The following is a 111,917-nucleotide window of genomic DNA, read 5'->3' as shown; positions in this document are numbered from 1 at the left end:
TCGCCCGGCGACTTCGACCGCGTGCGGATCACCGACTCCGTGACCGAGGCAGCGGCGGTCGTCACCGGATTCTGGCGCAACTACGACTCGCTGCGGTGGGTGGGGGACCTGCTCGTCCTCCGGCTGCGCGCGGAGCCGACCTCGGACGAGATCGCGCAGCTGAACGAGCAGTTCGGATCGATGCTGTCCTCCGGCCGCATCGAGGCCTGCGGTCCGCAGCCCGCGGAACTCGCCGACAAGGACCGCGTGGAGCTGCCGCGGCTGTCGCTGCACCTCGACCAGCGCTCGGTCGGGAGCCTCTTCCGCCTCATCGGAGCGGTCAACCGGTTCGGCTCCGCTCCCTCCGCTCCTTCCGCCCCTTCCGCCCCTTCCGCCTGAACACGCCCTTCCACTTCCGAGTCGTCCCCATGAGAGGACGCCATGGGGTCCGCTCATGGGGACGACCGGAGATGGAGTGGAACTCAGGAGGGGCGGGGGTCAGCGGGCGGGGGCCTGCAGATACGCGAGGATGGCGCGGACGCGACGGTTGCCGTCGGGGGAGTCCTCGATGCCGAGTTTGGCGAAGATGCCGCCGATGTGCGTCTCGACGGTTCGCTCGGAGAGGAACAGATGCCCGCCGATCGCCGCGTTCGACCAGCCCTCGGACATGAGCGCCAGCACCTCGAGCTCGCGCGGAGTGAGCGCGTCCAGAGCACGGCCCGACGGGTCGGCGCCGAGCGGCGCGATCACGGCGCGCACGTCGTCACCGCCTCGACGATCGTCCCGGTCGTCCACGGTTCTCGGGTAGTCGGAGCCCCCAGCGCGGCCTCCATGACAGCACTGTAGAACCAAAGCAGCGCGAGCGGTACCGTCCTGCTCACGCCTCGGAGCGTCGGATCCCCTCGGCGAAGGCGGCGAGGTCGACAGGCCGCCCCAGCACCCGCTCCGCGGCGCGCGCGCCCGACGCGTAGGCCCCGCCGACCGTCGCGGGCTCCTCGCCCCAGGTGGCCTCGCCGGCGAAGTGCAGCACGCCGTCCGCCGGGCCTGCGAGCGCGTCGTGGTCGTGGTGCGAGGATCCGGTCGCGACGTGCGAATACGAGCCGTGCGAGAAGGGATCCTCGCCCCAGCGCGTGATCCAGCGGGCGATCGGATCCGGGACGGCCTCGCCGTAGAGCCGTCTCAGCGCCGCCACCGCGTCTGCAGCGGCGGCGTCGTCGGTGAGCGTCTGCACATGCCTCCCGAAGGGGCCCGCGGCGAAGGTCAGGAGCGTCGGCCGGCCGCTGATCGCGGACACGTCGTACCAGGAGTGCCAGTGCTCGCCGGGCTCGCCGAGAGCGCGGATCGCATAGGCGCCGTCCTCCCAGAAGCGTTCGGGGAACTGCAGGAACAGCTTGTTGAACACCCCCATGCCGAGCCGCGCGATCGGATCCGCGACTTCGGCGGGCAGGGGCGGCTCGAAGGCGATCGCGCCCGCCTTCAGCACCCCGAGCGGCACGGTGACGATCGTCTGCGCCGCGGCGAACACGCCGCGGTCGGTCTCGACGCGCACACCGTCCGCGACGCGCGCGATCCGCCGCACCACGTGCTCGAGCCGCACGTCCAGTCCCGCCGCGATGCGGTGCGGCAGCTCGTCGTAGCCCCGGGGGAACACCACCTCGTCGCCGTCGATCGTGTCCTCGTCGAGCCCGTGGGCGTCGAGGTCGCCGATCCAGGCACCGCACTGCTCCTCGACGCGGTGCCGGAAGAACTCCCGGATCTCGTCGATGCGCTCGGGATCCAGGGCGTCTTCGCGGCGCTCGAGCCCGTCCAGCGCGCGCTCCGTCACATCGAGGTAGGTATCGCCGGGAGTCGACCGGGAGATCGCCTCCTCCAGGGCGCGATCGGCCATCTCGACGTCGGCGACCCACTGCGCGCTCTCCGCCGCGGACATCCGGCTCCCCGTGCCGTCGAAGTCGGCGATGGGGCGCCCGCCGGCCTGGAAGCTGCCGACGGTGAACTCGATCGTCGGCAGGTCAAGCGCCTGCGCGAGCTCCCACAGGCGGGAATCATCGATCCCGTGGATCCAGGACGCGCCGAGGTCCACGGAGAAGCCGGCCTCGCGGTCCGTGTGCATGCGCCCGCCGATCCGGTTCCGCGCCTCCAGCACCAGTACGCGCTGTCCCGCGTCGGCGAGCAGCCGTGCCGCGGTCGCGCCGGACATGCCGGCACCGATCACGATCGTGTCGAACTCGGGCACATGTCCTCCTCGGGGCGTCCTCGCCGTCGTCGTCCCCGACCCGGCGACCGGGGGACTTCGCCGAGGGGGGTCCGGCCAGGGTATCGTTGTACGGATGTCGTGCGTGCGGGTGCGCGCCGACGAGAGCTGAACAGGGAGGCCGTCATGGATATCGATCTCGGGTTGCTGCGCACGATCGAGCGGGAGAAGGAGATTCCCTTCGACGAGCTGATCGCGATCATCGAGCAGGCCGTCCTGACCGCCTACGCCAAGCACGACTCCCAAGAGGGCGTGCTGACCGAGGGCACTCGCGTCGACCTCGACCGCAAGACCGGTCACGTGACCGTCATGGTCCCCGTGCGCGACGACGAGGGCGCGATCATCGGCGAGGAGGACTCGACGCCCGACGACTTCGGCCGCATCGCGGCCTTCGCCGCCAAGCAGGTCATCGGCCAGCGTCTGCGCGACATCGCCGACGACGCCGTGCTCGGAGAGTTCCGCGGCAAGGAGGGCGACATCGTCGCCGGCGTGATCCAGCAGGGTCCGAACCCGCGCATGATCCACGTCGATCTCGGATCCGTCGAGGCCATCCTCCCGCCCGAGGAGCAGGTCCCCGGCGAGGAGTACGCGCACGGCACGCGCATCCGCGTGTACGTGACCTCCGTCGCCAAGGGGATGAAGGGTCCGGCGATCACCGTGTCCCGCACGCACCCCGGACTCGTGCGCAAGCTGTTCGCGCTCGAGGTGCCGGAGATCGCCGCGGGCCTGGTCGAGATCGTCGCGCTGGCCCGTGAGGCGGGGCACCGCAGCAAGATCGCGGTGAAGGCGAATGACCCGGCCATCAACGCCAAGGGCGCATGCATCGGCGAGATGGGCCGACGGGTCCGCGCGGTCACCGAGGAGCTGGCCGGGGAGAAGATCGACATCGTCGACTACCACCAGGACCTCGCGACGTTCGTCGCGCACGCCCTTTCGCCCGCGAAGGTGACCAGCGCGTTCGTGCTCGACTCCGGCACCAAGGCCGTCCGTGCCCTGGTCCCCGACTACCAGCTGTCGCTCGCGATCGGCAAGGAGGGCCAGAACGCCCGCCTCGCCGCCAAGCTCACCGGCGCCAAGATCGACATCCAGCCGGACTCGATTCTCGACGCGTGACGGAGCGATGCGACGCAGTCGCGTTGATGCGTCACGGGTCAAGGCTGAGCAACGCGAAGCGACTGAGACGAAGCCTCCCGTCGCTCGCGAACAAGCGCCTGAGATCCGAGGTGTAAGATGGAACCCGTACGAACGTGTGTCGGTTGCCGCGCTCGTGCATCTCGCACCGCCCTGCTCAGGGTGGCAATCCGGAACGGTGAGCTCGTCTTCGACGAGCAGGCCGTGCTGCCGGGGCGGGGTGCGTGGGTGCATCCGGCACTGGAGTGCGTGGTCACCGCCCTGCGGAGACGCGCCTTCGCCCGTGCGCTCCGTGTGTCCGCTGCAATGGAATTCCCGGAAGCAGAGAACACGCAGACCCTCGAGAAACGGCTGAACGGCTATGGAAACAAAGTGAACGGCTCGAAATGAGACCCGTCCGCGACTAGTGGTCTGCCCTGCCAGGGCGGACCGACCCTGACAGGAGAATTGTGGCTGGTAAACCACGCGTGCACGAGATCGCCGCTGAACTCGGCGTCGACAGTAAGTTCGCACTCGCGAAGCTCAAGGAGCTCGGCGAGTTCGTGAAGTCCCCCTCATCTACGATCGAGCCTCCGGTCGCGCGCAAGCTGCGCGCCGCCATCGAGGCCGGCAAGCCGACCGGTGCTGCGCCTGCGGGCGCCCCGGCCGCGAAGCCCGGCGGCGCCACGCCTGCCGCGGCGTCCTCCGGCGCGCCCAAGCCCGGCCCCAAGGCGCCGACCCCCGGCCCCAAGCCGGGTCCGGCCAAGCCTGCTGAGCCGGCTCCGGCGCCGGTCGCGGAGCAGCCCGCTGCCCCGGCCGCGCCTGCCGCTCCGGCTGAGCCCTCCGCGGAGAAGTCGTCCGCGCCCAAGCCCGGTGGCTCCGGCGCTCCGCGCCCCGGCGCCCCGCGTCCGGGGAACAACCCGTTCTCCTCGCAGCAGGGCATGGGCTCGCGTCCGGCGGGTCCCCGCCCGGGCAACAACCCCTTCTCCTCGCAGCAGGGCATGGGCTCGCGTCCGACGCCGGGCAACATCCCGCGTCCGCAGGCTCCGCGCCCCGGTTCCCCGCGTATCGGCGCACCCCGCCCGGGTCCTGGCGGACGTGCCGGCGGTCCCGGTCGTCCCGGCGGCGGCGGTCGTCCTGGCGCTCCGTTCCAGCAGCGCACCGGCGGTCCCGGTCGTCCCGGCGGCGCCGGTGCCGGCGCGGGCGGTGGCTTCCAGCGCCCCGGTGGCGCTCCGGCCGGCGGTTTCGCCGGTCGTCCCGGCGGTGGTGGCGGTCGAGGCCGCGGCCCCGGTGGTGGCACCGCCGGCGCATTCGGCAAGGGCGGCGGCAAGAGCAAGCAGCGCAAGTCGCGGCGGGCGAAGCGGCAAGAGTTCGAGATGCGGTCGGCGCCGGTCGTCGGCGGCGTCAACGTCTCCAAGGGCAACGGCGAGATCATCCGCCTGCGCCGCGGCGCATCGATCGCGGACTTCGCGGACAAGCTCGAGGCCCTGCGCGGCTACACCGTGCAGCCCGGCACGCTCGTGACGATCCTGTTCAACCTCGGCGAGATGGCCACGGCCACCGAGTCGCTGGACGAGGCGACGTTCGAGGTTCTCGGCGCCGAGCTCGGCTACACCATCCAAATGGTCTCGCCCGAGGACGAGGACAAGGAGCTCCTCGAGGGCTTCGGTCTCGACCTCGAGGCCGAGCTGGAGGCGGAGAGCGAGGACGACCTCGAGATCCGTCCCCCGGTGGTCACCGTCATGGGTCACGTCGACCATGGTAAGACCCGACTGCTCGACGCGATCCGCCAGACCAACGTCATCGACGGCGAGGCCGGCGGGATCACGCAGCACATCGGTGCGTACCAGGTGTGGACCGAGCACGAGGGCATCGAGCGTGCGATCACCTTCATCGACACCCCTGGTCACGAGGCGTTCACCGCCATGCGTGCCCGTGGTGCGCAGGTGACCGACATCGCGATCCTCGTGGTCGCGGCCGACGACGGCATCATGCCGCAGACGGTCGAGGCGCTGAACCACGCCCAGGCGGCCAACGTGCCGATCGTGGTCGCGGTCAACAAGGTCGACAAGCCCGAGGCCAACCCGGCCAAGGTGCGTCAGCAGCTCACCGAGTACGGACTCGTCGCAGAGGAGTACGGCGGAGACGTCATCTTCGTGGACGTCTCGGCGCGTGCGAACACCGGAATCCAGGAGCTCCTGGACGCCGTTCTGCTCACCGCTGATGCCGGTCTGGACCTCACCGCGAACCCGAACAAGGCTGCGCGAGGCATCGCCATCGAGGCGAAGCTCGACAAGGGCCGCGGCTCGGTCGCGACCGTGCTGATCCAGTCCGGAACCCTCCGGATCGGCGACGCGATCGTCGCGGGCACCGCATACGGACGCGTCCGCGCCATGATCGACGAGAACGGCGACGCGGTCGAGGCCGCAGCTCCGTCCCGTCCGGTCCAGGTGCAGGGTCTGAACTCGGTCCCGCGTGCCGGCGACGTCTTCATCGTGACCGACGAGGACCGCATGGCCCGTCAGATCGCGGAGAAGCGCGAAGCCGTCGAGCGCAACGCGCAGCTGGCGAAGGCCCGCAAGCGCATCTCGCTCGAGGACTTCACGCGTGCTCTCGAAGAGGGCAAGGTCGAGACGCTCAACCTCATCATCAAGGGCGACGTGTCCGGTGCCGTCGAGGCGCTGGAGGAGTCGCTGCTCAAGATCGAGGTCGACGACTCGGTGCAGCTGCGCATCATCCACCGCGGTGTCGGCGCCGTCACCGAGTCGGACGTGAACCTGGCGACGATCGACAACGCGATCATCGTGGGCTTCAACGTCCGTCCCGACCCGAAGGCCCGTGAGGCCGCGTCCCGCGAGGGCGTGGACGTGCGGTTCTACTCGGTCATCTACAACGCGATCGACGAGATCGAGAACTCCCTCAAGGGCATGCTCAAGCCGGAGTTCGAAGAGGTCCAGTCGGGTGTCGCCGAGATCCGCGAGGTGTTCCGCTCCTCGAAGTTCGGCAACATCGCCGGTGTCATCGTGCGGTCGGGAACGATCACGCGCAACGCCAAGGCTCGCGTCATCCGCGACGGCATCGTCCTCGCCGATGGCCTGGCCATCGAGTCGCTGCGCCGCTTCAAGGACGACGTCACCGAGGTCCGCACGGACTTCGAGGCGGGTATCGGCCTGGGCAAGTACAACGACATCCAGATCGGTGACGAGATCGAGACCACCGAGATGGTGGAGAAGCCGCGCGCCTGATCGCGCATCGGAACGCCTGAGGCACCCTGTGCCGACCTTACGGGGCCCCGGTCCGCTTCGCGGACGCCCCGACGGTCGTCACAGGGTGTCTCAGGCTCCGCCCGTATCGCCGTGGCGGAAGAGAGTAGTGAGAGGGTAAGGACATGGCCGGAGAACGACAGGCACGACTCGCGGATCGGATCCGCGTCATCCTCGCTGAGCGGCTGGAGAAGGGGCTCCGCGATCCGCGCCTCGGCTTCGTAACGATCACCGAGGTGCGCGTCACGGGTGACCTGCAGCATGCGTCCGCGTTCTACACCGTGCTGGGCACGGAGGAGGAGCGCGTCGCGTCTGGCGCCGCGCTCACCGCGGCGACCGGGCTGCTTCGCAAAGAGGTCGGGCGTCAGCTCGGCGTGCGCCTCGTGCCCACGCTGGAGTTCATCCCCGACGCTCTGCCCGAGAACGCCGACCACATCAACGATCTGCTCCGTCAGGCGCGCGAGCGCGATCAGCAGGTCGCCGGCATCGCCGCCTCCGCCTCGTTCGCGGGCGAGGCCGACCCGTACGTCAAGCCGCGCGAAGACGACGAGGAGTAGATCGGATCGCGCCGCATCGCGGCACCGTGAGACTCGCGCAGAGGGCCTGGGAACGCTTGTTTCCAGGCCCTCTCTCGTGTTCTGCCGCGTCGATGGCAGTTCTTCGACAGGGTTCAAGAACCTTGGTGAGTGCCAAGGGCCCTTGCTAGCATCCGAGCGCGTGCGCGACGAGGCGCACGGTCGAGCACAGCGGGGGGCTGCGCGATGGGGGACACGAAGAGCGCGCGACCGCGCGATCCGCGAGCGGGAAGAAGATCCCCGGCCGCGCAGGGGGACGAGAACGCCTCCACTGTGCCGGGAGGCGTCCGCTACGTCGCTCCGCACGTGCGCTCGGCGATCGACCGCGCGTGCGGCGGCCGCACGGCGGCGTCCGCCGCGGTTCTTGCGGCCCTGGATCCGGAGCAGCGGCACGGATGGCGGGCTCTGCCGGATCCGCTTCCGGCGATCCCCGCGGGAGATGCGCAAGCCCGACGCGTTCTTCCGCGCGATGCGGATCCGGGGCGGGCGCTCGCGCTGGCGCTGTGCGGAACCGGATCGGTGCAGGTCCTCTGCGCGATCGCGAGGTGCGCGCCCGACCGGATCCCGGAGTCGCCGCTCGCCGGCCTCGCCCGGCTGCGGGGCGGGCGTTTCCGGTTCGCCGATGCGGAACTGCGCGTCCAGGTGCTCGCCGCAGCGACGCCGCAGGAGCGCCTGCGTGCCCACCAGTTGCTCGCGCGGGTCCTCGCGGGCATGGGAGAGAGCGAGGCCGCGCTGTGGCATCGTGCTCGCGGCGCGGTGGTGGGCGATCCCACGCTGGTCGAACCGCTCCTCGCGCGTGCGTGCGCTGCGCTTCACGACGCAGACGCGGGGCGCGCGTGGTCGTGTGCGACGGAGGCCGCGGAGCACGCGTCGCCCGGTACGTCGCCGCACGCCAGGGCTCTGCTGCTCAGCGGATACGCGGCCCTGGCGGGAGGGTGGATCGGGGACGCCCTGGAGCGCTTCGCACAGACGCTGCGCATCGATCGCGGGTATCGCGGTGAGGCGGCAACGGTGTTCGCCCTGGCGCATGTCCTGCGGCACGGCACGTCGCCGGCGCGGGATCCGCGGGTCTCAGCCGAGGCGATCGGCCGCGGGTGCGGATTCGCCGCGGTGCTGAGCGCACCCTTCGGCGCGGCCCTCGGCGACCGTGAGCCAGACCTGCGCCGGCTCATGGCGGTGGTGCCGGGCGCCGACGGCGCGATCGATGACGGCGATCCCCTCCATCGCGTGACGGACGCCCTCCGCACCGGCCTCGACGGCGATCCGGACGCCGGGATCCGCGCCCTCGCGGATCCGGAGCCGACCATCGGCGGCGAACCCCTGCTCGGCCTGCGCGCGGGCGCCCCACTGCTGCGCGCCAGGCGAGCGGTCGCCGACGTGCTGCTCCACGTCTGGGCGGGGCGGATCGGCACCGCGTACGGTCTCCTGAGCGCCTCCGCCGCGGAACTCCCGGTGGCGCTCCCTTTCGGCGGCGTCGCCGCGGCGTTGTGCCGTCGGCTCGAACTCGCCGTCGAGGGTCGTATCGGACGGCTGTCGCTCGAGCTCGCCGCGGCCTCGCCGTGGACGCACGACTCCGACGGCTTCGTGGACCGCGCGATCGACGCCTATCTGCGGGGGCGCAGTGACGAGGCTGCCGTGCATATGGCGCTCTGGGCGGATCGGGGAATGTCCTCGGAGCGGCTCGGGCTTCCCGGACTGGACGAGGTCGGTCCGCTGGGGGCTCGCATGGCGCCGGAGCCGCCCGAGGCCGCGCTCGCGCGAACGCTGCGTGAGCGTGTCCGCTCCGCGCGGGAGTCGTCCTGGCGCACGGACCTCGAGGCCGTGGCGGCGGAGAGCCGGGGGATCCGCTCGCCGTTCGAACGTGCCAGGGTCGAGGCGATGCTGGGGTCCACCGCCGCGGCCCGCGGCGACCGCGGCCGCGGCGTGCGGCACCTGCGCGCGGCGCTCAGCTTGTTCGAGGAATCTGGAGCCCTGGCGTGGCGGGGCATGGTCGGCCGGCGGCTTCGGGCCCTGGGGGTGAGCCGGCTGCCCTCCGCTGCGGGCACCGGTGCGCCGGAGCGGGATCCGGCGCCCTCGTCCCTGGAGGTGTGCCGTGCGATGTGGGAACCCATCCTCACCCCGCGGGAGCTGGACGTCGCCCTGCTCATGGCCGAGGGACGAACGAACAGGGAGATCGCGCTCGCCCTGCAGGTGTCGGTGCGGACCGTGGAGGTGCACGGCGGGCGCGTCTTCGCCAAAGTCGACGTGCGCACCCGGCATGAGCTGACCGTGCTCGCGCACCGCACGGACCAGCACCTCTGAGCCGCCGTCCGTCCGGGCACGGCGGGCGCGATGAGGTCAGCGCGGAAGCAGGAGTTCGCCGTCCGCCGCCTCCAGGAGTCCGTCGGCGATGAGCGAGTCGATCGCGCGGTCGCGCTGGATCGCGTCCGGCCAGTCCGGGAGCACAGCATCGGCGGGCAGGCGGTGCCCCTCGGCGTGCCGCAGTGCGCGGAGCGCGCCGCCGCGCGCCTGCCGGTCCGATCCCTCATACTTCGCCTGCCGCCGCCGGCGGTCCTCGCCGTCGGGGAAGCCCGCGGCGCGCCAGGCGCACAGATCGGCGAGCGGGCAGCGTGCGCAGTCCGCGCGGCGGGCGGTGCATACGGTCGCGCCGAGCTCCATGGTCGCCGCGTTCACGACGGCGGCGTCGCCGGGCTCGTCCGGGAGCAGGGCGAGCATGTCGTCCAGGTCGCGACGAGAGGGCGGATCCGGTTGGGCGCGCCCGTGCACGACGCGCGCGATCACCCGGCGGGTGTTCGTGTCGACCACGGGGTGGCGGTCGCCGAACGCGAACACGGCGACGGCGCGTGCGGTGTAGTCGCCGATGCCGGGGAGCGCCAGCAGGGCGGGCACGTCGCGCGGCGTGACGCCCGCGTGCTCATCGCGGATCGCCGTCGCGGCCCGGTGCAGCCACAGCGCCCGACGCGGGTAGCCGAGGTTCGCCCACTGCTGCAGCACCTCGGCCGGGGTCGCGGCCGCGAGCGAGAGCGGATCCGGCCAGCGTGCGAGCCAGGCCTCCAGGTGCGGGATCACCCGGTTCACGGGCGTCTGCTGCAGCATGAACTCGCTCACCAGCACGCCCCACGCGCCGTACCGGGCGAGGTACTCCTCGCGTCGCCAGGGCAGATCCCGAGCATGATCCCGGTACCAGGCGATCAGCGCGGACGCGATCGGCGCGGAGGCGGGGGAGTCGGGCACGGGAGTCCACGCTACCGCGCGACGGAGTCCCTGCGTCGGGTGCAGCCCGTCGGATCCCGGATCCCGGGGCCTCTAGGCTGGGAGGATGGCAACCAGCGGGATCCTGCTCGTCGACAAACCGGGCGGGATGACGAGTCACGACGTCGTCGCCCGCACCCGCCGCGTCTTCGGCACGCGCAAGGTCGGGCACGCCGGCACGCTCGACCCGATGGCCACAGGCCTGCTCGTGGTCGGCATCGAGGCGGCGACGCGCCTGCTCACCTTCGTGGTCGGGGCGGACAAGACCTACCTCGCCAGGATCCGCCTCGGTCAGTCCACAGGCACGGACGACGCCGACGGGGAGATTCTGACCTCGGCGGATCCGGAGCGGGTCGCCGCGATCAGCGCGGGCGAGATCGCCACCGGCGTCGCCGCGCTCACCGGTGCCATCTCGCAGGTGCCCAGCGCCGTCTCCGCGATCAAGGTCGATGGCCGCCGGGCCTATGACCGGGTGCGCGCAGGGGAGGAGGTCGTGCTCGCGGCCCGCGACGTGGTGGTGTCCCGCTTCGACGTGCTCGACGACCGCCCGGGCGACGGCGGCGTGCGCGACCTCGACGTGGTCGTGGACTGCTCCTCCGGGACCTACATCCGCGCCCTCGCCCGCGATCTCGGAGCCGCCCTCGGCGTCGGTGCGCACCTCACGGCGCTGCGCCGCACCCGCGTCGGCCCGTTCGACGTGGCCGATGCGTCTTCGCTCGACGACCTCGCGGAGGCTCGCCCGCTGAGCGCGGCCGATGCCGCGGCGCGGATACTGCCGGTCCTCGAGGTCAGCGCGCAGGAGGCCGTCGACCTGCGTCACGGCAAGCGTCTGGCCGGTCAGCGTGCAAGGCTCGAAGGCCCGCGCGCCGCGGCGATCGATCCGGACGGCGCCCTGATCGGCATCGTTGAGCGCCGCGGCGATGATCTGAAGAGCGCGATGAACATGCCGGAGGGGGCGTCATGATCCTCTGGTTCACGGTCGTGCAGCTCGTGGTCGCCGTCGCCGCCGGCCTGCTCTGCCTGATCATGGGCTTCGCGGGCAAGCGCCCCAACGACTGGACGGTCGGTTCCCTCGCTCTGATCGAACTCCTGCTCATCGTGCAGGCGGTCCTGGCGATCGTCTCGCCGTTCGCCGGGAATCCGGCCCTGGGCGATCCGCTCGAGTACGGCGTGTATCTGGTCTCGGCGATCCTGCTGCCGATCGGCGGAGCGATCTGGGCGCTGCTCGAGCGTTCGCGGTGGAGCACCGTGATCATGGGCGTGGTCGCGCTCGCGCTGGCCGTGATGATCTGGCGCATGCAGGTCATCTGGATCACCCCGATCGGCGGCTGAGCACGTCCGCGCGCGAGGGCCACAGGTCCTCGCGTTCCGTAGAATGGAGTCCGCCATGAGCACCGCGCGACCCTCGACCCCGTCCGACTCCGCCCCCCAGCCGGAGGGCTCCTCCGTCGCACCGCCCAGACCCCGCATGCGGGGCGTGGGCCGCGTGCTCGTGATCGTCTACGCGGTCATGGCGCTGGGCGCGACAGGCAGGTCCTTCGTGCAGATCGCGCGGGCCTTCGACGAGGCGCCGCTCGCGTACTCCCTGTCCGCGGCCTCCGCGGTCGTCTACATCGTCGCCACGCTTGCGCTGATCGGATCCGGGCGCCCCGGCTGGTACCGCGTCGCGTGGGTCGCCATCGTGTTCGAGATGGTCGGCGTCCTGGTCGTCGGAACCCTGAGCCTGACCCACCCCGCGCTCTTCCAGCATCAGACCGTGTGGTCGCAGTACGGCCTCGGCTACGTGCTGATCCCGCTGTTCCTTCCGATGGTCGGACTGTGGTGGCTCGTCACGCACCGCCCGGCCCGCACGGCGCCCGCGGTCACGGACGGCACCGCCTCGTCGAACGGATCCGCCGCATGATCGTGTTCCGCGATCCCTCCGAGATCCCCGCGGACTTCGGACGCACGGTCGCCGCGATCGGCAAGTTCGACGGTGTGCACTCCGGACATCGCGCGGTGTTCCGCCGCGCTCAGCAGGATGCAGCGCGGATCGGTGCGAAGACCGTGGCGGTGACCTTCGACCGCAACCCGCTGAGCGTGCTGCGCCCCGATCGGTGCCCGGACGATCTCGTGTCGGTCGAGCGCAAGATCGAACTGCTCTCCGGGTGCGGGCTGGACGCCGTCCTCGTGCTGACCTTCGACGAGCAGCTGGCCTCGCGCACGGCGGAGGATTTCGCGCAGGCGATCCTCGTCGACGCGCTGCACGTCGCGACGGTCCTCGTCGGACGCGACTTCCGCTTCGGCAGCGGCGGCAAGGGAACGCCGGCGCTGCTGGCAGAGCTGGGCGCGCGGAGCGACTTCACCGTCGACGTGATCGAGGACGTCTTCCTGGAGGGCACCGATCGGCGGGTCTCCTCGTCCTGGGTGCGCGAGCTGCTCGCCGCGGGCGATGTGGCACTCGCAGGCGCCGTGCTGGGCCGCCCCGTCTCGGTGCGCGGGGAGGTCGTGCACGGCCTCAAGCGCGGGCGGGAACTCGGCTTCCCGACCGCCAATCTTCCTGCCCTGCTCGACGAGATGGTGCCGGCGGACGGCGTCTACGCGGGTCGGCTGGTGGATCACACGACAGGGCTCGCGCACCCCGCCGCGATCTCCGTCGGGACCAACCCGACGTTCGACGACGTGCTGCAGCGCCAGGTCGAGGCGCACGCGATCGACAGCCCTGGACTGGACCTCTACGGGCACGATGCGACGGTCGAGTTCACCCACCGGCTGCGCGGCATGACGGCCTTCGACAGCATGGATGCACTCGTCGCGGGCATCGCCTCCGACGTCGCTCAGGCGCGGATCCTGCTGGGCATGTCGGAGCCGGATCCGGCCAACTCGCCCGCCGAGTGACCGCATCGGCCCTCGTGTGGCGTAAACTGACCACGAACCCGTTGTGATCGACGTGCGCGATGCACGCCTGCGGGGTTCTCGTCCGCTCGGTCTGCGATGCCTCTCGGCAGCCGCCCGTCCGCGGACACGCATCGTCGGGACGGAGCTTCGTCCGGACGATCATTTCGGACAGTCGCCGTCCTCTCGGAGACGGCATCCACGCTCAGGAGGAGCATGCCGACCACGGCGACCGCCACCCGGCGGAAGAAGACGTCCCGTCGAGACGAGGACGCGCCGCTGATCCCGATCCTCGCGCGCAAGGTGCGCGAGATCGAGGCCAAGGCCCAGCACGGAAAACTCGGCCCGACCAATCGCGTCAAGTTCCAGGTGATCGCGTTCCTGGTGCGCGAGGAACGCGCCAGGGCCAAGGGCGACGCCGAACTCGGCGACGCCGCGCGGGCCGAGCAGCTCAAGCGACTGGACGGCGTGGCGACGATCCTCGCGAAGACGGCCGCGCGCGACACCTCGTTGATCCAGCTGCTCGAGGCGGACCAGGCCACGAGCCCCGTCGCGAAGCGGATGCGCCGTGACTGGCTGCTGGAGTCCGGCGCGGAACTCGCTCCAGAGGAGCTCGTCATCGCCGACGTCATCCGCGTGCAGCAGGCGCCGGTGGTGCCCGCAGCGCTCGCGGAGCGCCAGGTCACGCCGCCCTCGGTGGAGTCGCGGATGCTGGCGAACCCCTTCCTCGCCCCGGATCTCACGCCCCGGGCGGCGGTCACGCCGCGGCGACGGCTGGACGGCTGGGAGCTGATGGGACCGCTGTACAAGGCGTTCGAATCGGGTGCCGGCGGCACCGCGGCCTCGATGGAGCTGCCGCCGCTGCCCGAGTACGACCACCTCTCGCCCAAGGGCCTCGAGGTCATGGTGCACCAGTCGCGCTTCCTCGAGTCGGTCAGGGCCGGGCATCGCTCGTTCCTGCTCGCCGACGAGCCCGGCCTCGGCAAGACCGCGCAGTCGGTGCTCGCCGCGTCGATCGCCCACGCGTACCCGCTGCTCGTGGTCGTTCCCAACGTCGTGAAGATGAACTGGGCGCGCGAGGTGGAGCGGTGGACCCCGCAGCGCCGCGCCGCGGTGATCCAGGGCGACGGTCAGGACGTCGACGCCTTCGCCGACGTGTTCATCGTCAACTACGAGATCCTCGACAGGCACCTGTCCTGGCTCGGTGAGATCGGCCTGCGCGGCATGGTCGTCGACGAGGCGCACTTCATCAAGAACCTGTCGTCGCAGCGCTCGCAGAACGTGCTGGCACTGGCATCGCGGATCAGGGAGCAGGCGGCGGGCTCGAACCCGCTGCTCATGGCGCTCACCGGAACCCCGCTGATCAACGACGTCGAGGACTTCGACGCGATCTGGCGCTTCCTCGGCTGGACCAACGGCGAGCGGCCCTCCGCGGAACTCGCGGACAGGCTCGACGCGATCGGCCTCACGCCCGCGGACAAGGCGTTCTACGGCGAGGCCAGGGACGCGGTCATCTCGATGGGCATCGTGCGCCGCAAGAAGAAGGACGTGGCCGCGGACCTGCCGGACAAGCTCATCGCGGATCTGCCGGTGCAGCTCGACGACGAGTTCGGTCGCGGGATCCGGCAGGCCGAGGCCGAGCTGGGTGCGCGGATGGCGGCGAAGTACCGCCGGATCATCGAGGCGCGCGGAGACCGGGGCCTCGCCCACGGCGAGATCGACGAGGATATCGTCCGGCTCGTCGCGCACAGCGAGCTCGAGGAGTCGAAGGCGGCGGGTACCGGGGGAGACAACGTCTTCACCATGGTGCGCAAGATCGGGCAGGCCAAGGCGCAGCTCGCCGCGGACTATGCCGCGCAGCTGCAGCGCTCGGTCGGCAAGGTCGTGTTCTTCGCCAAGCACGTCGACGTGATGGATCAGGCCGAGGCGCACTTCGCCGCGGCAGGGATCCGTTCCGTGTCGCTCCGCGGCGACCAGACCGCGATCGCACGACAGCAGGCGGTCGACGCCTTCAACGGCGACCCCGAGGTCGGGATCGCCGTGTGCTCGCTCACCGCGGCCGGCGTCGGCGTCAACCTGCAGACGGCATCGAACGTGGTGCTCGCCGAGCTCAGCTGGACCGCAGCGGAGCAGACCCAGGCGATCGACCGCGTGCACCGCATCGGTCAGGACGAGCCGGTCACGGCATGGCGGATCATCGCCGCGCACACGCTCGACACGAAGATCGCCGAACTCATCGACCAGAAGCAGGGTCTTGCGGCGCGGGCACTCGACGGCGAGGCCGTGGAAGAGGGCGCGAGCGAGCCGGTGCAGCTGGCGGCGCTCATGCACCTGCTGCGCGTGGCGCTCGGCGGCGACTGACCACATCCCGTCATCTGCCTGTCAAGAACGGCGCTTCTTCTCTCGCTTTCGGGGGTGGAGGCGCCGTTCTTCGTCAAGAAGGCGAGAACTCCGTGAAGAGGCGTGTAAGAACTCCGCTTTTCGGCGTCGCGGAATGGCGCGTGGGAGTCGATCGGCACTAGGGTCGAACGAGGCAACGGTGCCGCGCTTCCATCCCCCTTCCCCTCCCGAGGACGACCCATGAAGATCGGCATCCTGACCAGCGGTGGCGACTGCCCCGGCCTGAACGCGGTCATCCGCGGCATCGTGCTCAAGGGCACCACCACGTACGAGCTCGAGTTCGTCGGCATCCGCGACGGCTGGCGCGGGGTCGTCGACGGCGACTTCTTCCCGCTCACCCGGCATGAGGTGAAGGGCCTGAGCAAGGTCGGCGGCACGATCCTCGGAACAAGCCGCACCAACCCGTACGAGGGACCGCGCGGAGGTGCGGAGAACGTCGCGAAGACCCTTGCCAAGCACGGGATCGACGGCATCGTCGCAATCGGCGGCGAGGGGACCCTGGCGGCGGCGGACCGCCTCTCGAACGACGGCATCCCGGTCCTGGGGGTGCCGAAGACCATCGACAACGACCTGCGGGCGACCGACTACTCGTTCGGCTTCGACACCGCGGTGAACATCGCGACCGACGCCATGGACCGGTTGCGCACCACCGGCGACTCGCACCAGCGCTGCATGATCGCCGAGGTCATGGGCCGCCACGTCGGCTGGATCGCCCTGCACGCGGGCATGGCCGCGGGCGCGCACGTGATCTGCATCCCCGAGGTGCCGATGTCGATCGAGGAGATCTGCGACCTCGTCACCCGCGCGAGCGACCGCGGCCGTGCGCCGCTGGTCGTCGTCTCGGAGGGCTTCAAGCTCAAGGGCATGGATCAGGCCTTCAGTGACAAGGGCCTCGACGCGTTCAACCGTCCGCGCCTCGGCGGCATCAGCGAGATCCTCGCGCCGGAGATCGAGAAGCGCACCGGCATCGAGACGCGTTCCACGGTGCTCGGCCACATCCAGCGCGGCGGCTCGCCCTCGGCGTTCGACCGCGTGCTCGCGACCCGCCTCGGCCTGCACGCCGCCGACGCCCTCGTGGACGGCTCCTGGGGCCAGATGGTGGCGCTGCGCGGCACCGACATCGTGCGCGTCCCGTTCGCCGAGGCGCTCGGCGAGCTGAACACCGTCCCGCTGCAGCGCTACGAGGAGGCCGCCGCCCTGTTCGGGTGAGGGTTCCCGGCTCGGCCTGGGTAAGGGACCGACCGAACCGTGTCCCACTTCTGGTTGCACCGTGTCCCAGTTCTGACGGCATGATGTCCCGGTTTTGGCGCTGAATCCGAGGATTTGGAGCCAAAACTGGGACACGAGCCAAAACTGGGACATGAGCCAAAACTGGGACTTGAGCCAATACTGGGACACAGTCGGCGTAGGCGGGGCCAGGCGATCAGCTAGGCATTCCGGGGCGCCAGCCGGCGTCCAGCAGGGCGGATCGCACGCGCTCGACGGCGACGGGACGGGGTCCGTCCAGGTGGTGGGAGAGGACTCGGACGAGAGTCCAGGATGCGCGTCTGATCGCCTCCCAGCGGTCGGCGTCGCGCGCGAACTGCTTCGGATCCTCAGCGTGCTGGCGGCCGTCGTACTCCGGAGCGACCCGCCAGCGCGGGTAGGCGAGATCGAGCCTCGCGATGAACTCGCCGCGCGGATCGCGGAGTTCCCACCCGGGGATCGGCTCGGGGAGCCCCGCCCGCACGATCACGAGCCGGAGCTTCGTCTCGCGCGGCGACTCGACGCCGATCCGCGCGTCTGCCAGGGCCCGTCGCAGGATTCCGCTGCGGACGTCGCCCATGCTGCGGATCTCATCGCGGAGATCCTCGACCTCTGCGAGCCGCCGCGCCGGCAGCAGCAGATGATCGGCTGCGGCGATGAGGTCGTCGAGTCGCCAGAGCAGTCCGCACTGCCGCCAGGCGCGTACGGGATGCTCGACAGGCAGGCCGTCCGACGTCAGGATCGTCGCCGGCTCTCGGCGTTGCAGCCGATGCCCGACGATGCCGCGAACCCGGGGCTCGCGCGCCGGACGATGCGTGCTGACGTGGATCCGCAGCCGGTGCGGGTGCTCGGGCAGCGCGACCCCGAGAAGGGCGAGCGCGGTCTCGTGCGAGAAGAATTGGTCGTCGTGCAGGCGCGGAAGGTAGTCCCGGCAGCGGTCGCGATACTCGGATCCCGACCCGAGGTCGCGGATCCGACGGGTACCGGGGAAAGGCGCCTCGAGATCGGATCCGCGCAGTCGACCGCGCGCGACGCCGAGCGATCTGGCCTCGGCGACGCTGAACCGCGGCCCGAGCCCTTCCGGCAGAGGATCGCGCATGCCCCCAGCGTGGACGGCAGCAGCCCCGTGTAGCGGGCTCCGCACGGGATCGGTGCGGTACTCCCGACCTCACGCGCCTGTGCGGAACGAACGCGTCTCACCGACCGTGTCCCAGTTCTGGCTGCTCCTGCACGGGTTTCTCAGCCAGAACTGGGACATGGGGCAACCAAAAGTGGGACACGGTACCACCAGAAGTGGGACACGGTCGGTGAGTGAACAGGAAATCCGCTCAGACCGCAGCGACGCCCAGGCGGTCCAGGATCCAGGCCAGCTCGAAGGCGCGCTCGCGCCAGGAGTTGTACCGGCCGCTCACACCGCCGTGGCCGGCCACCATCTCGCACTTGAGCAGGACGTCGTCCGCGCCGGCGTCGCGCAGGCGGGACACCCACTTGGCGGGCTCCACGTACAGCACGCGCGTGTCGTTGAGCGAGGTGACGGCGAGGATCGACGGGTAGGCGACGCCGTCGCGCACGTTCTCGTACGGCGTGTACGACTTCATGTAGGCGTACACCTCGGCGTCGTGCAGCGGGTCACCCCACTCGTCCCACTCGATCACGGTGAGCGGGAGCGACGGATCCAGGATCGTCGTCAGCGCGTCCACGAAGGGGACGGAGGCGAGGATGCCGCGGAACAGCTCGGGGGCGAGGTTCGCAACGGCGCCCATCAGCAGACCGCCCGCGCTGCCGCCCTCCGCGACCATCCGGTCCGGGCTGGTGATGCCGGCGTCCACCAGGTGGCGCGCGCACGCGACGAAGTCGGTGAACGAGTTCGCCTTCTGCCCGAGCTTGCCGTCCTCGTACCACTGCCGGCCCATCTCGCCGCCGCCGCGCACGTGCGCGACCGCGAAGACCACGCCGCGGTCCAGCGCCGACAGGCGCATGACCGAGAAGCCGGGGTCGATCGAGTGCTCGTAGGATCCGTAGCCGTACAGGTGCACGGCACGGGGCTCGGCTCCGGGCTCGCCGAACGAGCGCTTCCACACCAGGGAGACGGGGATGCGGGCGCCGTCCGGGGCGACCGCCCAGTCGCGGCGCTGCCCGAAGTCGGCCGGGTCGTAGCCGCCGAGCACCGGCTGGCGCTTGCGCAGGTGCAGGGTGCGGGTCGCGAGCTCCAGGTCGTAGACCGTGGAGGGTGTCACGAACGAGCCGTAGCCCAGACGCAGGAACGGTGCGGACCACTCGGGGTTGCCGCCGAAGCCCGCCGAGTACAGCGGCTCGTCGAAGCCGAGCTCATCCAGAGCCCCCGTGGCCGGATCCATCAGCGCGATGCGCTCGAGGCCCTCGAACCGGTACGCGACGACCGTGGTGTCGCGGAACGCGTCCACGTCCAGCAGGCGGCGTCCCGGCGTGTGCGGAAGGACCGCGCGGCGCTCGCCCTGGGGGTCGGATGCGGAGACCGCGACGAGCTCGAAGTCCAGCGCTTCGTCGTTGTGCAGGATGAGCAGCTCGTCCCGGCCGTCGACCACGGCGTGCTCGACGGAGTACTCGACGCCTTCGCGCCGCGGCCAGACCACGCGCGGGGGCGCGGTGAGGTCGTCGAGATCGACGAGGTGCTCCTCGCTCGTGATGCTGGATCCGACGCCGATCACGAGATAGCGGCGGCTGCGGGTGATCCCCGCGCCGAGCCAGAACCGCTCGTCCGGCTCGTGGAAGAGCTGCACGTCGTCGGACACCGGCGTGCCGATCCGGTGCAGCCAGAGCGTGTCAGGGCGCCAGGAGTCGTCGACGGTCGTGTAGATCACGGCGGCGCCGTCCGGCGTGAAGAAAGCGCCGGAGGTACCGGGGATCTCGTCGGGCAGCGTCTCGCCCGTCAGCAGATCGCGGACGTGCACGGTGTACCGCTCGTCGCCCTCGAAGTCGGTCGACCAGAGCAGGCGGGTGGCGTCGTCCGAGACGTCGAACGCGCCCATCGCGAAGAACTCGTGCCCCTCGGCCTCGACATTGCCGTCGAGCAGGATCTGCTCACCGGGTACGGGGACGGCGGCGTCCAGGACGGGCGGCGTCCAGTCGTCGGCGGAGGAGACCGCCGCGCGGCACTGCAGGCCGTACTGGCTGCCCTCGACGGTGCGGCCGTAGTACCACCAGGCTCCGCGGCGGGTGGGTACAGACAGATCCGACTCCTGCACGCGTCCCTTGATCTCCTGGAACAGGGTCTCGCGGAGCGGCTCGAGGTGCGCAAGACGCGCATCCGTGTACGCGTTCTCGGCCTCGAGGTGCGCGATCACCTCGGGATCCTCCTTCACACGCAGCCAGTCATACGGGTCGTCGAACACGTCGCCGTGGTGGGTGCGGATCAGCGAGCGGCGGGCCGCGCGCGGGGGAACGGGGGAGGGGACAGGAGCGGTCTCGGAGACGGAGGTCACGCATCAACGCTAGTCGAGGCCGCGAGGGCGAAGGCAGGAGTCGGCGGCGGGGGCGTCGAGTTGACCGTCCTGGGCCGGGGTGGGAGGATGCAACCGGCCCGTTAACGGATGCTGAATCCCCGGTGAACTCTTCGTTCGTCACGTCCCTCCACTTCACGAAAGCGAACGGTGGAAACCGCAGCCCTCATCGTCGTGCTGGTGATCCTGCTGGCACTCTTCTTCGACTTCACCAACGGGTTCCATGACACGGCGAACGCCATGGCGACCCCGATCGCGACCGGCGCGCTCAAACCGCGGACCGCGGTCATGCTCGCGGCGGGGCTGAACCTCGTCGGGGCGTTCCTGTCCACCGAGGTCGCCGCGACGGTCTCCGGCGGCATCATCCGGGAGGATTTGAGCACCGCGCACCTCATGCCGTCGCTCATCTTCGCCGGCCTCATCGGGGCGATCACCTGGAACATGCTGACCTGGCTGCTCGGATTGCCGTCCAGCTCGTCGCATGCCCTGTTCGGCGGGCTCATCGGCGCCACGCTGGTCGGTGTCGGGCTCAGCGGCATCAACTTCGGCGTCGTGCTGTCCAAGGTCGTGCTCCCCGCGCTCATCGCGCCCCTCACTGCCGGGCTGATCGCCTTCCTCGCCACCAAGCTCGCGTATCTGACCACGCGCCGCTACGACGGCAAGCCCGATGGCAGAAGCGGCTTCCGCTGGGGACAGATCTTCACGTCGTCACTCGTGGCGCTCGCGCACGGCACGAACGACGCGCAGAAGACCATGGGCGTGATCACGCTGGCGCTGATCTCGGTCGGCTGGCAGGCGCAGGGCGACCACCGGCCGCACATCTACGTGATCGTCGCGTGCGCGTTCACGATTGCGCTGGGCACCTACCTGGGCGGTTGGCGCATCATCCGCACCCTCGGCAAGGGCCTCACCGATGTCAAGCCGGCACAGGGCTTCGCAGCGGAGACCTCCACCGCGGCGACCATCCTCGCCTCCAGCGCGCTCGGCTTCGCGCTTTCCACCACGCAGGTCGCCTCCGGTTCCGTGATCGGATCCGGACTCGGCCGGCGCGGCTCGGCCGTGCGCTGGCGCACGGCCGGCCGCATCGCGATCGGCTGGGTGCTCACGCTTCCCGCGGCCGGGCTCGTCGGGGCGGTCGCGGCGTTCATCGTGGTCGTCGGCGGCGGCTGGGGCGTGCTGATCGACGCGATCCTCGCGCTCGCCGTGATCATCGCCCTGTTCCTGCGCTCGCGGCGCAACGCCGTCACGGCCAACAACGCGTTCAGCGAGGTCGCCGACTCCGGCCTCGCCATCGACGTGCCGGAGGAGCCGCCGCTCACCCCGCGTCAGGCCAGGGCGCAGCGCGCCCGCGAACGCGCGAAGGCCAAGGAGAAGGGGGCCGGACGATGACCGTGGCCATCGACTGGGAGGCGTTCTCCCAGGTGCTCGGCGCTGCACTCGTCGGCACCCTCGTCGTCGTCGGGTTCTACGCGCTCGGCCTGCGGCTGCTCGTGCGCGCGGGCAGGGTTCCGGTGGTCACGCCCGCCGAGTTCACCGACGCGATCACCGTGATCAGCGAGAAGGAGGCCAGGCGCGCGGCGAAGGCCGCCGCGAAGGCCGCCCGAAAGAGCCCGCTCACGGCCGCCCAGAAGACGCTCGCCCAGATCGCGGCCTACGGGTGCTTCGCCGTCTGCGCGGCGGCCGTGGTCGCCGGCATCCTGCTCATCGTCGTCAAGTAGTCGTGAAACAGCAGGTCGAGCGGCCCGCGCGGCAGCGTCGAGGAACGCGGTTGTCGCGGCGCTAGCCTGAGGACCATGACTGCGCAGTTCGGCCGCTACGCTCCGCCCACGCACACCCTGGTGCACGTGAGCGATCCGCACCTGCTGGCCGGGGGAGCCGCCCTGGGCGGACACTTCGACGTGGACAGCACCCTGGCGCGCACGCTCGCCGCGATCGAGAGCGCGACCGACCGGCCGGACGCGATCGTCGTCACGGGGGACCTCGCCGACCTCGGTGAACCCGATGCATACCGTAGGCTGCGGTCGATGGTGGAGCCGGTGTCGGAGCGGCTCGGCGCTCCCGTGATCTGGGTCGCCGGCAACCACGACGAGCGCCCGGCCATGCGCGAGCACCTGCTCGACGTCCCGCCCGCCGAGGATCCGATCACGGGCGTCTGGGATCTGAGCGGCCTGCGCGTGATCGCGCTGGATTCCACGGTCCCCGGCTGGCACCACGGCGACATCGACGCCGAGCAGCGCGCCTGGCTGGCCGATCAGCTGCGCACGCCCGCCCCGCACGGCACGCTGCTCGCGATGCACCACCCGCCGGTGCCCAGCCACATCCCGTTCTTCGACATCCTCGAGCTGCGCCACCAGGACGAGTTCGCCGAGGTGCTGCGAGGATCCGACGTCCGCGGAATACTCGCGGGCCATCTGCACTACTCGCTGCACGCCACGTTCGCCGGCGTCCCGGTGAGCGTCGCGAGCGCCACCTGCTACACGATGGACGTCGCGAGCCCCGCGGATCGGGTCAACGGCATGGACGCCGCACAGTCGTTCCAGCTCGTGCACGTGCACCCGGAGACCATCACGCACACCGTGGTCCCCGTGGTCGAGGCGACACCGGTCGACACGTTCAGCCCGGAATGGGTCGAGCGGATGGCGCGGCTGACGCCTGAGCAGCGGCTGGAGGCGTTCTCGCGCAAGCCGGGCCGGTGATCGCGGACGGGTAGGATGGACGCATCCCCCTTCCCTGTTCGCCATCACCCACGAGGATGTGTCCATGGCCGCCGTTGCGCCTGCCACCCGTACCGAAACCGACTCCCTGGGAAGCAAGGAGATCCCTGCTGACGCGTATTGGGGGATCCATACGCTCCGCGCCGCAGAGAACTTCCCGATCACGAAGCGCCCGATCTCCGTCTACCCGGAGCTGATCGAGGCGCTCGCGATGGTCAAGCAGGCCAGCGCGCGTGCGAACAAGGAGATCGGCGCGCTCGACGCCGAGAAGGCCGACCTCATCGACGCCGCCTCGCAGAAGGTCATCAACGGCGAGTTCCACGACCAGTTCATCGTCGGCGTCATCCAGGGCGGGGCCGGCACCTCGACCAACATGAACGCGAACGAGGTCATCACCAACATCGCGCTCGAGATGGCAGGCCGCGAGAAGGGCGACTACGCCTTCCTCTCGCCGATCGACCACACCAACCGCAGTCAGTCCACGAACGACGTCTACCCGACGGCGATCAAGATCGGCCTGTCGCTCAACCTGCGCTCGCTGCTTGATGAGCTCGACCTGCTGCGCGTGTCGTTCCTCAACAAGGCGCGCGAGTTCCACGACGTGCTCAAGGTCGGCCGCACCCAGCTGCAGGACGCGGTGCCGATGACCCTCGGCCAGGAGTTCCACGGCTTCGCCTCGACGCTCGGCTACGACCACACGCGCCTCACCGAGAACGCCTGGCTCATGTACGAGATCAACATGGGCGCGACCGCGATCGGCACGGGCATCACGACGCACCCGGCCTACGCCCCGTCCGTGCTGAAGCACCTGCGCGAGATCTCGGGCCTGGACCTCGCGACCGCGAGCGACCTCGTCGAGGCCACCAGCGACACCGGATCCTTCATGTCGTTCTCCTCGTCCCTCAAGCGCAACGCGATGAAGCTCTCCAAGATCTGCAACGACCTGCGTCTGCTCTCGTCGGGCCCGCAGGCCGGTTTCGGCGAGATCAACCTGCCCGCGATGCAGGCCGGTTCCAGCATCATGCCGGGCAAGGTCAACCCGGTGATCCCGGAGGTCGTGAACCAGGTGGCGTTCGCCGTCGCCGGATCCGACATGACGGTGACGATGGCCGCCGAGGCAGGTCAGCTGCAGCTGAACGCCTTCGAGCCCGTGATCGCGCACTCGATCTTCCAGTCGATCACCTGGATGCGCCAGGCGATGTGGACCCTGCGTGTGAACTGCGTGGACGGCATCACCGCGAACCGCGACCGCCTGGGCGCGATGGTCGGATCCTCGGTCGGCGTCATCACGGCGCTCACCCCGTTCATCGGCTACGCCGCCTCGGCCGCGCTCGCCAAGACCGCGCTGCTGACCAACCGCAACGTCGCCGACCTCGTGGTCGAGGCGGGGCTGATGTCGCGCGAGGAGGTCGCCAAGCAGCTGTCGCCCGCGCGCCTGTCGGGCCTCGAGACGATCACCGCGGCGATCCCCGTGATCCCGTCGAAGGACGTCGACGCCGGCGCCTGATTGCCCGCACGCAATACGGCCCGCCGCTCTCCGGAGCGGCGGGCCGTTCGCCGTCTCAGGAACGGGTCTTGCGGCCCGACGATCTATGCGCTTAGATCGACGAAGAGCAAGAATCTATGCGCTTAGATCCTGGCGACAGGACGCTTCAAGGAGGAAGACGTGAAAAGCAGGACAGCTCTGGCCGGCATCGCCGCTCTCGCCGCGATCGGCCTCGCACTCACGGGGTGCGGTCGTGCGGACGGGGGCTCCTCGGCGCCCGCGGCATCCGCGGTGCAGCTCGATGACGCACCGGCCACCGGAACGATCACGATGTGGGCGATGGGGGCCGAGGGGGAGGCCCTGCCGGACTTCGTCAAGGCCTTCGAGAAGGCGAACCCCGGGGTCACCGTCAAGGTCACCGCGATCCCGTGGGACGCCGCGCACAACAAGATCCAGACCGCGATCGCGGGCGGCAACACCCCGGACATCGCGATGATGGGCACCACCTGGATGGCGGACTTCGGCGATGCCTTCGGAAGCGTGCCCTCGGAGATCGACACCTCGGGCTTCTTCGACGGGGCTGTCAGCTCGACCAAGGTCGGCGACCGCGCCGCCGGGATCCCCTGGTACGTCGACACCCGGGTGCTCTACTACCGCACCGACATCGCCGCCAAGGCCGGGTGGACCGCGGCGCCGAAGTCCTGGGACGAGCTGCAGCAGATGGCGGCGGACATGCAGTCCAAGGGCGGGGCGAAGTGGGGCATCCGCATGCCCGCGGGGAACGACTCGTTCCAGGGAGCGCTCTGGATGCCGTGGTCGGCGGGCGCCGAGATCTCCGCCGGCAAGAAGTGGACGCTCGACACCCCCGAGATGGCCAAGGGCATCGAGTACTACAAGAGCTTCTTCGACAAGAAGCTCTCCGATCCGAACGTCGACACCTCAGCGGGCGCGGTCGAATCCGAGTTCGTCGCCGGCACCACCCCGATGGTCGTGGAGGGGCCCTTCCTGCGGGGGCAGCTGGCGTCGGTCGGCGGGGCCGACTTCGCGAACAAGTACGCGACGGCGGTGCTGCCCGCGGACAAGGGCTCGGTCTCGTTCAGCGGTGGCGCGAACCTGGTCGTCTTCAACGGCAGCAAGAACGCCGCCTCGGCGTGGAAGCTCGCCCGCTGGCTCTCCCAGCCCGAGGTCCAGGCCGAGTTCTACACCGCGACGGGAGACCTGCCCGCGGCCAAGGCGGCCTGGGACGAGAAGGCCGTCTCCGCGGACGCGAGTCTCACGACGTTCGGCACCCAGCTGGAGACGGCGAAGGCCCCGCCCGTCTCGACCTCCTGGGTGCAGGTGGCCGCGAAGGGGGATCAGGCCCTCGAGTCGATCCGTCGCGGCGGAACCTCGGTCGCGGACGCGCTGAAGACCCTGCAGTCCGACGCCGACACGATCGGGCTGAAGTGAGATGACGGCCACTCTCCTGCCCGCCACCGGAACCCGCACGGGCTCCGGTGGCGGGAGCGACCGGCGCGGCGCCGGCACGTTCGCCGCCGCCCGTCGCCGGCGCGCGCTCATCGCGTGGGGGTTCGCCCTGCCGTTCGTGCTCGTCTTCGCGGTGTTCATGGTCGTGCCGATCGTGGGCTCGTTCGCGATGTCGTTCACCGACTTCACCGCGCGCGACATCGTCTCTCCGTTCGCCGTCGACGCGGTCGGCCTTCAGCAGTACGTCACGCTCTTCGGCGATCCCCGCTTCCTCACCTCTCTCGGCGTCACGGGCATCTTCGTCGTGGTCGGGATCCCCGTGACGATGATCGTCGCGCTGGCGCTCGCCCTCGCGCTGAACAGCGGCAAGGGGCGGCTGGTGTCGTTCTTCCGGGTCGGGTTCTATGCGCCCGTGGTGACGAGCATCGTCGCCGTCGCTGTGGTCTGGCGCTACATCCTGCAGCCGGACGGCCTGCTCAACACCGCGCTCGCGATGTTCGGCATCCACGGGCCCAACTGGCTGAACGATCCCGCCTTCGCGCTGCCCTCGCTGATCCTGATGGCGGTGTGGCGCAACGTCGGAACGCTCATGGTGATCTTCCTCGCGGGCCTCCAGGCGGTGCCGGAGGACGTCACGGAGGCGGCGATCATGGACGGCGCCTCGCCGTGGCGGCGGCTCGTCTCCGTCACGCTGCCGCTGCTGCGGCCCACCCTGCTGCTCGGCGCCGTGCTCATCTCGGTCGGCTACTTGCAGTTCTTCGAGGAGGCGTTCGTGATGACCAAGGGCGGGCCGCTCGATTCGACCCTGTCGGTCGCCTACTACACGTACCAGCAGTTCGGCTTCGGCGAGTACGGGCTCGCGTCCGCGGCCAGCTACGTGCTGTTCCTCGTGATCGCCCTCGTGAGCCTGCTGCAGTTCCGGTTGCTGCGATCGAAGGACTGACGCCATGACTCTCACACGGACAGCACCTCCGGTGCGCCGCTCCCGTCCTCGACGGCTCAGCGGGAGGGCGGTCTCCTACGCCGTCCTCACGATCGGCCTCGTGGTCTGGCTGGTCCCCTTCATCTGGATGGTCCTCGGATCCGTCAAGACGCAGGGCGAGATCCTGCGCCGCCCGCCGACCTGGTGGCCGGAGGCCCCGACCGCGGCGAACTATGCGCAGTGGTTCGGCCCGCTCGACTTCTGGCACTTCTTCGGCAACAGCCTGATCGTCGCGCTCGTCACCGTGCTCGGCAACCTCGTGTTCTGCTCGATGGTCGGCTACGCGCTCGCCAAGATGGAGTTCCCGGGCAAGCGGGTGCTCTTCGGCGCGGTCATGATCACGCTCATGGTTCCCGGCGTGGTGACCTTCGTGCCCCTGTTCGTGATGGTCTCCAAGCTCGGACTGGTGAACACCTATCCGGCCCTGATCCTCCCGTTCGTGACGGCGCCTCTCGGCGTGTTCCTCATGCGCCAGTTCATGACGGGCATCCCGGATGCGCTGCTCGAGGCCGCCCGCCTGGACGGCGCGGGGGAGTGGCGGATCTTCCGCGGTGTCGTGATGCCGCTGTGCGGACCGCCCCTGGCGACGCTCGGGATCCTCACCTTCCTCGGGTCATGGAACAACTTCCTGTGGCCGCTCGTCTCGGCGCAGACGGAGGACATGTACACCCTGCCGGTCGCCCTGTCGCTGTACTCGACGGGGCAGAACGCGACCGATTACGGGCTGCTGCTCGCGGGATCCGTGCTCGTGATCGCCCCGATCCTGCTGCTGTTCGTGTTCCTGCAGCGCTGGTTCATCCGGGGCGTCGCGACCACAGGCCTGAAATGACCGCATCGACGAGGAGGAACCCACGCATGAGAGCCGAAGACCGGACGACGGAGGAGGGCCTGCCCTTCCGCGACCTCAACGGCAACGGGGTCATGGATCCCTACGAGGATCCACGGCTCGGCACGGAGGAGCGCGTCGACGACCTGCTCTCCCGCCTGTCGATCGAGGAGAAGGCGGGGCTGCTGTTCCACACGGTCATCGAGATCGGCGAGGGAGGAGAGCTGCGCGAGGAGCCCGGCGCCATCTCGAAGTCGCCGACCTCGCAGGTCGTCCGGCAGAAGCACCTCACGCACTTCAACGTGCACGGGATGAGGACCGCACGGGAGGGCGCCCACTGGAACAACCGGCTCCAGGAGCTCGCGGCAGGCACATCGCATGGGATCCCGGTGACGATCAGCACGGATCCGCGTCACGCGTTCGTGGAGAACTCGGGCGTCGCCTTCGCGGCAGGCCCGTTCTCGCAGTGGCCGGAGCCGCTGGGGCTCGCCGCTCTCGACGACGTCGATCAGGTGCGACGGTTCGCCCGGATCGCGGGGCGCGAGTACCGGGCGGTGGGCATCCGGATGGCTCTGCACCCCCAGGTGGATCTGCCGACCGAGGCGCGCTGGGGGCGTCAGGCGCAGACGCTCGGCTACGACGCCGACCGGGTGACGGCGATGACGGGTGCGTATCTCGAGGGATTCCAGGGCGCGGAGCTGGGCCCCGAGAGCGTCGCGTGCATCACCAAGCACTTCCCGGGCGGAGGGCCGCAGCTGGACGGTGAAGACGCGCACTTCCCGTACGGTCGCGAGCAGGTCTATCCGGGAGGGCGCTTCGAGGAGCACCTGCGGCCGTTCGTCGAGGCGATCCGCCGCGACACCGCAGGGATCATGCCGTACTACGGCATGCCGGTGGGACTGGTCCGTCGGGGGCAGCCGATCGAGGAGGTCGGATTCAGCTACAGCCGGCAGATCGTCACAGAGCTGCTGCGGGAGGAGCTGGGGTACGACGGCGTCGTGCTCAGCGACTGGGAGCTGATCAACGACAACCACGTCGGGGATCAGGTGCTGCCGGCGCGGGCCTGGGGCGTGGAGGACCTGACGCCGCGGGAGCGGATGCTCCGGCTGCTCGATGCGGGCGTCGACCAGTTCGGCGGGGAGGAGTGCGTCGAGCTGCTCCTCGAGCTCGTCGCGGAGGGAGCGGTCGCCGAGGAGCGGATCGACCGCTCGGCGCGGCGGATCCTGCGGGTGAAGTTCCGTCTGGGCCTCTTCGACGATCCGTACGTGGACGAGGACGAGGCCGAGCGGATCGTCGGGGCGGCGGAGTTCCGCGCAGAGGGGGAGCGCGCTCAGGCCGCCTCCGTCACGGTGCTGCAGAACCGCGACCGCACGCTGCCGATGTTCGAGGGCGCGCGTCCGAAGGTCTATGCGGAGGGCGTCGCGGCGGAGGCGCTCGCCGCCTACGCCGACTCCGCCTCCGCGCCCGAGGACGCCGATATCGCGCTCGTGCGGATCGGGGCCCCCTTCGAGCCGAGGGACGATCTGTTCCTCGAGGCGTGGTTCCACCAGGGGTCGCTCGACTTCCCGCCGGGACTCGTCGCGCGGCTGCGCCGGATCGCCGCGCACTGCCCGCTCGTGATCGTCGTGAACCTCGATCGCCCCGCCATCCTCACGCCCTTCGTCCCGTTCGCGGCCGCGATCGCGGTGGAGTTCGGCAGCTCCGATGCTGCGGTGCTCGCGGCGCTCTCCGGACGGATCCCGCCACGCGGGGTGCTCCCCGTCGACATCCCGCGCTCGATGGACGCCGTGCGCGCCGCATTCGCGGACGTGCCGGACGGAACCGAGGATCCGGTGTTCCGCCGCGGCACCGGGCTGACGATCGACGGACCCCGCGCTCAGTAGAATCGCTCCGAAAGCGAGGTGCTCATGGCGTCGAGCCGACCCACCGTCTATGACGTGGCGCAGCGCGCCGGCGTGTCGATCGCCACGGTCTCTTTCGCGTTCCGCCGGCCGGAGCGCGTGCGCGAGGACACCCGCCGCGTCGTGCTCGAAGCGGCGCGGGAGATCGGTTACGTGCCGAGCGGATCCGCCCGGAGTCTCGCGCGCGGACGCACCGGCGTGCTCGGCCTGCACCTCTTCGACATGCTGCTCGACGAGGAGCCGGAGGCGTCGCCGTCGGCCCGCGGGGGAGTGCGGGTCGACCTGGACGAGCTCGACCTGGATGCCGAGACCGTGAGCTGGGATGCCGCGGCGGATGAGCGCGAGAGCGATCCGAGGACGTTCCCGCTCTACGTCGACGAGGTCCAGCGCGGCTTCGTGCTGGAGTGCAAACGCAACGGCACGGCGGTCCTGCTCAGCAGCGGCGGCGTGGGGGTGTCCGACCTCGCCGACACAGCGGGAAGGGTCGACGGCCTCGCCATCCTGCCGGGCCGTTCCACGACCGCGGCGATCGAGGCCGTGGCCGCACGCGTCCCGGTCGTCCAGCTGAGCAAGCGCGCGGGCATCGGGCATAGGGTCACGGTGGACAACGCCGGGGGCATGCGGATGATCGTGCGGCACCTGCACGAGGCGCACGGCACCCGGTCGTTCGGCTGGGTGGGCGCGATCGGGGAGGACGACCTCGATGAGCGGCGTGAAGGGTTCCTCTCCGCGGTCGCGGAGATCCCCGGCGCGCTCGGAGAGCCCCTCGACGACACCGACCTGGAGCGGACGCCCGCCTATCCCGTGCTGCGCGAGCGCGCCGCGGCGGGCGCCCTGCCCGAGGCGCTCGTGTGCGGCAGTGATCAGACCGCGCTGCGGGTGATGGACGTCCTTCGCGGCGAGGGGGTGCGCGCCCCCGAGGACGTCCTGGTGACCGGCTTCGACGGCATCCTGGCGGGCCGGATGTCCACGCCGACCCTCACCACGGTGCGCCAGCCGATGGAGCTGATGGGGCGCATCGCCGCCCACCTGCTGCTGACCGATCCCGGCGACGGGAGCGAGCCGGCGCGCACCGTGCGACTGGCGACGGATCTCCGCGTCGGGGGCAGCTGCGGCTGCTGAGGAGCCGATGAAGCCCCCGCGCGGACCGGATCGTCAGTCCAGGATCCGGCAGTGCGTCGTGAGCTCGCCGATCCCGTCGATGCCGACCGTCACGGTGGAGCGGTCGCGCAGGAAGATCTGCGGATCCCGGGAGTAGCCGGCGCCGCCGGGGCTGCCGGTGGAGATCAGCGTCCCCGGGCGCAGGGTGAGGGAGCGCGAGAGGTGGGAGATGAGGGCCGACACCGGCCGCACCATCTGCCCGGTGGAGGCGTCCTGCACCATGTGGCCGTCGACGACGGTCCAGATGTGCAGGTCCTGCGGATCAGCGATCTCGTCCGCGGTCACGACCACGGGGCCGGTGGGGGAGAAGCCGTCGAACGACTTGCAGCGCGACCACTGCGCCTCGGCGAACTGGATGTCCCGGGCGGTGATGTCGTTGACCACGGTGTAGCCCCAGACGTGGTCGAGGGCGTCCTCGGCGGACACGTCCTTCGCGGCGGCGCCGATCACGACGCCGAGCTCGGCTTCGTAGTCCACCGACTCCGACAGCGCACGCGGCCACGTCGTGGTCTGCTCGTGCCCGGCGAGGGAATTCGGCCACAGCGTGAAGACCGTGGGCGCGGTGTCGGTCTTCAGCCCGAGCTCGGTCGAGTGCGCCGCGTAGTTCAGGCCCACCGCGAGCACGACGGGCGGAGCGAGCACCGCGGCGCTGTACGCGAAGCCGTCGAGCGCGTGCACGGGGGCCTCGCCGCGGGCGTGCGCGTCGCGGACGGCGTCGAGAAGGACGTCGCCGCCTTCGATGAGCTGCTGGAGGGTGGCAGGGGCCGGATCCACGAGATCTGCGACGAGCGTCGCGCCGGAGCCGTCGATGACGGCGAGCGCGGGAATGTCGGATTCGGGACGGCGCAGATGAGCGAACCGCATGCCCTCCACGCTACCGGGCGCACCCGCTGCCCCGGCGCGGAGAGCCTCTAGGCTTTGGGCATGACCTTTGGAGGACACGGCGATCCCGCCGAGCAGCGCCCGGCCTCGCGCCCGTCGCCCCCCGCGCCGTCGCCGTATCAGCCGCCCGCGGCCGGGCAGCCTCAAGCGTCGGCGGACCAGGGGCCGTCCGCGCCGCATCAGCCGCAGCCGTCGTACTCCGCGCCCGCGGCCCAGCCTCCTTATACGCAGCCCGCATACGCGCAGCCGCAGTACGCACAACCTCAGTACCTGCAGCAGCCGCAGTACGTCCAGCCGCAGAGCTACCCGCAGACCGCCTCGACGCCGATCGCGCCGGTGTACGGCTCGGTGCTGGCGCAGCGCCCCGAGCATCACGGCGCCGTCGCCTACGACGCCTACACCCCGCCCGCTCCCGTCCAGGCGGTGCCGGCGCTGCCCGTCCCCTCGGCGAAGGGGCGGCACGCCTCGGTGTGGGCGTTCGGCGCGCTCGGATTCGTCCTCCTCGGCCTCATCGCCTACTTCGTGTGGGCGCTCGGCCCCGCAGCTTCCATGATCGGCATGGTGCTCGCGCTGGTGCCCCTGACGATCGTGTTCTTCGGCGTCTTCTTCATCGACCGCTGGGAGCCCGAGCCCAAGTCGCTGGTGGCTTTCGCGATCGCGTGGGGCGCGATCGCCTCGGTGGGGCTCGCGCTCGTCGTCGACCTCCTGCTGACGCTGCTGCTCGGGCAGCGCAACGACGATCTGACCGCCGTGCTCCAGGCGCCGCTGGTCGAGGAGACGGCGAAGGGCCTCGGCGTCTTCCTGATCTTCCTCATGGCGCGCCGCAGCTTCGACGGCCCGATCGACGGCGTCGTCTACGGCGCGCTGGTCGGCGCCGGCTTCGCGTTCACCGAGAACATCCAGTACTTCGCGGTCAGCCTCATCGAGGGCGGGGCGCCCGACCTGACCGTCACGTTCGTGCTGCGCGGGCTCATGTCGCCGTTCGCCCACGCGATGTTCACCTCCGTGACCGGGTTCGCCATCGGGCTGGCCGCCCGTCGCGGTGCCTCGGCCGCTCGCGCCTTGGGCTTCGGCGCCGTGGGACTCCTCGGCGCCATGGCGTTGCACGCGCTGTGGAACGGATCCTCGATGATCGGCAACTTCTTCGTGCTGTACATCGTGCTGCAGGTGCCGCTGTTCGTCGGGTTCATCGTGGTGATCATCCTGCTGCGCAAGGAGGAGTCCCGGCTCACCTATGCCCGGCTCAGCGACTACGCCACCGCGGGCTGGTTCACGCCGCAGGAGGTGTCGATGCTCGCGACTCCCGCGGGCCGCCGCGTCGGCCTGCGGTGGGCGTCGGGGCTGCGCGGCGACCGGCGTCCGATCATGCGCCGGTTCATCAAGGACGCGACCACGCTCGCATCCGTGCGCCAGCGCATCATCACCGGACGGGATCCGCTGGCGACCCAGGACGAGCAGGTCCTGCTGCAGCGCACGCACGCGGCGCGCGACGCGCTGCTGTCGGTCTGAGGCGGAAGGTTTCGACTCGCTCCGCGTCGCGGCCACGAGCCCTCGCAGAGCAAGACTCAGCGCCCGGTGCTGCGGCGATGCCTGCAAGTCCTCCGGGCGCTGAGTTGATCTGAAAACAGGTTGCACCCGCGGCGCGGGGATGTCAAGGTTCGGCAGGCCGCACCCCTGTCCGTCGTCGGCACGAACTGGGCACTGTTCGCCATCGGCGCAGTGTCCCGCGTTGACCGAGCCGGACCGTGTCGGGTTGGATGGAGGCATGACTGAGCGCACCAAGCCCGAGTTCGACGCCCCCACCGGACCCGCCCCCACGGAGCTCGTGATCCGCGACATCATCGAAGGAACCGGTGACGAGGCGAAGCCCGGCGACACCGTCACCGTGCACTACGCCGGTGTCGAGCACGACTCCGGCGAGGAGTTCGACTCCTCCTGGGGCCGCGGAGAGACCATCCAGTTCCCGCTGCGCGGCCTGATCCAGGGCTGGCAGGAGGGCATCCCCGGCATGAAGGTCGGCGGACGCCGCGAGCTGGTCATCCCGCCGCACCTCGCCTACGGACCCGCCGGATCCGGACACTTCCTCGGAGGCAAGACCCTCATCTTCATCATCGACCTCGTCGCCGTCGGCTGACGATCGCGAACGACGAAGGCCCCGTCCCCGGACGGGGCCTTCGTCGTGCCGGCGGGGGTTCTCGAAAAAAGTTCGGCGAATCGGGAATGCATTCACCTGAATGTAAGTTGGACCCTGATGTCGCCGCAGCAGCAGCGACCGCAGACCTTCCGATGAGGAGCACCCATGAGCATCGACATCCCCGGCTACCGCAGCGGCACCTGGACCCTGGACCCCGCCCACAGCGAGGTCACCTTCAGCGTCCGCCACATGATGATCTCGAAGGTGCGCGGCACCTTCGGCGTCAAGAGCGCGACCCTGGTCGCGCCGGAGAACCCGCTCGAGGCGCGTGTCGAGGCGAGCGTCGACGTCACCTCGCTCGACACCGGCGACGCCGGCCGCAACGGCCACCTGATGTCTGCCGACTTCTTCGATGTCGAGAAGTACCCGACCATGGACTTCGCCTCGACCGGTGCCCGCGTCGAAGGCGGCGACCTCTTCGTCGACGGAGACCTCACGATCCACGGCGTCACCAAGCCGGTCACGTTCGAGCTGGACTTCGGCGGCTTCGGCTCCGACCCCTACGGCAACTACAAGGCCGGCGCCTCCGCGAAGGCCGTCATCAACCGCGAGGACTTCGGCCTCACCTGGAATGCCGCGCTGGAGACCGGTGGCGTGCTCGTCGGCAAGGACGTCACGATCACGCTCGACCTGCAGGGCGCTCTGCAGGCGTAATCGGAGCATCGTCCGAGAGGGCGGGTGTCGCGTACAGCGACCCCGCCCTCTCGTCGTGAAGAGGGACTCAGGCCGCCGGCTGATCGAGGAGCCGGGATCCGACCGCTCGCAACGACACAGCGGCCCAGGTGCGGAACGGGCGCCACGCCTCGGCGATCCGCTCCAACTCGGCATCGTCTGGAGCGTGGTCGAGGCGGTAGAGAGCCTGCACGGCGGCGCGCGTGTGCTCCTCCTGCGTCGACAGCACATCGGTGAGCCCGCAGGCCCTGATGACGATGAGCGCGCTGTAGAACGGGCCGATGCCGGGGAGACGCTGCACGTCGAGCATCGCCTCCGCAGACGTCATGCCGGCGAGCCGCCGCACGTCGAGCTGCCCATCCGATGCCGCGCGCGCGATCGCGTGCAGCCGCGGGATCCGGTCCGCGGGCAGCCCGGGGAACTCCTCGAGCGCGAGCAGCTGCTCGGGCAGCGGCAGGGCGGCTTCTGGTCGTCCGGCGAGCGTGAACACCGTGCCGTACTGTTCCGACAGACGCCGGCGCAGCGCGATGCCCTGCCTCCGCGCGCGACGGGCTGACAGCACGGCCCACACCGCCGCCTCGTACGGGCTGTAGAAGTTCGACGGGCGGAAGCCCGGCGCCGCCGCGTGCACGCGGGCGAGCACGGGATCCGCGGCGCAGACGGCCGCCCAGGCGTCGCCGTCGTGGTCGGCCGAGACGACGCGGGCCACCTGCCCGGCGATCGCGTCGAGATCCCCTTCTCCGTGCACGGTCAGGGCGAGCGTGCCGTCGTGCTGGCGCACCTCGACGCCGACCTGGGAATCGAGCGCATCGGTGCAGAACGCCAGCCGCATGACGCCGTCGAAGGCGGACTCGTCGCGATGGCCGAATCCCATGAGGGCGACCTCGCGGAGGTCGTAGGCCCCGGCGAGGGGCAGCGTGGTGGTGCGGGCGGTGGCGCTCATGCCGTCAGTCTGCGCCAGGGCACCGACATTCTCTCGGGCGTCGAGCGTCTCATTGCTGGCGCCGCCGGCGCCGCCGGCGTCACCGCGGCAACGACAGCGCGGCGGTCGCGGCAGGACCGGCGAATGCGTCGATGGCCGCGATCCGCTCGTCGTCGACGTCGAACGCCATGACCGAGACGGCGCGCGTTCCGACCAGGACGACGACGCCAGGGAGGCCGTCCACGAACACGGGCCGGAGCACCGCATCGGGGATGGCGAACATGAGCGCCCGGACTGCGACCGCCGCGCCGCCGCGTACGAGCGCGGTCGCCGACAACCCCTGCTCGATCCGCAGTTCGACCTCGGGGGACAGGAGCGACACGAGCCGGTCGAAGTCGCCCGCGCGGGCCGCCGCGAAGAACGCATCCACGATGGGGCGCCGGTCGCGGGCGGAAACCTGGTGCCGGCGACATCCGCCGAACGCATTCTTCGGCGCGCGCGGCTGGCCAGCTGCCGCACCGCATCGGGGGAGCGTTCGAGCAGGTCCGCGATCTGCTCGAAAGGCACCTCGAACGAGTCGTGCAGCACGAACGCCACGCGCTCGGCGGGGGAGAGGCGCTCGTGCACCAGGGTCAGTGCGGCGCCGACGGCCTCGGCCTGCTGCGCCGCCTCCAGGGGATCCGGTGCGCGCACATCCGCCTCGATGACCGGCCCCGTTCCGTCGTCGTCGAGCGGGATCTCTCCCCGTGAGGCGCGCGAGCGCAGCACGTTGAGGCAGGCGCGGGAGGCGATCGTGGTCAGCCAGCCGCCGAAGTTCTGCACGTCGTCGGCACCGGCCGCGGAGGCCCGCAACCACACGTCCTGCAGGACGTCGTCGGCCTCGGCGGTGGACCCGAGCATGCGCTGCGCGAGCCGGCGCAGCCGCGGTCGCTGCTCCTCGAAGCGGTCGGCGAGAGAATCCTGATCCGTCATGTCACATCTCCTCCGGCCCGCGTGTCATCAGAGTGACCGTCCGGATCGGGCGGCTTCTGACAAGAGAACGGGAAGAGTCTGACATGAGCATCGACCAGACCATCGACACCACGGCCGCCGTCGCGATCAAGGCGCGCATGCCGCACCCCGCGTTCCTGCTCGAGGGCGGCTTCGATGCGATCGCCGCGCTGAGCGGCGTGGCGGCCTCGACCGATCTGCCGCAGGACCTGCTGCACATGGTTCACCTGCGGGCCAGCCAGATCAACGGCTGCAGCTGGTGCACGATCGAGCACTCCAAGGAGATGCGCGCGGACGGGGCCGGCGACGAGCGGGTGTTCGGCGTGGCGGCCTGGCGCGAAGCCCCGTTCTTCACCCCGCGGGAGCGGGCCGCGCTCGCGCTCACCGAGGCGCTCACCCGCATCGCGGACAAGGTCGATCCGGTGTCCGACGAACTGTGGGACGAGGTGTCGGCGCAGTTCGACCGGCGCCAGCTGTCAGCCCTGATCCTGGCAATCAGCGCGATCAACGTGTGGAACCGCATCAACGTCGCGATCCGCCAGCCGGCAGGGCAGCGCTGACGTCCGTCGGGATCCGCGGCCCCCGACAGCGGGTCAGGGCTGCGGATCCTCGGCGTCGTACGCCCGGAACCGCGGGCTGAGCCGGACGAACAGCGCGACGAGGCCGATCACGAGCAGCCCGCCCAGGAGCGGCGGGAACCACAGTGCGGTGAGCGAGGCCAGCACTCCGGCGTACAGGGCACCGAGACGCGGTCCGCCTGCGACCACGATGATGAACACGCCCTGCAGGCGGCCGCGCATCGTGTCGGGGACCGCGGCCTGCATCATGGTGTTGCGATAGATCGAGCTGACGTTGTCGGCCGCACCCGAGAACGCCAGGGCGACGCAGGCGAGCGCGATCAGCAGCACGTTCGGAGAGGATGCGGTGGCGTGTCCGGCGGGGAGCAGCGCTCCGACGAGCAGGACGATGCCGAACAGCGCGATCGTCGCGCCGTATGCCTGCACGGCCCTGGCGATGCCGCGGCCGTGCCAGCGGTAGTGCACGATGCGCCCGGAGAACAGGCTCGACAGGAACGTCCCGACCGCGACCGCCGCGGTCAGCAGGCCCGTGGTCACCGCACCGCCGCCCAGGATCACGGTGCCCAGCGCGGGGAAGAGCGCGAGGGGCTGGCCGAACGTCATGGCGCAGATGTCGAGGACGTACTGCATCCGGATGTTGCCGGCGCGTCGCAGGAAGCGCAAGCCGTCGACGAGGGAGGCGAGCCCCGGGCGCACGATCTCGCCCTCGGGCAGCAGCTTCGGCAGCGTCCAGAGCCCCAGGAACATCGACAGCATGAGGATCACGTCGATCGTGTAGGTCCAGCCGTAGCCGGTGAGTGCCACGAGGAGTCCGGCGAGCGCGGGGCCGGCCATGACCGTCATGCCGAAGGCCACGCCGTTCAGCGCTGAGGCGGGGGCGAGCATGTCGCGGGAGAGCAGTCGAGGGATGATCGCGGTGCGCGTGGCCATGCCGACCGAGTTCGCGGCGGCGATGATCATGCTCAGCGCATAGAGCCACCAGATGGTCTCCGCGTGCGCCCAGGTGAGGGTGGCGAGCAGCGCGGTCGCGGCGAACGTGATGACCGCGGCGATGAGTGCGACCCGCCGGCGGTCGAAGGCATCGGCGAGCATCCCTCCGTAGAGTCCGGCGAGGATCATCGGCACGAGCCCCGCGACGGCGATCATGGAGACGGCGAAGGTGCTCTGCGTGAGCGCGAACACGTGCAGCATGACGGTCACGATCGTGAGCTGCCCGCCGATGCCGCTGAGGGTGGATCCGATCCACATCCGGGCGAACGCCGGGCTCTGCCGGAACGGGCTCAGATCGATCAGATGACTCACTCGTCGAGCGTATCGGCGCTCCGAGGGGCGTGGATCCGACTCGGCGCGCCGGGCTGCCCGGTGCTGATAGACTTGGGCGGTTGCCGTTCGATCGGCCGCGGATAAAGAGAGCCCACGCATTCGGCGTCGGGCACCGCGCAGCAAAGAGGAAGGGGATCACCTATGGCACTGGAAGCAGACGTCAAGAAGGCGATCATCGAAGAGTACGCGACGCACCCCGGTGACACCGGATCCCCCGAGGTGCAGGTTGCAATGCTGACGCAGCGCATCAAGGACCTCACCGAGCACCTCAAGGAGCACAAGCACGACCACCACTCGCGTCGTGGCCTGTTCCTGCTCGTCGGTCAGCGCCGTCGTCTGCTCGGCTACCTCCAGGACGTCGACATCAACCGTTACCGGTCGTTGATCGAGCGTCTCGGACTGCGCCGCTAAGCAGCCAGCGCACAATCGCGCAGAACATTCTTGCGAGGCCCGTCCCACGGTGTGGGGCGGGCCTCGACCTTTGTCCGGGGCGCCGCGCTGAGTCCGCGCCGCGCTGGCGCCGAGTGCACGGGATCCTGCCGAACGCACGGCCTGATCGCGTCAAGAGCCCGTCCGCTCGGCAGGATCTCGTGCCGTCGGCGGATCCGGTTCCGTACGATTCGTTGAACTCCGTGCCGCTTTCCTGTAGGAAAGTGGGAGTAGCTTTCCTGCAGGAAAGCTCACCGACGATTCGGGGGATCGATGGAGCAGCAGCCCATGCGGGGTGCCGAACCCCTGGAACAGCCGGACGCGGCTACGGCGCAGGCGTATCTGGACGTGCTTCCGGATGTCAGGCAGCGTGCCGAGGGCGTGCTGGATCTCCGGCGGCTCGGGCGCCTGCACATCGTCGAGAGCATCGCAATCGCGCTGTACGTCGGCATCTTCTTCGTCGCCTGGGGGCTCCATCGGCAGAGTCCCGAACTGCCCATAGCGCCGCTGAACGCGCTCGCCGTGTTCCTCATCTGGTCGTTCCTCGCGCGCGCCGTCAGGGAGCGCTACGGCGCGCGCCGCGTGCTGCGGGGTGCACGCGCTGGGGTGTACTACGGCTTGGCTGTCGCAGGCGCCGCGCTCGGTCTCGCGCTCGTGGTGATCGACGGGGTCACCGGGGCGTTCTCATGGTTCTGGCTTCCCGGGCCGCCACTGCTTTTCCTCGCCGGTGGGCTGGCGGCCGGTCTGTCGCTGCGGCACGAGGGACGGAACGACCCTTCCCGCCTCGCTCCGGCACGTGCGCCCTTCACCCGCACCGCACGGGTCGGCACGATGGCGGTGGGGGCGTGCCTCGCGATCAGTGTCGCCGTCAGCGGGGCGGCGGCCGTTCCGGGATGGGGATCCGCCGTCAGTTCATTCGCGATGTTCGGAATCATGATCCTGTACCTCGTCGCGCTGCTCACAGGGTGGTGCGCGGATCTGGGCGAGACCTGGTGGGCCCCGCAGTGGATCATGTTCGGCTTCGGCGCGTCCGCCGTCATGGCGATGGTGCTCCTCGTGAGCACCCGTCCGGGGATCGCGCTGGCGACCGGCTTCGCTCTCGGCGCCGTGGTCCTGATCCTGGCGGCGATCGTCAGCCTGCTCCCGGAGCGCGACGATGACTGAGGATCGCCGTGTCGACGGATCCGAGGGCGTGCCAGGGCAGGAAGCTGCGCGTGCCGCGCTCGACGCTCTGCCCGGCATCGCACGGCGACGCGAAGAGGTGCTCGACCGTCACCGGCTGGGCCGGATCCTCTTCTTCGAGGCGATCGTCCCGACGGCCGCCTTGGTCTCCTGGTTCCTCGCCCAGATGTTTCGGGATCCGTCCGTGAACGCACGGTCGTTGCCCACCCTGGCGTTGCTCGTCGTCATCGTGATGTGGAGTCAGCTCGCGCGCGGGCTCCGCGAACGATATCCCGCGGCACAGGCCCTTCGAGGCGCGGCGCGTGTCGTGCATCAGGTGCTCACCGGCGCCTCGGCTGCGGCGTTCGCGCTGGCCCTTGTGATCACGTTCCTGCGCGGCGGTGCTCCCGTGGTTCTCGTCGCGCTCGGAGGAATGCTGGGCCTCGGTGCCGGGCTCTGGGCGTGGGGCGCGATGCGCCGGGGTGCCGGTGACGCGGCCGCCGTCCCGGTCGCAGAGCATGCCGAGATGAACACCGCCGTGCGGATCGCCACAGGCTGCTTCGGCGTCGGGCTCGCACTGATCGCCGCAGTGAGTCCTTTGTTCGCCGCAGGCGAGGGCTTCCAGGTGCTCTCTGTGGTCGCCGCAGTGCTCGCGATGGCGATCGCCGCGCTCGGACGCTTCCTGAACGCGGTGCCCGCGATCGGCGCGTCGTGGCGCCCGCCGCAATGGACGGCGTTCGCGATCTCCGCGGTGATCGCCTGCGTCGCACCGATTCCGGCGTTCGCGAACCCGCTGCTCGGCGGCATGATCGGCGTCGTCGCCGCGGGGGCGATCCTGGTGCTCTTCGTTGTTGCAGCGCTCTGGCCGGTCGGCCGCGATGCCTGAGCCGCACCCGCGCATGCGCCTGGACGACACCTTCGCCGGCGCGATCCGCTTCTCGATGATGGCGGCCCTGCGCGATGGGGTGGAGATGGACTTCGCGACGCTCGCGCACGTGCTGCAGGCGAACGACTCCGCGGTGAGCAAGGCGATCGCCGCGCTGTCGGAGGCCGGATACGTCCTCAGCCGAAAGGGGCAGGTCGGCACCAGGCCGCGCACCTGGGTACGCGCCACGGCATCCGGCGCGCGCGCGTTCGAGGCGCACGTGCAGGCGCTGCGGGACATCGTGGCCGGGGGCGGGCCGGAGATCTGAGCCCGCGCGCCGCGCGTCGACTGCACGGGATCCTGCCGAAGGCACGGCGTGATCGCGTCAAGAGCCCGTCCGCTCGGCAGGATCCCGTGCCGTCGGCGGATCCGGGCACGGACCACGCGCGGCCCGGCGTCAGCCGCGGATCAGCGACACCGGATGGCGGCGGATCACGAGCGTCACGGACACCGCGAGCAGCAGCGCGCACAGGGCCATGGTCAGCAGGCTCGCGGTCCAGGTGCTGCTCATGTCGTGCACGATCCCGAGGAGCAGGCTGCCGCCGCCTGCGACGGCGTAGCCGACGCCCTGCGCGATCGCGGAGAGGATCCCGGCGGAGGCCTCGTCCGCGGACAGGCTCACGAGCAGCCCCATGGCGAGCCCGAAGCCCGCGTTCTGAGCGATGCCGAGCACGGACACCACCACGGGGTCGTGGCCGCCGTCGAGGGCGAGCCAGGCGAACCCGGCCGCCATGACGATCCCGAGCCCTGGACCGAACCAGGTCAGGATCCGGCGGCGGCGCGCGATGATAGGGGCGAGCAGCGTGGGGACGAGGCCGATCACGCTGAACCACCCGAGCAGGCCGCCCGCGGCCGCGCGCGTCTCACCGTGCGAGGAAAGGATCAGCGGAAGCCAGGTGGTCACGGCGAAGTAGAGCAGGGCCTGCAGGGCGAACACCGTCGTCATGAGCGCCACCGTGCTCCGGGAGCCCGTCGGCAGCGCGATCGGAGCCCTGGTCGGAGCCGTGGGAGCCGCGCCGCGGCCGGCGGCCAGCATCGCGAGCGCGGCCAGCATCGCGAGTGCCGCCCACGCGGCCAGCGCCGGACGGAGGCCGAGCGCCTCGTCGAGCGGCACCGCCAGGCTCGCGCCGAGCGCGGCGCCGATTCCGAACGACATGCTGCTGAGCCCCACCCAGAGTCCGCTCGCGCCGAGCGCCTTGAGGTAGGGCGGCAGCAGGGTCGCCGCGACCATGATCGCCGCGCCCGCGAGGAACGTTCCCGGCAGCAGCATCCAGCCGTTCAGGACGCGCAGCACGAGGCCCGCCGCGAGCACCGCCATCGCGACGAGGATCGCGCGGGTCGTGCCGATGCGCCGCGCCAGGAGAGGCCCGAGCATCGCCGTGAGCCCGAACGCGATCACCGGAAGCGTCGCGAGGAGGCTGCGCTCGACGCCGCCGAGGCCGAACTCGCTCGTCGCCTGATCCAGCAGTGCGGAGACCGAGGTGATCGCGGGGCGCAGATTGACGCCGACCAGGAGCGCGGCCCCGAGCGCCAAGGCTCGGGCGGCGCTCCCGGTCGGCGCGAGCCGGGCACGGTCCGCCGTGCGTCCGGCCGGGATGGCGCCGGCGGCGCCATCCCCCCGATCAGTGCGCGAGGACACGAAGCCCATCGGCGACGACGCGCCCGTCATGGAGGACGGTGCGGTCCGTGCCGCGGTCCATCACGGCGCTGGTCGGGGTCTCGCCGTCCACGAGCAGCAGATCGGCGCGGTCGCCGACCGCGGTGCCGGGACGATTCTGCACGCCGGTCAGGCGCGGGGACGAGTGCGACATGATGCTGGCGCCGCCCATGGTCGCGATGGCCAGGCACATCTCGATGTGCTCGTCCCTGCGGAAGTTGTTCGTGAACGCCAGCTGCCAGGTGCGATCCAGCAGGTCGCAGTTGCCGTAGGGGCTCCAGTAGTCGCGCTGGCCGTCCTCGCCGAGGCCGAAGCGCACGCCGGAGGAGACGAGGTCGACGAGCGAGAGCTGGTTGCGGGCGGCCGGGGCGACGCTCGCCATGGCGATGTCGAGTTCGGCGAACTCGTCGATCAGCCGGCGGCTGGTGGCCTCGTTCACCCCGCCCAGCTCGTAGGCGTGCGACATCGTGACCTTGCCCTGCATCCCGAGGGCGCGCACCCGCTCGAGGACGAGCTCGGTGCTGAAGACGCCGAGGTGGCCGGGCTCGTGCAGGTGGATGTCGATCTCGACCTGGTACTTCTCGGCGAGCCCGAACACGATGTCGAGGTGCTTGACCGGATCGCGGTCCAGCTGCGAGGGGTCGATGCCGCCCATCACGTCGGCGCCCTGCTTGAGCGACTCCTCGAGGTAGTCGACCGTGCCCTCCTCCAGGAGGATGCCCGCCTGCGGGAAGGTCATGATCTGCACCTCGGCCTGACCGGCGAACTTCTCCTTCGCGGCCATCACGGAGTCGAACTTCTCGAGCTTGCAGTCCACGTCGACCTGCGCGTACGAGCGCACCCTCGTGGTCCCGCGTGCGATCATCCTCTCCAACGTGCCGGCGACGATGTCGGCGTGCGGCACATCGGTGCTGCGCCAGTTGCGGCGGTCGTTCATCATCATTCCCCACACGCCGGGGGAGCCGGTGTGCTCGCGGAAGGGCAGGCCGATGCGCGAGGAGTCCAGGTGCACGTGCACGTCGCTGAACGACGGCAGCAGCAGCCGGCCCCGACCGTCCACATCCCCGGCCCCGAGCGGGACGGACTCGTCGTGCGGGTGGATGGCGGCGATGCGCCCTTCCTCGATGACGACATCGGATGCGGGACCGCCCCAGGGGCGGACGTCACGAATCAGCAAGGATCTTCCTCTCTTCGGGGGTGCGCGCCGCGAACGCGGCGGCCTCGGCCGGATGGTGGCAGGCGACCGCACCGGACGGCACGTGCTCCACGCACATCTTCTTCTTCTCCTCGTCCAGCAGCGCGAACACGGGGCAGCGCGTCCGGAACACGCAGCCGCTCGGCGGGTTGGACGGATGCGGCAGATCGCCGGTCAGCCGGATCCGCCCGCTGCGATCCGCGTGCGGATCAGGGGAGGGCACCGACGACAGCAGCGACTGCGTGTAGGGATGCCGGGGGGCGTCGAAGACCTCGTCCCTGGTGCCCAGCTCCATCACCTTGCCGAGGTACATCACGGCCACGTCGTGCGCGAAGTGCTTGACCACCGAGAGGTCGTGCGCGATGAAGACATAGGAGATGCCCGTGTCGGCCTGGATGTCCTGCAGCAGGTTGATCACCTGCGCCTGCACCGAGACGTCGAGCGCCGAGACGGGTTCGTCGCAGATCACCACCTCGGGTTCCAGAGCCAGCGCCCTGGCGATGCCGACGCGCTGCTTCTGGCCGCCGGAGAACTCGTGGGGGAAGCGGTTGTAGTGCTCCGGGCGAAGCCCCACGCGGTCCATGAGGGATTGCACGCGAGGCTTCATCCCCTCCTTCGGGGCGATGCCCTGGGCACGGAGGGGCGCGGCGATCGCGGCCCCCACGGTCTGTCGCGGGTTGAGTGACGAGGCGGGGTTCTGGAACACCATCTGCACGCGGCGGCGGAAGTCCTGCAGCTCGGATCCGGCGAGCCCCGCGACGTCGGCGCCGTCCAGGCGGATGCTGCCCGACGTCGGTGTGAGCAGGCGCATGAGCAGCCGGCCGGTCGTCGACTTCCCGCAGCCCGACTCGCCCACGAGACCCAGGGTCTTGCCGCGCTCGAGCGTGAACGACACCCCGTCGACCGCCTTGACGATGCTCTTCGGCTTGAACATGCCCTGCGAGACGGGGAAGTGCTTGGCGAGCCCTTCGACCTGCAGCAGTGGTGCGTTCATCGCGCGGCCTCCATCGTGATCGACTCGGACGCGCCGAGGTCCTCGGACAGATGGCACCGGGATCGGTGCGATCCCGCGCCGTGCAGCACGGGCCGCTCGGTGCGGCAGCGGTTCCCCGGCACGAGGTGCGCCACGGGGCAGCGGTCGGCGAACAGGCAGCCCTGCGGCAGATCCAGCAGCGACGGCGGGAAGCCGGGGATCGGGGTGAGCCGGCCCGCCTCGTCCGCCATGGACGGCATCGACGCCAGCAGGCCCTTCGTGTACGGGTGCGCGGTGCGCAGGAAGGCATCCTCCATCTCGGCCTGCTCGACGCACTGTCCGCCGTACATGACGACGACCCGCTGGCAGACCTCGGCGACGACGCCGAGGTCGTGCGTCACGTACACGACGGCGGATCCGGTCTCCTGCTGCAGGGACGAGATCAGGTCGAGGATCTGCGCCTGCACCGTGACGTCGAGCGCGGTCGTCGGCTCGTCGGCGATGAGCAGTTCCGGCTCGCAGATCAGCGCCATCGCGATCATCGCGCGCTGGCGCATTCCGCCGGAGAACTCGTGCGGGTGGGCGTCGTAGCGGGACACCGGATCCGGGATCCCCACGCGCGCCAGCATGTCGATCGCCTGCGCCTTGGCGGCCTTCGCGCTCACCCTGTTGTGCACCCGGTACGCCTCGGCGATCTGCGTGCCGACGGTGTAGTACGGATGCATCGCGGAGAGCGGATCCTGGAAGATCATGCCGATCTTGCGCCCACGGTACGGCCGCATCTCGTTCTCGGTGAGCGGCACGAGGTCCGTCCCCTCGAACAGGATCTGGCCGGTGACCCGGGCGCTCGAGCCCTTGAGCAGGCCCATCAGGGTCTGGCTGGTGACGGTCTTCCCGGATCCGGACTCGCCGACGATGCCGATCGTGTCGCCGCGCTCGAGGCGCAGATCCATGCCGTTCACCGCGTGCACGACGCCGTCGTCGGTGGGGAAGTCGACCCGCAGGTCGCGGATGTCGAGGAACGGGGTGGCCATCAGCTGACCCTCACTCTCGGGTCGATGCCGGCGTAGGCGAGGTCGACGACGACGTTCGCGGTGATGATGAAGAACGCGGCGAGCATGGTGATCGCCATGGTGACCGGCAGATCTCCGGCGACGGCGGCGTGCACGGCGGTGAAGCCGAGGCCGGGGACGGAGAAGATCTGCTCGGTGAGCACCGCGCCGCCGAGCAGGGCACCGATGTCGAGGCCCAGCATGGTCACGATCGGGGTGATTCCGGCGCGCACGCCGTGCCGGAACACGATCTCGCGGCGACCGAGGCCCTTGGCCCTGGCGGTGCGCATGAAGTCCTCGCCGAACGTCTCGATCATGTTGTTGCGGGTGATGCGGATGTACTGCGCGCTGAAGAGGACCGCGATCGCCACCCACGGCAGCAGGTAGTTGAGGAACCAGGCGGCGGGGCCGGCGGATCCGAACGGACTGCTGATCTGATTGCTCGTGAACGGCAGCCAGTGCAGCGTGCTCACGAAGACCAGCAGGAGGAGCAGGCCGGTCACCGGGATCGGCAGCGAGACGCCGACCGAGGCCGCCCCGACGATGAACTTGTCGGTCGCCCTTCCCTTGCGGAGGGCCGCGAGGAGGCCAAGGCCGACGCCGACGATCGTCCACAGCACGACCGCGCCGACGGCGATCGAGAGCGTGTAGGGGAGCGCGCGGGCGAGCACGTCCGTGACGTTCTCGTTGGTCTGGAAGGACTTGCCCAGGCACGGCCAGGCGCAGACCTGCTCGGCCCCTGGCGCGCCGATCATGCGCGGCCCGAAGAAGCCGGACAGGTACGCGAAGTACTGGATGAAGAAGGGCTTGTCCATGCCCAGCGCGACGCGGGCCTGCTCGATGCGCTCCGGAGTGCACTCCTGGCCGCACGCGGCGGCCGCGGGGTCGGACGGACCGATCTGGAAGAGCGCGAACGTGACGAAGCTCACGACGAGGAGGAGGATGACGAGGCCGGCCACCCGGCGGATGAGGAATCCGAACATTGCTGTCCCGTGCGGGGCCGGCCGCGGAGGGCCGGCCCCGTCCTTTCAGGAGTGCGGAGGCGTCAGTTCTTGACGCCGACGGTGGACAGGTCGATGCTTCCGAAGAAGTACCCGACCTGAGCGTTCTGGATCTTGGATCCCACGACGCTCGAGGTGTACGTGCGGAACAGCGGCACGATCGGGTAGGTCTCCATGGCCTTGTTGTAGAGCTCGGTCCACTTCGTGTTGAGCTCTTCGGACGAGCCGTTGGTGTCGCGCAGCTTGTACATCTCACCCGAGATCGTCGGGTCGAAGAAGCGCGAGATGTTGCTGAAGCCGAAGGACGAGCCGTCCAGACTCGGGCCGAGGTTCGGGTCGACCGTCGTGCGGGTAGATCCGGAGGCCGCGCCGCCGCACCAGCCGGCACGGGCGATGTCGGGCATCTGGTCGCCGGCGAGCGTCGTGTAGTAGTTCGGCGCGGGGATCGCGACCATCTGCAGATCGATGCCGAGCTCCTTGAAGTTCTGCTGCAGCACCGTGCCGAGGTTCTTGTACCGCTCGGTGGCGTTCGAGTAGCCGTAGGTGAGCGTCTTCGGGACGGTCTTGCCCTGCAGCAGCTTCTTCGCCTCGTCCAGCTTCGGCTTGCCGGCCGCGTCGAGGTCGAGCGTCGGGGCGATCCAGCCCACCTGCGCGTCGTTCAGGTACGAGTTGGTGAGCTTGCCGAAGCGGGGTCCGCCGTACTGCACCTGGATCGACGCACGGTCCATCGCGAGCGCCAGGGCGTGGCGCACGTCGGGGTCGGTGATCGTGGTGGTGTTGAAGTTCAGCACGTCGGTGCAGCCGAGGAGGCCGCCGGCCGTGCGCGGCTTGATGGTCTGGTCGCTGAGCCGTGCCGCATCGGAGGCCTGCAGCGCGCCGTTCGAGTCGAGCGTGATCGCGGTCGGGTCGGAGTCGCTCAGCAGCTGCTGGCTGATCGTCGCCTGGGCGGTCGAGAGCGAGAACGAGAACGTGTCGGGCAGGGCGGTCCGGTTCTCGTCGGTCTTCGGATCCCAGTTCGGGTTGCGGACCAGCTTGAGCTCCCGCCCGCGGTCGTAGCCGGCGATCATGTAGGGACCGGAGGAGATCGGGTGGTTCGTGTAGTCGAGCTTGGTGTCCTTGGCCTGCGGCACAGGGGCGCTGTTCGAGCGCGAGGCCAGGGCGGGGAAGTCGGGGTACGGCTGCTTGAGGTGGAAGATGATCGTCTTCGCGTCGGGGGTCTCCACCGCGGCGAGGTCTCCGCCGGAGTACGGGCCCTTGTACGTGTCGGCGGCGAGGACGGCGTTGAGCTCCTGCGGGGCCTGCGTGTAGACGTCGCGGGCGAAGGTGCGCTCGATGCCGTACTTGATGTCGGCGGCTGTGATCGGGGAGCCGTCCTCGTACTTGAGGTCGTCCTTGAGCGTGTACGTCCAGGTGAGGCCGTCCGAGGATGCCTTGCCGAGGTCGGTCGCGAGGTCGGGCACGATCTTGGGCGGCTGGCCTGCGGTCTCCTTCGCCATGGTCAGCGTGCGGTAGTAGAGCTGGCCGACGTTGGCAGTCTGGACGTAGTTGCTGTTGCCGGGGTCGAGCGTCTGGAAGTCGCTCGACATCAGCACGTTGACGTTGCCGCCCTTGGTGCTGAAACCCTCGTTGACGACGTGCGGCGCGTACGGGTTGGTGCCTCCGGTGCCTCCGGTGGCGGTGCCGCCGGAGGCGGATCCTGCCGAGCAGCCGGTCACGGCGAGCGCGACGGCCACGACGGAGGCGGCGAACAGGGGACGGCTGTGTCTCATGGTTCTTCTCTTCTCGGGATGGGGATGGACAGGACGGACGGAGGGCGCGGGCCGGCATGGCCGAGCGCGCGGAGGGCGTGCGGGGTTCAGCTGCGCGAGGCCTTGGGATCGAGGGCGTCGCGGACCGCGTCGCCGAGCAGGTTGAAGGCGAGGACGGTGATGACGAGCGCGGTGCCCGGCACGATCAGGAACCAGGGGTCGACGAGGTACCAGTTGCCGGACTGCGCCGCGTTGAGCATCTGCCCCCACGACGGGGTCGGATCCTTGACTCCGACGCCGAGGAAGGAGAGTGCGGCCTCGGCCGAGATGTTGGTCGGGATCATCATGGTCGCGTAGACCAGCACCACGCCCGACACGTTCGGGATCACCTGCGTGAACAGGATCGTCCGTTTGGACGCGCCGTAGGAGCGCGCGGCCTCGATGTACTCCTGTTCGCGGATGCTGAGCACCTGGCCGCGGACGACGCGGGCGAGGTACGCCCAGCCGAAGAAGCCGAGGATGATCACGAGCGATGCGATGGGTACGAAGCTGCCCTGGCCGAGTGCGGTGCCCCGCAGCCGGGACTGCAGGATCGGCGTGAGGGAGAGCACGAGCAGGAGGTGCGGGAACGCCAGGAAGAGGTCGATCAGGCGGCTGATGACCATGTCGACCTTGCCGCCGAAGAAGCCGGCGGCCGCACCCATGATCGTGCCGAGGACGACCGAGACGAGGGTCGCCAGCAGCGCGATCGTGAGCGAGACCTGCGCGCCGTAGGCGAGGCGGGCGAAGAGGTCGCGGCCGAGTCCTGGCTCGACGCCGAGCCAGTGCCCTGCCGACGGATAGAGGAACTGCGGCAGCGGCAGGCCGGGAGTGTCGAAGTTGTCCAGCGTGTCGGGGCCGGTGTGCGTCGTGAACGGATCCTGCCCTTCGATCGCGGTGAGCAGCGGTGCCAGGATCGCGAAGAGCACGATCGCGATCACCACGGCGAAGGACGCCAGCGCGATGCGACTGCGCCTGATGCGCAGCCAGGCGGTGCCCAGGAGCGAACGTCCTGTGGCGATCTTCGGGGTGGTGAGGGCCTCGGTGGTCGGGACCGTCGTCAGCGTTTCCGTCACGATCTTCCTTGATGGTCAGGAACGGGGGGTTGCTGGAATTGTATACCAGCCTGAGAGGATATGTATACCAAATCTGATCGGCTGCCTCAAATATGCACGCTGCTGTTGTTGCGATGCTCAAGGGTCGATAGATTTTGGATACCAATTGTTCTGCTTGGAGGAGTGCCCCGTGCGTACCCTGATCACCGCCGATCACGTCCTTGCCTTCGACGGCGCGTCGCATTCTGAGCTGCGCGACGGCGCCGTGCTGGTGGACGACGACCGCATCGCCTTCGTGGGGCCGCGCGCCGAAGCGCCTCGGGACGCCGATCGCACGGTGGAGCTCGGCGAGAGCCTGCTGATGCCGGGACTGATCGACCTGGACGCGCTCACCGACATCGACCACCTGATCCTCGATTCGTGGTCGGCGCCGGAGCACGCGCGCCGCCTGCAGTGGTCGGCGGACTGGTTCTTCCGCCGGCAGCATGTGTTCAGCGCAGGCCAGCGCCGGCGCATCAGAGAGATCGCGCTCGTGCAGCTCGCCCTGCACGGGATCACGAGCTACATGCCGATCGCCTCCGAGGTGCACTCCGCCTGGGCGGAATCGGCCGACGACTTCCTCGCCATGGCGGAGTACTCCCGGTCGCTCGGGTTGCGCGGCTTCCTCGGGCCCTCCTACCGCTCCGGGGCCAACGTCGTGCAGGGCGATGAGCGCGACGTCCTCTTCGACGAAGCGGAGGGCGAGGCTGGTCTCGCCGACGCGATCCGGTTCCACGACACGCTGCGCTCCTGGGCGGATCCGCTGCTCACCCCCGTCTTCCTGCCCTGCCGCATCGAGACGCTGACCCCTGAGCTGCTCGCGGCCACCGCGGACGCGGCAAGGGAGCGCGGCGCCCTCGTGCGCCTGCACGCGCTGCAGGGGGATTTCGAGCGCGACTGGATCCTGGAGCAGCACGGGTGCACGCCGCTCGAGCTGATCCGCAGGCAGGGACTGCTCGATGACCGCCTGATCGTCCCGCACGGCGTCTTCCTCGACGTCAATCCTCGCGTGTGGGGCGAGGACAGGGGGGATCTCGCCGCCCTCGTCGAGGCGGGGGTGTCGATCGTGCACTGCCCGCTCACGAATGCGCGCTACGGATCCGAGCTGGAGACGTTCGCCCGCTACCGGAATGCGGGGCTGAACATCTCGCTGGGCACCGACTCGTTCCCGCCGGATCTGATCCGCGGCATCGACACCGGCGTCTCCGTCGCGAAGGTGCAGAACCGTTCGCTCGCGGCCGGAGATCTCGCCGGCTATGTGGAGGCGGCGACCCTCGGCGGAGCACGCGCGCTGCACCGGCCCGATCTCGGGCGCATCGCGGAGGGGGCCGCCGCCGACCTCACGGCGTTCCGCCTCTCGGACGTGCGGTTCGGTCCGATCGAGGACCCGCTGCGCAACCTCGTCCTGGCCGGGAGCGCCAGGGACGCGTGCCTTACGATGGTCGCGGGCAGGGTCGTGATGCGCGACGGCGCGATCGACGGGATCGATCTGCGGGCCGTTCGCGAGGATGCGCAGGTCCTGTTCGACATCATGCGCGCCGGCTACGACGAGCGCGATCACCGGGGCGGCGCCGGCGGGTTGTTCCCGCCCGTGTTCCCGCTCGCGGGGGAGAGGAGAGCGGCAGATGGAGACCGGCCCTGAATCCGACGGCACCGCCATTGCGCTCGCCGATCGCGTCTACCGTGATCTGCTCCGCGCGATCATCGACGGCGACGTCGCGCCCGGTGCGTGGCTGAAGGAGCGCGAGCTCTCCGAGCGCTTCGCGGTCTCGCGCATCCCGGTGCGCCAAGCGCTCCAGCGGCTGGAGTCCGAGGGGTTCGTGGTGACCTCTCGGCACCGCGGCGCCAACGTCACGCCGCTCACCCGTGCCGATATCCACGACCTCTTCGACACCCGGCTGTGCTTCGAGCCTTTCGCCGCGCAGCGGGCCGCCGAGCGTGTGCACGAGGGCATCGAGACCATCGACCGGCTTCGCGCCCTGCACGAGGACGCGTCAGTCATCGACGCGGAGGCGGCACGGGCGGCGAGCCTCGACTTCCACTCCGAGATCGTGCGGCTCAGCGGAAGCAGACTGCTGCTGCGCAGCCTCGGGCCGCTGGTCGGGCGGATGGAGTGGGTGTTCCGGCTCACGCGCGAGACGAGGGACAGCGAGCAGACCGACGAGCACGTCGAGCTCGTCGAATCGATCGCGCACGGCCGCGGAGCGCTCGCCTCCGCGCAGATGTACGCGCACATCGAGATGAGCCGCGAGCCCGTGCTGTCGCAGCTGGACGGCGTGCTCGAGAACTGAGCCGTCCCTCGCTCAGACGGAGGCGCCGACCAGGTCCGCGTGGTGGATCGCCGCGACGTCGGGGTGCGCACGCAGGCGTGACTTCAGGGCGTTCTCGCCGTAGAGCGCGTGGATGGGGTTCGAAGGATCCTTGGTGACGCCCCGTGCCTGCACCGCCAGATCCGCCGGCAGGTCGATGAGCGGCAGACGCGCATCGAGAGCGGGGTTGAAGAAGAACGGGATCGAGATCCGCTCGTCCGGCGCCTGCGGGGAGACCACCCGGTGGTTGGTGGCCTTGAGGTAGCCGTCCGTCGCGTACTCGAGCAGCTCGCCGATGTTGACGACGAAGGCGCCGTCGACCGGGGGAGCGTCGACCCAGGATCCGTCGCGCTCCACCTGCAGGCCGCCCTTGCCCGGCTCGACCCAGAGCAGGGTCAGCACGCCGGAGTCCTTGTGGGCGCCGACGCCCTGCTGCGGCTCCGGCTCGTGGGTGCCCGGATAGCGGACGATCTTGATCAGGGTCGACGGGTCGCCGAAGTTCTGCTCGAAGTAGGTCTCCTCGGCGCCGAGCGCGAGCGCCCAGGCGCGCAGCAGCTTGCGGGCCACGCCGGAGAGCTGCGTGTGCCATTCCGCGACGACCTCGCGCAGCTCGGGCTGGGCGTCGGGCCACAGGTTCGGGCCGATCAGGCGGTTGTAGGCGGCCCCGCCGTCGACGGCCTCGCGCTCCGGCCCGATGTCGATCTGCTCGCGCCAGTCCACGGCGCCCTGCGTGCGCTCGCCGCCGATGCGGGTGTAGCCGCGGAAGTGCGGGCTCTTGACGTTCTCGATCGCGAGCTTGTCGTCCTCCGGCAGTGCGAAGAAGTCCAACGCCGCCTGGTGCAGGCGACGTTCGAGCTCGGGGGTCACGCCGGTGCCGGTGAGGTAGAAGAAGCCGACGTCGTGGGTCGCGGCGCGCAGGTCGTCGCGGAACGCCGCGGCGGCCTCGGGGCCCGCGTCGAGCTGGGACAGGTCAAGGATCGGGAGGTTCAGTTCGGCCATGAGGCGAGGCTAGGACGGGCGCTGCAGAGGTCGGCCGTTTGTTGCCGAGGATTACTGCGGCCGATCGGTGCACCGGCACCGCGTCCGAAGCGCCGGGAAGCGGATGCTAGAGTCTTCGAGGTAAGGGATGCCTTACCTCACATCTTCTCCAGGAACAGCTCCTCGTGCTCGCCACTTTCCTCATCGGCCTCCGTGAAGGCCTCGAAGCCGCGCTCGTCGTCGGCATCCTCGTCGCCTACCTGAAGCGGCTCGATCGCAAGGACGTCCTGCCACGGCTGTGGACCGGCGTCGGCGCCGCCATCCTGTTGGCGCTCGTGATCGGCGCCGTGCTGACCTTCGGCGCCTACGCCCTGACCTTCCAGGGGCAGGAGATCATCGGCGGCACGCTCTCGCTCGTCACGGTCGGCATGGTCACCTGGATGATCTTCTGGATGCGCAAGGCCGGTCGCACCATGAAGGCCACGCTGCAAGGGGGCGTCGACCGCGCGCTCGAGGCGGGCACCGTCTGGGCGCTCGTGCTGGTCGGCTTCGTCTCGGTGGCCCGCGAGGGCGTCGAGACCACGCTCCTGCTCTGGTCGATGGTGCAGTCCTTCGGCGATGCGCCGTCGGCGATCCTCGGGGCGGCGCTCGGCCTCGCGGTGGCCGTGCTGGCCGGATGGCTGCTCGCCCGGGGCGCCGTCAGGCTCGACCTATCCCGCTTCTTCACCTGGACGGGCGGCTTCCTCGTCGTCATCGCAGCCGGTGTGCTCGCCTACGCGCTCAGCGACCTGCAGGAGGCCGGCGTCGTGCCTGGACCGTTCACCGCTGCGGCGCCGCTCGACGCGGCCGGCTCCGTGCTGGTCGGCTGGGCCGGCCTGCCCTTCGGGTGGGCGTTCGACGTCACCGCGGTGATCCGCCCCGACAGCGCGCTCGCCGTGCTGCTGCAGGCCACCGTCGGTTTCATGCCGCGGATGAGCTGGCTCCAGGTGATCGCCTGGGTGCTGTACATCGCGATCGTCGGCACCCTGTTCGTGCGCGGACTGCGCCGCACCACGCCGCGCGCGACGCCTTCTACCTCTGTTCCCGCTTCCTCCGGGACGCCCGTCACGACCGAGTCGGCGGCCACCCGTGCCGCATCGACCGTCTCGCCCTCTCCTGAAGGAGCCTCATGACCATCGCCCGCCGACCGATCGCCGTCCTCGGCGCCGTCGCCGCCCTCGGCCTCGCCCTCACCGGGTGCGTCGCCAAGTCCGACGTCTCCGCAGCCGGACGTCTGACCGTCTCGTCCACGGCCGATGCGTGCAGCGTCTCCGCCGCCACCGCGACCAGCGGCACGCTCGCCTTCGACGTGAACAACAAGGGCGACGAGGTGACCGAGTTCTACCTGCTCGCCGAGGACGGCGTGCGCATCGTCGGCGAGGTCGAGAACGTAGCCCCCGGCGCCTCGCGCACCCTCACGGTCGTGGCGCAGCCGGGCAAGTACTTCACGGTGTGCAAGCCGGGGATGCTCGGCGCCGGCGTCGGCAGGACCGCGTTCGCGGTCAGCGGCGAGAAGGTCGCCGAGACAGGGGGCGACGCGGCGCAGAAGCAGAAGGCCCTCACGCAGTACGCCTCGTACGTCAAGGACCAGGTCGACCAGCTGCTCCCCGCCGCGAAGACCTTCGCCGACGCCTACCGCGGCGGCGAAGACGCGGCCGCCAAGGCCCAGTTCTCGACCGTGCGCGCCTACTACGAGCGCATCGAGCCGATCGCGGAGCAGCTGGGAACGCTCGACCCTCGGCTGGACTTCCGCGAGCTCGACGCCAAGGCCGAGGGCATCGACTGGACCGGCTTCCACCGCATCGAGAAGGACCTGTGGGCTCCGGCCGCTGGCGCGATGAACTCCGACGGCACCACGCCGGCGAACCTGGACTGGGCACCGTCGACGCCTGCCGAGCGCGCCACCTTCGCCGACAAGCTCCTCGCCGATCTGCAGGAGCTGTACGACCACGTCCACTCCGACGCGTTCGTGAAGGATCTCGAATCCAAGGGCATCGCCGGGATCTCCAACGGATCCATCTCGCTCCTCGACGAGGTCGCCAACGGCAAGATCACGGGCGAGGAGGACTGGTGGTCCGGTACGGATCTCTCCGACTTCGCGGCGAACGTCGAGGGATCCAAGATGGCCTTCTCCGTCGTGCGCGAGTTCGCCGAGAGCAAGGGCGCAGAGGGCAAGAAGCTCGTGGAGCAGATCGATCGCGGGTTCTCCGCCCTGGAGGCCGAGCTCGCGGTGCACGGTTCGCTGAAGGACGGCTTCGCGTCGTACTCGACCGTCACCGAGACCCAGAAGCGCGACCTCACCGACCTGCTGAACGCGCTCGCCGAGCCGCTCTCGAAGCTCACCAGCACGATCCTCGGCTGACATGACGGTCCCTGAGTCCGAGGGAGGATCCGACCGGCCCTCCGCGGCCGCGCCGGAAGAGTCGTCGACCGCCGACGCGCGTGCCGCGTCTCCCGAGGGCGCCGTGCCGGAGGGCGCGGCACCGCGCACCGGCATCAGCCGGCGCGGCCTGATCGGCTGGGCGCTCGGCAGCGGTGTTGCGGGCATCGCCGTCGGAGCCGGGGGTGCGGCCGCCGTCGTCGCGACCGGGGTGCTGGGCGGATCCGCTCCCGCGGACGAGTACGCCTTCGAAGGCGCCCATCAGGCCGGGATCACCACGCGCGTGCAGGAGCACCTGCATTTCGCGAGCTTCGACATGATGCCGCGCGCGAGCCGTGACGACCTCGTCTCGCTCCTGCAGGACTGGAGCTACGCGGCGTCGCGGCTCACGAAGGGTCTCGACGTGAGCGCCTCGGGCGCCGTCGGGGGCTCTCCGGAGGCGCCGCCGGACGACACCGGCGAGGCGCAGGGTCTCACCGCAGCGGGTCTCACGATCACTTTCGGGCTCGGCCCGTCGCTCTTCCTCGCGGAAGGCGACCGGTTCGGCATCGCGGACCGGCGGCCGTCCGCGCTCGCCGATCTGCCCGGGTTCCTCGGCGACGCCCTGGACGCCGGCTACACGGGCGGCGACCTCTGCATCCAGGCCTGCGCCGATGACCCGCAGGTCGCGGTGCACGCCGTGCGCAACCTCAGCCGGATCGCGTTCGGCCGCGCCAGGCTGCGCTGGTCGCAGCTCGGATTCGGGCGCACCTCGCGCACCGCCGCCGATCAGCAGACCCCGCGCAACCTCTTCGGCTACAAGGACGGCACCGCGAACATCCTCGCCGACGACGCGCAGGCCCTCGACGAGCACGTCTGGGTGGGGGAGAAGGACGAGCCCGCGTGGATGTCCGGCGGGTCGTATCTCGTCGCGCGCAAGATCGCGATGCTCATCGAGACCTGGGATCGGCTGCGCCTCGCCGAGCAGGATCGCACCATCGGCCGGGTCAAGGGCAGCGGAGCGCCCCTTTCGGGCGGCGGCGAGATCACGGAGCCGGTGTTCTCCGGCTCGGCGATCGACGAGAACTCGCACGTGCGCCTCGCGCACCCGAAGGTCAACGACGGCATCCGGATCCTCCGCCGCGGCTACAACTACGTCGACGGCAACAACGAGCTGGGCCGCCTCGACGCCGGCCTGTTCTTCCTCTCCTACCAGCGCTCGCCCGAGCAGTTCGTGACGCTGCAGAAGCGGCTGTCGACCGATCTCATGAGCGAGTACATCAAGCACATCGGATCCGGCATCTGGGCCGTTCCGCCCGGTGCGCGGCAGGGCTCCTACGTCGGCGCGGCGCTGTTCGCCTGACCCGCGGAGTCCGCCCGGTCTCCGGCGCCGAACGCCCGTCCCCCGGCAGTGCGGGCGCTCCCTCGTCCGCGGACCCCTGGCCGATGTCGCGGATCCCGGGAATACTCCTGGGAGAAGGATGTTTCATCAGATACATTCAAGTGAATAGAAATCTGAAGGAGACAGCAGTGAGCGAGTCGAGCACCTGGTCGGGCATGCAGTTCGGCCTCATGTCGGTCAGCGACATCACCCGCAACCCGGTCACGGGGGAGACCCCGAGCGAGCGCGAGCGGATCCAGAACACCCTCACGATCGCGAAGCACGCGGAAGAGGTCGGCCTCGACGTCTTCGCGATCGGCGAGCACCACAACCCGCCGTTCTGGTCGTCCAGCCCGACGACGTTCCTCGCCGCGCTCGCCGCGCAGACCGAGCGTCTGATCGTCTCGACCTCCACGACGCTCATCACCACGAACGACCCGGTGAAGATCGCCGAGGACTACGCGATGCTGCAGCATGTGTCCGGCGGCCGCATGGACCTCATGATGGGCCGCGGCAACACCGGCCCCGTCTACCCCTGGTTCGGCAAGGACATCCGTCAGGGCCTGCCGCTCGCGATCGAGAACTACGCTCTCCTGCACGAGCTGTGGACGAACGACGTCGTGGACTGGGAGGGCAAGTTCCGCACCTCGCTGCAGGGCTTCACGTCCACTCCTCGCCCGCTCGACGGCATCGCGCCGTTCGTGTGGCACGGCTCCATCCGCACGCCCGAGATCGCCGAGCAGGCCGCCTACTACGGCGACGGATTCTTCGCGAACAACATCTTCTGGCCGAAGGAGCACTACCAGCGCCTGATCGAGCTGTACCGGCAGCGCTTCGCGCACTACGGCCACGGCACCGCGGAGCAGGCGATCGTCGGGCTCGGCGGCCAGGCGTTCATCCGCCCGAACTCTCAGGACGCGGTGAACGAGTTCCGTCCCTACTTCGACAACGCCCCGGTCTACGGCCACGGCCCGTCGATGGAGGACTTCACGGAGATGACCCCGCTCACGGTCGGATCCCCGCAGCAGGTCATCGACCGCTACGCCGCGATGCGCGACCACTACGGCGACTACCAGCGTCAGCTGTTCCTCATGGACCACGCCGGCCTGCCGCTGAAGACCGTGCTCGAGCAGATCGACCTGCTCGGCGGCGAGGTCGTGCCGGTGCTCCGCAAGGAGCTCGCGCAGAACCGCCCGGAGACCGTGCCGGATGCCCCGACCCACGCAGCCCGTGTCAAGGCCGTGTACGGCGACGGCCCGGCGCGCGAGGCGCGCCCCGGCGCGAACCGCGGAGACAACCTCACCGCGGGCTCGCCCTACCAGGACGGCGGCGCGATTCCGGCCGCGGCAGGCTCCTCGTTCGGGACCGCGGCCACGAAGGGGGCGAACTGAGATGGGCGCCCGTCGCATCGCGGTGATCTCCGCAGGGCTCAGCAACCCGTCCTCGACGCGCATGCTCGCCGACCGCCTCGCGGCGGAGACCGCGCGCCGGCTCACCGAGCTCGGCTCCGAGGTCGGCGTCGACGTGATCGAGCTGCGCGACCTCGCGCACGACATCACGAACAACCTGCTCACCGGGTTCGCCCCGCCCGCGCTGGACTCGGCGATCAACACGGTGATCTCGGCCGACGGCCTGATCGCCGTCACGCCGATCTTCTCCACGAGCTACTCGGGCCTGTTCAAGTCGTTCATCGACGTGCTCGACCCGGACGCGCTCGCAGGCAAGCCCGTCCTGATCGGCGCGAACGCCGGAACCGCGCGGCACTCGCTCGCGATCGACTACGCGATCCGCCCGCTGTTCACCTACCTGCACGCCGAGCCCGTCCCCACGGGCGTCTTCGCGGCATCCAGCGACTGGGGGGCGAACGCCGACGAGGTGGCCCCGCTCAGCACGCGGGTCGAGCGCGGAGCGCGGGAGCTCGCAGAGGCGATGGCCCGACGCGAGCCCGCAGCCGACAAGGATCCCTTCGACCCGGGAAACTACCTCGGCGAAGGACGCTCGTTCGGGCACCTGCTGGGCGGTCTCGCGGGGGAGTAGACCTGCGCAGGCACAAGGGGCGTGACGTCGCCGGGAATGTCCGTGGGGCATCCTAGGGTGGCGTCATGCCCCTTCTCTCTGCATTCGACACTCTCGACCGTGCGCTGGACGGAACCCTTCTACTCCCCTCGGACGACGGATTCGACGCCGCTCGCCGCCCGTGGAACCTCTCGATCGACCAGGTCCCCGCGGCGGTCGCGACGCCCGCGGGCCTCGACGATCTTCGTCTGATCCTCGCGGCCGCGCGTGAGGCCGGAACGCCGATCGCCGTGCAGCCGAGCGGCCACGGCGCCTCCGGCGACCTGGCCGGGGCCGTGATCGTCCGGACCGCGGCGTTCGACCGGCTCGACATCGACCTCGCGGCCGGCGTGGTCGTCGTCGGCAGCGGTGTGCGCTGGGGCGCCGTCGTCGATGCGCTCGAAGGCACCGGGTGGGCGGCTCCCGCAGGAACGAGCCCCGTCGTGTCGGTCGCGGGCTACACGCTCGGCGGCGGTCACTCCTGGTTCAGCCGCACGGCGGGTCTGGGTTCCGACAACCTGCGCGCCGCGTGGGTGCTGCGACCAGACGGCACGCATGAGCGGATCGACGACGACAGCGACGGCGAGGCGATGTGGGCGCTGCGCGGAGCGGGCGGCGTCGTGGGCGTCGTCACCGCGCTCGAGATCGATCTCGTCCGCGCCCCGGCGCAGTGGGGCGCCTCGCTGACCTTCGACGCGGCCGACTCCGCCGCGGTGATCCGCGCCGTGCGGGATCTCGCCGCCGTCGCGCCGTCGACGCTCAACGTGTTCACGAGCTCCATGCGGATGCCCGACGCGCCGATGCTGCCGGAGGCGATCCGCGGCAAGAGCTACGTGACGGTGCAGGCACTGTCCTCCGACGGCGCCGCCGAAGCACTCCTCGACGGGGTGCGGCGTGCCGGCACCGTGCAGCGCGAGACCGCGGGACCGACCTCGCTCGCCGCGCTCGCCGCCGCCTCGGGGGAGCCGACCGATCCGACGCCGGGCCGGGGCGCCTCCGCTGCTCTCGACCGGCTCGACGACGCCACGATCGATGCGCTGGTCGACTTCCGTCACGCACCTGCCCAGTCGACGATCATCGGGATCGACCTGCGGATGCTGGGCGGAGCACTCGACGCTCCGCGCCGTTCCGGCTTCGCCTCCCTGGCGTCGGCGGGCTGGCTCCTGCACGCGCTCGTGCCGAACTTCCCCGGCGCACCGGCCGAGCCCGGCGACGCCAGCATCGCGGGGCTCCGCGAGCTGCTCGCTCCGGTCGCCGCCGAGCGGACGGTCCCGACGTTCCTCACGCCGGGGCAGTCGCTCGAACGGTGCGCCACGGCGTCCGACATCGACCGGCTGCGTGCGGTGCGCGCGAGCGCCGATCCCGACGGCGTGCTGCACGAAGGACGCCTGCCGCGCTGAGTCCGCCTCGACGGCGGACTCGGCGACGGCGGACGTGCCAGGGGCAGGGCCTCGCGGGTCGGTCAGCCGATCGCGGCGAGGCTCTGCACCGTGGCGGACACGGCCTCGGCGAGTTCCCGGCCCTTCACGGCGAAGTGACGCCGGAAGTAGTCCTGGTGCTCGTCGTGCTCGTGGAAGTGGTGCGGCGTGAGCACGGCGGAGAACACCGGCACGTCGGTGTCCAGCTGAACGCGCATGAGCGCGTCGACGACGGATCCGGCGACGAAGTCGTGCCGGTAGATCCCGCCGTCCACGACGAGCGCACTCGTCGCGATGGCAGCGTAGCGGCCGGTGCGCGCGAGGCGCTGCGCGTGCAGCGGAATCTCGAACGCGCCGGGAACGCGGTGCACGTCGACCTGGTCGATGCCGAGGTCGGCGAGACGCTCGATGAAGGCGGAAACGGCCTGCTCGACGATCTCGGCGTGCCACTGCGCGGCGACGATGGCGATTCTGGGCATGGTGGACTGCTCCTTCTGTCCTCTCTCATCCGGACTGTGACCGTCGGCTCCGGAATCGCACCGGATCGGCGGTCCCCACCATGGGGACCGTTCGCGGGCTCGCGCGGACCATGCCGCGACACCGCCGGTGGGGACTTTCACCCCGCCCTGAGGACAGGACGACGCTATCATCGCGCCGCCAGCGGCCCGACCACGGTGCCGGTGGCAGGCTGGGGAGCATCAGCGCGGCGGCGCGGCAGAACCGGCCAGGCGGTAGGCCGTCTCAGGCCGGCCCGGGGCGCCGTAGCGCGGGGCGCGGATCGCGACCTGCTGGGCGACGAGGTGCTCCAGGTAGCGGCGTGCGGTGACCCGGGAGACGCCGACGAGAGGCGCCGCCTCCGCGGCCGAGAGATCGCCGTGCGCGCGCAGCACCGCTGTCACCACCTGCAGCGTCTCGGCGGCGAGACCCTTCGGCAGGGCGATGGCGCCGGTCGCGGGCCCTCCGATCAGGGCATCGATCTCCTCCTGGCTGGCGGCGCCCGCCAGCGCGACCGCGCGTTCGTGGCGGTCGCGGAACTGCAGCAGACGATCGCGGAAGACGGCGAACGGGAACGGCTTGAGCAGGTACTGGGCGACGCCCAGGGCCGACATCCGTCGCACGGCCTCGACGTCGCGCACGCTGGTCACCGCGATCACGTCGATCGCGCTGCCCGCGCCGCGGATGCGCCGCAGCACGTCGATGCCGGAGCCGTCGGGCATGGTGAGATCCAGCAGCACCAGATCGATCCGCTCCGCATCGGCGGTGAGCGCGTTCAGCGCGGCGCGGACGCCGGTGCACTCGCCCACGACCTCGAACCCCTCGAGCCGCGCGATGTACGCCGCGTGAAGTTCGAGCGTGAGCGGGTCGTCGTCCACGAGCAGGACGCCGATCATCCGATGTTCCTCTCCGTCGGGACGCCGGGCAGCGTCACCCGGAACGACGTCGGCTCGGCGGAGAGTTCGACGCTCCCGCCCGCGGCCGTCACGATGTCGCGCACGAGGGCGAGTCCCACCCCGCGGCCAGAGCGGTCGCTCGGCTTGGTGGAGAAGCCGTGCTCGAAGATCCGCTCGCGGAGGTTCGAGGGGATTCCGGGGCCGCCGTCCGAGACCGTGATCGCGATGGCTCCGCCGCCCGCCGCGGTCACGTCGACCCGTACCCAGCGGTCGCCGCCCGACTCCGCCTGACGGGCGGCGTCGAGCGCGTTGTCGATGAGGTTCCCCACCACCGCGACCGCATCGACGGGCGTCAGATCCACGCGGGGAGCGGCAGGATCCACGTGCACCTGCCAGCGCACGCCGCGCTCCTTCGCCTGCGAGGCCTTGCCCAGCAGCAGCGCGCCGAGCGTCGGATCCCCGTCGCGCAAAGTCATCTGATCGATCACGGACTGGCCCTGCAGGGACGCTTCGGACAGCAGCGCGATCGCCTCCTCGCGGCGGTCGAGCTCCAGCAGCGACAGTGCGGTGTGCAGGCGGTTGCCGTGCTCGTGCGTCTGCGCCCGCAGCGCCTCGCCGAGCGTGCGCACCGACTCGTAGCCGGCGACCGCCTCGCGCACGTCTCGCGCCTCGAGATCGCCGGTGATGCGCCGCGTCGCGAGTCGCGCGAGCACCGCTCCGGCCGCGCCCAGCGCCACGACCGCGAGGGTCAGCAGCACGATCACAGGCAGGCGTCGGAGCAGAGCCCCGGCCAGCGACTCCACGGTCACGCCCGCCGACACCCAGCCGACGATCGCACCGCCGGCGTCGTGGACGGGGGCGATCGTGCGCACCGACGGGCCGAGCGTGCCCGTGTACTGCTCGGTCAGCGTGCGGCCGTCGGCGGGGATCGTGCCCAGGTACTTCTCGCCGATGCGCGCGGGATCCGGATGCGTGAGGCGCACGCCTTCACTGTCCATGACGGTGATGAAGTCCAGCCCTGCTCCGGTGCGCACGGACTCGACGTACGCGCGCAGCGCGTCCTCCGCGGAGGGGCGGTCGGTCGCGGTCACGGCCGCTTCGATCGCGGGTGCCGCGGAGAGCGCGTGCGCGATCGCCGCGGTGACGTGCTCGGCCTCCTGCCGTGCCGAGGTCTGTGCCTCCCAGGTGAGGAACACCCCGATCGCCGCGCCGATCAGCAGGACGGATGCGATCAGCAGCGCGAACACGCGCGATGCGGCACTGCGCACTCCGCCGCGTCTTTTCGTCGCCATCGCCGATCCGACCTCCTCAGCCAGTATGCGCGAGGTCGTGCCGCGCGCGGCGGCCTGCACCGGATCCGTGCCGGTTTCAATACGACCAGAACTCGCCGCGCGGCGCGGCCGGTCCGCACGATGGTCGACACGGCCCGCCCACTGTGGTGCGGTGTCCGGTTCACTCAGCGGAGGCGATGATGGCTCTCACCGAAGGTTTCACTCTCCCGCGGCACGATTGGCGCCGCGGCAAGAACTCCTGGGACAAGCACACCTGGCTCTATGTGTCCGTGCTCATCGCGGTGGGCCTCGGGATCGCGGTGGGCCTCGTGTTCCCGCAGTTCGCGCAGGGCCTCGAACCCATCGGCAAGGGCTTCGTGAGCCTCATCAAGATGATGATCGCGCCGATCATCTTCTGCACGATCGTGATCGGCGTCGGATCCATCGCCAAGGCGGCGACGGTCGGCAAGATCGGCGGACTCGCGCTCCTCTACTTCATGGTGATGTCGACGTTCGCGCTCGCGATCGGCCTGGTCGTGGGCAACATCATCCACCCCGGTGAGGGACTGCACATGGCGGGCGCGACCTACCAGGCGGCCACGACCGAGGCGAAGACGACGCAGGACTTCATCCTCGGCATCATCCCGGCCACGTTCTTCGGCGCCTTCACCGGTGAGAGCGTGCTGCAGGTCCTCTTCATCGCGCTGCTCGTCGGGTTCGCGCTGCAGGGCCTGGGGGAGCGCGGCGCCCCCATCATGGGGGCGATCAAGCAGCTGCAGACGCTCGTGTTCCGCGTGCTCGGGATGATCCTGTGGCTCGCCCCGCTCGGCGCATTCGGCGCGATCGCCGCCGTGGTCGGCAAGACGGGCGTCGCCGCGATCTGGAGCCTCGGGATCCTTCTCGGGGCGTTCTACCTCACGTGCATCGTGTTCATCGTCGTGGTGCTCGGCGGCGTGCTGCTGCTCGTGGCCCGCGTGAACATCTTCCAGCTGATGAAGTACCTGGCGCGCGAGTACCTGCTGATCGTCGGCACCTCGTCGTCCGAGTCCGCGCTGCCCCGGCTGATCGCCAAGATGGAGCACCTGGGGGTGGCGAAGCCCGTGGTGGGCATCACGGTGCCGACGGGATACTCGTTCAACCTCGACGGCACCGCGATCTACCTGACGATGGCGTCGCTGTTCATCGCGACGGGCCTGGGCCAGCCGATGTCGATCCCCGAGCAGATCGGTCTGCTCGTCTTCATGATCATCGCGAGCAAGGGCGCCGCGGGTGTCACCGGCGCCGGGCTCGCGACGCTGGCCGGCGGCCTGCAGGCGTATCGTCCCGACCTCGTGAACGGCGTCGGGGTGATCGTGGGCATCGACCGCTTCATGTCGGAGGGACGCGCGCTGACCAACTTCACCGGCAATGCGGTCGCGACGATCCTCATCGGCACCTGGACGAAGCAGATCGACACGGAGCAGGTGCGTCAGGTGCTCTCCGGTGCGCGTCCGTTCGACGAGTCGACTCTGGACGGCGTGGGACACGACGCGCTCCCCGCTGCGCAGAACACGGCAGCGTCGGAGCCGGTCAGCACCGAGACCCTCGGGCGTGCCGCGGTCGAGGAGATGGCCGCGAAGCAGGAGCGGGCCCGCGCTCGCGCCGGCCGCAACTGATCCGGGTCCGCCGTCGGGCCGGAGCGGGAATGCCGATGACGGCTCCCCGCCCCGGTCCGACGGCCATCGCGTCCCCTCGTCGCGCCCAGGAGCGATAGCGTCGAGTCATGCCCGTCGTCCAGGCCGCCGTCATCGTCCCGATCCCGCCCGCCCTGGCGTATGCGGTGTCGCAGACCACGGGCGAGGTCCGCCGCCGCTGGGACGGCTTCATCCACGCGCAGCACTTCCTGGATGGGGCGATGGCGCCGGCGAAGGGTGTGCGCACGTTCACCCGGCAGCGGTTCGGGCTGTCGATGATCACCCACTACGTCTCCTATGCGCCGCCGACCACCGTGGGGATGGTGATGGAGAAGGGGCCGTGGTTCCTCCGCACGCTCGGTGCGGGCTGGCGCTTCGAAGCCGTCGACGGCGGCACCCGCGCCGTCTGGAAGTACAGCTTCACCTGTCGCCCTGCGTGGCTCGCACCGCTCGCGGAACGGATCGGCACGATGGTCCTGGGGCGGGAGATCCGTCGAAGGATCGCGGGCTTCGCGCGCGGCTGTGCGGATCCGGTCGTGCTCGATGCCGCCCGTGCGGCGCTCGAGGAGAGCTGAGACCGCGCCCGCTCAGTACCAGTTGTTGGCGACCTCGTGGGCCCAGGCGCCGCAGGGGGATCCGTAGCGGTCCTGGATGTAGCTGAGGCCCCAGTCGATCTGCGTGTCGCCGTTGGTGCGCCAGTCCGGCCCGGCCGCCGCCATCTTGTCGGCGGGCAGCGCCTGCGGGATCCCGTAGGCGTCGCTGTCGGGGTTCAGGGCGTCCGCGCGCCAGCTCGATTCCTGCATCCACAGCCGGTACAGGCACGAGAACTGGTCCTGGCCCCAGCCGTAGTTGCCGAGCTGGCCTGCGGCGTAGGCCTGGGCGCCGGCGGGATCGACGTTCACGCCGCCTCCGCCGAGGTCGCCGCCCCCCGAGCCGCCGCCGGATCCGCTCGAGGAGGAGGCCGCCGCGGCGTCTGCGGCCGCGGCGGCTTCGCGCTCCTGCTCGGCGACCTGCTGGCCGATCCGGTAGCGCCGCTCGACGTCGGCCGTGGTGTTCTTCAGCGTGGCCAGCTGCGCGTACAGCGTGGTGACGTGGCCTTGCAGGTCGGCGACCGCGGCGGCCTCGGCGTCGGCAGCGGCCTTCGCCTTCTGGGCCGCGTCCTCTGCAGCGGTCGCGAGCGCGTCCCTGGCCGCGCGGGCGGTCTGGGCCTGATCCTCCAGTGACGTCGCGACGCTCTGCGCCTCGAGAGCGCGTTCGCCGAGCTTCGCCCAGGTCGAGTCGAGCTGCTGCAGCACGCCCAGGCGCGTGAGCAGCTGGTCCGGGTTCGCAGACGTGAACAGTCGGGCGGTGAGCGGAGCCGCGGACTCGACGCGGGCGCGGCCGGCGACGACCGCACCGAGCTGCTCATGCGTCTGCTGCACGGCCTGCTCGGCGGCGGAGGCCTGCACGCCCAGTTCGTCCGCGCGCTGCTCGGCCGCGTGCGCATCGGCCCGGGCGGAGTCCGCCGCCTGGCCGGCCTTCATGGCTGCGGTCGACGCGTCCGCGGCCTTCTGCTGCGCCGTGGCGAGCGCGTCGTTGATACGCGTGATCTGATCCTGCGTGGCCTGCTCGTCGCCCTGCGCGTTCTGCACGTCCTGCCACGACGGATAGTCGTCCGCATACGCCGGTGCGGCCACCGCGAGCGGCATCATCAGCAGCACGCCGGCCACCAGCGCCAGGACCGGGCGGGCCATGCGGGCTCTGCGCACCGGTGCGGCAGGGGCGGAAGAAACGATCACCATTCGACGCTAACCCCGCTCGCTGTGGATTCCCACCCCTTCCCGCGGATGCGCGGACGACGAAGGGCGCCGACGATCCCTCGTCGACGCCCTTCGCGGTGGATACGGGATCAGCCGCTCTTGCGGCGGAACTCGCGCCGGGTCTGCGCCCCGTGCGTGCCGTGCACGGCGGAGTCGCCGTTCAGGTGCGCCTCGCCCTGGTGCTGCTGGGCGTTCTTCTTCTCGAGCGCCTCCTTGAACTTGCGCTTCATGTCCGCGGCGGCGGTGTCGTCGGTACTCATGGGCGTCAGCCTAGCGCCGGGGGCGTCCAGGAGTCCTGGAAGAACGCGGCGGGACGGGCAGGGGGCGCGGCGGCGGACACGGGGTGACCGATCGCGGTGCATCCGGTGAACACTCCGTGATGGCGGCCGTTTCCGGCGATGGGAGGCGGAAACGGGCGGGATCCTGATCGCGTGAGAGCAGCGATCGTGACGGAATCCTTCCTCCCGCACATGAACGGTGTGACAGGGAGCGTCCTGCAGATCCTTCGCCACCTCGAGCGACACGGCCACGAGGCCAGGGTGTACGCCCCTGCCGCCGCGGACATGCCGCGCATGATCGGGCACGCCAGAATCGAGGCCATCCCGTCCGTCGCGCTGCCCGGTTATCGCACCGTGCGCGTCGGGACGTCCAGTACGCATCGGCTGTCGGCGTCGCTGGCACGCTTCGCACCGGATGTCGTGCACCTCGCTTCGCCGTTCGCCTTGGGCTGGCGCGGCGCGCTCGCCGCGGAGCGGATCGGGGTGCCCGCGGTCGCCGCCTATCAGACCGACGTCGCCGCCTACGCCGCGCGCTACGGGGTCTCGCTGACGACGGCGCTCGCCGAGGCCCACATCGCGCGGCTGCACCGGCGCGCCACGCTCACCCTCGCCCCCTCGTCTGAATCGGAGGAGCAGCTCGCCCGGCTCGGCGTCGATCGGGTGCGCCGCTGGGGTCGGGGCGTCGATGCCGAGCGCTTCCACCCCGACCGTCGCCTCGGCGCGTGGGAGCACCGCGCCGACGCCGAGGCCGTCGTCGGCTACGTGGGACGCCTCGCCCCGGAGAAGCAGGTCGAGGACCTGCGCGCGCTCGCGGATCTGCCGGGAGTCCGGCTCGTGATCGTCGGCGACGGCCCCTCCCGCCCTCGGCTCGAGTCGCTGCTGCCGGACGCGGTGTTCCTCGGTCATCTCAGCGGCCCGCAGCTCGCGCAGGCCATGGCGTCGTTCGACGTCTTCGTGCATCCCGGCGAGAGCGAGACGTTCGGGCAGACCCTGCAGGAGGCGCACGCGAGCGGGATCCCGGTGGTCGCGACGGGCAGGGGAGGCCCGGTCGATCTGGTGCGCCAGGGAATCGACGGCTGGCTCTACCGCCCGGGCGACCTGGAGGATCTGCGCGAGCGGGTGCGGGATCTCGCCGGCGACGTGCGCAAGCGACAGGCTTTCGGCCGCGCCGGGCGCGAGGCGGTGGAGGGACGCAGCTGGAGCGCGGTGTGCGACCAGCTCCTCGGCCATTTCGTCGAGGCGCAGGAGCTCCACAGGGCCGACGCGGGGCTGCGCGCGCCTCGCGCCGTCCGGCCGGAGCCCACGCCGGCGGGGGAGCGCAAGCACTGGCGCCGCTACATCGCGCTCGGCGACTCGCTCACCGAGGGCCTGTGCGATCCGGGTCCGGAGGGCGAGCTGCGCGGTTGGGCGGACCGGCTCGCGCTGCTCCTGGCCGCGCGGGAGCCCCTCGACTACGCGAACCTCGCGATCCGCTCCAAGCGGGTCGGCGACGTGTGCGGATCCCAGCTGGACCGCGCGTTGCAGCTGCGCCCCGACCTCGTGTCGATCCTGGTGGGAGCCAATGACCTCGTGAAGCAGCGGGTCTCGATCCCGCTCCTCGCGACCCGCCTCGAGGACACCGTGCGGCAGCTGCGCGAGGCGGGCGCCGACGTGCTCCTCGTGACGGCGTTCCTGCCGGGGAACCCTGCCGCCCGCGTCTACGTCCGCCGGTTCTCCGCCTGGGCGACGGCGCTCGCGGGCATCGCCCGGCGTCAGGGCGCGATCCTGCTCGACACCGACCTGCACCCGCAGCTCGCCGAGCGGCCGAACTGGGGGGAGGACCTCGTGCACCTCTCCAGCCGCGGGCACCGCTTCCTCGCCTACCGGGCCGGCGTCGCGCTCGGCGTGCCCCTCGCCGACGAGCTCGGGGCGCTCGACGAGGCCCTGCACGCGGCCGAGCGCACCGGAGCCGGCGTGTGGTGGCGCCGGCACGCGCTGCCGTGGGTCTGGCGCCGCCTGCACGGCCGCGCCGCGGGCGATGGACGCAGCGCGAAGCACCACGACTACGTGCGCCTCGGCCGGGAGCGCGGGGTGCGCGAACCCAGCGAGGTCTGACGTCGCGGACCCAGGCGCGCCGCACTGATAGGATCGAACAGGATGCCTCTGTGCGCATCCGTCCATGCTCGCGCTCCACACGGGAGAGCGAGCCTAAACAAAGAAGGAGAGACCTCTTGGAAGGTCCTGAAATCACCGCCACCGAGGCCGTTCTCGACAACGGCCGCTTCGGCACCCGCACCGTCCGCTTCGAGACGGGTCGTCTCGCGCAGCAGGCGCAGGGCGCGGTCGCCGCTTACCTCGACGAGGAGACGATGCTGCTCTCGGCGACGAGCGCCAGCAAGTCGCCGCGTGAGGGCTTCGACTTCTTCCCGCTGACCGTCGACGTGGAGGAGCGCTCCTACGCCGCCGGCAAGATCCCCGGCTCGTTCTTCCGTCGCGAGGGCCGTCCCTCCACCGAGGCGATCCTCGTCTGCCGTCTGATCGACCGCCCGCTGCGTCCGTCGTTCGTTGACGGCCTGCGCAACGAGGTGCAGATCGTGATCACCGTCCTGAGCATCGCTCCGGGCGAGTACTACGACGCGCTCGCCATCAACGCGGCGTCCGCCTCGACCCAGATCTCGGGTCTGCCGTTCTCCGGCCCGATCGCCGGTGTGCGCCTCGCGTTCATCCCGGGTCACGGCGAGCACGCCGACCAGTGGGTCGCGTTCCCGAACGCGGAGCAGGTCGAGCAGGCCGTCTTCGATCTCGTCGTCGCCGGTCGCGTCGTCACCAAGGGTGACGGCACCGAGGACGTCGCGATCATGATGGTCGAGGCCGAGGCCACCGAGGGCAGCTGGAACCTGATCAAGGCCGGCGCCACCAAGCCCAGCGAGGACATCGTCGCGCAGGGCCTCGAGGCCGCCAAGCCGTTCATCTCGCAGCTGGTCAAGGCTCAGGCCGAGCTCGCCGCGCAGGCGTCGAAGGAGCCGGGCGTGTACCCGGTCTTCCTGCCGTACAGCGAGGGCACGTACGACTTCGTGGCAGAGCGCGCCTACGCCGAGCTCGTCGACGTCTACCAGATCGCCGACAAGCAGGAGCGCCAGAACGCCGACGACGCGATCAAGGACCGCGTCAAGGCCGAGCTCGTCACCGCCGTCGCGGCGGGGGAGCAGCCCGAGGCCGCACTCGCCGAGTTCTCCGGCGCCTACAAGTCGGTCACGAAGAAGATCGTGCGCGGCCGGATCCTCACCGAGGGCGTACGCATCGATGGTCGTGGCCTGGCGGACATCCGTCCGCTCGACGCCGAGGTGCAGGTCATCCCGCGCGTGCACGGCTCCGCGATCTTCCAGCGCGGTGAGACCCAGATCCTGGGCGTCACCACGCTGAACATGCTCAAGATGGAGCAGCAGATCGACTCGCTGTCCCCGACGACGAGCAAGCGCTACATGCACCACTACAACTTCCCGCCCTACTCGACCGGTGAGACCGGCCGCGTGGGTTCGCCGAAGCGTCGCGAGATCGGGCACGGCTTCCTCGCCGAGCGCGCCCTCGTGCCGGTGCTGCCGACGCGCGAGGAGTTCCCGTACGCGATCCGTCAGGTGTCCGAGGCGCTCAGCTCCAACGGATCCACCTCGATGGGCTCCGTCTGCGCCTCGACCCTTTCGCTGCTGAACGCGGGTGTGCCGCTGCGCGCACCGGTCGCCGGCATCGCGATGGGCCTCGTGTCCGACCAGGTCGACGGTGAGACCCGCTACGCGGCGCTCACCGACATCCTGGGCGCCGAGGATGCCCTCGGCGACATGGACTTCAAGGTGGCAGGAACGAGCGAGTTCGTCACCGCGATCCAGCTGGACACGAAGCTCGACGGCATCCCCTCCGAGGTGCTCGCCGGCGCGCTGACCCAGGCCAAGGAGGCGCGCCTCACGATCCTCAACGTGCTGAACGCCGCGATCGACAGCCCGGACGAGATGGCGCCGACCGCGCCGCGCGTGATCAGCGTGCAGATCCCGGTCGACAAGATCGGCGAGCTGATCGGCCCGAAGGGCAAGACGATCAACGCGATCCAGGACGAGACCGGCGCGCAGATCTCCATCGAGGAGGACGGCACCGTCTACATCGGCGCGACCGATGGCCCCTCGGCCGAGGCCGCCCGCGCTCAGGTCAACGCGATCGCGAACCCCACCAACCCGGAGGTCGGCGAGCAGTTCCTGGGCACGGTCGTCAAGATCGCGACCTTCGGTGCGTTCGTCTCCCTGCTCCCGGGCAAGGACGGCCTGCTGCACGTCACCGAGGTGCGCAAGCTCGCCGGTGGCAAGCGCGTGGAGAACGTCGACGACGTCCTCTCCGTCGGCCAGAAGATCCTCGTGAAGATCACGAAGATCGACGACCGCGGCAAGCTCTCGCTCGAGCCCGTCATCGACGAGGCTCCGGCAGAGGGCGCCGAGCCGGTCGCTGAGACCGCCGAGGTTTAAGCCTTCGCACGAAAAGGCCCGTTCTGTCCACCGAAAGGGGGACAGGACGGGCCTTTCGTCGCCTTCGTGACCGAAACGTTACGAGTTGTTCGCCTCCTGGACGACTCAATGAACGGAACTGTCCGAGGCCTCGCTTACTCTCGAAGGGACGCACCGGGGGGTGCGCCACAGAACACAAAACGCAGCAGGCACGGGGGTGATCGCATGCGTCTCTTCAGCGTCGGATCCACAGCAGGATCCGCCATCGGCCATGCCGCACCCGCGGCGACCGGCGCGTCCGCCGTGGTCACGCCCCATCCCTCTGCGCCGATCCCGGTGGTCGGGCCCGGCATAGGGACCAGCCTGCGCGTGCCGCTCGCGGAGACCGGCATCCGCACCTTCCCGCTCATCCTCGGCGGCGCAGAGTTCGGCTGGAACACCGACGCCGACACGGCGCTGCACATCCTCGACCGCTACGCCGATTTCGGCGGCAACGCGGTGCACACGGCCGACAGCTTCGCCGCGGGGCGCAGCGAGCACATCATCGGCCGCTGGCTCGCGACGCGCGGCAACCGCGACGACATCGTCCTGAGCGTGCGCGTCGGCGGACACCCCGACAACCCGGGCATCGGATCGGTGAACCTGGTGCGCGCGGCCGAGGCCTCGCTGACCCGCCTCGGCGTCGAGCGCATCGATGTGCTCTACCTCGACGGCACGGTCGACGACGGCAGCGCCCTCGAGGACACTCTGGCCACCGCCGAATGGCTGGTCGAGACCGGCAAGGTCCGGGCGCTCGGCGCCTTCGGCTTCACCGCGGAGCGGCTCGTCGAGGCTCGCATCCTGGCATCGGCCGGCTACCCGCGCATCGAGGTGCTCGACGAGCCGTACAACCTTCTTCGCCGGACGGGCTTCGAGGGCGACCTCCGGCTCGTCGCCGCGGCGCAGGGGCTGGCCGTCACCCCGTCGCACGCGCTCGAACACGGATTCCTCTCCGGCCGGCACCGCACCAAGCAGTCGCTGCAGGGCGTGCGCGGCATGCAGCTGCGCGGCAACATCAACCGCCGCGGCATCAAGGTGCTGCGGGCGCTCGACATCGCCGCCTCCGAGCTGCAGGTGCCCGTCGCCGCCGTCGCGATCGGCTGGCTGCTCGCGCAGCGCACGATCACGGCACCCATCGTCAACGCGTTCGCCACCGACCAGGTCGACGAACTGATGCAGGGCGCGGGCGTCGCCCTCGGTCGCGCGCAGCTGGCCGAGCTCACCCGGGCTGCGAGCTGACCGGACCGGTCATTCGCCGTGTCCGATCTGTGACATAGGCTGGAAGCACCCCGGCCACGGCGCCGGAGACGAGGCGAGCGGGTTGTGACGCATTACATCTATCTGGTCCGGCACGGCGAGCATCAGGACGCCGAGCACGGTCTCGCTGACGGACCTCTCTCGCCGCGTGGACGTCGACAGGCCGCGCTGCTGGCCGATCGTCTGTCCGGCCTGCCGCTCGACGCGATCTGGCACTCTCCGCTGCTGCGCGCCGCTGAGACGGCCCGTGCGATCTCGGAGCGGATCCCCGCTGTCGAGGCGGAGCCGTCCGCCCTGCTGTTCGACTGCGTGCCCACCGGCATGACGGAGGAGACGCCGGCCGTTTTCGAGCCGTTCTTCGGATCCATCACCGACGCGGAGATCGAGGCGGGCCGGGCGCAGATGGGCGACGCTGTGAACGAGTTCCTGGTGCGCAAGCCGGGAGACGTGCACGAGGTGCTCATCACGCACAACTTCGTGATCAGCTGGTTCGTGCGCGAGGTGCTGGAATCCCCGGAGTGGCGCTGGATGACGCTGAACCAGGCCAACTGCGGCCTCACCGTGATCTCACAGAAGCAGGGACGCCCGTGGAGCCTGGTCGCGCACAACGACCTGAGCCATCTCCCGATGGAGCTGCGCACAGGCCTGCCGGATCCGCTCCTGGTCTGACCATGTTCTGGGTGGCATACCGGCAGGTGCTGGGATGGCTGACCGTCCTCGGCGCCGTCATCGGTCTGCTCCTGATGGTCGCAGAGCCGATGGTGCTGCCGCCCGACGATGGCGAAGACAGCCTCTCCGTCCGTGTAGCGCTGGCGTACGCGGGTGCTGCCGTCGGGGCCGTGACGGGACTCGTAGCGGGATCCGGAGTCCTCGCTCTGCTCGGGCCGTGGACCTGGTACGCGGAACGCACGGTGGCGTCGAGAGCCTGGGTCGCAGCGCTCGGAGCAGCCGGTGGAGCGGCGCTGGTCTGGGTCGGCATTGGCCTGCGCACGAACGGAGCGTTCGTGTCGTGGGCGATCTGGCTGCCTCTCTGCGGGGCGTTCGCACTGGTCGCGGCGATCGCCGCAGCGCTCCTCACCGCTCGCGCGTCGCGCAGGGAGGACGACAAGCAGCATCGGTTGCAACAACAGGAGCCGAGCCAGGGCCTTCTGTGATCGTGGGGCCGCTCAGCCGACTCGTTCCCAGTCGGCGATCGGGCCATCCACGACGGTGAACAGAGGATGCGGCGCCGGGAGGGGGAGAGTGCGCCAGCGCTCCCAGAGGTCCGGAGTGCGCACCTCCAGCTTGCGGAGCAGGTGCCCCCACTCGTATTCGAGCTGGCCCCGGGGCACCGGGATGCGTTCGACCGGACCGGTCTTGAGAATCTTCTCCCTCGCGAAGCGGTAGCCACGGGCGTCCGCCTCGTCGACGACGGCAGCAAGATAGTCGCCGATCGCGGCGAGGGGGTCGCGCGTCTCGCGGAAGCGCTGGAGCTGCGGATGGTGCGCATAGCCCCGGCGCGTCGGATCGGCGATGATGGCCTGTGCGAGCAGCCCTTCGCGCCAGCACGCCGTCAGCGCCTGCCGGTCGTAGTGCTGCGGATGAACCGACCACAGCCTCATGCGCGGGTCCCCAGGTCCTTGCGGTACCACCGGGTTGCGTTCGGATTGGCGTAATGCGCTTGACGCGTCAAGTGACCACTCCTCTTCCGACGATCCTCAGTCCTTCAAGCACGTCGAACTCAGTACCGGGCTCGAGTTTGCTGTAGTTGTCTACGTCATAGATCAATTGCAGGATGATGGGGGCCGGTTCGCCAGGGTGAAGCTTGCCTTCCGTAGCACCGAGAAAGATCACGCCCAGATACTCATCGTCGCCAGACACCCGCACGTGTGGGCGGAATCGTCCGTCCAGGAACGCGGGGGCTCTGCGACCGCCCTCCTGGGGCGAGCGCATCGTCACGGTCGCGTTGACCTGGTGCAGCTCCTTGCGGTACCAGCGGCTCGCGTTCGGATTGTCGTTGTAGCGCGGGATCTCGGCGAAGCCGCTGTTGCGGTACAGGTGCCCTGCCGCTTCGAGCGTGTGGTGGGTGTCCAGCACGAGGGCGCCGGCCCCGAAGCCGCGAGCGCGACGCTCGAGTTCGTCCAGCAGCAGGCGGCCCCAGCCTCGGCCGCGGGTCTCCGGGCGCAGGAAGACGTGCTTGATCTCGAACACGTCCGTCTCGCCATCGGGCATCCCGACACGGCGGATCCCGCCGCAGCCGACGATCGCGCCTTCGTCCTCGAGCAGGAGGAAGACGCCGTCCGGGGCCTGGAACGCCGCGGCGGTCGGATAGGTGGGGGAGTAGCCGCCCCCGGGGAACTCCGCCGCGCGCAGCGTGAAGTAGTCGACGAGCACGGCGTGGGCGTCGGCATCTTCGGGGGACGCGATGCGGAACGTGGGCATGATCCGACGGTAATCCATGCTGCAAGGCTGCGGCTCGGACGCGTCGCGAGCCTCGACGACGTGGCGCATCGAGAGCCGCGGCGACCGGCGGCGACCGCGTCGGAGGCGCTGAATAGACTGAGGGCATGACGACGCGCGTGGCCCTGGTGGGCGCCTCCGGCAAGCTCGGCACCATCATTGCGGACGTGATCGCCCGTCTCGACGGATTCGAGATCGGGGCGGTGCTCGGATCCGCCAGCACCATGGACGAGCTCGACGGCGCAGACCTCGTCGTCGACGCGACCACTCCTGCGTCCAGCGTCGAGATCGTGCGTGCCGCGACCGACCGGGGTATCAACCTCCTCGTCGCCACGTCCGGATGGTCCGCCGACCGCATCGCGCAGGTCCGCCCGGCTATCGAGACCGCCGGCACGGGCGCCCTGTTCGTGCCGAACTTCTCGCTGGGATCCGTGCTCGGCACGGCCTTCGCCGCCCTTGCGGCACCGTTCTTCGGATCCGTGGAGATCATCGAGGCGCACCAGCACACCAAGATCGATTCGCCCAGCGGCACGGCCGTGCGCACGGCCGAGCTCATCGCCGCCGCGCGCGCCGAGCAGGGGCCTGTGGACGCACCGCACGTCGACCAGCGCGCCCGCGGACAGCAGGTGGCGAGCGTGCCGGTGCATTCGCTCCGGCGCCCCGGCGTGATCGCGAAGCAGGAGGTCATCCTCTCCGGTCCCGGGGAATCGCTGTCGATCGTGCACGACACCGTGCAGTCGGCTGCGGCGTACGCCCCCGGGATCCGCCTCGCCCTGCCGTACGCGCGGGACCTGCGCGGTGTGGTCGTCGGCCTGGAGAACGTGATCGACCTGGGGATCCGGCCGCGCGCATGACTGCGCGCATCGGCGTGCTCGGCCCGGTGCGGATCGCGGATCGCGACGCCGGCGGCACGCCCATGCGCGCGCTGCTGGCCGCGCTCGTCCTCGCCGGCACCGGCACGACGCGCTCGGTGCCGGCGCTCGCCGACGAGGTCTGGGGCGAGGATCAGCCGCAGAACCCGAAGGCCGCGCTGCAGACGCTCGTGTCGCGGGCCAGGGCACTGGCCGGATCCGACGCGATCGCGAGCGCGCCGGGCGGCTATGCGCTCGGCACCGACGACACCGATCTGCACAGCGCACGCCGGCTGCGCGCCGAGGCGGAGAAGCTCGACGACGGGGATCCGGACCGTATCCGGCTGCTGCGCGCGGCGATCGCGCTCTGGCGGGGCGAACCCGGTGTCGACCTGGCCGGGGCTCCGATCGCGGAAGACCTCGCGACCAAGGCGCAGGAGCTGCGCGCCGCTCTCCGCGGCTGCCTCGCCGCGGCGCTCGTCGCGTCAGGGCAGGCGGCCGAGGGCATCGGGATCCTCGAGGAGCTCGCGGCAACGCACCCGCTCGACGAAACAGCGCACGCCGCGCTGATGACGGCCCTCGCCGAGGACGGCCGAGCGCCCGAGGGTCTCGGCGTCTTCGCCCGGCTGCGCGGCACGCTCGCCGATGCCCTGGGCAGCTCGCCCAGCCCCGCGCTCGTGGAGCTCAACGCGCAGCTGCTGCGCGGACAGGATGACGGTCCGCGGGTCCGGATCGGCGTGCAGGCCGCCCCGAACGAGCTCATCGGCCGCGACGACGCGCTCACGAGCGCGCGTGCTCTGCTGCGTTCGGCGCGGCTGGTGACCATCATGGGCGCCGGCGGTCTGGGCAAGACGCGGCTCGCGCAGGCGCTGGCGGCCGAGTCAATGGCCCCTGCGGTGGTCGTCGTCCCGCTCGCGGGCGTGCGCGCCGACACGGGCGTGCCGCTGGCGATCGCCGCCGCCCTGGGGATCAGCGAGAACGTCCCCGGCGGCAGGCTCTCCGAGCAGCGACCGCGCCCCGACCTCGGCGCGCGCATCGTGGCTGCCCTCGGCGACCGGACGACGCTGCTGGTGCTGGACAACTGCGAGCAGGTCATCGACGGCGTCGCACGATGGACCGCGGATCTGCTGGCCGCAGTGCCCTCCCTGCGGATCCTGACCACGAGCCGCACGCCGCTCGCGATCTCCGCGGAACGCGTGCTGCCGCTGGAGCCGCTCGAGATCGAGGCGACGGACGCGGCTCCCGCCGTTCGTCTCTTCACGGAGCGCGCGCACGGCGCGCGCCCCGGCGCGACGCTCGATCTCGAGGTCGTCGCGCGATTGTGCGCGCGCCTGGACGGGCTCCCGCTCGCGATCGAGCTCGCGGCCGCGCGCGTGCGCACGATGACGCCGGAGCAGATCGAGAAGCGCCTGGAGAACCGCTTCGCGCTGCTCACCTCCGGAGACCGCGCTGCCCCCGAGCGTCATCGCACGCTCGAGGCGGTGATCGAGTGGAGCTGGGACCTGCTCTCTCCCGACGCGCGGCAGGCGCTCGCGCAGCTGTCCGTGCTCCCTGGCGGCTTCTCTGCGGAGACCGCCGACGCCGTGCTGTCGGTGGCCTCGGATGACGTCCTGGAGGGCCTCGTCTCACAGTCGCTGCTGAACGTCATCGAGGTCGCCGACGGCGCCGTGCGCTTCCGCATGCTCGAGACCGTGCGCGAGTTCGGGCACGACCGCCTCGCCGAGACCGGTGCGGAGGACGACGCCTGGGAGGCCGTGGTCACCTGGGCGCTCGCCTTCGTCGCCGAGCACGGCGCGAGAGCCAGGGCATTCCCCTCGGGGCTGACCGCACGGGCGCACCTCGAGATCACGCGCGAGCACGACAACCTCGTGCACGTGCTGCGGCACCTCGTGGCCGCGCGCCGCGGCGCCGATGCGGTGCGCCTGTTCACCGTCCTCGGGCAGTCGTGGTTCATCCGCGGATCCTTCACCGAGTTCATCGGCTATGCCGGACCGATGATCGAGATCGTGGATGCCCTGCCGGCCGACGACATCGAGCCCGATCTGCAGGTCATGGCGGTCGTGATGGCTTCGCTCGGCTGCATGATCAGCGGGGATCCTCTCGCCGCGCGTGGACTCGCCTTCGTCACCCGCGCCGTGCGCGCCGCCGGTGACGCGCTCGCGCCGTCCTGGCAATTGCTGGCGGACTCCCTGCTCGCGGTCGGCCGGGGAGGGCCGATGGGGGCGGTGTCGGAGCTCGAACACGGAACGGATCCGCGGGCACAGCTGACGGCGGATGTGCTGCGCTCGCACCGGGCGGAGAACGACGGCGAGGCCGAGGTCGCGATGGAGGCCGCCCGCAGCGCCTGGCACCGGGCGCGCAGCCTCGACGAGCGCTGGGCCGAGGGCATGGCCGCCGATCTCGCGGCGCAGCTGGCTGCGCAGTCGGCGCGTCCGACCGAGGCGATGATCTGGATCCAGCGTGCGACCGTCGTGTTCGAGGAGTTCGACGCGCAGGATCAGATGAACCACCAGGAATGGGTGCGCGGCGGCGCGCTGCTCTGCCTGGGCCGCAGCCGCGAGGCGCGGGCTCTGTTCACCCGGCTCACCGAGGAGGGCGGCCTCAGCCAGGATGGCGTCGAACTCGGGTCGATCGGGCTGTACGGCCTCGCGGAGGCGGACCTCCTGGACGGGCACGTGGCGGGGGCGACCGAGGCGTTCGGACGCGCGATGGCAGCGTTCGCCGATCCCGTGCACCGCCGCTCGCCCTGGTATCTGATGGCGCTGTCCGGCTACGTCTCCGCGGCCGCGCGGGAGCTCGCGGTGCCGGAGGCGGAGCTCGCCGTCTGGGAGCGGCGTCTGCGCACGCGCACGATCGCCGCATGCCGGCAAAGGCGAGAGGGCGTGGACAGGCCCGTCCTCGGCACGGCGCTGATCGGCTGGTCCGCCTGGGCTCTGCGGCGGCCGGAGCTGGTCGCGCGGGGCACGGAGGCCATCGCGCTCGCCGAGGTGCTCGGCGGGCGGCAGAACATGCCCAGCCTCGACCTCGTGACGCACTTCGCGGATGCGGAGCGGTTCGCCGGATCCGAGGCCGTCGCCGTGGCGAGGAGGGATGCGGCCGCTCTGGATCCTGCGGACCGCGTGGCGCGAGGCCTCGCCGTGCTGGGCTCTCGCTGAGCGCAGGTCGCGCCGGGCACGACGAAGGGGCGCCCTCATCGAGGACGCCCCTTGCCGGACGGTTCAGGCCTTGCGCATGTACGCGCGCACGGTGAGCGGGGCGAAGACCGCCACGATCACGGCGGCGCCGAGCAACGAGACCCAGGCGTCGACGCCGAAGGTGCCGAGGTTGGCGAGGTCGCGCACGGCCGTCACCAGATGCGAGACCGGATTCACGTTCACGAACCACTGCAGCCAGCCCGGCATCGTGTTCACCGGGACGAATGCGTTGGACAGGAAGGTGAGCGGGAAGAGGATCATCATCGAGATCCCCTGCACGCTCGACGCGGTCCGCGCGATCACGCCGGCGAAGGCGAAGATCCAGCTGATCGCCCAGGAGCACACGATCACGAGGAGGCCCGCGCCGATCACGGCGCCGAGCCCGCCCGCAGGGCGGAAGCCCATCACGAAGCCCATCGCGAAGGTGAGCACGGTCGCGATGCCGTAGCGGATCGTGTCTGCGAGGAGCGCGCCGGACAGCGGGGCGATGCGCGCGATCGGCAGCGAGCGGAACCGGTCGAACACGCCCTTGTCCATGTCCTCGCGCAGCTGCACGCCGGTCACGACCGAGGTGGTGATGACCGTCTGCACGAGGATGCCGGGGATGATGACGGGCAGGTAGTTCGTGACGTTTCCGGAGATCGCGCCGCCGAAGATGTAGGTGAACATCAGGGTGAACAGGATCGGCTGCACCGTCACGTCGACGAGCTGCTCCGGCGTGCGCCGGATCTTGATGAGACCGCGCGCCGCCATCGTGAGGGTGTTGCGCAGCGTCAGGGACAGGCTCGCGCGCGGGCTCAGCCGGCGCTCGGCGGCCGGGACGATGCGCCCGGCGGTGGGGGCGAGGGTGGTCATGCGCTGACCTCCTGGATCTGTGCGGTGGTGGAGTCGTCTGAGGATTCCTCGTCGGCCGGGTGGCCGGTGAGGGTGAGGAACACCTCGTCGAGCGTGGGCTTCTGCACGCTCACCTCCGAGAGGCCGATGCCGGCCTCTCGGAGCGTGATCAGCAGCTCGGCGACCCGATCCGGATCCGCGAGGGGAGCCGTGATCCGGGATGCCTCGGGAGAGAGGACGCCGCGGACGCCGAGCGTCTGCTCGATCGCGAGCAACGCGTCGGCCGTGTCGGCGGCGTCGCGCACCCGCAGCTGCAGCGACGAGGTGCCGACGGACGCCTTGAGGTCGTCCGGGGTGCCCTCCGCCACGACCCTGCCGTGGTCGATCACGGCGATGCGGTCGGCCAGCTGATCGGCCTCATCGAGGTACTGCGTCGTGAGGAGCACGGTGGAGCCTGTGTGCACGAGCTCGCGGATCGTGTCCCACATCTGGCCGCGGGTGCGCGGATCCAGTCCGGTGGTGGGCTCGTCGAGGAAGATCAGCGGGGGCTGCGCGAGCAGGGACGCGGCCAGGTCGAGCCGTCGACGCATGCCGCCGGAGAACTGCTTCAGCGGACGACGCGCGGCCTCGGTGAGGCCGAAGCGCTCCAGGAGATCGGCGGACTTCGCCTTCGCTTCGCTGCGGCCGAGGCCCAGCAGCCGGGCGAAGATCATGAGGTTCTCGGTGGCGGACAGGGTCTCATCGACCGAGGCGAACTGCCCCGTGACGCCGATGAGCTGGCGCACGACGTGCGCCTCGCGCACGACGTCATGGCCGAAGACGCGACCGGATCCGCCGTCGGGGCGCATGAGGGTCGCGAGCATGTTGATGGTGGTGGTCTTACCGGCGCCGTTCGGGCCGAGGACGCCGTAGACGGTGCCGGTGCGCACGCGCAGGTCGACGCCGTCGACCGCGCGGTTCTCACCGAACACCTTCACGAGTCCGTCGGCCTCGAGGGCCCAGTCGGTGGTGGGATTCGTCATGCTCAGAGCATCCGCCGCCCCGCTGTCGGAGCACTGTCGTCCCGCTGTCGCACGCTTTCCGGGACGGCGACGGACGCCTGCCGTCGCGGGTCCTGCCGAGTGCGCCGATCTAGGATGGAGGGATGGGTTCCCGCATCGGCGTCGTCGTCATGGCCGCGCTTCTCGTGCTGTACATCGCGCTCGTCGGCTGGCGAGCGGTGGTGCTGCTCGGCTCGGGACAGGCGCTCGGGATCACGATGGGCATCGCTCTGCTCGTGATGCCGCTGATCGGCGCCTGGGCGCTCGTGCGCGAGCTGCAGTTCGGCTTCGCCGCGGATCGCCTCGGCCGCACTCTGAACGACGAGGGCGGGATGCCCGAGGCGCCGGAGAACCTGCGTGCGAACGGTCGGCTGCTGCCCGAGGACGCCGCTCGGCTTGTGACCGAGTACGGATCGGCCGCGGCCGCGGAACCTGAGGACTGGCGCGCGCAGTACCGCCTGGGCGTGGTGCACGACGCGGCGGGGCACCGCAAGGATGCGCGGGCGGCGATCCGTGCCGCGATCCGCCTGGCCAAGTAGCCCTGGTGCGCCCCCGGGCGCGGCCGGATATGCGAACGGCCGCATCCCCGGGGGACACGGCCGTTCGGCGAGACGATGAGCGTCAGGCCAGAGTCGCCTCGAGCGTGATCTCGATGCCGGAGAGCGCGGCGGAGACCGGGCAGCCGACCTTGGCCTCCTGCGCGAGGCGTTGGAAGGTCTCGGCGTCGAGGCCCGGAACCGAGGCGTTCACGTTGAGGTGGCTGCCGGTGATGCCGACGCCCGGCTTGAACGTGACCGACGCGGTCGTGTCGACGCGCTCCGCGGGGGTGCCGTTGCCGGCCAGCGCGTGCGAGAGCGCCATGCTGAAGCACGACGAGTGCGCAGCGGCGATGAGCTCCTCGGGCGTGGTCGTGGTGTCGGACCCCTCCGACCGCGCCTTCCAGTTCAGGGGGAACGTGCCCAGGCGGGAGGAGGAGAGGGAGACGGATCCCTCGCCCTCGATGAGACTTCCGGTCCAGGTGGCAGCGGCTTCGCTCGTGACGGACATGGGGGTCCTCCGATCGGGATGGGTGAGGGTGCCAGCCTAGCGACCGGACTGGGACGGATCCGTACTTCTCAGGGAAGTCGCGGGGCCCGTCCCAGGATCCCGGCACGTTGCAGCAGCAGATACAGCTGGCAGCCCAGGCACAGCCCGAACGCGGCGTTCAGGAAGGCGGCGACGAACGCCATCGCGGTCGCGATCGGCAGCGCCCACGGCACGCCGAGCAGATGCAGGACGAGTCCGACGGTCACGACGAGCAGCCCGACGCCCTGGGCGAAGCGCGGCGGACGCGGGTCCTCCAGCTCGCGGGGCGGCGCGAGCCGCGGGCGCACGAGGGTGCGGAACAGCAGGCTCCACGGCTGGGTGCGCGGCGAGAGCACGCCCCAGAGGAAGAGCAGCGCGATCACGAACGTGAGGATGAACGCGGGCTGAGCGGCACGGAGCAGCAGGATCTGGAGCCAGAACGGGCGTCCGGCGATGAAGGCGAAGTCGCCGGATATGTAGGTGGCGTCCGCGAGCGGCTGATACGCGAACCAGCCGAAGGAGATCGAGGTCGGCGACGACCCGGCCACCAGCCCGAGCACGGTGGCCACGAGGAGCAGGGCGGAGGTGATCCACGCCGCGAAACGCGGGCCGCGGGGATCGATGCCGGCGGGAGCGGTCATGCGGTGGCCTCCTGGATGTGGTCGGCGACATCGAGCGCCGAGAGCACGGCGGCCCTGGTGGGGACGCCGGTGAAGCGGGAGCGGATCCGGCCCTCGGGATCGACGATCAGCGTCGTCGGCGTGGAGAGCACCTTGTACCTCGCGGCGAGGTCGGCGCGGGAGGTGAGGTCGACCTCGGCGTGCACGACACCCGTGCGCTCGGCGGCGACGGATCCGAGCATGCGCCGCACCTGCGGGCAGCGCGCGCAGAACTCGGTGCTGAACTGCACCAGGGTCGCGTGCGCTCCCAGCGGTCGCATGAGGTCGGCGGGATCCACGTGCCGGTCGCCGTGCACGGTCACCGCGCGGCCGTCCCTGCGCCGCAGCAGCACGCCCACGAGCACGGTCGCGGCGAGGAGCGCGGCGACCACGGTGACGGCGATCGGCAGGGACATGGTCCGAGGCTACGTCCGCCCGCGGGGGAGCGGGCGGATATGACGGTTCGAGTCAGGGCGCGATCCCGGTGCGTATCGGTCCCTGAGTCTGTCGAAGGGCCCGCGCGTCGGTCGCCCCCGGTACGCTGAAACGCATGAGCGCCGCGATCCCCACGCCGTACGAAGACCTGCTCCGCGACGTGCTGGCGAGCGGCACGCACAAGGACGATCGCACCGGCACGGGGACGACCAGCGTGTTCGGCCGGCAGATCCGCTTCGACCTGTCTCAGGGCTTCCCGCTCATCACGACCAAGCGCGTGCACTTCAAGTCCATCGCGTACGAGCTGCTCTGGTTCCTGCGCGGCGACTCCAACGTGCGGTGGCTGCAGGAGAACGGCGTCACCATCTGGGACGAGTGGGCGGATGCCGACGGCGACCTCGGCCCGGTCTACGGAGTGCAGTGGCGCTCCTGGCCCACGCCCGACGGCGGCCACATCGACCAGCTGCAGCAGGTGATCGACCAGATCCGCAACTCGCCGGATTCGCGCCGCATCATCGTGTCCGCATGGAACCCGGCCGACATCCCGAACATGGCGCTCGCCCCCTGCCACGCGCTCTTCCAGTTCTATGTGGCCGACGGCAAGCTGTCGTGCCAGCTCTACCAGCGCAGCGCCGACCTGTTCCTCGGCGTGCCGTTCAACATCGCGTCCTACGCGCTGCTCACCCTGATGGTGGCGCAGCAGACCGGCCTCGAGCCCGGCGACTTCGTGTGGACGGGCGGCGACTGCCACATCTACGACAACCACCTCGAGCAGGTGCGGGAGCAGCTCACGCGCGAGCCGTACCCGTACCCGACCCTGCGGATCACGCGGAAGCCGGAGTCGATCTTCGACTACGCCTACGAGGACTTCGCGGTCGAGGACTACCAGCACCACCCGGCCATCCGGGCGGCGGTCGCCGTATGACGCGGATCGGGCTGGTGTGGGCCGAGGCGCACGGCGGCGTGATCGGCGCCGGCGGAACGATGCCCTGGCACGTGCCGGAGGACCTCGCGCACTTCAAAGAGGTCACCCTGGGTGCGCCCGTGCTCATGGGGCGACGCACCTGGGAATCGCTCCCCGAGCGGTTCAGGCCGCTACCAGGGCGCGACAACATCGTCATCACGCGACAGCCCGGCTGGTCCGCCGAAGGCACGCGGACCGCGGGATCGATCACCGATGCGCTCGAAGGCCTCGACGAGGCATGGGTGATCGGCGGGGGAGAGATCTTCCGCGAGGTGATCGGCGACGCTGAGCGCCTGGAGGTGACCGAGCTCGACCTGGACGTTCCGGGCGACGCCTTCGCCCCGTCGCGCGAGGGCTTCCGGCTCGTCTCGCAGGGGGAATGGCAGACCAGCAGGACCGGGATCCGCTTCCGCTTCCTCGGCTACCAGCGCTGACCGCATCGCCCGCTCCCGACAGGAGGATCCGTATGCCCACCGCTCTCATCACCGGCGCCAGTGCAGGCCTCGGCGCCGAGTTCGCCCGTCAGCTCGCCGACCGCGGGGCGGACCTCGTGCTGGTCGCCCGTTCGGAGGACGCGCTGCAGGCGCTCGCCGCGGAGCTCCGCGCGAGTCACGGCGTCGCGGTGGAGGTGCTCGTCGCCGACCTCGCCGAGGAGCAGCACGTCGACCGCGTGGCGCAGCGGATCGCCGATGCCGGGCACCCGATCGACCTGCTCGTGAACAATGCCGGGTTCGGGCTGCCGTTGCACTTCGCCGACAACGAGATCGCGGACGAGGTGCGCCACCTGCGCGTGCACGTCGAGGCGCCGATGCGGCTCATGCACGCCGCGCTCGGGGCCATGCGCGGACGCGGAGGACGGATCATCAACGTCGCCTCGGTGGCCGGCTTCATCTCGCGGTCCACGTACTCCGCCTGCAAGGCGTGGCTCATCGGCTTCAGCCGCTGGGCGAACGGCGAGTACGCCGTCGACGGCGTCACGGTCACCGCGCTCTGCCCCGGATTCGTGCACACCACCTTCCATTCGCGGATGGGGCTCGGAGCGGGCCAGGAGGGCGTGCCGCGGTTCCTGTGGCTGGACGCGCCCTTCGTCGTGCGCCAGGGCCTGCGCGCCGCCGCCCGGGGCAGGTCGGTCGTGATCCCGTCGCTGCGCTACAAGGCGGTCGTCGCCGGTTCGCGCCTGGTGCCGCGCGCGCTCACCACGCGCATCGCCCGCCGCGGCCGCATGTAGGGCGCGCGGCGGGGGAGGCAGTACGCGGTTCAGGCGAACCGGCCCAGCCGGATGCCGGCGTAGGCGAGAGCGGCGATCGTCTCTCCGTCGCGGATCCGCCCGTCGGCGATCATCGCGAGCGCCTCGGCGAAAGGCACCCACGCCATCTCGTCGATGCCCTCCTCGGCTTGCGTGTGCGCACTGTCTGCGGCCTCGCGCAGGCCTCGGGCGAGGAAGACGTGCTCCGGCGCCACGGTCACGCCGTTGAGGGCGTTCATCGTGCCGATCGGCGTCCACTCGTCCGCCTCGAGCCCTGTCTCCTCGCGGAGCTCGCGACGCGCGGCGAGGAGCGGATCCTCCCCGTCCGAGCCTCCGGCGGGCACCTCGACCGAGCGTCCGGTCGTGTAGCGGTCGATCGTGACGAGGCACACGCGGTCCTGCTCGTCCAGAGCCACCACGAACACCGCGGGGTTCTTCAGGGTCACCACGCCGTAGATCCCGTCGCCGGCCGGTCCGGAGACCTGATCCTCCCGCACCGAGATCCAGCGGTTGTCGTAGACGATGCGCGAGTCCCGCGTCTGCCAGGCCATGTGCGCGAGCCTAACCGGCCGCCCCCTCTAGGCTCGAACGCATGGGCTGGTTCGGGAAGAAGAAGGATCCGCAGGACGCGAACGAGCTGCTCCGGCAGTACAACGCGCAGGAGGCCGAGCGGCTGGCCGCCGCCGGGATCGCTCCGAGCACGGGCATCGCCTCGGCCGCGAGCACGGTCTCGACCGGCATCGGGACCTCCGAGTTCGTCGTGGAGGACGTCTTCACGATCACCGGGCGCGGCCAGGTTGCGACGGGCAGGACCACGACGGGCACGATGCGCGTCGGTGACCGCGTGGTGGTGCTCCGCGGAGCCACCCAGACCGGTGTCAGCACGATCACCGGCATCGAGATGTTCCGCAAGAAGGCCAGTGAGGCGCCGGTGGGCATCGCCGCCGGTCTGCTCCTGAAGCCCAGTGCGGATCTGGCCCGCGGCGACGTCATCCGCGTCACGCCGACAGCGTGAGCATCGCCGGGTCCATTACGCTGGACCCATGACGCACACGGGCAATCCCTTCGGACAGGTGCTCGTCGCCCTCATCACCCCGATGACGGCCGACGGCGAGGTCGACTGGCCTTCCGTCGAGAAGCACATCGACCGTGTCATCTCGGACGGTGCCGACGGCATCGTCGTCACAGGGACGACGGGGGAGACCTCGACCCTCACCGACGCCGAGAAGCTGCGCCTCGTCGAGGTCGGCAAGGACGTCGCCGCGGGTCGCGCGAAGATCATCACGGGCGGCGGATCCAACGAGACCGCGCACGCGATCGAGTTGTACAAGGCCAGCGAGAAGGCCGGCGCCGACGGCATCATGATCGTCACGCCGTACTACAACAAGCCCACCCAGGCGGGCATCCTCACGCACTTCCGCCTCGTCGCCGACGCCACCGATCTGCCGGTGATCCTCTACGACATCCCCGGTCGCACCGGCGTGCCGATCAAGTACGAGACGATCCTGCGTCTCGCCAAGCACCCGAACATCCTCGCGGTGAAGGACGCCAAGGGCGACTTCTCCGAGGTCAGCCGGGTGCTCAACCAGACCGACCTGATGTACTTCTCCGGCGACGACTCGAACGTGCTCCCGCACCTCTCGATCGGGGCGACCGGGCTCATCGGCGTCACGGCGAACATCACCTCGGCGCCGTACCGCGCGATCGTCGACGCGGTGAACCGCGGTGACCTTGCCGCCGCCACCGCCGAGCACAAACGCCTCGAGCCGCTCGTCCGCGCCGCGATGACGCACGTGCCTGGCACGGTGTCGGCGAAGTACATCCTGCACGGCCTCGGCCGCATCACCAGCCCCCGCGTCCGCCTGCCCCTGGTGGGGCCGGAGGAGTGGGAGGCCGCCCTCATCGAGGACGAGCTCGCGCTCGTCAAGGACATCCCGGGCGCGGACTTCTCCGACTTCCGCCCCGACCGCAATGCCGCCGCCGGCGGCGCGCTCCCCAAGGTGCACGGCACGACCCGATGAGGGCGCGGCCGATGGGCATCGCACCCGAACAGGACGGATCCGCGCGGAACGCGCAGACGGATGCGGTCCCGGTCGGCAGGGGAGACAAGAACCTCGGACGCGCAGCGCGTCCCGCCTAGGAGGCACCACATGAACATTCCCCTCGCCGATCCCGAAGCGCTCGCGCCCGGCACCCTCCGCGTCACGCCCTTGGGCGGGCTCGGGGAGGTCGGCCGCAACATGACCGTCTTCGAGTACGACGGCAAGCTCCTGGTCGTCGACTGCGGCGTGCTCTTCCCGGAGGAGCACCAGCCCGGCGTCGACCTGATCCTGCCCGACTTCGAGCCCATCAAGGACCGCCTCGACGACATCGTCGGCGTCGTGCTCACGCACGGCCACGAAGATCACATCGGCGCCGTGCCCTACCTGCTGCGGCTCAAGGGAGACATCCCGCTGATCGGATCCGGGCTCACCCTCGCGCTCGTCGAGGCCAAGCTCAAGGAGCACCGGATCAAGCCCTTCACCCTCACGGTGAAGGAGGGTCAGCAGGAGAAGGTCGGGCCGTTCGACCTCGAGTTCGTCGCGGTCAACCACTCCATCCCCGACGCACTGGCCGTCGCGATCCGCACCCCCGCGGGCCTGGTGCTCGCGACCGGCGACTTCAAGATGGACCAGCTGCCTCTGGACGGTCGCATCACGGACCTCCGCGCGTTCTCGCGCCTCGGCGAGGAGGGCGTCGACCTGTTCCTCGTCGACTCGACCAACGCCGACGTGCCCGGGTTCACGCCGACCGAGCGCTCGATCGGCCCTGTGCTCGATCAGGTCATCGGCAAGGCGCCGCGTCGTGTCATCGTCGCGAGCTTCTCCAGCCACGTGCACCGCGTGCAGCAGGTCATCGACGCCGCGCACGCGCACGGCCGCCGGGTGGCGTTCCTCGGACGCAGCATGGTCCGCAACATGACGATCGCGGAGCAGCTCGGCTACCTCAAGGTGCCGGACGGCGTGCTCATCGACTACAAGAAGGCGCGCGACCTCCCTGAGGACCAGATCGTCTACATGTCGACCGGATCCCAGGGCGAGCCGATGGCCGTCCTCAGCCGCATGGCCAACCTCGACCACGCGATCGAGCCGGGCCCTGGCGACACAGTGATCCTGGCGTCGAGCCTCATCCCCGGCAACGAGAACGCCGTGTACCGCGTGATCGACGGGCTGACGAAGCTCGGCGCGAACGTCGTGCACAAGGCGAACGCGCGGGTGCACGTCTCGGGCCACGCCGCGGCCGGAGAGCTGCTGTACTGCTACAACATCCTGAAGCCGAAGAACGTCCTCCCCGTGCACGGCGAGTACCGTCACCTCATGGCGAACGCCAAGCTCGCCCAGGACACCGGAATTCCCGAGGAGCGCACGATCCTCGGCTCCAACGGCACCGTGATCGACCTCAAGGACGGCGTCGCCCGCGTCGCGGGGCAGCTCGACATCGGCTTCGTGTACGTCGACGGCTCCACGGTCGGCGAGATCACCGATGCGGACCTGAAGGACCGACGCATCCTCGGCGAGGAGGGCTTCGTGTCCATCATCGTCGTGGTCGACTCCACGACCGGTCGCATCATCTCCGGCCCGGAGATCCACGCCCGCGGCGTCGCGGAGGACGACTCCGTCTTCGACGACGTGGCGCCGAAGATCGTCGCGGCGCTCAAGGAGGCGGCCGGAAACGGGGTGCGCGACAGCCACGCGCTTTCGCAGATCGTCCGTCGCACGATCGGCCGATGGGTGAACCAGAAGCTGCGTCGCCGCCCGATGATCGTCCCGCTCGTCATCGAGGCATGAGCGACCGGTCTCCTGAGTCCCGCTGAGGCCGCAATTCCGCGGAAAGCCGCGTCATTGCGGGCCTTTGTCGGCGTCCGGCCGTAGCGTGGGGGCATGCCCAGGAGTTCGAATGCGACCAAGAGCGCGGCCGAGAAACCCTCGACGCGCAGTCGCTCCACGTCCGGGGCGAAGCCGCGCAGTTCGACCAAAGCCGCGCCCGCCCCGAGGAAGTACGTCGACGAGCCCGACAAGCCGCCGGTGATCGCGCGCGCCTGGACGGGCCTCGCGCACGGCGTGGGCGGGCTCTTCCGCGCCTTCGGCCTGGAGACGCTGGAGAAGGATCAGCGCCGCGACGGCTTCCCGTTCCTCCTCGTGCTGCTCGCCGTCGCGGGTGCCGTGAACGAGTGGTTCTTCATCGGCAACACGGTCGCGACGAACATCAGCGCCTACTCCGTGGGCGCGCTGATCGGCCGCGCCGCGTTCATCATGCCGGTGCTGCTGCTGCTCCTGGCCGGGTGGTTGTTCCGTCACCCCTCCTCCGTGCACGACAACGGACGGATCGGGATCGGATTCGGGCTGTTCGTGGTCACCCTCGCGGGCTTCTGCCACGTCGCAGGCGGGATGCCGCAGCCGAAGCAGGGGATGGTGGCGCTCAGCGCCGCCGGCGGCCTCTTCGGCTGGCTGCTGGGCCAGCCCCTCAGCTACCTGACCTCGGTCCCGGCCTACATCGTGCTGTCGCTGCTCGCGGCGCTCAGCGTGCTGATCCTCACCAAGACGCCGCCGAACCGCATCGGCCAGCGCCTGGGCGACCTGTACGCGTGGATGTTCGACGCGGAGCGCACGCCGAAGGCGGCCCCCGCCGAGGAAGCCGCAACGGTCGACGAGGCCGACAAGGTCGACGACCCGGATGTGCTGCCCTGGTGGCGGCGCAACAAGACAGGACGCGAAGAGGATCCGGACGACGGGATCGGCTCGCAGGACCTCACCGAGCTGCTCACGGCGCAGGACGACACCCCCACGGTGGCGCAGGCGACCGCGTACGACCAGGCCGTCATCAAGGACGAGGATCCTTACGACGCCGCCACCGAGGTGCTCACCGACGTGCGCGCCGTCGCGGACTCCCTCGCCGAGCAGCAGAGCACCGCGCTGCTGGACGACGGCGATACCGGCGAGCTCGAGCTGGCCGGATTTGACGGCTTCGGCACCGATGGGCCCGGCGAGCGCGGCCCGCAGGCGCCGGCCGCACCGTACATCCTCCCGTCGCCGGGTGCGCTCAAGGCGGGGCCGCCCTCGGTCGCCCGCTCCGAGGCGAACGATCGCGTGGTCGAGCAGATCACGAACGTTCTCACCCAGTTCAACGTCGATGCGAAGGTGACCGGCTTCTCGCGCGGCCCGACAGTGACCCAGTACGAGGTCGAGGTCGGTCACGGCGTCAAGGTCGAGAAGATCCTGCAGCTGAGCAACAACTTCGCCTATGCGGTCGCGTCGAACGACGTGCGGATCCTCTCGCCGATCCCGGGCAAGAGCGCGATCGGCATCGAGATCCCGAACGCCGACCGCGAGACCGTCGCGCTCGGCGATGTGCTCCGCTCCGCTGCGGCGCAGAAGAGCACGCATCCGCTGACGATCGGCGTCGGCAAGGATGTCGGCGGCAACTTCGTCCTCGCCAACCTCGCCAAGATGCCGCACCTCCTGGTGGCGGGATCGACCGGATCCGGCAAGTCGAGCTTCGTGAACTCGATGATCACGAGCCTTCTCATGCGCGCCCGCCCCGCGGACGTGCGCATGGTGCTGATCGACCCGAAGCGCGTGGAGCTCACCAGCTACGCCGGCGTACCGCACCTCATCACGCCCATCATCACGAACGCCAAGAAGGCCGCAGAGGCGCTGCAGTGGGTCGTGAAGGAGATGGACATGCGGTACGACGACCTCGCGTCGTTCGGCTTCCGCCACATCGATGACTTCAACCGTGCCGTGCGCGCCGGCGAGGTCGTGCTGCCTGCCGGCAGTGAGCGCGTGCTCAAGCCCTACCCCTACCTGCTCGTGGTGGTCGACGAGCTCGCGGACCTCATGATGGTCGCTCCGCGCGATGTGGAGGACTCGATCGTCCGTATCACGCAGCTCGCCCGCGCGAGCGGCATCCACCTCGTGCTCGCGACCCAGCGACCCAGCGTCGACGTCGTGACCGGCCTCATCAAAGCCAACGTGCCGTCACGCCTCGCCTTCGCCGTGACCAGCGTCACCGACAGCCGCGTGATCCTGGACAGCCCCGGCGCCGACAAGCTGATCGGGCAGGGCGACGCGCTGTTCTCCCCGATGGGATCCTCCAAGCCCTTCCGCCTGCAGGGCGCGTGGGTCGACGAGAGCGAGATCGAAGCGGTCGTCAAGCACGTCACGGGTCAGGCGCGTCCGGAGTACCGGCCCGATGTGGCAGAAGCGGTCGAGGGCAAGAAGAAGGAGGTCGACGAGGACATCGGCGACGACCTCGAGCTGCTCCTCGCCGCCGCCGAGCTCATCGTCTCGTCGCAGTTCGGCTCCACGTCGATGCTGCAGCGCAAGCTGCGCGTCGGCTTCGCCAAGGCCGGGCGGCTCATGGATCTGCTCGAGTCCCGCGAGATCGTCGGCCCGTCCGAGGGGTCCAAGGCGCGCGACGTGCTGGTCACGCCCGAGCAGCTGGCCGGAGTGCTGGCCAAGCTGCGCGGCGAGGATCCGCCCTCTGCGCGCGCGGCCTCGGCCCCGAGCGCTCCTGCCGCACCGGCGGCTCCCGCGTCCATGCCGGCGGCCGCAGTGCCGCCGCGTCCCGCCGACCCTGTGCCCGCACCGTCCTACGGTGGGGCCGATGACCGCTACAGCGAGGATCCGCTCGAAGCGCAGTACCGCGGCCTCCCCGAGGTCGACGCGGAGTCCGATGAGGACGCCTGGGGCCTGACGGGGCGCGACTGATGGCCATTCCGCGTCAGCTGCCGAACGCGATCACGATCGCCCGCATCCCTCTCGCCGTCGTCTTCTTCGTGCTCCTGCTCATGGGGGGTGCGAACGGCATGGCGCAGCCCGCGCTGCGCTGGGTCGCCGCGGGGTTGTTCATCCTGGCGATCTCCACCGACTGGGTGGACGGCTATCTCGCCCGCAAGTACGACCTGGTCAGCGACTTCGGCAAGCTCTGGGATCCGATCGCCGACAAACTGCTCACCGGAGCGGGCTTCATCGGCCTCGCGATCCTCGGCGAGGTGTGGTGGTGGCTGGTGCTCGTCATCCTCGTGCGCGAGTGGGGCATCACGGTGCACCGCTTCATGATCGTCAAGGAGCACGTCGTCGCTGCGGCGTGGATGGGCAAGATCAAGACGACCGTGCAGGCCGTGGCGCTGTCCTGGGCGCTGCTGCCGCTGCACGTCTGGATCGGGATGCCGGTGTGGTCGATCACGACCACGGTGCTGATGGTGATCGCGCTCATCCTGACGATCCTGAGCGGCATCGACTACATCGTGGCGCAGGTGCGAGGCTCCCGCGCGGATCGCGGCGCAGCGTCCTGATGTCCGCGGACTCGTCTCGCACCGCGGCCGCCGTGCTCGATGCGCTGCGCGAGCGCGGGATGACGCTGGCCGTCGCCGAGTCGCTCACCGGAGGGGCGCTCTCCGCGGCGCTCGTGGAGATCCCCGGCGCTTCGGACGTGCTCAACGGCGCCGTGGTCGCCTACGCGACGCCGATCAAGTCCTCGCTGCTGGGCGTGGATCCGCTCCGGCTCGCGTCGCACGGGCCCGTCGATGCGGAAGTCGCACAGCAGATGGCCGCGGGAGTCCGCTCGGCGCTGGCCGTGGACGGGCGCCCGGCCGACGTCGGCGTCGCAACGACCGGTGTCGCCGGTCCCACCCCGCAGGGCGGGCAGCCTGTCGGCACGGTGCACGTCGGAGTGAGCGTCGCCGAGCGCACGATCAGCCGGGCGTTCCTGTTCGACGGCGATCGTTCCGCGATCCGCGCAGCCGCGCTTCGGGCGGCTCTCGCGCTGCTCTTCGAGACGGTGACGGGCCGGGAGATCGATGCCGGCGCGCCCGGGCGGGACGACCGGGAATAGAGTGCTCATCGACGAAGTTGAGTCGAGTGTGCTCACATTCAATGCACAGGACGAAATACTAGTGTCGATCCCGACAGGTCGGGTTAGACTGACCATCCGATCCGGCGCTTGGGGCCGGGGGATGGGGGAGAGGAGGTCCCGATGATTCTCGTACGACAGGAGATCGGTGACGTGCTGCGGGACTTCCGTCTGCAGAAGGGCCGCACACTCCGCCAGGTCGCCGGCAAAGCGTCTGTCGCACTCGGGTACCTCAGCGAGGTCGAGCGCGGGCAGAAGGAAGCGTCCAGCGAGATCCTCGCGTCGGTCGCCGAAGCACTCGACGTGCCCATCTCCACCATCATGCGCGAGGTCGGCGATCGGATCGCCGTGCTCGAGGGCATGCAGGTCATCCCTGACGTCGTTCCCGACGAGCTCGTGGCCTCGGTCGAGTCCGAGCTGTCGCTGCGCTGACGGGATGCGGCGCAGCGAGTTCCTCCGTGCGGTCGATGCGGAGTTCGGATCGCGTGGCGGTTCCCTGGTGGCGGACCTCGTTCTGAGCGCCGTCGGCGGGCGCACGGCCGCGCAGGCGATGGAGGCCGGTGTGCCTCCGCGGGACGTCTGGCTGGCGCTGTGCTCCGAGATGGACGTCCCGGAGTCGCACCGGTACGGCGCGGGCCGGCTGGAGCCTCGGCGGCGCTGAACGCGGTCGGATCCGGGCGCGCGGTGTTCGATCCGTTCCTCGGTCTTCTCGGCGTGTCGTCGAAGACATGTTCGAGATGCGCGTATCGTCCTGCACAGATGATTTCGTGATCGGGATCTGCACGACTTACGGGAACGCCGGCTGAATGTCGGAGGCTCCGCCTAGCGTGTTCGATATGACCACGAGGTCATACGCCTTGTCGGAGAGCTCGCCCCAGCCGGGGCAGCCGCGACAGCCTACAGGCGGCAGTTCACGAGCACGAAGGAGCACGTCATGCCCTCTCCCGCAGACCGCGAGAAGTCCCTTGAGACCGCACTCGCCCAGATCGACAAGCAGTTCGGAAAGGGCTCGGTCATGCGCCTGGGCAGCGATGAGCGTGCTCCTGTCGCTGTCATCCCCACCGGTTCCATCGCGCTCGACGTCGCGCTCGGCGTCGGAGGCCTGCCGCGCGGCCGCATCGTCGAGATCTACGGTCCGGAGTCCTCGGGTAAGACCACGCTGACCCTGCACGCGATCGCCAATGCGCAGCGCGCCGGCGGCATCGCCGCCTTCGTCGACGCGGAGCACGCCCTCGACCCCGAGTACGCCAAGAAGCTCGGCGTCGACATCGACGCGCTGCTCGTCTCCCAGCCCGACACCGGTGAGCAGGCGCTCGAGATCGCCGACATGCTCGTGCGCTCCGGTGCCATCGACCTCATCGTGATCGACTCCGTGGCCGCTCTCGTGCCGCGTGCGGAGATCGAGGGCGAGATGGGCGACTCGCACGTCGGCCTGCAGGCGCGACTGATGTCGCAGGCGCTGCGCAAGCTCACGGGTGGTCTGAACCAGACCAACACCACGATGATCTTCATCAACCAGCTGCGCGAGAAGATCGGTGTGTTCTTCGGCTCGCCGGAGACCACCGCCGGTGGTAAGGCGCTGAAGTTCTACGCGTCGGTCCGCCTCGACATCCGTCGGATCGAGACGCTGAAGGACGGCACGGAGGCGGTCGGAAACCGCACCAGGGTCAAGGTCGTGAAGAACAAGATGGCTCCGCCGTTCAAGCAGGCCGAGTTCGACATCCTCTACGGCGTCGGCATCTCCCGCGAGGGCAGCCTCATCGACTTCGGCGTCGACCACGGCATCGTGAAGAAGTCCGGCGCCTGGTACACCTACGACGGCGACCAGCTCGGCCAGGGCAAGGAGAACGCGCGCAACTTCCTGCTCAAGAACCCCGACATCGCAGAGACGATCGAGACGCAGATCAAGCAGAAGCTCGGCATCGGCGGTGCGGCGGCTCCGTCTGCGACGGCGGCCGACGAGCTCGCACAGCGGCGTCCGGCCTGACATGCGCCTCGACGACACTCAGCGACCGGAGTGAGCCGTGAGTGACGAAAGGGGCGGGGCATCGTCCGAGGACGACCGCCTCGCCCCCGTGATCCCGCTGTTCGGAGGGCGCGGTGCGCCCGCCGACGGCGGGCGCACGCGCCCGTCGAACCCGGCGTCCGCCGCGTCGTCCGCAGGGGACGAGTGGCGCTCGACCTGGGCTGCGGAGTCTGAGGCCGAGCGCCGTGGGCCGAGTTCCCGACACCCCGCCGCCGCGGCGCTGGCGCCCGAGGGCAATGCCTCCGCTCCGGCGGCACCCGCGCCCGCCCGTCGCGGGCTGCGCGCCGTCGGCCGTCACGGCGGGGACGACGCGGCCGTGCCGGACGATCCGATCGCCGACGCGAGCGAGCTGCTGGTCCGGAAGCTCCGCTCCAAGCAACTGTCCAGCGCGGAAGCGCGAGACGTGCTGCGTGAGAACGGCCTCTCCTCCGAGGACCGCGACCTCGTCGTCGAGCAGTTCGAGCAGCGCGGGTATCTCGACGACGTCTCCCTGGCCGAACTCCTGGTGACCTCGGGGTCCGAGCGCAAGGGACAGGGGCGTGTGGCGATCGCCCGCACGCTCAGCCAGCGCGGCATTCCGCGCCAGATCGCGGACGAGGCGCTGTCCGTCCTGGACGATGACGACGCCGAGCGGGCGCTCGACTATGCACGGTCCAAGGTGGCGGGTCTGCGTCGCTACGACGAGGACACCGCGATCCGGCGTCTCGTCGGACAGCTGTCCCGCCGCGGATACGGGGGCGGCGTGGCGCTGACCGCCGCACGCACCGCGTGGCGCGAGACGCAGCGCGGTTCGGGCGTCGGGCGGGTGCGGTTCGAGGAGAGTTGAACCCGGAGGGTGACTTTCGCATCATCGGGTAAGCGTCCGCATCATCGAGAACTGCTGCGCGAGAGCGAGCGGGGACCTTTCCCGCCAGGCGAAAGTAGAATGGCAGGCACTATGACCATTCCCCTCTCAGAGCCCACGCTCATCGCGCCCTCCGCCGCGGCGCTCGATGAGGCCGGGCAGCAGCGCACGTACGAGGTGCGCACCTTCGGATGCCAGATGAACGTGCACGACTCCGAGCGTCTGTCGGGCTCGCTGGAGAGCGCCGGCTACGTCCGTGCCGCCGCAGACGACGAGGCGGACATCGTCATCATCAACACGTGCGCGGTACGCGACAACGCCGCCGGCAAGCTGTACGGCACGCTGGGGCATCTGAAGAGCCGCAAGGACAAGCATGCCGGGATGCAGATCGCCGTCGGCGGCTGCCTGGCGCAGATGGACAAGCAGGCCGTCCTCGACAAGGCGCCCTGGGTCGACGTGGTCTTCGGCACTCACAACATGGGGTCCCTGCCCGGTCTGCTCGAGCGCGCCCGCCACAACGGCGAGGCCGAGCTCGAGATCCTGGAGGCGCTCGAGGTCTTCCCATCCACGCTGCCGACCCGTCGCGATTCGGCGCACAGCGGCTGGGTGTCGATCTCGGTGGGCTGCAACAACACCTGCACGTTCTGCATCGTGCCCAGCCTCCGCGGCAAGGAGAAGGACCGCCGCCCCGGCGACATCCTGAACGAGATCCGGCTGCTCGTCGACGACGGCGCGATCGAGGTCACGCTGCTCGGCCAGAACGTGAACTCCTACGGCGTCGAGTTCGGCGACCGCCAGGCGTTCGGCAAGCTGCTGCGCGCCGCCGGCGAGGTCGAGGGTCTGGAGCGGATCCGCTTCACGAGTCCGCACCCCGCGGCCTTCACCGATGACGTGATCGACGCCATGGCGGAGACGCCCAACGTCATGCCGCAGCTGCACATGCCGCTGCAGTCCGGCAGCGACAGGATCCTGCGCGCGATGCGCCGCTCCTACCGCAGCGAGAAGTTCCTGGGCATCCTCGACCGCGTGCGCGCGAAGATCCCGAACGCCGCGATCTCCACCGACATCATCGTCGGCTTCCCGGGGGAGACCGAGGAGGACTTCGAGGACACGATGCGCGTCGTGGAGCAGGCCCGCTTCGCGAGCGCCTTCACGTTCCAGTACTCGATCCGCGAGGGCACGCCCGCCGCGACCATGGAGGAGCAGGTCCCCAAGGAGATCGTGCAGGCGCGCTACGAGCGCCTCATCGCGCTGCAGGAGCGCATCTCGCTCGAGGAGAACCAGAAGCAGGTCGGCCGCGAGGTCGAGGTCCTGGTCTCCGTCGGGGAGGGCAAGAAGGACGCCGAGACGCACCGGCTCACCGGCCGCGCCCAGGACAACCGCCTCGTGCACTTCGAGCTGCCCGAGGGCTCCGACCGACCGCGGCCGGGCGACGTGGTGACCGTGACGATCACCCACGGGGCGCCGTTCCACCTGCTTGCGGACGCCATCGACGGCGCGCCGCTGCGGATCCGTCGCACGCGCGGCGGCGACGCCTGGGACCGGGCGCAGTCCGAGTCCTGCGCGGTGCCGGCGGCTCCCGCGTCTGACGGGACGCCGCGCGCGGTGTCGCTGGGACTGCCGACGCTCCGCGTCGGAGTGTGAGCGCGCCAGGCGCAGTGCCGGTCTCCGGATCCGTCGAAGGGCCCGACGTCACCGCCCCGCGTCTGTGGGCGATCGTGGGCGCGACCGGCACGGGCAAGAGCGACCTGTCGCTCGACCTCGCACAGGCGCTGGCTGCACGCGGTCGTCGCGCGGAGGTCGTGAACGCGGACGCCATGCAGCTCTACCGCGGCATGGACATCGGCACCGCCAAGCTCGCCGCCTCCGAGCGGCGGGGGATTCCTCATCACCTCTTCGACGTGCTCGACATCGCCGAGGACGCGGCGGTGGCCTGGTACCAGCCGCACGCCCGCGCCGCGATCGAACAGATCCATGACGGCGGCGCGGACGCGATCCTCGTCGGCGGATCCGGTCTCTACGTCTCCAGCGTGCTCTACGACTTCCGCTTCCCGCCCCGGGATGACGCGCTGCGTGCGCGCCTCGAAGCCGAGCTGGAGCACGACGGTCCGGGGCCCCTGCTCGCGCGTCTGCAGCAGCAGGACCCGGAGATCGCCGCACGGATCGACCAGAAGAACGGCCGCCGCATCGTACGGGCGCTCGAGGTCCTGGCACTGGGCGAGCGCACGCACGGCGCCGCGCTGCCCGAGCAGCCGGTGCCGTGGCACCCGCGCACGCGCGTGCTGGCGCTGGGCGTCGAACGCTCGGCGCTGGTCGAGCGGCTGGACCGTCGGGTGGAGCGCATGTGGGAGCAGGGGATGCTCGCAGAGGTCGAACGACTGCGCGGCGAGGGTCTCGAACGGGGCACGACCGCCCGGCGTGCGATCGGTTACGCACAGGCGCTGTCCCAGCTGACGGGCGCGCTCACCCGGGACGAGGCGATCGCGCAGACGCAGGCGCTGACCCGTCGCTACGCGCGCCGCCAGGTGTCCTGGTTCCGCCGGTACGCCGAGGCGGAATGGATCGACGCGCTGGCGCCGATCGACGCAGAGATGATCGTGGAGGAGAGCGCATGACCACCGGAATCGCGATCAGGGCCTTCGAGCGCGCAGACACGGACGCTGTCGTCGCCCTCTGGGAGGACGCGGGTCTGACCCGGCCGTGGAACGATCCGCGCGCCGACATCGAGCGCAAGCTCGCGGTGCAGCCCGAGCTCTTCCTGGTGGCGGAGGAGCGCACGCCGGATCCTTGCCACGACCATGCCGCCGCTCTGATCGTCGGCTCCGTGATGGCGGGCTACGACGGGCATCGCGGCTGGCTGTACTACCTCGCCAGCGCCTCGGATCGGCGCGGCGCCGGCATCGGCCGGGCGCTCGTCGCGGAGGCCGAACGGCTCCTGCGCGCGATGGGCTGCCCCAAGGTCCAGCTCATGGTGCGGGTGGGGAACGAGCAGGTGCTCGGCTTCTACGACGAGCTCGGCTACGAGCGCTTCGAGGTCGGCAATACCGGCAAGCGGCTCATCCACGACGTCTGATCGCTCGGTCGCCCTGGGCCGCGTCCGGGCGGCCTGAGCGTCAGCGACCCTCCTGGACGAGATGGATCTCGTCCGCGACGAGTCCGTGCGCCTCGCGGTGCACGGTGTTGGCGGCCTCCGCGTCCGGCGCGTCGACGAGGCAGAAGATCTTCCCTCCCTCCTCATCGACCCAGTAGCGCAGATAGTGCACGCCGTGCTGATCCTGCGTCGCAAGGTCGGCCGCGTGCGCCGCCGCGACGTCGTCCAGGGTGACGGGGCCGTCGAGCCGGTGGACATCCATGTAGAGCGCCATGATCTGATCCCTTCCTGCGGGGCGCACCGCCCCTCCGCCCGATTCCACTCCTCGATGATCGTGTGCGCATCCGGGTCAGCACCCGATTCGAGCGGCGTTCTGCTCTGAGCGGATCCGGTCGCGCCCGCGGAAGCAGCGTGCCTAGCATGGCGCCATGACCGCGACCCCTGAGCCTCTCCGCGTCGAGCACGCCCCCTCGCACGAGCCCCGGAAGAACCCGCGCACCGAACCGGAGCGCCTCTGGCGCAACGTCGTGGGCGAGCTGCTGCGCGACGCCCGCACGGATCGCGGCGAGACGCTCGCCGAGACCGCGCAGCGCGCCGGCGTCTCCCCGCAGTATCTGTCGGAGATGGAGCGCGGGCGCAAGGAGGCGTCCAGCGAGATGCTCGCCGCGGTATCCGGCGCGCTCGATCTCACGCTGCTGGATCTCACCCTCGGTGTCGCCGAGCGCATCACGATGGGCCAGGTGGCGCCGATCCGGCAGCCCGCGCAGCCGGCGCGCGCCGCCTACGCACTGGCTGCCTGAGCCCGGCCGGCCTCCACGGACGGAGGCCCCGGCAGCGGGGGCGCCTGCATCACGACCTGGTCCACGACCCCGTACTCCCGCGCGCCCTCTGCGGTGAGCACGAGATCCCTGTCCGTGTCGCGGCGCAGCCGCTCGGCGTCCTGTCCGGTGTGGGCGACGAGGATCTGCTCCAGGCTGTCGCGCACGCGGACGACCTCGTCGGCCTGGAGGATGAGGTCGGGGATCGTTCCGCGGCCCTGCGCGGCGGGCTGGTGCAGGATCACCCTGGCGTGCGGCAGGGCGGCGCGCTTTCCCGCCGCCCCCGCGGCCAGCAGCACCGCGCCGACGGACACCGCCTGACCGATGCAGAATGTGGCGACGTCGGAGCGGATGAAGCGCATGGTGTCGTAGACCGCGAGCATGGCGCTGGGATCCCCGCCCTCGCAGTTGATGTAGAGCTGGATGTCCCGGTCGCTGCCCGTGGCGTCGAGATGCAGGAGCTGCGCCACGAGCACGTTGGCGACGTCGGCGTCCAGCGGAGTGCCGAGATAGATCACCCGCTCGGCGAGCAGGTGGGAGTAGACGTCGAGCACGCGATCGCCTCGGGGGGAGGTCGCGATCACGTTGGGGACGAGGAACGAGGCCATGTCAGGCTCCTTCTGCGGTCAGGCCGATGCTTCGGCGGCTGGGTCGCGGCAGGACCGCCGCGAAATCCGTGGTGATCTCGTCGATGAACCCGTAGGCGAGCGCTTGGTCGGCGCTGTACCAGCGGTCGTGCAGCGAATCCTCGAAGACTCGCTCGATGCTCTGCCCGGTGTCGTCGGAGATCAGGCCCAGCACGGTGTCCCGGGTGTGCCGGAGATCCGCCGCCTGCAGTTCGACGTCGACGGCCGTGCCGCCGATGCCCGCGGAGCCCTGGTGCAGCAGGATCCGGCTGTGCGGCAGGGCGCGCCGCTTGCCCTTCGTCCCCGCAGACAGCAGGAACTGGCCGGCGCTGCAGGCGAGCCCGAAGGCGACCGTGGCGACGTCGCACGGAACGGTGCGCATGAGGTCGCGGATCGCGAGCATCGCGGGCACGGATCCGCCGGGGGAGTGGATCCAGAGTGTGATGTCGGCATCTGGATCTTCGGCGGCCAGGGCGAGCAGCTGGGTCATGAGCAGCACGCCGTTGTCGTCGTCGAGGGCGCCGTCGAGCACGAGCACCCGGCGCGCGAACAGCATCCGGCGCGTGTCGGCGTCGAAGAGGTTGCGAGGCATGTCATCGGTCATGTCCTCAGCGTGCGGCGGCGGGCGATCGCGGCGCCAGCGGATCTGCTCGGAGCGGATCCGCTCCCGGCAGAGGAGGCGCACGACCTGGGGGCGCAGCGGACGCTGCGCGCAGCCGCCGCAGAAGCACCGCCCCTAGAATCGACGCATGGTCGCATTCACCAAGGGGCACGGTACCGGCAACGATTTCGTCATCATCGCCGACCCCGACGGTGAATTGGAGCTCAACGCCGATCAGGTCGCCGCGCTCTGCGATCGCCACTTCGGCATCGGTGCGGACGGCCTGCTGCGCGTAGTGCGCTCCCGGGCACTTCCCGAGGGGACCGCTGCGCTCGCGGAGAACCCCGACGCGGAGTGGTTCATGGACTACCGCAACGCCGACGGCTCGGTGGCAGAGATGTGCGGCAACGGCGTGCGTGTCTTCGCGCACTACCTGCTGCGCACGGGGCTCGCCGACCTCGAGGAGGGCGGCGCGCTGCCGATCGGCACGCGTGCCGGGGTGCGCGACGTCACCCGCAGCGACGAGGGATACCGCGTCGACATCGGCGCCTGGCGGCTGTCCGGGCACGATCCGCTCGCCCGCGCCACGGGTCTGAGCGTTCCCCGCCCCGGTCTCGGCATCGACGTCGGGAACCCGCACGTCGTGGTCGCGATCGCCTCGGATGCGGAGCTGGACGGCCTCGAGCTCACGCACGGACCCGAGCTCGCCCCGATGCCGGAGCACGGAGCGAACGTCGAGTTCGTCGTGCCGGCGGAGCCCCTCGTGCACGACGGCGTCGGCCGGGTGCGCATGCGCGTGTTCGAGCGCGGCGTGGGGGAGACCCTCAGCTGCGGGACCGGCGTGGTGGCCACGGCTCTCGCGGTGCGGCACTGGGCGGGCGCTGCGGCGCCTCACGAGTGGCTCGTCGAGGTCCCCGGCGGTACGCTCAGGGTCACGATGGCCCCCGGTGCGGACGGCGAGCACGCCTTCCTGTCGGGACCTGCGCAGCTCGCCTTCTCGGGCGAGATCGAGCTCGCCTGACCGCAGGTCGCGTCACCGGTACCGCCCGGCGGCGACTCCGGGGTGCGGCGGTCGACGCGGCTACGGCAGCGTGATGGTGTCCGTGCGCGGCGTGCCGTGACGGCGGACCTTCAGTACGCGGAAGCCCCGGCCCGTCGTGGCGCGATAGATGCTGTAGCCGTCGTCGAAGGTGCTCGCCAGCCAGCGCTGCAGCGAATCGGCCCCGAGGTTGCGGCTCACCACGAACCAGCCATCCGCACGTTCGTCCAGCCGTGGAATCCAGCGCTCCAGCAGATCGTGCAGCTCGCTCTTGCCGACGCGGATGGGCGGGTTGGAACGGATCGATCGGAAGCTCACGTCGGCGGGAACATCGTCGGGCGTGACGGCGTTGACATTGTCGAGGCCGAGTTCCGCGGCGTTGCGGCGGACCAGATCCAGCGCCCGCTCATTGACATCCACCGCCCATACCGTCGCGTGCGGCGAGGCGAGAGCGAGCGAGAGCGAGATCGGACCCCAGCCGCACCCGAGATCGAGCAGGTGTCCGCCGGGCGGCGGGGGCGGGGTGTTCGCGAGGAGCACGGAGGTGCCGACATCCACATGATCGGGGCTGAAGACTCCGGCCGCGGTGGTGAGTTCGATCTCCTTGCCCGCGAGGGTCACCTTGATCCTGCGGAGGTTCTCGGGGCTGGCGGGGGCCGCAGTGAAGTAGTGGTCCGAGCCCATGGAGCGAGCGTAGCGGACACTCCCAGCTAAAGTTAAGGCGCCCGACCGAATCGGCGGGCACGAGAAAGGTGCGGATGACGCAGTCCACGACACATGACGAGCACGGCGACGCGGTCGAGCGCGTCCTGGCAGCAGCGGAGCGACGTGCGGAATCGCACGTGTTCGGATCCGCGCAGGCGCTGCAGGACACGGCCACCGCCGGCTACACCTCCACGGACGGTGAACAGTGGGAGGTGGAGGAACGGCACGCGCTTCGGCGCGTCGCGGGTCTCTCGACCGAGCTCGAAGACGTCACAGAGGTCGAGTACCGCCAGCTCCGCCTGGAGAACGTGGTGCTGGTCGGCGTGTACCCGCAGGGCGCGCAGGAGGATGCCGAGAACTCGCTGCGCGAGCTCGCCGCCCTCGCCGAGACCGCCGGGGCTGTGGTGCGCGACGGCCTGCTGCAGCGCCGGCCGCATCCGGATCCGGCCACCTACCTGGGCCGCGGCAAGGCGCAGGAGCTCAAGGACATCGTCGCCGCTGTCGGCGCAGACACGGTGATCGCCGACACCGAGCTCGCCTCGTCTCAGCGTCGTGCCCTGGAGGACGTCGTCAAGGTGAAGGTCATCGACCGCACCACGGTGATCCTCGACATCTTCAGCCAGCACGCCAAGAGCCGCGAAGGCCGGGCGCAGGTCGAACTCGCCCAGCTCGAGTACCTCCTGCCGCGTCTGCGCGGCTGGGGCGAGTCGATGAGCCGCCAGGCCGGTGGCCAGGTCGGCGCGGGCGGCGCCGGCATGGGCTCGCGCGGACCCGGTGAGACGAAGATCGAACTCGATCGACGTCGCATCCGTACCCGCATGGCGATGCTGCGCAAGCAGATCCGCGACTTCAAGCCCGCCCGTGAGGCCAAGCGCGCCGAGCGCAAGCGCCACACGATCCCGTCCGTCGCGATCGCCGGCTATACGAACGCCGGCAAGTCCAGCCTCCTCAACGCGCTCACCAGCGCGGGTGTCCTCGTCGAGAACGCGCTGTTCGCGACCCTGGACGCCACCGTGCGCCGGTCGGAGACGGCCGATGGCCGGGTCTACACCCTCACCGACACGGTCGGTTTCGTGCGCAACCTGCCGCACCAGCTCGTCGAGGCGTTCCGCTCGACGCTCGAGGAGGTCGCCGACGCCGATGTGATCGTGCACGTCGTCGACGGATCGCACCCGGATCCGGCCGGGCAGATCAAGACCGTGCGCGACGTGATGGGCGATGTGGGTGCGCGCAGCATCCCTGAGATCATCGTGTTCAACAAGGCGGATCTCCTGGACGACGACGAGCGGATGGTGCTGCGCGGGCTCGTTGCCGGTGCGCACTTCGTGTCGTCGCGCAGCGGTGAGGGCATCGCCGGGCTGCGGGCCGCGATCGATGAGGTGCTGCCCAAGCCGGCGGTCGAGATCAGCGCCGTCGTGCCGTACGACCGGGGCGATCTCGTCGCGGCCGTGCATGAGACCGGGCTGCTGCTCGAGGTCGCGCACGAAGAGGCGGGCACCCGCATCCACGCGCACGTCAACGAGCGTCTCGCCGCGGAACTCGCGCCCTTCGCGGTCTGAGATCCACAGGCGGAGGGCCTGCCCTCCCGACGCGGTGCGTCCTTCGGTGACGCTGCGCGCACCGCGTCGCGCGGAGAAATCTGCCAACATATCGGTATGAGACGTACCGTCGCGTTCGCTGCCGCCGCTCTGGCGACCCTCACCGCCCTCGCCCTCGTCGCGCCCGCCTCGGCCGCGACGGGCACGCCCTGGGCAGACTGGGGCGAGCTGAAGGGATCCTCCGGCGCCTACACGGGCACGATGACGGCCGCGGCTCCGCAGCTGGACGCGACGTACACGAGCGATTCGCGTGGCGGATCCGTCGGCGTGATCAGCGGCGCCAGCGTGTGGCTCGCGGCGACCACGCCGGTCGGTGCGAAGTACGGCAGCAGCCGCGACCAGCAGTACCTGAACCTGCGCCCGCGTGCCGACAACGCCTCGTCGCCCTCCGAGACGACGTACACCTTCGCGCATCCGACCCCGACCGCCGGGTGGACGTTCGTGCTCGGCGACATCGACGCGGACAAGGTCTCGATCTCGGCCGTCGGCCCCGGCGGCCATGTGCTCACCGCCGCCGAACTGGGCTTCCGCGGAGGCTTCAACTACTGCGCGCCGGGGTTCGCGGGCAAGCCCTCGTGCACGGGGGAGGCGGCCGACGTGCCGAGTTGGGACGCCTCCACGCTGACCCTGACCGGCAATGCGGCGGCGGCGGACACCAGTGGCGCGGCCGCCTGGTTCGAACCGAACGCGCCGATCTCGTCGCTGACGTTCACCTTCACCCGCCGAGCCGGGTTCCCGGTGTATCAGACCTGGTTCGCGGCGATCACGCGCGCCGTCTCGGGCACCGTTCTCGATCAGACCGCGAGCACGCCGGCGTCCGGCGTCGAAGTGCGCCTGACCGGGCCGGACGGCACGGTCATCGGCACCACGACGACCGCGGCCGACGGCACGTACGCCTTCGGCGGCGCCGTCGCCACGGACGGATACACGGTCGAGATCACGCCGCCTGCAGGCAAGACCAGCGACCTGCGATCGCGCCAGGTCGACCTGACCGACGCCGACGGCACGGCCGACTTCGCGGTGCGCGACATCATCCCCGTTCCCGTCTCCGGGACGGTGAAGGACCAGCACGGCACCCCGATCCCTGGGGCCACCATCACGCTCGACGGCGGACGCACTACGGTCACCGGCGCGGATGGGTCGGACCTCTTCGATGACGTGCCGGTCGGCGTTCACGCCGTCACGATCACCACGCCCGATGGCTACACCGTGGTGTCCGCGCCGACGCCGTTCACGGTGCCGGGCAACGACGAGACGCCGATCACCGGCAAGGACTTCGTGCTGCAGGTACAGCCGACGCTCTCCGGGACCGTGACCGCGGCCGGCGTCGGCGTCGGGGGCGTGGTCGTCACCGCGGAGGGGCCGGGCGGCACCGAGCAGACGGTGACCGCCACCGACGGCAGCTACTCGTTCCCCCGGCTTCCGTCGGGCGACTACACGGTGCGCGTGGAGGCCCCGCAGGGCTACGTCGTCTCGGGTGACGCGTCGCGTGCGGAGACGGTCGCTGCCGATGACATCGAGAACGTGGACTTCGCGCTCGCCCGTCTCGGATCCATCGCCGGCACGGTCACGGATGACGGCGGAGCGCCGCACCCGGACGCGACCGTGACCATCACCGGCCCCGGCGGCCCGTTCGTGGTCACCACGGCCGCGGACGGCTCGTATGCGCTCGGCGAGCTCGCGCCCGGCGTCTACACGATCGATGTCGCAGTGCCCGATGGCTTCACCGGTGCGACTCCCGCCACGCGCACGGTGACGATCACCGAGCAGGGCGAGCTGATCGAAGGGCAGGACTTCGTCCTGACGCCCGTGGTCGTCACGCCGACCCCCACACCGACTCCGACGGTCACGCCGACCTCAGCGCCCACGACGACTCCGGGGGGATCCGCCAGCGGAGCGCTGCCCGCGACCGGCGCCGATCCGCTTCCGGTCATCGGCGCCGGAGCGGTGCTGCTGCTCGGCGGTGCGCTCGCCCGGGCCTTCGTGAGGCGCCGCAGGGCCTGACCCCGCAGCACGTGGTCGAGGCGCGGTTCCTGTCTGCTCAGGCGGCGACGAATCGCGCCTCGACGGTCGCGGACACCGTGATGTCGTCGCCCTGCAGCTCGAGCCCGGCGCCCGACGGGGGAGCGGCGAACGCCCGCATCGCCTTCGGGGCCATGTCCGCCGCGCCGCGGTCGGTGATCAGCCCGGCATCGGCGATCTCGATCGGCTCGACCTTCGTGAGTCCAAGGGCCGCCGCATAGGCGCCGGCGCGCGTGACCGCGGTGCGCACCGCCTCCGACGCCACCTCCTGCTCGACGCGGGCTCGGGTCTCGGGCGTCAGGATCCAGTCGGTGCCGTTCACAGCGATGCCGTCGCCGGTCGATACCTCGGCGACCCACGCGGAGAGCGCGGCGAAGTCCACGAACGTCGCGGTGAAGTCGACCGAGGCGTGATGGACGAGGGCGAGCCGCGTGCCGTCATTGCTCCATGGCCGTTCCGAGCGCACGGAGAGGCGGCGGCTGGACCAGGTCTCGACGGCGCCGGCCTTTTCCTGAGCGGCGATGCCTTCGCGCACGGGCTCGGCGAGGGCCAGCGTGCGGGCGACGACGGCTTCGCGATCGGGGCCGTCCAGCGCGACGGACAGGGTGACGATGGCGCGTTCGGGTGCGATGCGCACCTCGTTCTCGCCGCGGACGGTGATGACGACCTCGCTCATGTCGCGACTCTACGGCACGGTCGGATCCCACGGGACGTCTCCGTGTGCGCGGCGGACGTCGCTCTCCGCGTGCTAGCACGGTGCAGCGCGGACGTGGTGCGCGCGTAGAATTCGCGCACCGCGGCGCAGTTCCGCGCCTCGGCGAAGAAGATCTGCGTGAAGGAGGACCATCAGATGAAACGACTGGCGATCGGCTGTGCGATCGCGCTGGGGCTCGTTGCAGCGGGATCCAGCGCGGCATATGCAGGCGAGACCAACGGGAACGGGGATCCGACATCCGGACCCTCCCACGCCGCGTCCGAATGCGCCTACTCAGGGCTGGACAGGATGGATTCGGTGGAGAACAACCCTCCGGGGTTCGATGACGACGCGATCGCGATGCGGGGGAATCAGAGCCCTGGCGGCGTCGACAGGTATCACGGTGTGCAGTCCTACGGGTCATTCGTGAAGGCCGGCCTGAAGGAGTTCGTGCCGTCACCTGGCGTGGCGTGCAACGGCAGCGGCGGAAAGTGATCGCGCGACGTTGAGGTCGTTGATCAGCGGCGGTGCCCTGGGGAAAGGGGCGGGGCATCGCCTTGCGACCCGCGGAATGGCGCGGACGCTTCAAGCGTTGTAGTCTGTGATGCTCGGGCGCTTCGCGCGCCCGCTGGTAATTCCACAGAGCGACAGCGGCTCCTTCGCGAGAAGGACCACGGGGCTGATCGGTTTCGACAGCGCCTGTGAATCCACGAGAAGCGGGCCGAGGATGCAGGGTTATCTCGTGAACGCTCCCTGCAAAACAATAAGTGCCAATGCAAAGCGCACTGACTTCGCCCTCGCTGCGTAAGCGAGCCCGATAGTCCGTCAGGCCGTATGTGATTCCGATACGGATCCTGACGTCATCTAGGAATCTTGCTGTGCGATGGCGTCTGGACGTCGCACGGGACTCTTCCCAGGCTGGGCTTGTCGACTTAGGTGTCTGTGACAAAGGTCGGAGCCGAGTAGAACGTCTGCACAGACTGCGCCCGGAGAAGGCGTGGAGACTCAGCGTTGGACGGGGGTTCGATTCCCCCCAGCTCCACCGTGCCGCTGTCGCAATCAACGAGGCCCGCCTCCCTAGTGAACGCTGGGGAGGCGGGCCTTTTTGTGTCTGTGGATAACTCGTCAGGCGGCGAGGTCTGCCCACACTTTGCCCACATCGGCCGCTGTCGCTCGCTCATCGAGCCTGTTGGCGACGTCGTCGAGGTCGTCGTCGAACAGGTCCGCGTACGTGCCGAGCGTCATCGCGGCCGACTTGTGTCCGAGCATCCGCTGCACGGAAGCCCCCTGGTCACAGAGTTCCCAGTCACGGCGATGGACACGATCCCGTACGTTCCGCGGGGCGAGCTGCCGTCGATCCCGCCAGGGCACGGCTACCGACGCCCCGTGGACACGACATGGATGGACGACGACGTGCAGCCGGCCGCCGGCGACGGAGGGGAGTGGGGCGCGTGAGCCCAGCCGAGCTCCTCGCCTTCGAGGCTGCGAATCCGGGATGGTCCAGCAACAAGGAGATGCGGATCCGGCGCGAGCTGCAGGTCACACCTCCGCGCTATCTCCAGCTGCTCCTGCGCGCAGCCGACAGCACCGAGGGGATGCTGGCCGATCCAATCACGGCGCGCCTCGTGCGATCTCCAGGGCGCCGCGCGCGGGTAGCCGCGCAGCGCTAGTAGCGTCCGGCGGCCAGCTCCCCAGGCGATAGCCTCTGCCTATGAAACGATCTCTGGTCGGAGCGGCGAGCGCTGTACTGTTGGTTCTCGTGCTCGCCGGTTGCACCTCTGCTCGTCCCGCCGCCGACGCGCCTGCATCTACCGCTTTGTCGAAGCCGATCAGCACTGCGTCGACCGCGTCGCGGCCCGCGAAGCCCGCGCCGGCGCCGACTCCGACAGGCGTCGATCGCACCTTCAAGGCGCAGTCGGTCGGAGGCGGCATCATCACGAAGGCGATCGAGGAACCGGCTGGCACGATCCGGCTCTACACCGGCATCGCGCAGCCGTTCAGCGCGCCCCAGGCGCCGGCTCGGCAGGAAGCGCTGATCGCGTGTGAAGCGGTCCGGGCGCAGATGGGCGCCTCGACGGTGATCGTGCTCGACGCGGGTGAGAAGGGCTTCGCGTTCTTCAACGCGACCAACTACCCGGAGTGCGCACTCGCCCGATGATGCCGTGATCGGCTGCCCACATTTTGCCCACCCCTCCGCCCTTCGGACCCTCCAAACGCCCGACACTTGCCTACGCTTTCCCCGCGTGATTCCGCGGGCGTCACGGTGCGGGGCAAGGCATAGTTCGATTCCCCCCAGCTCCGCGAATGGTGTCAAACATGTGTATCACCACACTGCGAGTGGGGGTTCAGAATGGTCGTCACCATGTGTATCATCCGAGACAACTTGAGCGTCTCGGAGAACGGTCGCTGTCACCAGTGGAAATGGCATCGCGCACGCGGTCGACCGCGCTGTCGTCAGGGTGGTAGATCGCGCGCGTTTTCGACATCCATGCGAACGGCGAAACGATACCCGCCGCTCGCAAGCCTCTACCTGTCGTTCAGGAGCTTCTCGGGCACAAGCCTCAGTACAATCAATCGCTATCTCTATCGCGAGCGCCCCCGAGGAACCGTCGTCAACGGTGGTCCCTATCAATCGTGCGGTGTGGAAAGCTGACGGGCTATGAGCTGGTGTGCTGGCGTTATTGTAGGCGCGCAACGTACCTGGTTCCTAGACGCTTGAAGTTCTCCTCCCTTACGTGCTTGACCGTGCTGCCGACAAAACGGTTTAGGACCTCGTGATGTGGGGTGTTGTGTGGGAAGTTCGGTCTTCCGCTACCCCCGCTGGCAACGCGAGCATAATCCCCTCCAAGGCCAGCGAGGATCTGACGGGCATCGTCAAGGTCGACCAGCGTCTCGCTGTTAGCTAGGAGCGCCACAATCTGCTCGTGCCAGGCACCTGCTTGATGCAGCGCTGTTATGCGCGCGGGGCGAAGTCTCCATCCTTGGGATACAAGTACGGATGCGATTGCGCGCGCCTCGGCTCTGGTCGCCGTCGTCAGAAGTGACGGAAGACCGGTTACGACAGCGATCCGGGCCTTCTGTCCAGGAACTTTGCTGAGCAGGAACGACGCGATCCAGCGAGCCGGCAAGATCGCTGGGGCAACGAAGCTGGAGAACTGCTTCGATGATTTGATGGTTCGCTCGAGCGTGGGCCAGTCGACCATAAGCACGGTGCCGAACGTGCTCGCGTCATCCTCCAAGAGCCGCGCGGTAAGAAGCCGTGCGACGAGATCGCCGCTCTCAGGAGTGAGAGCGGACGGTTCCAACTTGCCGGTACCAAGCGTCGACACGGTGCGCACACGAGCGAGAGTCGAGGGGATGACATCTCTCGCCTGAAGGATGGAATGCGCCAGCTCTACGCGCGTCGCTGTATCGAGCTTCGTGGGCTCCAAGATCTTGCGAGGGTTCAGCAACTTGGCAAGACGGTCATCGACACCGTATTGCTCTACGTACGCAGCGACGTTGACCGCTGACGGCACCACTCTCTGGGCACCAACGATCTCAGGCCAGGCATCAACCTCGAACGCCGAGAGGTCTGGCACCTGCATCGGGAGCGTCGCAGCGAAGACCAACGGGAGCTTCTCGCGGTCCACCGCGTGTACGTCCTGGATCAGCGTCACGAGCTGCGCGACATTCTTCACTGTCGTGACGGACTGCGACTTGGATTGCGCCAAGCCCGCGTAGTCCGCCACGTTTTGCAGAATGTGATCGTAGAGATCGCGATTCGTTCGACGTAGGGTGCCGAGATCGATGTTCCCGCTAGGCACGAAGGCGCGGAGGTTGACCATGGTCACCGGGAACAGGCCGAGCGACAGTACGGCGTCTCGGGCATCGGACGATAGCGGAGTCAGATCGGGGATCGGATGCCCCTGGCCGTCGAGCAGACCGACAACGAATGCGGCCTGTGTCCTTGACGCGGGGGACGTGAAATTCGTGAGCTGGCTGTAGCGGTCCGCGATAAGCGCCGCGATGGACGGGCTCGACGCCTGGCTATCTCCCTGGATCTCTGCAAGAACCAAATCGAGAATGTCCAAGCGGGATCCATCGGCGACTGCGCTCGATGTCGCTGCATAGTGAGTGACCTCCCGCCAATGGGAAACCATCGTCGCGAGAAGGGCGCCGGGAGAACTGCCCTGAGTCATGTAGGCATCGAGGAACTCAAACCTGGCGTCGCCCATCTGTCCAAGCTGCTGACCTACCCGGGCTGCTGCCGCGGGGCGTTCATGCAGCAGATGGTCGACGAAGTCGATGTTCAGGACGCTCGCATCACTGAACAGATCGGCTCGGTCATTCTTGTCGGCCTTCTGTTCACGGAGGATCTGCTGAACGTCACGCTTGCTGAGCGGATAGTTGGTGTCAGGCACGCCGGGGCCGATGCATCGGTAGATGTACTCGCGCGCGGCCTTGCTGAGGTGCTTCCCGTAGTAGTTTGACGTGTATAGGGCAAAGTGGGACGTTATGTATCCGTGGCGCACGAGTTCGCGGGACATCTCGGACGGCAAGATCGCGGATGTGAGGTCTGCGAAGCAGGCCTCCGTTCTTTCGCCTAGAGCCACTCTCAAGCGAGCTTCCTCTTCAACCGTGAGGTCCAGTTCATCAGCGGGGATCGTCAAGTCTCGTCGTGCATGCAGTTGCGCCCACGTGTGATGCCGTAGCAGGGCGACCGTCTCAATGAGGT

The 111,917-nt window shown here is 70.2% G+C and carries 107 protein-coding genes, 1 other RNA gene, 2 pseudogenes and 1 riboswitch (2 of these 111 cut by a window edge); of the genes and pseudogenes, 72 read left to right on the top strand and 38 right to left on the bottom strand.

Annotated elements, in window-relative coordinates:
• A protein-coding gene (locus tag RS86_RS19045; RefSeq protein WP_045273842.1) for a TIGR00730 family Rossman fold protein crosses the window boundary here: on the top strand, positions 1-378 show its 3' end. 690 nt of this gene lie to the left of the window's left edge; only the last 378 of its 1,068 coding nucleotides appear in the window; the start codon falls outside the window, past its left edge; its stop codon occupies positions 376-378.
• 99 nt (positions 379-477) lie between these two features.
• Here the strand turns inward: RS86_RS19045 and RS86_RS21055 are convergent, their stop codons facing one another.
• On the bottom strand, positions 478-774 hold the full coding sequence (locus RS86_RS21055) for a helix-turn-helix domain-containing protein (protein WP_052680389.1): 297 nt from the start codon (positions 772-774) through the stop codon (positions 478-480).
• A gap of 82 nt (positions 775-856) precedes the next feature.
• A complete protein-coding gene (locus tag RS86_RS19035) occupies positions 857-2,215 on the bottom strand; it encodes a flavin monoamine oxidase family protein (protein ID WP_152642237.1) in 1,359 nt (452 codons plus the stop codon).
• A 144-nt stretch (positions 2,216-2,359) separates the two neighbouring features.
• Between RS86_RS19035 and nusA the strand changes: the two genes are divergently transcribed.
• From nusA to RS86_RS19015, 5 genes are all read left to right on the top strand, one after another.
• Positions 2,360-3,346 carry a transcription termination factor NusA gene (nusA, locus tag RS86_RS19030; protein ID WP_045273841.1) on the top strand — a complete coding sequence of 329 codons (987 nt, stop codon included), beginning with the start codon at positions 2,360-2,362 and terminating at the stop codon, positions 3,344-3,346.
• Positions 3,347-3,463: 117 nt separating this feature from the next.
• Positions 3,464-3,754: a YlxR family protein gene (locus tag RS86_RS20230; protein ID WP_082076906.1), complete on the top strand. Its 291-nt coding sequence runs from the start codon at positions 3,464-3,466 to the stop codon at positions 3,752-3,754.
• 59 nt (positions 3,755-3,813) lie between these two features.
• A complete protein-coding gene (infB, locus tag RS86_RS19025; protein WP_235281839.1) occupies positions 3,814-6,588 on the top strand; it encodes a translation initiation factor IF-2 in 2,775 nt (924 codons plus the stop codon).
• 143 nt (positions 6,589-6,731) lie between these two features.
• Positions 6,732-7,163 (top strand): 30S ribosome-binding factor RbfA, encoded by a 432-nt coding sequence (rbfA, locus tag RS86_RS19020; protein WP_045273839.1) that lies wholly within the window; start codon positions 6,732-6,734, stop codon positions 7,161-7,163.
• 291 nt (positions 7,164-7,454) lie between these two features.
• Positions 7,455-9,482, top strand: coding sequence for a LuxR family transcriptional regulator (locus tag RS86_RS19015; RefSeq protein ID WP_045273838.1), 2,028 nt, complete (start codon positions 7,455-7,457; stop codon positions 9,480-9,482).
• A 36-nt stretch (positions 9,483-9,518) separates the two neighbouring features.
• On the opposite strand, the gene RS86_RS19010 is transcribed toward RS86_RS19015, so the two are convergent.
• Positions 9,519-10,415 carry an A/G-specific adenine glycosylase gene (locus tag RS86_RS19010; protein WP_082076905.1) on the bottom strand — a complete coding sequence of 299 codons (897 nt, stop codon included), beginning with the start codon at positions 10,413-10,415 and terminating at the stop codon, positions 9,519-9,521.
• Positions 10,416-10,500: 85 nt separating this feature from the next.
• On the opposite strand from RS86_RS19010, the gene truB reads away from it, so the two are divergent.
• The 6 genes from truB (at position 10,501) to RS86_RS18980 (ending at position 16,916) form a co-directional block, all read left to right on the top strand.
• Positions 10,501-11,397, top strand: a complete 897-nt coding sequence (gene truB, locus RS86_RS19005; RefSeq protein ID WP_045273837.1) for a tRNA pseudouridine(55) synthase TruB — start codon at positions 10,501-10,503, stop codon at positions 11,395-11,397.
• Positions 11,394-11,765 (top strand): hypothetical protein, encoded by a 372-nt coding sequence (locus tag RS86_RS19000; protein ID WP_045273836.1) that lies wholly within the window; start codon positions 11,394-11,396, stop codon positions 11,763-11,765. The genes truB and RS86_RS19000 overlap by 4 nt, the downstream gene beginning before the upstream one ends.
• A 136-nt stretch (positions 11,766-11,901) precedes the next feature.
• Positions 11,902-12,336: a hypothetical protein gene (locus RS86_RS18995; protein WP_152642248.1), complete on the top strand. Its 435-nt coding sequence runs from the start codon at positions 11,902-11,904 to the stop codon at positions 12,334-12,336.
• On the top strand, positions 12,333-13,310 hold the full coding sequence (locus RS86_RS18990; RefSeq protein ID WP_045273834.1) for a bifunctional riboflavin kinase/FAD synthetase: 978 nt from the start codon (positions 12,333-12,335) through the stop codon (positions 13,308-13,310). The genes RS86_RS18995 and RS86_RS18990 overlap by 4 nt, the downstream gene beginning before the upstream one ends.
• A gap of 213 nt (positions 13,311-13,523) precedes the next feature.
• Positions 13,524-15,668 (top strand): DEAD/DEAH box helicase, encoded by a 2,145-nt coding sequence (locus RS86_RS18985; RefSeq protein ID WP_045273833.1) that lies wholly within the window; start codon positions 13,524-13,526, stop codon positions 15,666-15,668.
• Positions 15,669-15,887: 219 nt separating this feature from the next.
• Complete coding sequence (locus tag RS86_RS18980; RefSeq protein ID WP_045273832.1) at positions 15,888-16,916, top strand: 6-phosphofructokinase; 1,029 nt, start codon at positions 15,888-15,890, stop codon at positions 16,914-16,916.
• A gap of 214 nt (positions 16,917-17,130) precedes the next feature.
• Here the strand turns inward: RS86_RS18980 and RS86_RS18975 are convergent, their stop codons facing one another.
• Both RS86_RS18975 and RS86_RS18970 read right to left on the bottom strand, forming a co-directional pair.
• Positions 17,131-18,051 carry a hypothetical protein gene (locus tag RS86_RS18975; RefSeq protein WP_045273831.1) on the bottom strand — a complete coding sequence of 307 codons (921 nt, stop codon included), beginning with the start codon at positions 18,049-18,051 and terminating at the stop codon, positions 17,131-17,133.
• 229 nt (positions 18,052-18,280) lie between these two features.
• Positions 18,281-20,413, bottom strand: coding sequence for a S9 family peptidase (locus RS86_RS18970; RefSeq protein ID WP_045273830.1), 2,133 nt, complete (start codon positions 20,411-20,413; stop codon positions 18,281-18,283).
• A gap of 168 nt (positions 20,414-20,581) precedes the next feature.
• On the opposite strand from RS86_RS18970, the gene RS86_RS18965 reads away from it, so the two are divergent.
• From RS86_RS18965 to RS86_RS18925, 9 genes are all read left to right on the top strand, one after another.
• Positions 20,582-21,820, top strand: a complete 1,239-nt coding sequence (locus RS86_RS18965) for an inorganic phosphate transporter (protein ID WP_045273829.1) — start codon at positions 20,582-20,584, stop codon at positions 21,818-21,820.
• Complete coding sequence (locus tag RS86_RS18960; protein WP_045273828.1) at positions 21,817-22,149, top strand: hypothetical protein; 333 nt, start codon at positions 21,817-21,819, stop codon at positions 22,147-22,149. Before RS86_RS18965 ends, RS86_RS18960 begins: the two co-directional genes overlap by 4 nt.
• Before the next feature lie 75 nt (positions 22,150-22,224).
• The gene (locus RS86_RS18955; RefSeq protein WP_045273827.1) at positions 22,225-23,127 is read left to right on the top strand and encodes a metallophosphoesterase; all 903 of its coding nucleotides are present in this window, start codon (positions 22,225-22,227) and stop codon (positions 23,125-23,127) included.
• A 64-nt stretch (positions 23,128-23,191) separates the two neighbouring features.
• Entirely contained in the window at positions 23,192-24,652 is a 1,461-nt protein-coding gene (locus RS86_RS18950) for an aspartate ammonia-lyase (RefSeq protein WP_045273826.1), read from the top strand.
• Between the two features lie 159 nt (positions 24,653-24,811).
• A complete protein-coding gene (locus RS86_RS18945) occupies positions 24,812-26,080 on the top strand; it encodes an extracellular solute-binding protein (protein WP_045273825.1) in 1,269 nt (422 codons plus the stop codon).
• Position 26,081: 1 nt separating this feature from the next.
• Complete coding sequence (locus RS86_RS18940; protein ID WP_045273824.1) at positions 26,082-27,041, top strand: carbohydrate ABC transporter permease; 960 nt, start codon at positions 26,082-26,084, stop codon at positions 27,039-27,041.
• 4 nt (positions 27,042-27,045) lie between these two features.
• Positions 27,046-27,909 (top strand): carbohydrate ABC transporter permease, encoded by an 864-nt coding sequence (locus RS86_RS18935; RefSeq protein WP_045273823.1) that lies wholly within the window; start codon positions 27,046-27,048, stop codon positions 27,907-27,909.
• A 26-nt stretch (positions 27,910-27,935) separates the two neighbouring features.
• The gene (locus RS86_RS18930) at positions 27,936-29,789 is read left to right on the top strand and encodes a glycoside hydrolase family 3 protein (protein WP_045273822.1); all 1,854 of its coding nucleotides are present in this window, start codon (positions 27,936-27,938) and stop codon (positions 29,787-29,789) included.
• Positions 29,790-29,813: 24 nt separating this feature from the next.
• Positions 29,814-30,929: a LacI family DNA-binding transcriptional regulator gene (locus RS86_RS18925; RefSeq protein ID WP_045273821.1), complete on the top strand. Its 1,116-nt coding sequence runs from the start codon at positions 29,814-29,816 to the stop codon at positions 30,927-30,929.
• A gap of 33 nt (positions 30,930-30,962) precedes the next feature.
• Here RS86_RS18925 and RS86_RS18920 read toward each other — a convergent pair whose 3' ends face one another.
• Positions 30,963-31,832 carry a fumarylacetoacetate hydrolase family protein gene (locus tag RS86_RS18920; protein ID WP_045273820.1) on the bottom strand — a complete coding sequence of 290 codons (870 nt, stop codon included), beginning with the start codon at positions 31,830-31,832 and terminating at the stop codon, positions 30,963-30,965.
• Positions 31,833-31,892: 60 nt separating this feature from the next.
• On the opposite strand from RS86_RS18920, the gene RS86_RS18915 reads away from it, so the two are divergent.
• From RS86_RS18915 to RS86_RS18905, 3 genes are all read left to right on the top strand, one after another.
• Entirely contained in the window at positions 31,893-33,359 is a 1,467-nt protein-coding gene (locus RS86_RS18915) for a PrsW family intramembrane metalloprotease (protein WP_082076904.1), read from the top strand.
• A 256-nt stretch (positions 33,360-33,615) separates the two neighbouring features.
• Positions 33,616-33,984, top strand: coding sequence for an FKBP-type peptidyl-prolyl cis-trans isomerase (locus RS86_RS18910; protein WP_045273819.1), 369 nt, complete (start codon positions 33,616-33,618; stop codon positions 33,982-33,984).
• Positions 33,985-34,149: 165 nt separating this feature from the next.
• Positions 34,150-34,698 carry a YceI family protein gene (locus tag RS86_RS18905; RefSeq protein ID WP_045273818.1) on the top strand — a complete coding sequence of 183 codons (549 nt, stop codon included), beginning with the start codon at positions 34,150-34,152 and terminating at the stop codon, positions 34,696-34,698.
• Positions 34,699-34,765: 67 nt separating this feature from the next.
• On the opposite strand, the gene RS86_RS21050 is transcribed toward RS86_RS18905, so the two are convergent.
• The 3 genes and pseudogenes from RS86_RS21050 to RS86_RS21180 all read right to left on the bottom strand — a co-directional run.
• On the bottom strand, positions 34,766-35,659 hold the full coding sequence (locus RS86_RS21050; protein ID WP_045273817.1) for a DNA-3-methyladenine glycosylase family protein: 894 nt from the start codon (positions 35,657-35,659) through the stop codon (positions 34,766-34,768).
• A gap of 79 nt (positions 35,660-35,738) precedes the next feature.
• Positions 35,739-36,068 carry a hypothetical protein gene (locus tag RS86_RS21045; protein WP_235281838.1) on the bottom strand — a complete coding sequence of 110 codons (330 nt, stop codon included), beginning with the start codon at positions 36,066-36,068 and terminating at the stop codon, positions 35,739-35,741.
• Between the two features lie 107 nt (positions 36,069-36,175).
• A pseudogene (locus RS86_RS21180) lies at positions 36,176-36,610 on the bottom strand (sigma-70 family RNA polymerase sigma factor); the annotation flags it as partial.
• A gap of 83 nt (positions 36,611-36,693) precedes the next feature.
• Between RS86_RS21180 and RS86_RS18890 the strand changes: the two are divergent.
• Positions 36,694-37,188 (top strand): carboxymuconolactone decarboxylase family protein, encoded by a 495-nt coding sequence (locus RS86_RS18890; RefSeq protein ID WP_235281836.1) that lies wholly within the window; start codon positions 36,694-36,696, stop codon positions 37,186-37,188.
• Positions 37,189-37,221: 33 nt separating this feature from the next.
• Here RS86_RS18890 and RS86_RS18885 read toward each other — a convergent pair whose 3' ends face one another.
• Entirely contained in the window at positions 37,222-38,454 is a 1,233-nt protein-coding gene (locus RS86_RS18885) for an MFS transporter (RefSeq protein WP_235281848.1), read from the bottom strand.
• Positions 38,455-38,670: 216 nt separating this feature from the next.
• Here RS86_RS18885 and rpsO point away from each other — a divergent pair, with 216 nt between their 5' ends.
• From rpsO to RS86_RS18865, 4 genes are all read left to right on the top strand, one after another.
• Positions 38,671-38,940, top strand: coding sequence for a 30S ribosomal protein S15 (gene rpsO, locus RS86_RS18880; RefSeq protein ID WP_018187174.1), 270 nt, complete (start codon positions 38,671-38,673; stop codon positions 38,938-38,940).
• A gap of 291 nt (positions 38,941-39,231) precedes the next feature.
• On the top strand, positions 39,232-40,122 hold the full coding sequence (locus tag RS86_RS18875; RefSeq protein WP_045273815.1) for a hypothetical protein: 891 nt from the start codon (positions 39,232-39,234) through the stop codon (positions 40,120-40,122).
• The gene (locus RS86_RS18870; protein ID WP_045273814.1) at positions 40,115-41,005 is read left to right on the top strand and encodes a hypothetical protein; all 891 of its coding nucleotides are present in this window, start codon (positions 40,115-40,117) and stop codon (positions 41,003-41,005) included. The genes RS86_RS18875 and RS86_RS18870 overlap by 8 nt, the downstream gene beginning before the upstream one ends.
• Entirely contained in the window at positions 40,998-41,312 is a 315-nt protein-coding gene (locus tag RS86_RS18865) for a transcriptional regulator (protein ID WP_045273813.1), read from the top strand. Before RS86_RS18870 ends, RS86_RS18865 begins: the two co-directional genes overlap by 8 nt.
• Before the next feature lie 129 nt (positions 41,313-41,441).
• On the opposite strand, the gene RS86_RS18860 is transcribed toward RS86_RS18865, so the two are convergent.
• The 7 genes from RS86_RS18860 to RS86_RS18830 all read right to left on the bottom strand — a co-directional run bounded on the left by RS86_RS18860 (position 41,442) and on the right by RS86_RS18830 (position 49,785).
• Positions 41,442-42,713, bottom strand: a complete 1,272-nt coding sequence (locus RS86_RS18860; RefSeq protein WP_052680388.1) for an MFS transporter — start codon at positions 42,711-42,713, stop codon at positions 41,442-41,444.
• Positions 42,667-43,878, bottom strand: a complete 1,212-nt coding sequence (locus tag RS86_RS18855) for an amidohydrolase family protein (RefSeq protein WP_045273812.1) — start codon at positions 43,876-43,878, stop codon at positions 42,667-42,669. Before RS86_RS18855 ends, RS86_RS18860 begins: the two co-directional genes overlap by 47 nt.
• Positions 43,865-44,890, bottom strand: a complete 1,026-nt coding sequence (locus RS86_RS18850; protein ID WP_045273981.1) for an ABC transporter ATP-binding protein — start codon at positions 44,888-44,890, stop codon at positions 43,865-43,867. The genes RS86_RS18855 and RS86_RS18850 overlap by 14 nt, the downstream gene beginning before the upstream one ends.
• Positions 44,887-45,903, bottom strand: a complete 1,017-nt coding sequence (locus RS86_RS18845; RefSeq protein ID WP_045273811.1) for an ABC transporter ATP-binding protein — start codon at positions 45,901-45,903, stop codon at positions 44,887-44,889. The genes RS86_RS18850 and RS86_RS18845 overlap by 4 nt, the downstream gene beginning before the upstream one ends.
• Positions 45,903-46,904: an ABC transporter permease gene (locus RS86_RS18840; protein WP_045273810.1), complete on the bottom strand. Its 1,002-nt coding sequence runs from the start codon at positions 46,902-46,904 to the stop codon at positions 45,903-45,905. The genes RS86_RS18845 and RS86_RS18840 overlap by 1 nt, the downstream gene beginning before the upstream one ends.
• Positions 46,905-46,966: 62 nt before the next feature.
• The gene (locus tag RS86_RS18835; protein ID WP_045273809.1) at positions 46,967-48,691 is read right to left on the bottom strand and encodes an ABC transporter substrate-binding protein; all 1,725 of its coding nucleotides are present in this window, start codon (positions 48,689-48,691) and stop codon (positions 46,967-46,969) included.
• An 86-nt stretch (positions 48,692-48,777) separates the two neighbouring features.
• On the bottom strand, positions 48,778-49,785 hold the full coding sequence (locus RS86_RS18830; RefSeq protein ID WP_235281835.1) for an ABC transporter permease: 1,008 nt from the start codon (positions 49,783-49,785) through the stop codon (positions 48,778-48,780).
• A 169-nt stretch (positions 49,786-49,954) separates the two neighbouring features.
• Here RS86_RS18830 and RS86_RS18825 point away from each other — a divergent pair, with 169 nt between their 5' ends.
• Together RS86_RS18825 and RS86_RS18820 are read left to right on the top strand one after the other, a co-directional pair.
• Positions 49,955-51,445, top strand: a complete 1,491-nt coding sequence (locus RS86_RS18825; protein WP_045273808.1) for a chlorohydrolase family protein — start codon at positions 49,955-49,957, stop codon at positions 51,443-51,445.
• Entirely contained in the window at positions 51,429-52,094 is a 666-nt protein-coding gene (locus tag RS86_RS18820) for a GntR family transcriptional regulator (RefSeq protein WP_045273807.1), read from the top strand. Before RS86_RS18825 ends, RS86_RS18820 begins: the two co-directional genes overlap by 17 nt.
• Before the next feature lie 12 nt (positions 52,095-52,106).
• Here RS86_RS18820 and RS86_RS18815 read toward each other — a convergent pair whose 3' ends face one another.
• Positions 52,107-53,111 (bottom strand): isopenicillin N synthase family dioxygenase, encoded by a 1,005-nt coding sequence (locus RS86_RS18815; protein WP_045273806.1) that lies wholly within the window; start codon positions 53,109-53,111, stop codon positions 52,107-52,109.
• A 164-nt stretch (positions 53,112-53,275) separates the two neighbouring features.
• Here RS86_RS18815 and efeU point away from each other — a divergent pair, with 164 nt between their 5' ends.
• The 6 genes from efeU to RS86_RS18785 all read left to right on the top strand — a co-directional run bounded on the left by efeU (position 53,276) and on the right by RS86_RS18785 (position 60,324).
• Complete coding sequence (gene efeU, locus RS86_RS18810; protein ID WP_045273805.1) at positions 53,276-54,262, top strand: iron uptake transporter permease EfeU; 987 nt, start codon at positions 53,276-53,278, stop codon at positions 54,260-54,262.
• On the top strand, positions 54,259-55,491 hold the full coding sequence (efeO, locus tag RS86_RS18805; protein ID WP_045273804.1) for an iron uptake system protein EfeO: 1,233 nt from the start codon (positions 54,259-54,261) through the stop codon (positions 55,489-55,491). Before efeU ends, efeO begins: the two co-directional genes overlap by 4 nt.
• A 1-nt stretch (position 55,492) precedes the next feature.
• Complete coding sequence (gene efeB / locus RS86_RS18800) at positions 55,493-56,851, top strand: iron uptake transporter deferrochelatase/peroxidase subunit (protein ID WP_082076900.1); 1,359 nt, start codon at positions 55,493-55,495, stop codon at positions 56,849-56,851.
• A gap of 194 nt (positions 56,852-57,045) precedes the next feature.
• On the top strand, positions 57,046-58,260 hold the full coding sequence (locus tag RS86_RS18795; RefSeq protein ID WP_152642247.1) for an LLM class flavin-dependent oxidoreductase: 1,215 nt from the start codon (positions 57,046-57,048) through the stop codon (positions 58,258-58,260).
• A gap of 1 nt (position 58,261) precedes the next feature.
• Positions 58,262-58,906, top strand: coding sequence for an FMN reductase (locus RS86_RS18790; protein ID WP_045273802.1), 645 nt, complete (start codon positions 58,262-58,264; stop codon positions 58,904-58,906).
• Positions 58,907-58,971: 65 nt separating this feature from the next.
• Positions 58,972-60,324: an FAD-binding oxidoreductase gene (locus tag RS86_RS18785; protein ID WP_052680387.1), complete on the top strand. Its 1,353-nt coding sequence runs from the start codon at positions 58,972-58,974 to the stop codon at positions 60,322-60,324.
• A gap of 62 nt (positions 60,325-60,386) precedes the next feature.
• Here RS86_RS18785 and RS86_RS18780 read toward each other — a convergent pair.
• The 3 genes and pseudogenes from RS86_RS18780 to RS86_RS18770 form a co-directional block, all read right to left on the bottom strand.
• Positions 60,387-60,827, bottom strand: a pseudogene (locus tag RS86_RS18780) (6,7-dimethyl-8-ribityllumazine synthase); the annotation flags it as partial.
• A 7-nt stretch (positions 60,828-60,834) separates the two neighbouring features.
• Positions 60,835-60,980: riboswitch (FMN riboswitch) on the bottom strand.
• A 60-nt stretch (positions 60,981-61,040) separates the two neighbouring features.
• A complete protein-coding gene (locus RS86_RS18775) occupies positions 61,041-61,733 on the bottom strand; it encodes a response regulator (RefSeq protein WP_045273800.1) in 693 nt (230 codons plus the stop codon).
• Entirely contained in the window at positions 61,730-63,025 is a 1,296-nt protein-coding gene (locus RS86_RS18770) for an ATP-binding protein (RefSeq protein WP_045273977.1), read from the bottom strand. Before RS86_RS18770 ends, RS86_RS18775 begins: the two co-directional genes overlap by 4 nt.
• Positions 63,026-63,204: 179 nt before the next feature.
• Here RS86_RS18770 and RS86_RS18765 point away from each other — a divergent pair, with 179 nt between their 5' ends.
• Both RS86_RS18765 and RS86_RS18760 read left to right on the top strand, forming a co-directional pair.
• Complete coding sequence (locus tag RS86_RS18765) at positions 63,205-64,659, top strand: cation:dicarboxylate symporter family transporter (RefSeq protein WP_045273799.1); 1,455 nt, start codon at positions 63,205-63,207, stop codon at positions 64,657-64,659.
• A 107-nt stretch (positions 64,660-64,766) separates the two neighbouring features.
• Positions 64,767-65,252, top strand: coding sequence for an SRPBCC family protein (locus tag RS86_RS18760; protein WP_045273798.1), 486 nt, complete (start codon positions 64,767-64,769; stop codon positions 65,250-65,252).
• A 12-nt stretch (positions 65,253-65,264) separates the two neighbouring features.
• On the opposite strand, the gene RS86_RS18755 is transcribed toward RS86_RS18760, so the two are convergent.
• Together RS86_RS18755 and RS86_RS20695 are read right to left on the bottom strand one after the other, a co-directional pair.
• Complete coding sequence (locus RS86_RS18755) at positions 65,265-66,455, bottom strand: coiled-coil domain-containing protein (RefSeq protein ID WP_235281834.1); 1,191 nt, start codon at positions 66,453-66,455, stop codon at positions 65,265-65,267.
• Positions 66,456-66,565: 110 nt separating this feature from the next.
• Positions 66,566-66,736, bottom strand: a complete 171-nt coding sequence (locus tag RS86_RS20695; protein ID WP_160299713.1) for a DUF5302 domain-containing protein — start codon at positions 66,734-66,736, stop codon at positions 66,566-66,568.
• Between the two features lie 186 nt (positions 66,737-66,922).
• Here RS86_RS20695 and RS86_RS18750 point away from each other — a divergent pair, with 186 nt between their 5' ends.
• The 5 genes from RS86_RS18750 to RS86_RS18730 all read left to right on the top strand — a co-directional run bounded on the left by RS86_RS18750 (position 66,923) and on the right by RS86_RS18730 (position 73,670).
• Complete coding sequence (locus tag RS86_RS18750; protein ID WP_235281833.1) at positions 66,923-68,848, top strand: GDSL-type esterase/lipase family protein; 1,926 nt, start codon at positions 66,923-66,925, stop codon at positions 68,846-68,848.
• A 116-nt stretch (positions 68,849-68,964) separates the two neighbouring features.
• Positions 68,965-71,241 carry a polyribonucleotide nucleotidyltransferase gene (locus RS86_RS18745; protein ID WP_045273795.1) on the top strand — a complete coding sequence of 759 codons (2,277 nt, stop codon included), beginning with the start codon at positions 68,965-68,967 and terminating at the stop codon, positions 71,239-71,241.
• 204 nt (positions 71,242-71,445) lie between these two features.
• The gene (locus RS86_RS18740; RefSeq protein WP_045273794.1) at positions 71,446-72,498 is read left to right on the top strand and encodes an aldo/keto reductase; all 1,053 of its coding nucleotides are present in this window, start codon (positions 71,446-71,448) and stop codon (positions 72,496-72,498) included.
• 84 nt (positions 72,499-72,582) lie between these two features.
• Positions 72,583-73,185: a histidine phosphatase family protein gene (locus RS86_RS18735; protein WP_045273793.1), complete on the top strand. Its 603-nt coding sequence runs from the start codon at positions 72,583-72,585 to the stop codon at positions 73,183-73,185.
• A gap of 11 nt (positions 73,186-73,196) precedes the next feature.
• On the top strand, positions 73,197-73,670 hold the full coding sequence (locus RS86_RS18730; RefSeq protein ID WP_152642235.1) for a hypothetical protein: 474 nt from the start codon (positions 73,197-73,199) through the stop codon (positions 73,668-73,670).
• Between the two features lie 12 nt (positions 73,671-73,682).
• Here RS86_RS18730 and RS86_RS18725 read toward each other — a convergent pair whose 3' ends face one another.
• Together RS86_RS18725 and RS86_RS20225 are read right to left on the bottom strand one after the other, a co-directional pair.
• Positions 73,683-74,117: a pyrimidine dimer DNA glycosylase/endonuclease V gene (locus RS86_RS18725; protein WP_045273791.1), complete on the bottom strand. Its 435-nt coding sequence runs from the start codon at positions 74,115-74,117 to the stop codon at positions 73,683-73,685.
• Between the two features lie 67 nt (positions 74,118-74,184).
• Complete coding sequence (locus RS86_RS20225; RefSeq protein ID WP_082076899.1) at positions 74,185-74,937, bottom strand: GNAT family N-acetyltransferase; 753 nt, start codon at positions 74,935-74,937, stop codon at positions 74,185-74,187.
• A 125-nt stretch (positions 74,938-75,062) separates the two neighbouring features.
• On the opposite strand from RS86_RS20225, the gene dapB reads away from it, so the two are divergent.
• Positions 75,063-75,809 (top strand): 4-hydroxy-tetrahydrodipicolinate reductase, encoded by a 747-nt coding sequence (dapB, locus tag RS86_RS18715; RefSeq protein ID WP_045273790.1) that lies wholly within the window; start codon positions 75,063-75,065, stop codon positions 75,807-75,809.
• On the top strand, positions 75,806-78,961 hold the full coding sequence (locus RS86_RS18710; protein WP_052680386.1) for an ATP-binding protein: 3,156 nt from the start codon (positions 75,806-75,808) through the stop codon (positions 78,959-78,961). The genes dapB and RS86_RS18710 overlap by 4 nt, the downstream gene beginning before the upstream one ends.
• A gap of 63 nt (positions 78,962-79,024) precedes the next feature.
• Here the strand turns inward: RS86_RS18710 and RS86_RS18705 are convergent, their stop codons facing one another.
• Both RS86_RS18705 and RS86_RS18700 read right to left on the bottom strand, forming a co-directional pair.
• On the bottom strand, positions 79,025-79,855 hold the full coding sequence (locus tag RS86_RS18705) for an ABC transporter permease (protein WP_045273789.1): 831 nt from the start codon (positions 79,853-79,855) through the stop codon (positions 79,025-79,027).
• Positions 79,852-80,856: a daunorubicin resistance protein DrrA family ABC transporter ATP-binding protein gene (locus RS86_RS18700; RefSeq protein ID WP_045273788.1), complete on the bottom strand. Its 1,005-nt coding sequence runs from the start codon at positions 80,854-80,856 to the stop codon at positions 79,852-79,854. Before RS86_RS18700 ends, RS86_RS18705 begins: the two co-directional genes overlap by 4 nt.
• 122 nt (positions 80,857-80,978) lie before the next feature.
• Between RS86_RS18700 and RS86_RS18695 the strand changes: the two genes are divergently transcribed.
• Entirely contained in the window at positions 80,979-81,413 is a 435-nt protein-coding gene (locus RS86_RS18695; RefSeq protein ID WP_045273787.1) for a hypothetical protein, read from the top strand.
• Positions 81,414-81,495: 82 nt separating this feature from the next.
• On the opposite strand, the gene RS86_RS18690 is transcribed toward RS86_RS18695, so the two are convergent.
• The 3 genes from RS86_RS18690 to RS86_RS18680 all read right to left on the bottom strand — a co-directional run bounded on the left by RS86_RS18690 (position 81,496) and on the right by RS86_RS18680 (position 83,014).
• A complete protein-coding gene (locus RS86_RS18690) occupies positions 81,496-81,921 on the bottom strand; it encodes an OsmC family peroxiredoxin (RefSeq protein ID WP_045273786.1) in 426 nt (141 codons plus the stop codon).
• A gap of 68 nt (positions 81,922-81,989) precedes the next feature.
• Positions 81,990-82,580 carry a DUF4395 domain-containing protein gene (locus RS86_RS18685; RefSeq protein WP_045273785.1) on the bottom strand — a complete coding sequence of 197 codons (591 nt, stop codon included), beginning with the start codon at positions 82,578-82,580 and terminating at the stop codon, positions 81,990-81,992.
• The gene (locus RS86_RS18680; RefSeq protein WP_045273784.1) at positions 82,577-83,014 is read right to left on the bottom strand and encodes a thioredoxin family protein; all 438 of its coding nucleotides are present in this window, start codon (positions 83,012-83,014) and stop codon (positions 82,577-82,579) included. The genes RS86_RS18685 and RS86_RS18680 overlap by 4 nt, the downstream gene beginning before the upstream one ends.
• A gap of 134 nt (positions 83,015-83,148) precedes the next feature.
• On the opposite strand from RS86_RS18680, the gene RS86_RS18675 reads away from it, so the two are divergent.
• Genes RS86_RS18675 through RS86_RS18665 form a run of 3 tightly spaced genes read left to right on the top strand, consistent with a single transcriptional unit; the run spans position 83,149 to position 85,225 of the window.
• Entirely contained in the window at positions 83,149-83,958 is an 810-nt protein-coding gene (locus tag RS86_RS18675) for a thymidylate synthase (RefSeq protein ID WP_045273783.1), read from the top strand.
• Positions 83,955-84,431 carry a dihydrofolate reductase gene (locus RS86_RS18670; RefSeq protein WP_045273782.1) on the top strand — a complete coding sequence of 159 codons (477 nt, stop codon included), beginning with the start codon at positions 83,955-83,957 and terminating at the stop codon, positions 84,429-84,431. Before RS86_RS18675 ends, RS86_RS18670 begins: the two co-directional genes overlap by 4 nt.
• Positions 84,432-84,463: 32 nt before the next feature.
• Positions 84,464-85,225, top strand: coding sequence for an SDR family NAD(P)-dependent oxidoreductase (locus RS86_RS18665; RefSeq protein ID WP_045273781.1), 762 nt, complete (start codon positions 84,464-84,466; stop codon positions 85,223-85,225).
• A 29-nt stretch (positions 85,226-85,254) separates the two neighbouring features.
• On the opposite strand, the gene RS86_RS18660 is transcribed toward RS86_RS18665, so the two are convergent.
• On the bottom strand, positions 85,255-85,794 hold the full coding sequence (locus RS86_RS18660; RefSeq protein ID WP_045273780.1) for an NUDIX domain-containing protein: 540 nt from the start codon (positions 85,792-85,794) through the stop codon (positions 85,255-85,257).
• A 41-nt stretch (positions 85,795-85,835) separates the two neighbouring features.
• On the opposite strand from RS86_RS18660, the gene RS86_RS18655 reads away from it, so the two are divergent.
• The 13 genes from RS86_RS18655 to RS86_RS18595 all read left to right on the top strand — a co-directional run bounded on the left by RS86_RS18655 (position 85,836) and on the right by RS86_RS18595 (position 99,079).
• Entirely contained in the window at positions 85,836-86,258 is a 423-nt protein-coding gene (locus RS86_RS18655) for an EF-Tu/IF-2/RF-3 family GTPase (RefSeq protein ID WP_045273779.1), read from the top strand.
• A 28-nt stretch (positions 86,259-86,286) separates the two neighbouring features.
• Positions 86,287-87,264 (top strand): 4-hydroxy-tetrahydrodipicolinate synthase, encoded by a 978-nt coding sequence (gene dapA, locus RS86_RS18650; protein ID WP_045273778.1) that lies wholly within the window; start codon positions 86,287-86,289, stop codon positions 87,262-87,264.
• A gap of 129 nt (positions 87,265-87,393) precedes the next feature.
• The gene (locus RS86_RS18645; RefSeq protein WP_045273777.1) at positions 87,394-89,070 is read left to right on the top strand and encodes a ribonuclease J; all 1,677 of its coding nucleotides are present in this window, start codon (positions 87,394-87,396) and stop codon (positions 89,068-89,070) included.
• 93 nt (positions 89,071-89,163) lie between these two features.
• Positions 89,164-91,992, top strand: coding sequence for a DNA translocase FtsK (locus RS86_RS18640; RefSeq protein WP_045273776.1), 2,829 nt, complete (start codon positions 89,164-89,166; stop codon positions 91,990-91,992).
• Entirely contained in the window at positions 91,992-92,579 is a 588-nt protein-coding gene (gene pgsA, locus RS86_RS18635; protein WP_045273775.1) for a CDP-diacylglycerol--glycerol-3-phosphate 3-phosphatidyltransferase, read from the top strand. The genes RS86_RS18640 and pgsA overlap by 1 nt, the downstream gene beginning before the upstream one ends.
• Positions 92,579-93,118, top strand: coding sequence for a CinA family protein (locus tag RS86_RS18630; protein ID WP_052680385.1), 540 nt, complete (start codon positions 92,579-92,581; stop codon positions 93,116-93,118). The genes pgsA and RS86_RS18630 overlap by 1 nt, the downstream gene beginning before the upstream one ends.
• A gap of 141 nt (positions 93,119-93,259) precedes the next feature.
• Positions 93,260-93,568, top strand: a complete 309-nt coding sequence (locus tag RS86_RS18625; RefSeq protein WP_045273774.1) for a helix-turn-helix domain-containing protein — start codon at positions 93,260-93,262, stop codon at positions 93,566-93,568.
• Between the two features lie 4 nt (positions 93,569-93,572).
• Positions 93,573-93,797, top strand: a complete 225-nt coding sequence (locus RS86_RS18620) for a DUF3046 domain-containing protein (protein WP_045273773.1) — start codon at positions 93,573-93,575, stop codon at positions 93,795-93,797.
• A gap of 273 nt (positions 93,798-94,070) precedes the next feature.
• Positions 94,071-95,123: a recombinase RecA gene (gene recA / locus RS86_RS18615; protein WP_045273772.1), complete on the top strand. Its 1,053-nt coding sequence runs from the start codon at positions 94,071-94,073 to the stop codon at positions 95,121-95,123.
• A 37-nt stretch (positions 95,124-95,160) separates the two neighbouring features.
• Positions 95,161-95,988, top strand: coding sequence for a regulatory protein RecX (locus RS86_RS18610; RefSeq protein WP_045273771.1), 828 nt, complete (start codon positions 95,161-95,163; stop codon positions 95,986-95,988).
• A gap of 111 nt (positions 95,989-96,099) precedes the next feature.
• A complete protein-coding gene (miaB, locus tag RS86_RS18605; RefSeq protein ID WP_045273770.1) occupies positions 96,100-97,650 on the top strand; it encodes a tRNA (N6-isopentenyl adenosine(37)-C2)-methylthiotransferase MiaB in 1,551 nt (516 codons plus the stop codon).
• Complete coding sequence (gene miaA / locus RS86_RS18600; protein WP_419177714.1) at positions 97,647-98,621, top strand: tRNA (adenosine(37)-N6)-dimethylallyltransferase MiaA; 975 nt, start codon at positions 97,647-97,649, stop codon at positions 98,619-98,621. Before miaB ends, miaA begins: the two co-directional genes overlap by 4 nt.
• The gene (locus RS86_RS18595) at positions 98,618-99,079 is read left to right on the top strand and encodes a GNAT family acetyltransferase (protein WP_082076898.1); all 462 of its coding nucleotides are present in this window, start codon (positions 98,618-98,620) and stop codon (positions 99,077-99,079) included. Before miaA ends, RS86_RS18595 begins: the two co-directional genes overlap by 4 nt.
• A 40-nt stretch (positions 99,080-99,119) precedes the next feature.
• Here RS86_RS18595 and RS86_RS18590 read toward each other — a convergent pair whose 3' ends face one another.
• Positions 99,120-99,371, bottom strand: a complete 252-nt coding sequence (locus tag RS86_RS18590) for a DUF4242 domain-containing protein (RefSeq protein ID WP_045273768.1) — start codon at positions 99,369-99,371, stop codon at positions 99,120-99,122.
• 154 nt (positions 99,372-99,525) lie between these two features.
• Between RS86_RS18590 and RS86_RS18585 the strand changes: the two genes are divergently transcribed.
• Positions 99,526-99,897, top strand: coding sequence for a helix-turn-helix domain-containing protein (locus RS86_RS18585; RefSeq protein WP_045273767.1), 372 nt, complete (start codon positions 99,526-99,528; stop codon positions 99,895-99,897).
• Here the strand turns inward: RS86_RS18585 and RS86_RS18580 are convergent.
• Both RS86_RS18580 and RS86_RS18575 read right to left on the bottom strand, forming a co-directional pair.
• A complete protein-coding gene (locus RS86_RS18580; RefSeq protein ID WP_045273766.1) occupies positions 99,879-100,523 on the bottom strand; it encodes a ClpP family protease in 645 nt (214 codons plus the stop codon). The genes RS86_RS18585 and RS86_RS18580 overlap by 19 nt on opposite strands.
• A 1-nt stretch (position 100,524) precedes the next feature.
• A complete protein-coding gene (locus tag RS86_RS18575; RefSeq protein ID WP_045273972.1) occupies positions 100,525-101,145 on the bottom strand; it encodes a ClpP family protease in 621 nt (206 codons plus the stop codon).
• A gap of 145 nt (positions 101,146-101,290) precedes the next feature.
• On the opposite strand from RS86_RS18575, the gene dapF reads away from it, so the two are divergent.
• Positions 101,291-102,163 carry a diaminopimelate epimerase gene (gene dapF / locus RS86_RS18570; protein ID WP_045273765.1) on the top strand — a complete coding sequence of 291 codons (873 nt, stop codon included), beginning with the start codon at positions 101,291-101,293 and terminating at the stop codon, positions 102,161-102,163.
• Between the two features lie 60 nt (positions 102,164-102,223).
• Here the strand turns inward: dapF and RS86_RS18565 are convergent, their stop codons facing one another.
• Positions 102,224-102,865: a class I SAM-dependent methyltransferase gene (locus RS86_RS18565; protein WP_045273764.1), complete on the bottom strand. Its 642-nt coding sequence runs from the start codon at positions 102,863-102,865 to the stop codon at positions 102,224-102,226.
• Between the two features lie 74 nt (positions 102,866-102,939).
• Here RS86_RS18565 and hflX point away from each other — a divergent pair, with 74 nt between their 5' ends.
• On the top strand, positions 102,940-104,445 hold the full coding sequence (gene hflX / locus RS86_RS18560; protein ID WP_045273763.1) for a GTPase HflX: 1,506 nt from the start codon (positions 102,940-102,942) through the stop codon (positions 104,443-104,445).
• 96 nt (positions 104,446-104,541) lie between these two features.
• Positions 104,542-106,488, top strand: a complete 1,947-nt coding sequence (locus RS86_RS18555) for an MSCRAMM family protein (RefSeq protein WP_045273762.1) — start codon at positions 104,542-104,544, stop codon at positions 106,486-106,488.
• Between the two features lie 37 nt (positions 106,489-106,525).
• On the opposite strand, the gene RS86_RS18550 is transcribed toward RS86_RS18555, so the two are convergent.
• Positions 106,526-107,182, bottom strand: coding sequence for an SIMPL domain-containing protein (locus tag RS86_RS18550; RefSeq protein WP_045273761.1), 657 nt, complete (start codon positions 107,180-107,182; stop codon positions 106,526-106,528).
• Between the two features lie 336 nt (positions 107,183-107,518).
• Here RS86_RS18550 and RS86_RS21035 point away from each other — a divergent pair, with 336 nt between their 5' ends.
• On the top strand, positions 107,519-107,695 hold the full coding sequence (locus tag RS86_RS21035) for a hypothetical protein (protein ID WP_235281832.1): 177 nt from the start codon (positions 107,519-107,521) through the stop codon (positions 107,693-107,695).
• 180 nt (positions 107,696-107,875) lie between these two features.
• Positions 107,876-108,245, top strand: a transfer-messenger RNA (tmRNA) gene (gene ssrA / locus RS86_RS20220).
• 80 nt (positions 108,246-108,325) lie between these two features.
• Here ssrA and RS86_RS20215 read toward each other — a convergent pair.
• The gene (locus tag RS86_RS20215) at positions 108,326-108,469 is read right to left on the bottom strand and encodes a hypothetical protein (RefSeq protein WP_419177713.1); all 144 of its coding nucleotides are present in this window, start codon (positions 108,467-108,469) and stop codon (positions 108,326-108,328) included.
• 45 nt (positions 108,470-108,514) lie between these two features.
• Between RS86_RS20215 and RS86_RS20860 the strand changes: the two genes are divergently transcribed.
• The 3 genes from RS86_RS20860 to RS86_RS18535 are packed head-to-tail and all read left to right on the top strand — an operon-like array spanning position 108,515 to position 109,358.
• Entirely contained in the window at positions 108,515-108,655 is a 141-nt protein-coding gene (locus RS86_RS20860) for a hypothetical protein (RefSeq protein WP_200892859.1), read from the top strand.
• The gene (locus RS86_RS18540) at positions 108,652-108,870 is read left to right on the top strand and encodes a DUF3263 domain-containing protein (RefSeq protein ID WP_160299712.1); all 219 of its coding nucleotides are present in this window, start codon (positions 108,652-108,654) and stop codon (positions 108,868-108,870) included. The genes RS86_RS20860 and RS86_RS18540 overlap by 4 nt, the downstream gene beginning before the upstream one ends.
• Before the next feature lie 41 nt (positions 108,871-108,911).
• The gene (locus RS86_RS18535) at positions 108,912-109,358 is read left to right on the top strand and encodes a hypothetical protein (RefSeq protein ID WP_152642234.1); all 447 of its coding nucleotides are present in this window, start codon (positions 108,912-108,914) and stop codon (positions 109,356-109,358) included.
• Positions 109,359-109,878: 520 nt separating this feature from the next.
• Here RS86_RS18535 and RS86_RS18530 read toward each other — a convergent pair.
• Positions 109,879-111,917: the 3' portion of a hypothetical protein gene (locus RS86_RS18530; RefSeq protein WP_045273758.1), read on the bottom strand. It continues 1,696 nt past the right edge of the window; the window shows 2,039 of its 3,735 coding nt (coding positions 1,697-3,735); the start codon falls outside the window, past its right edge; it ends in the stop codon at positions 109,879-109,881.

Origin of the sequence: Microbacterium azadirachtae (genome assembly GCF_000956505.1) — a bacterium.
GTDB classification, from domain to species: domain Bacteria; phylum Actinomycetota; class Actinomycetes; order Actinomycetales; family Microbacteriaceae; genus Microbacterium; species Microbacterium azadirachtae_A.
This window is presented reverse-complemented; position numbering and strand designations above follow the sequence as displayed.

Excerpts from the sequence above, each read along its gene's own strand:
- nusA (WP_045273841.1), top strand. The coding sequence starts at position 2,360 with ATGGATATCGATCTCGGGTTGCTGCGCACGATCGAGCGGGAGAAGGAG.
- hflX (WP_045273763.1), top strand. The coding sequence starts at position 102,940 with ATGACGCAGTCCACGACACATGACGAGCACGGCGACGCGGTCGAGCGC.
- RS86_RS18675 (WP_045273783.1), top strand. The coding sequence starts at position 83,149 with ATGAGCGCCGCGATCCCCACGCCGTACGAAGACCTGCTCCGCGACGTG.
- RS86_RS18845 (WP_045273811.1), bottom strand. The coding sequence starts at position 45,903 with ATGGCCACCCCGTTCCTCGACATCCGCGACCTGCGGGTCGACTTCCCC.
- RS86_RS18625 (WP_045273774.1), top strand. The coding sequence starts at position 93,260 with ATGATTCTCGTACGACAGGAGATCGGTGACGTGCTGCGGGACTTCCGT.
- RS86_RS18850 (WP_045273981.1), bottom strand. The coding sequence starts at position 44,890 with ATGAACGCACCACTGCTGCAGGTCGAAGGGCTCGCCAAGCACTTCCCC.
- RS86_RS18785 (WP_052680387.1), top strand. The coding sequence starts at position 58,972 with ATGCCCCTTCTCTCTGCATTCGACACTCTCGACCGTGCGCTGGACGGA.
- RS86_RS18765 (WP_045273799.1), top strand. The coding sequence starts at position 63,205 with ATGGCTCTCACCGAAGGTTTCACTCTCCCGCGGCACGATTGGCGCCGC.
- RS86_RS18630 (WP_052680385.1), top strand. The coding sequence starts at position 92,579 with ATGTCCGCGGACTCGTCTCGCACCGCGGCCGCCGTGCTCGATGCGCTG.
- RS86_RS18760 (WP_045273798.1), top strand. The coding sequence starts at position 64,767 with ATGCCCGTCGTCCAGGCCGCCGTCATCGTCCCGATCCCGCCCGCCCTG.
- miaB (WP_045273770.1), top strand. The coding sequence starts at position 96,100 with ATGACCATTCCCCTCTCAGAGCCCACGCTCATCGCGCCCTCCGCCGCG.
- RS86_RS18685 (WP_045273785.1), bottom strand. The coding sequence starts at position 82,580 with ATGACCGCTCCCGCCGGCATCGATCCCCGCGGCCCGCGTTTCGCGGCG.
- RS86_RS18705 (WP_045273789.1), bottom strand. The coding sequence starts at position 79,855 with ATGACCACCCTCGCCCCCACCGCCGGGCGCATCGTCCCGGCCGCCGAG.
- RS86_RS18980 (WP_045273832.1), top strand. The coding sequence starts at position 15,888 with ATGAAGATCGGCATCCTGACCAGCGGTGGCGACTGCCCCGGCCTGAAC.
- RS86_RS18770 (WP_045273977.1), bottom strand. The coding sequence starts at position 63,025 with ATGGCGACGAAAAGACGCGGCGGAGTGCGCAGTGCCGCATCGCGCGTG.
- RS86_RS18955 (WP_045273827.1), top strand. The coding sequence starts at position 22,225 with ATGACTGCGCAGTTCGGCCGCTACGCTCCGCCCACGCACACCCTGGTG.
- RS86_RS18920 (WP_045273820.1), bottom strand. The coding sequence starts at position 31,832 with ATGCGGTTCGCTCATCTGCGCCGTCCCGAATCCGACATTCCCGCGCTC.
- RS86_RS18565 (WP_045273764.1), bottom strand. The coding sequence starts at position 102,865 with ATGGGCTCGGACCACTACTTCACTGCGGCCCCCGCCAGCCCCGAGAAC.
- RS86_RS18550 (WP_045273761.1), bottom strand. The coding sequence starts at position 107,182 with ATGAGCGAGGTCGTCATCACCGTCCGCGGCGAGAACGAGGTGCGCATC.
- RS86_RS18975 (WP_045273831.1), bottom strand. The coding sequence starts at position 18,051 with ATGCGCGATCCTCTGCCGGAAGGGCTCGGGCCGCGGTTCAGCGTCGCC.
- RS86_RS18725 (WP_045273791.1), bottom strand. The coding sequence starts at position 74,117 with ATGAGGCTGTGGTCGGTTCATCCGCAGCACTACGACCGGCAGGCGCTG.
- RS86_RS18925 (WP_045273821.1), top strand. The coding sequence starts at position 29,814 with ATGGCGTCGAGCCGACCCACCGTCTATGACGTGGCGCAGCGCGCCGGC.
- RS86_RS18815 (WP_045273806.1), bottom strand. The coding sequence starts at position 53,111 with ATGGCCGAACTGAACCTCCCGATCCTTGACCTGTCCCAGCTCGACGCG.
- dapB (WP_045273790.1), top strand. The coding sequence starts at position 75,063 with ATGACGACGCGCGTGGCCCTGGTGGGCGCCTCCGGCAAGCTCGGCACC.
- RS86_RS18700 (WP_045273788.1), bottom strand. The coding sequence starts at position 80,856 with ATGACGAATCCCACCACCGACTGGGCCCTCGAGGCCGACGGACTCGTG.
- RS86_RS18935 (WP_045273823.1), top strand. The coding sequence starts at position 27,046 with ATGACTCTCACACGGACAGCACCTCCGGTGCGCCGCTCCCGTCCTCGA.
- RS86_RS18775 (WP_045273800.1), bottom strand. The coding sequence starts at position 61,733 with ATGATCGGCGTCCTGCTCGTGGACGACGACCCGCTCACGCTCGAACTT.
- RS86_RS18670 (WP_045273782.1), top strand. The coding sequence starts at position 83,955 with ATGACGCGGATCGGGCTGGTGTGGGCCGAGGCGCACGGCGGCGTGATC.
- RS86_RS18950 (WP_045273826.1), top strand. The coding sequence starts at position 23,192 with ATGGCCGCCGTTGCGCCTGCCACCCGTACCGAAACCGACTCCCTGGGA.
- RS86_RS18575 (WP_045273972.1), bottom strand. The coding sequence starts at position 101,145 with ATGACCGATGACATGCCTCGCAACCTCTTCGACGCCGACACGCGCCGG.
- RS86_RS18640 (WP_045273776.1), top strand. The coding sequence starts at position 89,164 with ATGCCCAGGAGTTCGAATGCGACCAAGAGCGCGGCCGAGAAACCCTCG.
- RS86_RS20225 (WP_082076899.1), bottom strand. The coding sequence starts at position 74,937 with ATGCCCACGTTCCGCATCGCGTCCCCCGAAGATGCCGACGCCCACGCC.
- RS86_RS18995 (WP_152642248.1), top strand. The coding sequence starts at position 11,902 with ATGCGGGGCGTGGGCCGCGTGCTCGTGATCGTCTACGCGGTCATGGCG.
- RS86_RS20215 (WP_419177713.1), bottom strand. The coding sequence starts at position 108,469 with ATGCTCGGACACAAGTCGGCCGCGATGACGCTCGGCACGTACGCGGAC.
- RS86_RS18790 (WP_045273802.1), top strand. The coding sequence starts at position 58,262 with ATGGGCGCCCGTCGCATCGCGGTGATCTCCGCAGGGCTCAGCAACCCG.
- rpsO (WP_018187174.1), top strand. The coding sequence starts at position 38,671 with ATGGCACTGGAAGCAGACGTCAAGAAGGCGATCATCGAAGAGTACGCG.
- RS86_RS20695 (WP_160299713.1), bottom strand. The coding sequence starts at position 66,736 with ATGAGTACCGACGACACCGCCGCCGCGGACATGAAGCGCAAGTTCAAG.
- RS86_RS18865 (WP_045273813.1), top strand. The coding sequence starts at position 40,998 with ATGCCTGAGCCGCACCCGCGCATGCGCCTGGACGACACCTTCGCCGGC.
- RS86_RS18905 (WP_045273818.1), top strand. The coding sequence starts at position 34,150 with ATGAGCATCGACATCCCCGGCTACCGCAGCGGCACCTGGACCCTGGAC.
- RS86_RS18620 (WP_045273773.1), top strand. The coding sequence starts at position 93,573 with ATGCGGCGCAGCGAGTTCCTCCGTGCGGTCGATGCGGAGTTCGGATCG.
- RS86_RS18710 (WP_052680386.1), top strand. The coding sequence starts at position 75,806 with ATGACTGCGCGCATCGGCGTGCTCGGCCCGGTGCGGATCGCGGATCGC.
- RS86_RS18990 (WP_045273834.1), top strand. The coding sequence starts at position 12,333 with ATGATCGTGTTCCGCGATCCCTCCGAGATCCCCGCGGACTTCGGACGC.
- RS86_RS18870 (WP_045273814.1), top strand. The coding sequence starts at position 40,115 with ATGACTGAGGATCGCCGTGTCGACGGATCCGAGGGCGTGCCAGGGCAG.
- RS86_RS20860 (WP_200892859.1), top strand. The coding sequence starts at position 108,515 with ATGGACACGATCCCGTACGTTCCGCGGGGCGAGCTGCCGTCGATCCCG.
- RS86_RS21050 (WP_045273817.1), bottom strand. The coding sequence starts at position 35,659 with ATGAGCGCCACCGCCCGCACCACCACGCTGCCCCTCGCCGGGGCCTAC.
- recA (WP_045273772.1), top strand. The coding sequence starts at position 94,071 with ATGCCCTCTCCCGCAGACCGCGAGAAGTCCCTTGAGACCGCACTCGCC.
- RS86_RS19000 (WP_045273836.1), top strand. The coding sequence starts at position 11,394 with ATGATCCTCTGGTTCACGGTCGTGCAGCTCGTGGTCGCCGTCGCCGCC.
- RS86_RS18985 (WP_045273833.1), top strand. The coding sequence starts at position 13,524 with ATGCCGACCACGGCGACCGCCACCCGGCGGAAGAAGACGTCCCGTCGA.
- RS86_RS18695 (WP_045273787.1), top strand. The coding sequence starts at position 80,979 with ATGGGTTCCCGCATCGGCGTCGTCGTCATGGCCGCGCTTCTCGTGCTG.
- RS86_RS18840 (WP_045273810.1), bottom strand. The coding sequence starts at position 46,904 with ATGTTCGGATTCCTCATCCGCCGGGTGGCCGGCCTCGTCATCCTCCTC.
- RS86_RS18960 (WP_045273828.1), top strand. The coding sequence starts at position 21,817 with ATGACCGTGGCCATCGACTGGGAGGCGTTCTCCCAGGTGCTCGGCGCT.
- RS86_RS20230 (WP_082076906.1), top strand. The coding sequence starts at position 3,464 with ATGGAACCCGTACGAACGTGTGTCGGTTGCCGCGCTCGTGCATCTCGC.
- RS86_RS18580 (WP_045273766.1), bottom strand. The coding sequence starts at position 100,523 with ATGGCCTCGTTCCTCGTCCCCAACGTGATCGCGACCTCCCCCCGAGGC.
- RS86_RS18590 (WP_045273768.1), bottom strand. The coding sequence starts at position 99,371 with ATGGCGCTCTACATGGATGTCCACCGGCTCGACGGCCCCGTCACCCTG.
- RS86_RS18660 (WP_045273780.1), bottom strand. The coding sequence starts at position 85,794 with ATGGCCTGGCAGACGCGGGACTCGCGCATCGTCTACGACAACCGCTGG.
- efeO (WP_045273804.1), top strand. The coding sequence starts at position 54,259 with ATGACCATCGCCCGCCGACCGATCGCCGTCCTCGGCGCCGTCGCCGCC.
- dapA (WP_045273778.1), top strand. The coding sequence starts at position 86,287 with ATGACGCACACGGGCAATCCCTTCGGACAGGTGCTCGTCGCCCTCATC.
- RS86_RS18535 (WP_152642234.1), top strand. The coding sequence starts at position 108,912 with ATGAAACGATCTCTGGTCGGAGCGGCGAGCGCTGTACTGTTGGTTCTC.
- RS86_RS18655 (WP_045273779.1), top strand. The coding sequence starts at position 85,836 with ATGGGCTGGTTCGGGAAGAAGAAGGATCCGCAGGACGCGAACGAGCTG.
- RS86_RS18740 (WP_045273794.1), top strand. The coding sequence starts at position 71,446 with ATGCGTCTCTTCAGCGTCGGATCCACAGCAGGATCCGCCATCGGCCAT.
- RS86_RS18930 (WP_045273822.1), top strand. The coding sequence starts at position 27,936 with ATGAGAGCCGAAGACCGGACGACGGAGGAGGGCCTGCCCTTCCGCGAC.
- RS86_RS18555 (WP_045273762.1), top strand. The coding sequence starts at position 104,542 with ATGAGACGTACCGTCGCGTTCGCTGCCGCCGCTCTGGCGACCCTCACC.
- pgsA (WP_045273775.1), top strand. The coding sequence starts at position 91,992 with ATGGCCATTCCGCGTCAGCTGCCGAACGCGATCACGATCGCCCGCATC.
- rbfA (WP_045273839.1), top strand. The coding sequence starts at position 6,732 with ATGGCCGGAGAACGACAGGCACGACTCGCGGATCGGATCCGCGTCATC.
- RS86_RS18665 (WP_045273781.1), top strand. The coding sequence starts at position 84,464 with ATGCCCACCGCTCTCATCACCGGCGCCAGTGCAGGCCTCGGCGCCGAG.
- RS86_RS18795 (WP_152642247.1), top strand. The coding sequence starts at position 57,046 with ATGCAGTTCGGCCTCATGTCGGTCAGCGACATCACCCGCAACCCGGTC.
- RS86_RS18890 (WP_235281836.1), top strand. The coding sequence starts at position 36,694 with ATGAGCATCGACCAGACCATCGACACCACGGCCGCCGTCGCGATCAAG.
- RS86_RS18915 (WP_082076904.1), top strand. The coding sequence starts at position 31,893 with ATGACCTTTGGAGGACACGGCGATCCCGCCGAGCAGCGCCCGGCCTCG.
- RS86_RS18680 (WP_045273784.1), bottom strand. The coding sequence starts at position 83,014 with ATGTCCCTGCCGATCGCCGTCACCGTGGTCGCCGCGCTCCTCGCCGCG.
- RS86_RS18595 (WP_082076898.1), top strand. The coding sequence starts at position 98,618 with ATGACCACCGGAATCGCGATCAGGGCCTTCGAGCGCGCAGACACGGAC.
- truB (WP_045273837.1), top strand. The coding sequence starts at position 10,501 with ATGGCAACCAGCGGGATCCTGCTCGTCGACAAACCGGGCGGGATGACG.
- RS86_RS18835 (WP_045273809.1), bottom strand. The coding sequence starts at position 48,691 with ATGAGACACAGCCGTCCCCTGTTCGCCGCCTCCGTCGTGGCCGTCGCG.
- RS86_RS18585 (WP_045273767.1), top strand. The coding sequence starts at position 99,526 with ATGACCGCGACCCCTGAGCCTCTCCGCGTCGAGCACGCCCCCTCGCAC.
- RS86_RS18875 (WP_045273815.1), top strand. The coding sequence starts at position 39,232 with ATGGAGCAGCAGCCCATGCGGGGTGCCGAACCCCTGGAACAGCCGGAC.
- RS86_RS18690 (WP_045273786.1), bottom strand. The coding sequence starts at position 81,921 with ATGTCCGTCACGAGCGAAGCCGCTGCCACCTGGACCGGAAGTCTCATC.
- RS86_RS18940 (WP_045273824.1), top strand. The coding sequence starts at position 26,082 with ATGACGGCCACTCTCCTGCCCGCCACCGGAACCCGCACGGGCTCCGGT.
- RS86_RS18910 (WP_045273819.1), top strand. The coding sequence starts at position 33,616 with ATGACTGAGCGCACCAAGCCCGAGTTCGACGCCCCCACCGGACCCGCC.
- dapF (WP_045273765.1), top strand. The coding sequence starts at position 101,291 with ATGGTCGCATTCACCAAGGGGCACGGTACCGGCAACGATTTCGTCATC.
- RS86_RS18645 (WP_045273777.1), top strand. The coding sequence starts at position 87,394 with ATGAACATTCCCCTCGCCGATCCCGAAGCGCTCGCGCCCGGCACCCTC.
- RS86_RS18820 (WP_045273807.1), top strand. The coding sequence starts at position 51,429 with ATGGAGACCGGCCCTGAATCCGACGGCACCGCCATTGCGCTCGCCGAT.
- efeB (WP_082076900.1), top strand. The coding sequence starts at position 55,493 with ATGACGGTCCCTGAGTCCGAGGGAGGATCCGACCGGCCCTCCGCGGCC.
- RS86_RS18860 (WP_052680388.1), bottom strand. The coding sequence starts at position 42,713 with ATGACGGGCGCGTCGTCGCCGATGGGCTTCGTGTCCTCGCGCACTGAT.
- RS86_RS18885 (WP_235281848.1), bottom strand. The coding sequence starts at position 38,454 with ATGTGGATCGGATCCACCCTCAGCGGCATCGGCGGGCAGCTCACGATC.